The 114,514-nt window shown below is 60.7% G+C and carries 101 protein-coding genes (1 of these 101 cut by a window edge); 47 read left to right on the forward strand and 54 right to left on the reverse strand.

Going from position 1 to position 114,514, the window contains the following annotated elements; genetic code table 11:
- The 20 genes from dnaA to ACWNZ3_RS00100 all read left to right on the forward strand — a co-directional run bounded on the left by dnaA (position 1) and on the right by ACWNZ3_RS00100 (position 19,780).
- Complete coding sequence (gene dnaA / locus ACWNZ3_RS00005; RefSeq protein WP_496900778.1) at positions 1-1,362, forward strand: chromosomal replication initiator protein DnaA; 1,362 nt, start codon at positions 1-3, stop codon at positions 1,360-1,362.
- A 146-nt stretch (positions 1,363-1,508) separates the two neighbouring features.
- Positions 1,509-2,627 (forward strand): DNA polymerase III subunit beta, encoded by a 1,119-nt coding sequence (gene dnaN / locus ACWNZ3_RS00010; RefSeq protein ID WP_114273943.1) that lies wholly within the window; start codon positions 1,509-1,511, stop codon positions 2,625-2,627.
- 58 nt (positions 2,628-2,685) lie between these two features.
- A complete protein-coding gene (gene recF, locus ACWNZ3_RS00015; RefSeq protein WP_496900779.1) occupies positions 2,686-3,780 on the forward strand; it encodes a DNA replication/repair protein RecF in 1,095 nt (364 codons plus the stop codon).
- Positions 3,780-4,400: a LysE family translocator gene (locus ACWNZ3_RS00020; protein ID WP_496900780.1), complete on the forward strand. Its 621-nt coding sequence runs from the start codon at positions 3,780-3,782 to the stop codon at positions 4,398-4,400. The genes recF and ACWNZ3_RS00020 overlap by 1 nt, the downstream gene beginning before the upstream one ends.
- A gap of 78 nt (positions 4,401-4,478) precedes the next feature.
- A complete protein-coding gene (gene gyrB / locus ACWNZ3_RS00025; protein ID WP_269362458.1) occupies positions 4,479-6,893 on the forward strand; it encodes a DNA topoisomerase (ATP-hydrolyzing) subunit B in 2,415 nt (804 codons plus the stop codon).
- A gap of 322 nt (positions 6,894-7,215) precedes the next feature.
- Positions 7,216-8,421, forward strand: coding sequence for a 3-oxoadipyl-CoA thiolase (pcaF, locus tag ACWNZ3_RS00030; protein ID WP_269362456.1), 1,206 nt, complete (start codon positions 7,216-7,218; stop codon positions 8,419-8,421).
- A 25-nt stretch (positions 8,422-8,446) separates the two neighbouring features.
- Positions 8,447-9,439: a 1,2-phenylacetyl-CoA epoxidase subunit PaaA gene (paaA, locus tag ACWNZ3_RS00035; protein ID WP_496900781.1), complete on the forward strand. Its 993-nt coding sequence runs from the start codon at positions 8,447-8,449 to the stop codon at positions 9,437-9,439.
- A gap of 73 nt (positions 9,440-9,512) precedes the next feature.
- Positions 9,513-9,857, forward strand: coding sequence for a 1,2-phenylacetyl-CoA epoxidase subunit PaaB (gene paaB / locus ACWNZ3_RS00040; RefSeq protein WP_496900782.1), 345 nt, complete (start codon positions 9,513-9,515; stop codon positions 9,855-9,857).
- 29 nt (positions 9,858-9,886) lie between these two features.
- On the forward strand, positions 9,887-10,609 hold the full coding sequence (paaC, locus tag ACWNZ3_RS00045) for a 1,2-phenylacetyl-CoA epoxidase subunit PaaC (protein ID WP_496901923.1): 723 nt from the start codon (positions 9,887-9,889) through the stop codon (positions 10,607-10,609).
- On the forward strand, positions 10,603-11,070 hold the full coding sequence (gene paaD, locus ACWNZ3_RS00050) for a 1,2-phenylacetyl-CoA epoxidase subunit PaaD (RefSeq protein ID WP_269362453.1): 468 nt from the start codon (positions 10,603-10,605) through the stop codon (positions 11,068-11,070). Before paaC ends, paaD begins: the two co-directional genes overlap by 7 nt.
- 9 nt (positions 11,071-11,079) lie before the next feature.
- Positions 11,080-12,144 carry a 2Fe-2S iron-sulfur cluster-binding protein gene (locus ACWNZ3_RS00055; RefSeq protein ID WP_496900783.1) on the forward strand — a complete coding sequence of 355 codons (1,065 nt, stop codon included), beginning with the start codon at positions 11,080-11,082 and terminating at the stop codon, positions 12,142-12,144.
- A gap of 9 nt (positions 12,145-12,153) precedes the next feature.
- Entirely contained in the window at positions 12,154-14,178 is a 2,025-nt protein-coding gene (paaZ, locus tag ACWNZ3_RS00060; RefSeq protein ID WP_496900784.1) for a phenylacetic acid degradation bifunctional protein PaaZ, read from the forward strand.
- Entirely contained in the window at positions 14,168-14,944 is a 777-nt protein-coding gene (locus ACWNZ3_RS00065) for a PaaX family transcriptional regulator C-terminal domain-containing protein (protein ID WP_496900785.1), read from the forward strand. Before paaZ ends, ACWNZ3_RS00065 begins: the two co-directional genes overlap by 11 nt.
- A 66-nt stretch (positions 14,945-15,010) precedes the next feature.
- Positions 15,011-15,625, forward strand: a complete 615-nt coding sequence (locus ACWNZ3_RS00070) for a ribonuclease D (RefSeq protein ID WP_269362449.1) — start codon at positions 15,011-15,013, stop codon at positions 15,623-15,625.
- Positions 15,622-16,584, forward strand: a complete 963-nt coding sequence (locus ACWNZ3_RS00075; protein WP_496900786.1) for a KpsF/GutQ family sugar-phosphate isomerase — start codon at positions 15,622-15,624, stop codon at positions 16,582-16,584. The genes ACWNZ3_RS00070 and ACWNZ3_RS00075 overlap by 4 nt, the downstream gene beginning before the upstream one ends.
- A gap of 5 nt (positions 16,585-16,589) precedes the next feature.
- Positions 16,590-17,198 (forward strand): LPS export ABC transporter periplasmic protein LptC, encoded by a 609-nt coding sequence (lptC, locus tag ACWNZ3_RS00080; protein ID WP_274573577.1) that lies wholly within the window; start codon positions 16,590-16,592, stop codon positions 17,196-17,198.
- Between the two features lie 5 nt (positions 17,199-17,203).
- Positions 17,204-17,698 carry a lipopolysaccharide transport periplasmic protein LptA gene (lptA, locus tag ACWNZ3_RS00085; RefSeq protein WP_443287406.1) on the forward strand — a complete coding sequence of 165 codons (495 nt, stop codon included), beginning with the start codon at positions 17,204-17,206 and terminating at the stop codon, positions 17,696-17,698.
- Positions 17,698-18,456, forward strand: a complete 759-nt coding sequence (gene lptB, locus ACWNZ3_RS00090) for an LPS export ABC transporter ATP-binding protein (protein ID WP_269362444.1) — start codon at positions 17,698-17,700, stop codon at positions 18,454-18,456. Before lptA ends, lptB begins: the two co-directional genes overlap by 1 nt.
- A 250-nt stretch (positions 18,457-18,706) precedes the next feature.
- Positions 18,707-19,270: a ribosome hibernation-promoting factor, HPF/YfiA family gene (gene hpf / locus ACWNZ3_RS00095; RefSeq protein WP_269362442.1), complete on the forward strand. Its 564-nt coding sequence runs from the start codon at positions 18,707-18,709 to the stop codon at positions 19,268-19,270.
- Positions 19,271-19,315: 45 nt separating this feature from the next.
- The gene (locus ACWNZ3_RS00100; protein WP_269362440.1) at positions 19,316-19,780 is read left to right on the forward strand and encodes a PTS sugar transporter subunit IIA; all 465 of its coding nucleotides are present in this window, start codon (positions 19,316-19,318) and stop codon (positions 19,778-19,780) included.
- Between the two features lie 7 nt (positions 19,781-19,787).
- Here ACWNZ3_RS00100 and ACWNZ3_RS00105 read toward each other — a convergent pair whose 3' ends face one another.
- From ACWNZ3_RS00105 to cysQ, 9 genes are all read right to left on the reverse strand, one after another.
- Positions 19,788-21,215, reverse strand: a complete 1,428-nt coding sequence (locus ACWNZ3_RS00105; RefSeq protein ID WP_496900787.1) for a nodulation protein NodH — start codon at positions 21,213-21,215, stop codon at positions 19,788-19,790.
- A gap of 3 nt (positions 21,216-21,218) precedes the next feature.
- Positions 21,219-22,916: a DUF5927 domain-containing protein gene (locus tag ACWNZ3_RS00110; RefSeq protein ID WP_269362435.1), complete on the reverse strand. Its 1,698-nt coding sequence runs from the start codon at positions 22,914-22,916 to the stop codon at positions 21,219-21,221.
- Positions 22,913-23,899: a glycosyltransferase family 2 protein gene (locus ACWNZ3_RS00115; RefSeq protein WP_269362717.1), complete on the reverse strand. Its 987-nt coding sequence runs from the start codon at positions 23,897-23,899 to the stop codon at positions 22,913-22,915. The genes ACWNZ3_RS00110 and ACWNZ3_RS00115 overlap by 4 nt, the downstream gene beginning before the upstream one ends.
- Positions 23,900-23,974: 75 nt before the next feature.
- On the reverse strand, positions 23,975-25,156 hold the full coding sequence (locus ACWNZ3_RS00120) for a glycosyltransferase (RefSeq protein WP_496900788.1): 1,182 nt from the start codon (positions 25,154-25,156) through the stop codon (positions 23,975-23,977).
- Positions 25,157-25,166: 10 nt separating this feature from the next.
- Positions 25,167-26,150, reverse strand: a complete 984-nt coding sequence (gene galE, locus ACWNZ3_RS00125; protein WP_496900789.1) for a UDP-glucose 4-epimerase GalE — start codon at positions 26,148-26,150, stop codon at positions 25,167-25,169.
- Positions 26,151-26,170: 20 nt separating this feature from the next.
- On the reverse strand, positions 26,171-27,064 hold the full coding sequence (gene galU, locus ACWNZ3_RS00130) for a UTP--glucose-1-phosphate uridylyltransferase GalU (protein ID WP_496900790.1): 894 nt from the start codon (positions 27,062-27,064) through the stop codon (positions 26,171-26,173).
- Positions 27,065-27,186: 122 nt separating this feature from the next.
- Positions 27,187-28,422 (reverse strand): glycosyltransferase family 2 protein, encoded by a 1,236-nt coding sequence (locus tag ACWNZ3_RS00135; RefSeq protein ID WP_496900791.1) that lies wholly within the window; start codon positions 28,420-28,422, stop codon positions 27,187-27,189.
- On the reverse strand, positions 28,419-29,219 hold the full coding sequence (locus tag ACWNZ3_RS00140; RefSeq protein ID WP_496900792.1) for a 3-deoxy-manno-octulosonate cytidylyltransferase: 801 nt from the start codon (positions 29,217-29,219) through the stop codon (positions 28,419-28,421). The genes ACWNZ3_RS00135 and ACWNZ3_RS00140 overlap by 4 nt, the downstream gene beginning before the upstream one ends.
- Positions 29,219-30,016, reverse strand: coding sequence for a 3'(2'),5'-bisphosphate nucleotidase CysQ (gene cysQ, locus ACWNZ3_RS00145; RefSeq protein ID WP_269363341.1), 798 nt, complete (start codon positions 30,014-30,016; stop codon positions 29,219-29,221). Before cysQ ends, ACWNZ3_RS00140 begins: the two co-directional genes overlap by 1 nt.
- Before the next feature lie 115 nt (positions 30,017-30,131).
- On the opposite strand from cysQ, the gene ACWNZ3_RS00150 reads away from it, so the two are divergent.
- The 4 genes from ACWNZ3_RS00150 to radC all read left to right on the forward strand — a co-directional run bounded on the left by ACWNZ3_RS00150 (position 30,132) and on the right by radC (position 35,288).
- A complete protein-coding gene (locus ACWNZ3_RS00150; RefSeq protein WP_269363339.1) occupies positions 30,132-30,956 on the forward strand; it encodes an ABC transporter permease in 825 nt (274 codons plus the stop codon).
- Positions 30,957-31,240: 284 nt separating this feature from the next.
- On the forward strand, positions 31,241-33,160 hold the full coding sequence (gene dnaK, locus ACWNZ3_RS00155; RefSeq protein WP_269363337.1) for a molecular chaperone DnaK: 1,920 nt from the start codon (positions 31,241-31,243) through the stop codon (positions 33,158-33,160).
- 81 nt (positions 33,161-33,241) lie between these two features.
- On the forward strand, positions 33,242-34,408 hold the full coding sequence (dnaJ, locus tag ACWNZ3_RS00160; protein ID WP_269363335.1) for a molecular chaperone DnaJ: 1,167 nt from the start codon (positions 33,242-33,244) through the stop codon (positions 34,406-34,408).
- A 130-nt stretch (positions 34,409-34,538) separates the two neighbouring features.
- Positions 34,539-35,288 (forward strand): RadC family protein, encoded by a 750-nt coding sequence (radC, locus tag ACWNZ3_RS00165; RefSeq protein WP_274573568.1) that lies wholly within the window; start codon positions 34,539-34,541, stop codon positions 35,286-35,288.
- Between the two features lie 30 nt (positions 35,289-35,318).
- Here the strand turns inward: radC and ACWNZ3_RS00170 are convergent, their stop codons facing one another.
- From ACWNZ3_RS00170 to secA, 3 genes are all read right to left on the reverse strand, one after another.
- A complete protein-coding gene (locus tag ACWNZ3_RS00170; protein ID WP_496900793.1) occupies positions 35,319-36,881 on the reverse strand; it encodes a phosphate ABC transporter substrate-binding/OmpA family protein in 1,563 nt (520 codons plus the stop codon).
- A 19-nt stretch (positions 36,882-36,900) separates the two neighbouring features.
- On the reverse strand, positions 36,901-37,911 hold the full coding sequence (locus ACWNZ3_RS00175; protein ID WP_496900794.1) for a hypothetical protein: 1,011 nt from the start codon (positions 37,909-37,911) through the stop codon (positions 36,901-36,903).
- Between the two features lie 115 nt (positions 37,912-38,026).
- Complete coding sequence (gene secA / locus ACWNZ3_RS00180) at positions 38,027-40,738, reverse strand: preprotein translocase subunit SecA (RefSeq protein WP_274573566.1); 2,712 nt, start codon at positions 40,736-40,738, stop codon at positions 38,027-38,029.
- Between the two features lie 169 nt (positions 40,739-40,907).
- Here secA and ACWNZ3_RS00185 point away from each other — a divergent pair, with 169 nt between their 5' ends.
- From ACWNZ3_RS00185 to ACWNZ3_RS00205, 5 genes are all read left to right on the forward strand, one after another.
- Complete coding sequence (locus ACWNZ3_RS00185; protein ID WP_274573565.1) at positions 40,908-41,756, forward strand: peptidylprolyl isomerase; 849 nt, start codon at positions 40,908-40,910, stop codon at positions 41,754-41,756.
- 3 nt (positions 41,757-41,759) lie between these two features.
- Entirely contained in the window at positions 41,760-42,986 is a 1,227-nt protein-coding gene (argJ, locus tag ACWNZ3_RS00190) for a bifunctional glutamate N-acetyltransferase/amino-acid acetyltransferase ArgJ (protein WP_496900795.1), read from the forward strand.
- A gap of 19 nt (positions 42,987-43,005) precedes the next feature.
- Entirely contained in the window at positions 43,006-43,404 is a 399-nt protein-coding gene (locus ACWNZ3_RS00195) for a (deoxy)nucleoside triphosphate pyrophosphohydrolase (protein WP_114273978.1), read from the forward strand.
- A 339-nt stretch (positions 43,405-43,743) separates the two neighbouring features.
- Complete coding sequence (locus tag ACWNZ3_RS00200; protein ID WP_496900796.1) at positions 43,744-44,661, forward strand: diacylglycerol/lipid kinase family protein; 918 nt, start codon at positions 43,744-43,746, stop codon at positions 44,659-44,661.
- The gene (locus ACWNZ3_RS00205) at positions 44,658-45,464 is read left to right on the forward strand and encodes a metallophosphoesterase family protein (protein ID WP_269363312.1); all 807 of its coding nucleotides are present in this window, start codon (positions 44,658-44,660) and stop codon (positions 45,462-45,464) included. The genes ACWNZ3_RS00200 and ACWNZ3_RS00205 overlap by 4 nt, the downstream gene beginning before the upstream one ends.
- A gap of 6 nt (positions 45,465-45,470) precedes the next feature.
- Here ACWNZ3_RS00205 and infB read toward each other — a convergent pair whose 3' ends face one another.
- The 6 genes from infB to pip form a co-directional block, all read right to left on the reverse strand.
- On the reverse strand, positions 45,471-47,942 hold the full coding sequence (infB, locus tag ACWNZ3_RS00210) for a translation initiation factor IF-2 (protein WP_496900797.1): 2,472 nt from the start codon (positions 47,940-47,942) through the stop codon (positions 45,471-45,473).
- 9 nt (positions 47,943-47,951) lie between these two features.
- Entirely contained in the window at positions 47,952-48,572 is a 621-nt protein-coding gene (locus tag ACWNZ3_RS00215; protein WP_114273982.1) for an RNA-binding protein, read from the reverse strand.
- A 22-nt stretch (positions 48,573-48,594) separates the two neighbouring features.
- On the reverse strand, positions 48,595-50,214 hold the full coding sequence (gene nusA, locus ACWNZ3_RS00220) for a transcription termination factor NusA (protein WP_269363309.1): 1,620 nt from the start codon (positions 50,212-50,214) through the stop codon (positions 48,595-48,597).
- Complete coding sequence (gene rimP / locus ACWNZ3_RS00225) at positions 50,214-50,795, reverse strand: ribosome maturation factor RimP (protein ID WP_269363307.1); 582 nt, start codon at positions 50,793-50,795, stop codon at positions 50,214-50,216. Before rimP ends, nusA begins: the two co-directional genes overlap by 1 nt.
- 138 nt (positions 50,796-50,933) lie before the next feature.
- On the reverse strand, positions 50,934-51,794 hold the full coding sequence (locus ACWNZ3_RS00230; RefSeq protein WP_496900798.1) for an ABC transporter substrate-binding protein: 861 nt from the start codon (positions 51,792-51,794) through the stop codon (positions 50,934-50,936).
- Positions 51,791-52,762: a prolyl aminopeptidase gene (gene pip / locus ACWNZ3_RS00235; RefSeq protein ID WP_269363303.1), complete on the reverse strand. Its 972-nt coding sequence runs from the start codon at positions 52,760-52,762 to the stop codon at positions 51,791-51,793. The genes ACWNZ3_RS00230 and pip overlap by 4 nt, the downstream gene beginning before the upstream one ends.
- A gap of 48 nt (positions 52,763-52,810) precedes the next feature.
- On the opposite strand from pip, the gene ubiG reads away from it, so the two are divergent.
- Positions 52,811-53,557: a bifunctional 2-polyprenyl-6-hydroxyphenol methylase/3-demethylubiquinol 3-O-methyltransferase UbiG gene (gene ubiG, locus ACWNZ3_RS00240; protein ID WP_274573562.1), complete on the forward strand. Its 747-nt coding sequence runs from the start codon at positions 52,811-52,813 to the stop codon at positions 53,555-53,557.
- Here the strand turns inward: ubiG and ACWNZ3_RS00245 are convergent.
- From ACWNZ3_RS00245 to ACWNZ3_RS00260, 4 genes are read right to left on the reverse strand one after another with little or no spacing between them, the layout of a single operon-like run.
- On the reverse strand, positions 53,544-53,978 hold the full coding sequence (locus ACWNZ3_RS00245; RefSeq protein ID WP_067297619.1) for a MarR family winged helix-turn-helix transcriptional regulator: 435 nt from the start codon (positions 53,976-53,978) through the stop codon (positions 53,544-53,546). The two genes, ubiG and ACWNZ3_RS00245, sit on opposite strands and share 14 nt — an antisense overlap.
- Positions 53,979-53,990: 12 nt before the next feature.
- Positions 53,991-54,833, reverse strand: a complete 843-nt coding sequence (locus ACWNZ3_RS00250) for a carbon-nitrogen hydrolase family protein (protein WP_496900799.1) — start codon at positions 54,831-54,833, stop codon at positions 53,991-53,993.
- The gene (grxC, locus tag ACWNZ3_RS00255; RefSeq protein ID WP_269363297.1) at positions 54,833-55,090 is read right to left on the reverse strand and encodes a glutaredoxin 3; all 258 of its coding nucleotides are present in this window, start codon (positions 55,088-55,090) and stop codon (positions 54,833-54,835) included. Before grxC ends, ACWNZ3_RS00250 begins: the two co-directional genes overlap by 1 nt.
- A gap of 37 nt (positions 55,091-55,127) precedes the next feature.
- On the reverse strand, positions 55,128-55,862 hold the full coding sequence (locus ACWNZ3_RS00260; RefSeq protein WP_496900800.1) for a double zinc ribbon domain-containing protein: 735 nt from the start codon (positions 55,860-55,862) through the stop codon (positions 55,128-55,130).
- A gap of 11 nt (positions 55,863-55,873) precedes the next feature.
- Here ACWNZ3_RS00260 and ACWNZ3_RS00265 point away from each other — a divergent pair, with 11 nt between their 5' ends.
- Both ACWNZ3_RS00265 and hemH read left to right on the forward strand, forming a co-directional pair.
- Positions 55,874-56,692 (forward strand): methyltransferase domain-containing protein, encoded by an 819-nt coding sequence (locus ACWNZ3_RS00265; protein WP_496900801.1) that lies wholly within the window; start codon positions 55,874-55,876, stop codon positions 56,690-56,692.
- A gap of 54 nt (positions 56,693-56,746) precedes the next feature.
- Positions 56,747-57,793 (forward strand): ferrochelatase, encoded by a 1,047-nt coding sequence (gene hemH / locus ACWNZ3_RS00270; protein WP_496900802.1) that lies wholly within the window; start codon positions 56,747-56,749, stop codon positions 57,791-57,793.
- A gap of 105 nt (positions 57,794-57,898) precedes the next feature.
- On the opposite strand, the gene ACWNZ3_RS00275 is transcribed toward hemH, so the two are convergent.
- Both ACWNZ3_RS00275 and ACWNZ3_RS00280 read right to left on the reverse strand, forming a co-directional pair.
- On the reverse strand, positions 57,899-58,081 hold the full coding sequence (locus ACWNZ3_RS00275; protein ID WP_269363289.1) for a hypothetical protein: 183 nt from the start codon (positions 58,079-58,081) through the stop codon (positions 57,899-57,901).
- A gap of 141 nt (positions 58,082-58,222) precedes the next feature.
- Entirely contained in the window at positions 58,223-58,834 is a 612-nt protein-coding gene (locus tag ACWNZ3_RS00280; protein WP_496900803.1) for a L,D-transpeptidase, read from the reverse strand.
- Positions 58,835-59,001: 167 nt separating this feature from the next.
- Between ACWNZ3_RS00280 and dalA the strand changes: the two genes are divergently transcribed.
- Positions 59,002-59,511 (forward strand): divisome-associated lipoprotein DalA, encoded by a 510-nt coding sequence (dalA, locus tag ACWNZ3_RS00285; protein WP_269363287.1) that lies wholly within the window; start codon positions 59,002-59,004, stop codon positions 59,509-59,511.
- Between the two features lie 19 nt (positions 59,512-59,530).
- Here the strand turns inward: dalA and ACWNZ3_RS00290 are convergent, their stop codons facing one another.
- From ACWNZ3_RS00290 to hslO, 7 genes are all read right to left on the reverse strand, one after another.
- Entirely contained in the window at positions 59,531-60,028 is a 498-nt protein-coding gene (locus ACWNZ3_RS00290) for a L,D-transpeptidase family protein (RefSeq protein ID WP_269363285.1), read from the reverse strand.
- A 131-nt stretch (positions 60,029-60,159) separates the two neighbouring features.
- Complete coding sequence (locus tag ACWNZ3_RS00295) at positions 60,160-61,374, reverse strand: class I SAM-dependent RNA methyltransferase (protein ID WP_496900804.1); 1,215 nt, start codon at positions 61,372-61,374, stop codon at positions 60,160-60,162.
- A gap of 39 nt (positions 61,375-61,413) precedes the next feature.
- A complete protein-coding gene (locus ACWNZ3_RS00300; protein WP_496900805.1) occupies positions 61,414-63,243 on the reverse strand; it encodes an ABC transporter ATP-binding protein in 1,830 nt (609 codons plus the stop codon).
- Entirely contained in the window at positions 63,240-65,087 is a 1,848-nt protein-coding gene (locus tag ACWNZ3_RS00305) for an ABC transporter ATP-binding protein (protein WP_496900806.1), read from the reverse strand. Before ACWNZ3_RS00305 ends, ACWNZ3_RS00300 begins: the two co-directional genes overlap by 4 nt.
- A gap of 166 nt (positions 65,088-65,253) precedes the next feature.
- Positions 65,254-66,432, reverse strand: a complete 1,179-nt coding sequence (locus ACWNZ3_RS00310; RefSeq protein ID WP_496900807.1) for a CCA tRNA nucleotidyltransferase — start codon at positions 66,430-66,432, stop codon at positions 65,254-65,256.
- Positions 66,408-67,007: a CoA pyrophosphatase gene (locus ACWNZ3_RS00315; RefSeq protein WP_114273998.1), complete on the reverse strand. Its 600-nt coding sequence runs from the start codon at positions 67,005-67,007 to the stop codon at positions 66,408-66,410. The genes ACWNZ3_RS00310 and ACWNZ3_RS00315 overlap by 25 nt, the downstream gene beginning before the upstream one ends.
- Positions 66,997-67,995 carry an Hsp33 family molecular chaperone HslO gene (gene hslO, locus ACWNZ3_RS00320; protein ID WP_269363273.1) on the reverse strand — a complete coding sequence of 333 codons (999 nt, stop codon included), beginning with the start codon at positions 67,993-67,995 and terminating at the stop codon, positions 66,997-66,999. The genes ACWNZ3_RS00315 and hslO overlap by 11 nt, the downstream gene beginning before the upstream one ends.
- A gap of 77 nt (positions 67,996-68,072) precedes the next feature.
- Between hslO and ACWNZ3_RS00325 the strand changes: the two genes are divergently transcribed.
- Entirely contained in the window at positions 68,073-68,519 is a 447-nt protein-coding gene (locus ACWNZ3_RS00325) for an NUDIX domain-containing protein (RefSeq protein WP_496900808.1), read from the forward strand.
- Positions 68,520-68,521: 2 nt separating this feature from the next.
- Here ACWNZ3_RS00325 and ACWNZ3_RS00330 read toward each other — a convergent pair whose 3' ends face one another.
- Positions 68,522-69,802, reverse strand: a complete 1,281-nt coding sequence (locus tag ACWNZ3_RS00330; protein ID WP_269363268.1) for a PP2C family protein-serine/threonine phosphatase — start codon at positions 69,800-69,802, stop codon at positions 68,522-68,524.
- A gap of 185 nt (positions 69,803-69,987) precedes the next feature.
- Here ACWNZ3_RS00330 and ACWNZ3_RS00335 point away from each other — a divergent pair, with 185 nt between their 5' ends.
- Positions 69,988-70,332, forward strand: a complete 345-nt coding sequence (locus ACWNZ3_RS00335) for an Hpt domain-containing protein (protein WP_496900809.1) — start codon at positions 69,988-69,990, stop codon at positions 70,330-70,332.
- On the opposite strand, the gene ACWNZ3_RS00340 is transcribed toward ACWNZ3_RS00335, so the two are convergent.
- A complete protein-coding gene (locus ACWNZ3_RS00340) occupies positions 70,317-71,129 on the reverse strand; it encodes an SDR family oxidoreductase (protein ID WP_496900810.1) in 813 nt (270 codons plus the stop codon). The genes ACWNZ3_RS00335 and ACWNZ3_RS00340 overlap by 16 nt on opposite strands.
- An 11-nt stretch (positions 71,130-71,140) precedes the next feature.
- A complete protein-coding gene (gene ilvA / locus ACWNZ3_RS00345; RefSeq protein ID WP_496900811.1) occupies positions 71,141-72,373 on the reverse strand; it encodes a threonine ammonia-lyase IlvA in 1,233 nt (410 codons plus the stop codon).
- A gap of 128 nt (positions 72,374-72,501) precedes the next feature.
- On the opposite strand from ilvA, the gene ACWNZ3_RS00350 reads away from it, so the two are divergent.
- Entirely contained in the window at positions 72,502-73,722 is a 1,221-nt protein-coding gene (locus ACWNZ3_RS00350) for an argininosuccinate synthase (protein ID WP_114274004.1), read from the forward strand.
- 106 nt (positions 73,723-73,828) lie between these two features.
- Here ACWNZ3_RS00350 and ACWNZ3_RS00355 read toward each other — a convergent pair whose 3' ends face one another.
- From ACWNZ3_RS00355 to ACWNZ3_RS00395, 9 genes are all read right to left on the reverse strand, one after another.
- On the reverse strand, positions 73,829-74,242 hold the full coding sequence (locus ACWNZ3_RS00355; protein ID WP_114274005.1) for a DUF7282 domain-containing protein: 414 nt from the start codon (positions 74,240-74,242) through the stop codon (positions 73,829-73,831).
- A gap of 70 nt (positions 74,243-74,312) precedes the next feature.
- Positions 74,313-75,008: a sulfotransferase-like domain-containing protein gene (locus tag ACWNZ3_RS00360; protein WP_496900812.1), complete on the reverse strand. Its 696-nt coding sequence runs from the start codon at positions 75,006-75,008 to the stop codon at positions 74,313-74,315.
- A 14-nt stretch (positions 75,009-75,022) separates the two neighbouring features.
- The gene (locus ACWNZ3_RS00365; protein ID WP_496900813.1) at positions 75,023-76,141 is read right to left on the reverse strand and encodes an aminotransferase class V-fold PLP-dependent enzyme; all 1,119 of its coding nucleotides are present in this window, start codon (positions 76,139-76,141) and stop codon (positions 75,023-75,025) included.
- 40 nt (positions 76,142-76,181) lie between these two features.
- The gene (locus ACWNZ3_RS00370) at positions 76,182-76,976 is read right to left on the reverse strand and encodes an ATP-binding cassette domain-containing protein (protein ID WP_496900814.1); all 795 of its coding nucleotides are present in this window, start codon (positions 76,974-76,976) and stop codon (positions 76,182-76,184) included.
- Entirely contained in the window at positions 76,973-77,842 is an 870-nt protein-coding gene (locus tag ACWNZ3_RS00375; RefSeq protein ID WP_114274009.1) for an ABC transporter ATP-binding protein, read from the reverse strand. The genes ACWNZ3_RS00370 and ACWNZ3_RS00375 overlap by 4 nt, the downstream gene beginning before the upstream one ends.
- On the reverse strand, positions 77,839-78,690 hold the full coding sequence (locus ACWNZ3_RS00380) for an ABC transporter permease (RefSeq protein WP_269363252.1): 852 nt from the start codon (positions 78,688-78,690) through the stop codon (positions 77,839-77,841). Before ACWNZ3_RS00380 ends, ACWNZ3_RS00375 begins: the two co-directional genes overlap by 4 nt.
- Positions 78,683-79,693 carry an ABC transporter permease gene (locus ACWNZ3_RS00385; protein WP_496900815.1) on the reverse strand — a complete coding sequence of 337 codons (1,011 nt, stop codon included), beginning with the start codon at positions 79,691-79,693 and terminating at the stop codon, positions 78,683-78,685. The genes ACWNZ3_RS00380 and ACWNZ3_RS00385 overlap by 8 nt, the downstream gene beginning before the upstream one ends.
- Before the next feature lie 58 nt (positions 79,694-79,751).
- The gene (locus ACWNZ3_RS00390) at positions 79,752-81,278 is read right to left on the reverse strand and encodes an ABC transporter substrate-binding protein (RefSeq protein ID WP_496900816.1); all 1,527 of its coding nucleotides are present in this window, start codon (positions 81,276-81,278) and stop codon (positions 79,752-79,754) included.
- Between the two features lie 25 nt (positions 81,279-81,303).
- Positions 81,304-82,872: a phytoene desaturase family protein gene (locus ACWNZ3_RS00395; RefSeq protein WP_496900817.1), complete on the reverse strand. Its 1,569-nt coding sequence runs from the start codon at positions 82,870-82,872 to the stop codon at positions 81,304-81,306.
- A gap of 110 nt (positions 82,873-82,982) precedes the next feature.
- Here ACWNZ3_RS00395 and ACWNZ3_RS00400 point away from each other — a divergent pair, with 110 nt between their 5' ends.
- The 7 genes from ACWNZ3_RS00400 to ACWNZ3_RS00430 all read left to right on the forward strand — a co-directional run bounded on the left by ACWNZ3_RS00400 (position 82,983) and on the right by ACWNZ3_RS00430 (position 93,598).
- Entirely contained in the window at positions 82,983-83,774 is a 792-nt protein-coding gene (locus tag ACWNZ3_RS00400) for a cyclase family protein (protein WP_269363244.1), read from the forward strand.
- A 3-nt stretch (positions 83,775-83,777) separates the two neighbouring features.
- Positions 83,778-85,340, forward strand: a complete 1,563-nt coding sequence (locus ACWNZ3_RS00405; protein ID WP_496900818.1) for a phytoene desaturase family protein — start codon at positions 83,778-83,780, stop codon at positions 85,338-85,340.
- Entirely contained in the window at positions 85,337-85,813 is a 477-nt protein-coding gene (locus tag ACWNZ3_RS00410; protein ID WP_269363240.1) for a MarR family winged helix-turn-helix transcriptional regulator, read from the forward strand. Before ACWNZ3_RS00405 ends, ACWNZ3_RS00410 begins: the two co-directional genes overlap by 4 nt.
- Positions 85,814-85,825: 12 nt before the next feature.
- Entirely contained in the window at positions 85,826-87,976 is a 2,151-nt protein-coding gene (locus ACWNZ3_RS00415) for a thiamine pyrophosphate-dependent enzyme (RefSeq protein ID WP_496900819.1), read from the forward strand.
- Positions 87,973-89,508, forward strand: a complete 1,536-nt coding sequence (locus ACWNZ3_RS00420; RefSeq protein ID WP_496900820.1) for an indolepyruvate oxidoreductase subunit beta family protein — start codon at positions 87,973-87,975, stop codon at positions 89,506-89,508. The genes ACWNZ3_RS00415 and ACWNZ3_RS00420 overlap by 4 nt, the downstream gene beginning before the upstream one ends.
- Positions 89,509-89,814: 306 nt before the next feature.
- Complete coding sequence (locus ACWNZ3_RS00425) at positions 89,815-90,123, forward strand: hypothetical protein (protein WP_269363234.1); 309 nt, start codon at positions 89,815-89,817, stop codon at positions 90,121-90,123.
- A 25-nt stretch (positions 90,124-90,148) separates the two neighbouring features.
- On the forward strand, positions 90,149-93,598 hold the full coding sequence (locus tag ACWNZ3_RS00430; RefSeq protein WP_496900821.1) for a glycosyltransferase: 3,450 nt from the start codon (positions 90,149-90,151) through the stop codon (positions 93,596-93,598).
- Between the two features lie 97 nt (positions 93,599-93,695).
- Here the strand turns inward: ACWNZ3_RS00430 and ACWNZ3_RS00435 are convergent, their stop codons facing one another.
- From ACWNZ3_RS00435 to pcaC, 6 genes are all read right to left on the reverse strand, one after another.
- On the reverse strand, positions 93,696-96,155 hold the full coding sequence (locus tag ACWNZ3_RS00435; protein WP_496900822.1) for a hypothetical protein: 2,460 nt from the start codon (positions 96,153-96,155) through the stop codon (positions 93,696-93,698).
- Between the two features lie 176 nt (positions 96,156-96,331).
- Positions 96,332-99,979 carry a glycosyltransferase gene (locus ACWNZ3_RS00440; RefSeq protein ID WP_496900823.1) on the reverse strand — a complete coding sequence of 1,216 codons (3,648 nt, stop codon included), beginning with the start codon at positions 99,977-99,979 and terminating at the stop codon, positions 96,332-96,334.
- A gap of 532 nt (positions 99,980-100,511) precedes the next feature.
- Positions 100,512-101,348 carry a 3-oxoadipate:acetyl-CoA acetyltransferase gene (locus ACWNZ3_RS00445; protein ID WP_496900824.1) on the reverse strand — a complete coding sequence of 279 codons (837 nt, stop codon included), beginning with the start codon at positions 101,346-101,348 and terminating at the stop codon, positions 100,512-100,514.
- Positions 101,349-101,357: 9 nt separating this feature from the next.
- Positions 101,358-101,972 (reverse strand): protocatechuate 3,4-dioxygenase subunit alpha, encoded by a 615-nt coding sequence (gene pcaG, locus ACWNZ3_RS00450; protein WP_114274024.1) that lies wholly within the window; start codon positions 101,970-101,972, stop codon positions 101,358-101,360.
- Between the two features lie 2 nt (positions 101,973-101,974).
- Entirely contained in the window at positions 101,975-102,712 is a 738-nt protein-coding gene (gene pcaH, locus ACWNZ3_RS00455; protein ID WP_496900825.1) for a protocatechuate 3,4-dioxygenase subunit beta, read from the reverse strand.
- Positions 102,709-103,089 (reverse strand): 4-carboxymuconolactone decarboxylase, encoded by a 381-nt coding sequence (gene pcaC / locus ACWNZ3_RS00460; RefSeq protein ID WP_496900826.1) that lies wholly within the window; start codon positions 103,087-103,089, stop codon positions 102,709-102,711. Before pcaC ends, pcaH begins: the two co-directional genes overlap by 4 nt.
- A gap of 113 nt (positions 103,090-103,202) precedes the next feature.
- Here pcaC and pcaQ point away from each other — a divergent pair, with 113 nt between their 5' ends.
- Both pcaQ and msrA read left to right on the forward strand, forming a co-directional pair.
- Positions 103,203-104,102, forward strand: coding sequence for a pca operon transcription factor PcaQ (pcaQ, locus tag ACWNZ3_RS00465; RefSeq protein WP_496900827.1), 900 nt, complete (start codon positions 103,203-103,205; stop codon positions 104,100-104,102).
- 111 nt (positions 104,103-104,213) lie between these two features.
- Entirely contained in the window at positions 104,214-104,879 is a 666-nt protein-coding gene (msrA, locus tag ACWNZ3_RS00470; protein WP_496900828.1) for a peptide-methionine (S)-S-oxide reductase MsrA, read from the forward strand.
- Positions 104,880-104,983: 104 nt separating this feature from the next.
- Here msrA and ACWNZ3_RS00475 read toward each other — a convergent pair whose 3' ends face one another.
- From ACWNZ3_RS00475 to ACWNZ3_RS00485, 3 genes are all read right to left on the reverse strand, one after another.
- Entirely contained in the window at positions 104,984-105,859 is an 876-nt protein-coding gene (locus ACWNZ3_RS00475) for a ribokinase (RefSeq protein WP_496900829.1), read from the reverse strand.
- On the reverse strand, positions 105,856-108,114 hold the full coding sequence (locus ACWNZ3_RS00480) for an NADP-dependent malic enzyme (protein ID WP_114274029.1): 2,259 nt from the start codon (positions 108,112-108,114) through the stop codon (positions 105,856-105,858). Before ACWNZ3_RS00480 ends, ACWNZ3_RS00475 begins: the two co-directional genes overlap by 4 nt.
- A 75-nt stretch (positions 108,115-108,189) precedes the next feature.
- A complete protein-coding gene (locus ACWNZ3_RS00485; protein ID WP_496900830.1) occupies positions 108,190-109,920 on the reverse strand; it encodes a glycosyltransferase 61 family protein in 1,731 nt (576 codons plus the stop codon).
- Positions 109,921-110,084: 164 nt separating this feature from the next.
- Here ACWNZ3_RS00485 and mutS point away from each other — a divergent pair, with 164 nt between their 5' ends.
- Complete coding sequence (gene mutS, locus ACWNZ3_RS00490) at positions 110,085-112,706, forward strand: DNA mismatch repair protein MutS (RefSeq protein WP_496901924.1); 2,622 nt, start codon at positions 110,085-110,087, stop codon at positions 112,704-112,706.
- A 48-nt stretch (positions 112,707-112,754) separates the two neighbouring features.
- Here the strand turns inward: mutS and ACWNZ3_RS00495 are convergent, their stop codons facing one another.
- Together ACWNZ3_RS00495 and hrcA are read right to left on the reverse strand one after the other, a co-directional pair.
- Positions 112,755-113,318: a nucleotide exchange factor GrpE gene (locus ACWNZ3_RS00495; protein WP_269363211.1), complete on the reverse strand. Its 564-nt coding sequence runs from the start codon at positions 113,316-113,318 to the stop codon at positions 112,755-112,757.
- A 9-nt stretch (positions 113,319-113,327) separates the two neighbouring features.
- Positions 113,328-114,392 carry a heat-inducible transcriptional repressor HrcA gene (gene hrcA / locus ACWNZ3_RS00500; RefSeq protein ID WP_269363209.1) on the reverse strand — a complete coding sequence of 355 codons (1,065 nt, stop codon included), beginning with the start codon at positions 114,390-114,392 and terminating at the stop codon, positions 113,328-113,330.
- A 96-nt stretch (positions 114,393-114,488) separates the two neighbouring features.
- Here hrcA and rph point away from each other — a divergent pair, with 96 nt between their 5' ends.
- Positions 114,489-114,514, forward strand: partial view of a ribonuclease PH gene (gene rph / locus ACWNZ3_RS00505; protein WP_269363207.1) — the beginning only. It continues 688 nt past the right edge of the window; the window shows 26 of its 714 coding nt (coding positions 1-26); its start codon is at positions 114,489-114,491; the stop codon falls past the right edge of the window.

A 114,514-nucleotide genomic window follows, 5' to 3' on the forward strand; every position in this document is an offset into this window, starting at 1 on the left:
ATGACGCAGGATCAATGGGGCGAGATCAGACAAAGGCTGCTGAAAACAGTTGGACAGAACAACTTCACAACCTGGATTGAACCGATGGTTGCGGGCAAGGTGGCAAGCGGAATCGCGACATTGCATGTCCCGACAAACTTTTTCGGCAACTACGTCAGCCAGAATTTTTCGGATCTCATCCTGCATGAGATCAACGCCGAGGGCATCGAGGTTTCCCGCCTGAATTTCGCGCTGCAGCCCCGCGTTGCAAATGACGCCGCCAAACCTTCGGACCCGCCCCGCAAACCCGCCGTTTCCGCCACGGCCAGCGCCACCAGCGTCATGGCAACAGCCCCCCTCGACCCCAGGTTCAGCTTTGACAATTTTGTCGTCGGCAAACCCAACGAACTGGCCCATGCAGCCGCCAAACGGGTGGCCGAGGGCGGCCCCGTGACCTTCAACCCGTTGTTTCTCTATGGTGGCGTCGGCCTGGGCAAGACCCACCTGATGCACGCCATCGCCCGCGAACTGGCCGAACAGAAACCCCAGATGAACGTCCTTTATCTGTCGGCCGAACAGTTCATGTATCGTTTCGTTCAGGCCTTGCGTGACCGCAAGATGATGGACTTCAAGGAAATTTTCCGCTCCGTTGATGTGCTGATGGTTGATGACGTCCAGTTCATTGCCGGCAAGGACAGCACCCAGGAAGAATTCTTTCACACCTTCAACGCCCTTGTGGACCAGCGAAAGCAGATCATCATCTCTGCCGATCGCGCGCCCGGCGAGATCAAGGATCTGGAAGACCGTGTGAAATCCCGGCTGCAATGCGGTCTGGTCGTGGACCTGCACCCCACAGACTACGAACTGCGCCTGGGCATCCTGCAAAGCAAAGTCGAAGGGCAGCGCGAAAACTATCCCGACCTTGAGGTCGAGGATGGCGTGCTTGAATTCCTCGCCCACCGGATCACCTCCAACGTCCGGGTCCTTGAAGGCGCCCTGACACGTCTGTTCGCCTTCGGCTCCCTTGTCGGTCGCGAGATCAACATGGAGCTGACCCAGGACTGCCTGGTGGACGTATTGCGCGATTCCGAACGCAAGATTTCCGTCGAGGAGATCCAGCGCAAGGTCTCCGAGCACTACAATATCCGGCTGAGCGACATGATCGGGCCGAAGCGGCTGCGCAGCTATGCCCGCCCGCGCCAGGTGGCCATGTACCTGTGCAAACTGATGACCAGCCGCTCCCTGCCGGAGATCGGGCGCCGGTTTGGCGGGCGTGACCATACCACGGTCATGCATGGCGTCCGCCGGATCGAAGAGCTGAAAACGACGGATGACCAGATCGCCGAAGATCTGCAACTGCTGCGCCGCGCGCTGGAGTCCTGAACGCGGTATCAATGTCACGGCTGTCAGGTGATTGAGGGGCCCTTGCGGCCCCTCTTGCATTTGGCCCGCCAAAGCATGAAAAGTCTTGTTAAAACGAGGGAACCGGGTAGTTTGCCCCTCCCGACGGGTCTGACGGAGAAGCCATCATGAAATTCAGCATCGAACGCGCCGCATTGCTCAAGGCGGTCAGCCAGGCCCAATCCGTTGTCGAACGGCGCAACACCATTCCGATCCTGGCCAACGTGCTGATCGAGGCCGAAGGCAGCGATGTGTCCTTTCGCGCCACCGACCTGGATATCGAGGTGGTGGACAAGGTTGGCGCCCAGGTGGAACGCGCCGGTGCCACAACGGTATCGGCAACCCTGCTGCATGAAATCGTCCGCAAACTGCCCGATGGCGCATTGATCAACCTGACCGCAGACACCGCGGCAGGCCGCCTGACGGTGGAAGCGGGCCGCTCCAATTTCAGCCTCGCCACCCTGCCCCGCGAGGATTTTCCGGTGATGGCATCGTCTGAGTACGCTTCGAACTTCAGCGCGCCGGCACCCGTGCTGCGCCGCCTTTTCGACAAGTCGAAATTCGCCATCTCCACCGAAGAAACCCGGTATTACCTGAACGGCGTCTATATGCATATCGCCGACGGCGATGGCGGCAAGATGCTGCGCTGCGTGGCCACGGACGGACACCGGCTCGCCCGGATCGACGCCGACATGCCTGAAGGGGCGGCAGAGATGCCCGGCGTCATCGTGCCCCGCAAGACGGTTGGTGAACTGCGCAAGCTGCTGGAAGACGACGACATGAAAATCGCCGTATCCGTGTCAGAGACCAAGGTCCGCTTTGCCACACCGGAGATCACCCTGACCTCCAAGGTCATCGACGGCACCTTCCCCGACTACACCCGCGTGATCCCGCAGGGGAACACCCGCAAGATGGAAGTGGACGCCGCCGAATTCGCCCAGGCCGTGGATCGGGTCGCCACTGTCAGCTCCGAACGCTCCCGCGCGGTCAAGCTGCAGCTGGACGAAGATCGCCTGATCCTCTCGGTGAATGCCCCTGACAGCGGCGCCGCCGAGGAGGAGCTTGCCGTGGCCTACGGCGACGAGCGTCTGGAGATCGGGTTCAACGCGAAATACCTGTTGGAGATTGCAAGCCAGGTGGACCGGGAGAACGCCGTGTTCCTGTTCAACTCATCGGGTGACCCGACACTGATGCGTGAAGGCAATGACATGTCGGCCGTCTATGTCGTCATGCCAATGCGTGTGTGACGCGCCGGAGTTTTCGAAAACTCCGGCCCGATATTTTTGAAAATATCGGCGCTGACCCATGACCGGATTGTTCCTGTCCCAACTCACATTGTCCCACTTCCGGTCGCACCGGCGCAGCGTGATCGACTGCGACGCGCGCCCGGTGGCGCTGCACGGGCCCAACGGGGCGGGCAAGACCAACATTCTCGAAGCGGTCTCATTGTTCTCTCCCGGACGCGGCTTGCGCCGCTCCAGCGCGCAGGACTTGACCCGCAGGCCCGAGGCGCTGGGTTGGAAGGTCACCGGCATTCTGCACGCACAGCGTCAGGTGCATGAGGTCGAAATCTGGTCAGAAAACGGGGCCGCGCGCCAGACCCGGATAGATGCCAAGGCCACTGCCCAGAACACGCTGGGCCGGATTGCGCGGGTGCTCTGGCTGGTGCCGGCGATGGACAGGCTCTGGATCGAAGGCGCAGATGGCCGCAGACGGTTCCTGGACCGCATGACGCTCAGTTTCCTGCCCGATCACGGGGACCAGACCCTGCGCTATGAAAAGGCGATGCGTGAACGCAACCGGCTGCTCAAGGATATGGTGCGCGAACCCTCCTGGTATCTGGCCCTGGAAAACGCCATGGCCGAAGCGGGCGCCGCAATCCACGCCAACAGGCTGAACGCGCTGCAGGCCATCGCCCAGGCCCAGGAACAGGCCGAAACCGCATTTCCCACCGCCACACTGGAACTGCTCTGCGACATGCCCGACACCGCAGAGGGCCTGCGCCAGGCATTGGCCGACAACCGGATGCGCGACCTCACCGCCGGACGCACCCTGATCGGCCCCCACCGCGCGGACCTGAATGGCGTCTATGCAGCCAAGGATGTCCCGGCCAGGGATTGCTCCACCGGAGAGCAGAAGGCACTGCTCGTCTCGCTCATCCTCGCCAATGCCCGCGCCCTCGCAGCCGACTTTGGCGCGCCGCCCCTGCTGCTGCTGGACGAAGTCGCAGCCCACCTCGATACAACTCGTCAGGCAGCCCTGTATGACGAGATCACCGCGCTTGGGTCGCAGGCCTGGATGACGGGAACCGGGGTGGAACTGTTCTCGGAACTCGGCGACCGTGCCCAGATTCTGGAAGTGACAGAGGTCGACGGCGTGTCAGCGGTCAGGAGACCATGATGACCATCCCTTATTACGACCTCCTGCTTTATGCCGGTGCGATGGTGGCGCTGTTTGTCACTCCCGGCCCGGTCATGGTGGCGATGATGGCACGGGCGATGTCGGGCGGCTTTCGCGCGGCCTGGCCGCTGGCCCTGGGGGTGTCGATCGGTGATCTGCTCTGGCCGCTGGTGGCTGCGCTGGGGATTACCTGGATTCTCGCGGTATTCGATGTCTTCATGGTCGTCCTGCGCGCTGTGGCCTGCCTTGTCTTTCTGGTGATGGGCTTCCTGCTGATCCGCCACCGGGATGCCGCACCGGACCGCGACAGCCGCCTGACACGGCCTGGCATGTGGGCCGGGTTCATCGCTGGGGTCATCGCGATCCTGGGCAATCCCAAGGCGGTGCTTTTCTATGTCGGCGTCCTGCCGGGCTTCTTCGACCTGCGCAATGTCACCTGGCAGGACCTGGCTGCAATCGTCGCGATTTCGGTTGTCGTGCCCCTGATAGGCAACCTGACCCTGGCTGCTTTTGTCGGTCATATCCGAAGCCTTCTGACCAATCCCCGCACCCTGCGCCGGATCAATGTGGTATCCGGTTCGCTGCTGATCTGCGTGGGCCTTTTGATCCCGTTGATCTGACACAAAATCTTGTGTCAGGCGCGTGACATTCTTCGCTGAAAACACTATAAATCGGGCAAAAGAAAAAGGTTTTCCTGAATGTCCGAAACTGAGCAGATGCCGGAAGAATACGGCGCGAATTCCATCAAGGTTCTCAAAGGCTTGGAGGCGGTTCGAAAGCGTCCCGGCATGTACATCGGGGATACCGATGACGGCTCTGGTCTGCACCACATGGTCTACGAGGTCGTGGACAACGGCATTGACGAGGCGCTGGCCGGTCACGCGGACGCCGTGACCGTCACGATCCACGACGATTCCTCCGTTTCCGTCAGCGACAATGGCCGCGGGATTCCCGTCGGCATCCACGAGGGCGAAGGCGTGTCGGCGGCCGAGGTCATCATGACCCAGCTGCACGCAGGCGGCAAATTCGACAGCAACAGCTACAAGGTGTCGGGCGGCCTGCACGGCGTGGGTGTGTCGGTGGTCAACGCGCTTTCCGACTGGCTGGAATTGCGGATCTGGCGCGAGGGCAAGGAACATGTGGCCCGCTTTGAGGGCGGCTTCACCAAGGAACATCTCAGCGTGGTTGGCCCCACCGACCGCACCGGCACCGAAGTCCGCTTCATGGCGTCGACCAGCACCTTCTCCAACCTCGAATACAGCTTTGAAACGCTGGAAAAACGCCTGCGCGAACTGGCCTTCCTGAACTCCGGCGTGCGGATCATCCTGCGCGACGAACGGCCTGTGGAAACCCTGCAGACGGAGCTGTTCTACGAAGGTGGCGTGAAAGAGTTCGTGAAGTACCTGGACCGGCACAAGTCGTCCGTCATGCCCGAACCGATCTTCATCACCGGCGAAAAGGACGACATCGGCGTCGAGGTCGCGATGTGGTGGAACGACAGTTATCACGAGAACGTCCTGCCCTTTACCAACAACATCCCGCAGCGCGATGGCGGCACCCATATGGCAGGCTTTCGCGGTGCCCTGACCCGGACCATCAACAACTATGCCCAGTCCAGCGGCATCGCGAAGAAGGAAAAGATCAACTTCACCGGTGATGACGCCCGCGAGGGGCTGACCTGTGTCTTGTCCGTCAAGGTGCCGGACCCCAAGTTCAGCAGCCAGACCAAGGACAAGCTGGTCTCTTCCGAGGTGCGCCCCGCCGTCGAAGGGCTGGTGAACGAAAAGCTGGCCGAATGGTTCGAGGAGAACCCGAACGAGGCCAAGATCGTCGTCGGCAAGATCATCGAGGCCGCCCATGCCCGCGAGGCGGCGCGCAAGGCGCGCGACCTCACCCGCCGCAAGACCGCGATGGACGTGAATTTCCTGGCCGGCAAGCTCAAGGACTGTTCCGAGAAAGATCCTTCCAAGACCGAAGTCTTCCTTGTCGAGGGTGACAGCGCCGGTGGATCGGCCCAGACCGGCCGCGACCGGCAGACCCAGGCAATCCTGCCGCTCAAGGGCAAGATCCTCAACGTGGAACGTGCCCGTTTCGACCGGATGCTGGGCAGCCAGGAGATTGGCAACCTGGTCATGGCGCTCGGCACCGGGATCGGACGCGATGAATTCAACCTGAGCAAGCTGCGCTACCACAAGATCGTCATCATGACCGACGCCGACGTGGACGGCGCGCATATCCGCACCCTGCTGCTGACATTCTTCTACCGGCAGATGCCCGAACTGATCGAACATGGTCATCTCTACATCGCCCAGCCGCCGCTTTACAAAGTGTCGCGCGGCAAGTCCGAGGTCTACCTAAAGGACCAGGCAGCGATGGAGGAATACCTGATCGAACAGGGCATCGAGGGGGCCATGCTGCGTCAGGGCAACGGTGAGGAAATCATCGGTCAGGACCTCGCCCGGGTGGTCGATCTGGCACGCCAGATGCGCCGCGTTCTCGAAGCCTTCCCGACACATTATCCACGCCATATCGTGGAACAGGCTGCCATCGCCGGTGCCTTCGTTCCCGGCGCGGTGGACCGCGACCTGCAAGGGGTGGCGGACAAGGTCGCCAAACGTCTGGACCTGATCGCGCTGGAATACGAACGCGGCTGGCAAGGCCGCATCACCCAGGACCACGGCATCAAACTGGCCCGTATCCTGCGCGGCGTCGAAGAAGTGCGGACACTGGACGGCAAGATGCTCCGCTCTGGCGAGGCCAGGAAATCCGGCACCTTCACCGAACACCTGCAGGATGTCTATGACCTGCCGGCCACACTGGTGCGCAAGGACCGCTCGCAACTGATCCATGGCCCGATGGACCTGCTGGAAGCGATCCTGGCCGAAGGTGAAAAGGGCCTGTCCCTGCAGCGCTACAAAGGGCTGGGTGAAATGAACCCGGACCAGCTTTGGGAAACCACCCTGGATCCGGAGGCGCGCACCCTTCTGCGCGTCAAGGTCGAGGACATGGCAGAGGCCGACGATCTGTTTACCAAACTGATGGGCGACGTCGTCGAACCGCGCCGCGAGTTCATCCAGCAAAATGCATTGAGCGTCGAAAACCTCGACTTCTGAACTGTTGTCAGGGAAACGGTTCCGTCGTGACCCTGACACCCCTGCTCTGTCTTGTGACTGGTGCCGCTTGCGGCGGCCTTATCAATGGCCTGTCCGGCACCGGAAACGCACTTTTTCAGCTGACTTTCCCCCCAATCGTCCCGGACCCTGTGACAGCGGTGACCATCGTTGCGCTGATGTCGGTCCTCGCAGGCCTTCAGGGCCCGTGTCAGGACGTCCAGACCCAATATGTTACTTAATTCTCATGATATGACCAAACAAGTAACATTTACCTTGTTCCGAATCGCAACCAGAGTTAAAATCAACCAAAGAGGAGAACTACATGCAGGCTTTCATCTGCGACGCGCAACGCACGGCAATTGGCCGCTTCGGTGGCGCACTGGCATCCGTCCGCGCTGACGATCTGGCTGCGGCCCCCATCGCGGCACTGATGGCGCGCAATCCGGATGTGGATTGGTCGCGCGTCGATGACGTGATCATGGGCTGCGCCAACCAGGCTGGCGAAGACAACCGGAACGTGGCGCGTATGGCCGCCTTGCTGGCGGGGCTGCCCGTCGACGTTCCGGGCGCAACCATCAACCGGCTCTGCGCCTCCGGCATGGACGCCGTTGGCTCTGCCGCGCGTGCAATCCGCGCGGGCGACATCGACCTTGCCATCGCCGGTGGCGTCGAAAGCATGACGCGCGCACCCTTCGTGATGCCCAAGGCAGAAACCGCCTTTTCACGCAGCAACGCTGTCTATGACACGACCATCGGCTGGCGCTTCGTCAACCCGAAGATGAAGTCGCAATATGGTGTCGACTCGATGCCCGAAACCGCCGACAATGTCGCTGCCGACCATGACGTCAGCCGTGCCGACCAGGATGCATTTGCCCTGCGCAGCCAGGAACGCTGGGCTGCCGCAGATGCCGCTGGCGTCTTTGCTGATGAAATCACGCCGGTCACGATCCCCCAGCGTAAGGGTGACCCGATTGTCGTGGACCGCGACGAACATCCGCGCCCCCAGACCACCGCAGAAGCCCTGGGCAAGCTGCGCGCGATCAACGGGCCGGATCTGACCGTGACCGCCGGCAACGCCTCTGGCGTCAATGACGGTGCCGCGGCGTTGCTGATTGCATCCGAACAGGCCACCAGGGATCACAACCTGACGCCGATCGCCCGTGTCGTCGCCATGTCCGCCGCCGGTGTGGAACCGCGCGTCATGGGCATTGGCCCGATCCCCGCCTGCAAAAAGGTGCTGGCCCGCGCCGGGCTGACCATCGACCAGATGGATGTGATCGAGCTGAACGAGGCTTTTGCCTCCCAGGGGCTCGCCACCCTGCGCGCCCTCGGCGTGGCAGACGACGCGCCGCATGTAAACGCCAATGGCGGGGCCATCGCCATCGGACATCCCCTGGGCATGTCCGGTGCGCGCCTTGTGATGACCGCTGCCTTGCAACTGAAACGCACGGGCGGACGTTATGCCCTGTGTACCATGTGTGTGGGCGTTGGTCAGGGTGTCGCCCTGATCCTCGAACGCACAAGCTGAATGTTAACCTGAAAGGACGGATTCTATGTATGCACAGATGATCAAGTCTACCGGTGAAGGCGTCAAATCCCTTGACGATATGGAACCGGATGAACGCGCCTTTCAGGAACGCATCAACGCGGGCGGCAAGATCGAGCCGAAGGACTGGATGCCGGAAGGCTATCGCAAGAACCTGATCCGCCAAATCGGCCAGCACGCCCATTCCGAAATCGTCGGCCAGTTGCCCGAGGGCAACTGGATCACCCGCGCCCCGACGCTGGAGCGCAAGGCGATCCTGCTGGCCAAGGTTCAGGATGAGGCCGGTCACGGCCTCTACCTCTATTGCGCGGCGGAAACGCTGGGCGTGACCCGCGACCAGCTGACCCGCGACCTGTTGTCGGGCAAGATGAAGTATTCGTCGATCTTCAACTATCCGACCCTGACATGGGCCGACATGGGGGCCGTCGGCTGGCTGGTCGATGGTGCCGCGATCATGAACCAGGTGCCGCTGCAGCGCACATCATACGGGCCCTACGCCCGCGCCATGGTGCGGATCTGCAAGGAGGAATCCTTTCACCAGCGTCAGGGCTTCGACATCATGATGAACATGGCCAGGGGCACCGAGGCACAGCGCAAGATGGCACAGGATGCGCTGAACCGGTTCTGGTACCCATCGCTGATGATGTTCGGCCCCTCGGATGCGGAATCGGTGCATTCCGCGCAATCCATGGCCTGGAAGATCAAGATGAACTCCAACGACGAGCTGCGCCAGAAATTCGTCGATCAGACAGCGCCGCAGGCCGAATACCTGGGCCTCACGATTCCCGACGAGAACCTGAAGTTCAACGAGGAAACCGGGCATTACGAATTCTCCGAACCCGACTGGGACGAATTCTTTGACGTGCTCAAGGGCAATGGCCCCTGCAACACCGAACGGCTGGAAGCCCGCAACCGCGCCTGGGACGAAGGCCGCTGGGTGCGCGAAGGCCTGCTCGCCCACGCTGAAAAGAAACGCAAAACCGCCATCGCGGCGGAGTGACCAATTCCTTGAAAGGAATTGGTCAAAAGTTTTCGAAAACTTTTGACGCCACCCCTGACAGGAGGACGCCCAGATGAGCAGCCCCGAATCCAGTCCCTATTCCGACACCGATGCCGCGCCCCACGGCAAGGTACGGGCAACCGAATGGCCGCTTTGGGAAATCTTCATCCGCGGCCAGCACGGGTTGAGCCACCGGCATGTGGGCAGCCTTCACGCCGCCGATGCGGAGGGCGCAATTAAGAACGCGCGCGACGTTTACACACGCCGCAACGAGGGTGTCAGCATCTGGGCCGTCCCGGCCAGCGCCATTGCCGCCTCTTCCCCGGAAGAGAAAGGCGCGCTTTATGAACCGGCGAACGACAAGGTCTATCGTCACCCGACGTTCTTTGACATTCCAGACGAAGTGGGGGCGATGTGAGCAACGCCCTCTTTGAATATCTCTGCCGGATGGGCGACAACACCCTGGTCCTGGGGCATCGCATCTCTGAATGGTGCGGCGTTGCACCCGTGCTTGAGGAAGATATCGCGCTGGCCAACACCGCGCTGGATCTGATCGGGCAGACGCAGCTTTGGCTCGGGCTGGCGGGCGAGGTCGAGGACAAGGGCCGCGATGCCGACCGTCTCGCCTTTCACCGGGATGTCTGGGATTTCCGCAATCTGCTGCTGGTCGAACAGCCCAACGGCGACTTTGGTCACACCATGATGCGCCAGTTCCTGTTTGACGGCTGGCATCTGGCGCAACTCAGGGGGCTGATGGGTTCCAGCAACGACCAGGTTGCGGCGATTGCAGAGAAATCCGTGAAGGAAGTCACCTATCACCTTGAGCGGGCCACCGATACGGTGATCGGCCTGGGCGACGGGACCGAAGAAAGCCACAAGCGGATGCAGGCCGCGCTGGACCGGCTCTATCCTTTTGTGGGCGAAATGTTCATCGCGGACGCGGTGGACGAGGAGATGGTCAGCGCGGGCATCGCACCCGATCCGGCATCACTGCGCCCCGGTTACGACGCGATGCTTGATGCCGTCCTGGCCGAGGCGACATTGCAGAAACCGGCAGACGATTTTGCCCACAAGGGCGGGAAATCGGGCGCGCGGCATACCGAGCATCTGGGCCATATGCTGACCCAGATGCAATGGCTGCAGCGGGCCTACCCGGATGCCACATGGTAACCGAAAAACCCTCGTTAGAGACTGTTTGGTCCTGGCTTTCTGCCGTGCCGGACCCGGAAATCCCGGTGATTTCCCTGACCGATCTGGGCATCATCCGAGATGTGCAATGGCGGGACGACACGCTTGAGGTCACGGTGACACCGACCTATTCCGGCTGCCCGGCCACCAGCATCATCAATCTGGACATCGAAACCGCCCTGCGCGCGAAGGGAATCGAGAAACTGACGCTGAAGCGGCAGCTTTCTCCGGCCTGGACCACCGACTGGCTGACCGACACAGGCAAGGCCAGGCTGGAGGAATACGGCATCGCCCCGCCCCGGCCCGCCGGTGGCCCGCAACACTGCCCGCGCTGCAAATCGACCCAGGTGGAAAAGATCAGCCAGTTCGGGTCCACCCCCTGCAAGGCGCAATGGCGCTGCCAGTCCTGTCTTGAACCCTTCGACTATTTCAAATGTATCTGAGGCACTGACATGAGCCAGTTTCACCCCGTAACAGTGACTGATATCCACCACACGATCCGTGATGCCGTGGTGCTGACACTGGAGCCGGAAAACCCCGACGCCTTTGCCTTTACCCAGGGCCAGTACCTGACCTTCAAGCAGGATTTCGACGGCACCGAACTGCGCCGCAACTATTCGATCTGCGCCGGTCTGGACGACGGCAAATTGCAGGTGGGGATCAAGAAGGTGGATGGCGGTGCCTTTTCCACCTTTGCCAATGAGACTCTCAAGGTCGGCGATACGCTGCATGTCATGCCGCCGCAGGGCAAGTTTTTTACCGCGTTAGAGCCTGATCGCGCCAAGAATTACCTCGGCTTTGCCGGGGGGTCCGGCATCACGCCGGTCTTGTCGATCCTCAAGACCGTGCTGAAACGTGAACCGAAATCCACCTTCACGCTGGTCTATGCCAACCGCGCGGTGAACACGATCATGTTCCGCGAAGATCTGGAAGACCTCAAGAACCGCTACATGGGGCGGTTGACCATCATCCACATGCTGGAATCCGGGCAGGACATCGACCTGTTCACCGGCCGCGTGGATCAGGAAAAATGCACACGCCTATTCAAGCAATGGATCGACGTTGACAGCATCGACACCGCCTTCATCTGCGGCCCCGAACCGATGATGCTGGCCATCGCCGACAGCCTGAAAGGCCACGGGTTAGAGCATGATCAGATCAAGTTCGAACTGTTCAGCGAAAGCCAGCAGGGCCAGCTTGCCAAAAAGGAGATGGCCAAGCGCAGCGAGGGTCAGAAGGGCACCGAGATCACCGTGATCATCGAAGGGGCCGAGCGCAGCTTTACCATGCAGAAGGGTCAATCCGTGCTGGAAGCCGCGCTGGAGAACGGGCAGGATGCGCCGTTTTCCTGCAAGGCCGGTGTCTGTTCCACCTGCATGGGCAAGGTCCTTGAAGGCGAGGTCGAGATGATCAGCAACCACGCGCTTGAGGATTATGAGGTGGAGCGCGGTTATGTGCTGACCTGCCAGTCCTACCCGCTGAGCGACAAGCTCGTCATCGACTACGACACACATTAAGGAACCGATATGCTCAACGTTTCCAGTTACGCCGCCGGACAATGGATCGCACCGGGGGCCGGCGCCCGCACCATCGCCAGCGCCATCACCGGCGATGTGATCGCCCATGCCGGAAACGACGCGCTGGATGTGCAGGCCATGCTGTCCTACGCCCGCGACACCGGCGGGCCCGCGCTGCGCAAGATGACGTTCCATGACCGCGCGCGGATGCTGAAGGCGCTGGCGGGCTATCTGAACGACGGCAAGCAGGCGCTCTACGACCTCAGCTACGACACCGGTGCCACGCTGTCGGATCACAGGATCGACGTGGACGGCGGGATTGGCACGATGATGGTCTTTGCCGCCAAGGGGCGGCGCGAGATGCCGGATGCGCAGGTCTATCTGGACGGTCCGCCCGAACAACTGGGGCGCGGCGGGCAGTTCTTTGGCCGCCATATCTGCACACCGTTGCAGGGTGTCGCGGTGCATATCAACGCCTTCAACTTCCCGGTCTGGGGGATGCTGGAGAAGCTGGCGCCGACCCTGCTGGCCGGGGTGCCCGCCATCGTGAAGCCCGCCACCGCCACCTGCTATGTGACGGAGGCCTGCGTGCGCATGATGCTGGACAGCGGCCTGCTGCCAAAGGGGGCCTTGCAACTGGTCTCTGGTGGCCTTGGTGACATGCTGGATCATCTCGACTGCCAGGATGCGGTCGCCTTTACCGGTTCCGCCGACACCGCGCTCAAGCTGCGCGGCAATCCCCGGCTGATGCAGAATTCCGTGCGCTTCGCCTCGGAACAGGACAGCCTGAACGCCAGCGTCCTGGGCCCCGATGCCACACCCGGCACGCCGGAATTCGATCTCTTCGTCAAGGAAGTGCAGCGCGAGATGACCGCGAAGGCGGGTCAGAAATGCACGGCGATCCGGCGCATCATGGTCCCGAATACCTTGATAGAGCCTGTTATCGCGGCCATCAGCGAAAGACTGGGCAAGATCGCCATCGGGGATCCCCGGCTTGACTCCACCGGTATGGGCGCGCTGGTTTCCGCCAGCCAGAAACGCGATGTGCTGGAAAAAGCCGCCACCATCGGCGCAGAGGCCGAGCGCGTGTTTGGCAACCCCGACGACTTCGCGGTCGAAGGCGCAGACCGGGACAAGGGCGCATTCCTGCCGCCCATGTTGTTCCACTGCGCCGATCCCGACAGCGCGGTCAGGGTGCATGACACCGAAGCCTTCGGCCCGGTTTCGACAATCATGCCCTACCGCGATCTGCCCCATGCGGTCCAGCTTCTGAACAAGGGCAAGGGATCGCTTGTTGCATCCGTCATCACCAATGACGGCAATGTCGCGCGCGAGATCACGCTGGGGGCCGCTGCCTTCCACGGGCGGCTCTACTTCAACAACCGCGCTTCGATGAAAGAGGCGACCGGTCACGGCGCACCCCTGCCCCACATGGTTCACGGCGGCCCCGGCCGCGCAGGCGGTGGCGAAGAGCTGGGCGGCATCCGTGGCGTCATGCATTACATGCAGCGCACCGCCGTGCAGGGCAGCCCCGACATCCTGACCGCCATCGGTCAGCAATGGGTGCCTGGCGCGACAGAGATTTCGGACCGGGCCCATCCCTTTACCCGGACATTTGATCAGCTTGATCTGGGCGAGACCTTCAATTCGCCTGCCCGCACCGTGACACTGGACGATATCGAGACATTTGCCCATTTCACCGGCGATACCTTCTATGCCCATATGGACGACGAAGCCGCCAGGGCGAACCCTTTCTTTCCGGGCCGCGTGGCGCATGGCTACCTGCTGCTCAGCTTTGCCGCGGGGCTGTTCGTTCAGCCCGATCCGGGGCCGGTTCTGGCCAACACCGGGTTGGACAACCTGCGTTTCATGGAACCGGTGGCGGCAGGCGACAGCATCAAGGTGCGCCTGAGCGTCAAGCACAAGACACCGCGCAACGACGACTATGGAGAGGTGCGCTGGCATGTTACCCTCACCAATCAAAACGACAAACCCGTTGCCGAATATGAACTGCTGACCATGAATGCGTACTGAGAATTTCATCACGCTGACGGCCCCCCTGCGCGCCGTTGGCGGCGGGCGGGTGTGGTCCCTGATGATCAGTCTCTTCGGTGATCTGGCGCAGGAGCAGGGAACCGCCATCGACGGTCCGGTGCTGTCCGCGATGATGACCCTGCTTGAGGTCAAGCCCGAAGCCGCCCGCGTTGCCCTGCATCGGTTGCGCAACGATGGTTGGGTGAGTTCCGACAAGGTCGGGCGCATCAGCCGCCACAGCCTGACCGAAAAAGGACGTGCGGAAAGCGCGGCGGCCACCCCGCGCATCTATTCCACTCCCGACGACGGATCCGGCGGCTGGCAACTGGTCCTGCTGGAAACGGCCGAGGATCAGACCGTTGCGCGCATGGGCCACCTGGGCTTTACCCCGCTCGCGCCGCGCCTTTTCGTGGGGCCTGCCGATGCAGTCTCGCCCCCCGGCGCGCTGAGCCTTCCTGGCACCACCGCACCGGACTGGCTGCGCGCGCAGCTTCACACGGAGCCGCTGGTCACCGCCTATGCCAATCTGGCCCAAACCCTGAAAAAGCTGGCCGCAGACCTGCCGGAAAGCGACACGATGACCCCGTTGCAGATTGCCGTGCTCAGGGGATTGATCGTGCACAACTGGCGGCGGCTGGTTCTGAAAAACCCGCCACTGCCCCTGATTCTGACGGACCCCGACGGACCGGCACGACAATCTCATCTGATGGTCGCCGATCTTCTGGCCCGTTTCCCCCGCCCGTCCCTGCGCGATCTGACCACCTGATCCGCCACCAGCAGGCCGGAACGCAACGCGCTTTCCCCAGAAGCGCAGGCAGGATATAGCGTCTGCATGACAAACACACTCCATCAGAACGATCTGCCTGATGACCTGGACCTTGGACCGGTAGTCGCCATCGACTGCGAGACAATGGGCCTGAACCCGCACCGCGACAGGCTCTGCGTGGTGCAGCTTTCTGCAGGGGACGGCAACGCCCACCTGGTCCAGATTACCAAAGGGCAGACCGAGGCACCGAACCTCTGCAAACTCCTGCAAGACCCTGAGGTGCTGAAGCTGTTTCATTTTGGCCGTTTCGACATTGCCGCCATGATGAATGCCTTTGGCGTCCTGACGGCGCCGGTCTATTGCACCAAGATCGCCAGCCGTCTTGTGCGCACCTACACCGACCGGCACGGGCTGGCAAAACTGCTTCAGGAGCTGCTGGGCATCGACATTTCCAAGCAACAGCAATCCAGCGACTGGGGCGCTGCCAAACTGACCAACGCGCAGCTTGACTATGCCGCATCCGACGTCCTGTACCTGCATCAGCTGCGTGACCGGCTGGATGAGATGCTGGAACGTGAGGGCCGGATGGATATTGCGCAGGCCTGCTTTGATTTTCTGCCCTCGCGCGCAAAGCTCGATCTGCAGGGCTGGCCAGACACGGACATCTTTGCACACATATGACAACACCCTTTCTGGATACCGCACGCCGGGTGATCCGCGCCGAATCCGCCGCGCTTGAAACCCTCGCCGACAGCCTCGATGACCGTTTTCGCGTCGCCATCGACATGATGCGCGCCTGCAAGGGCCGCGTGATTGTCACCGGCATCGGAAAATCCGGCCATATCGCCAAGAAGATCGCGGCGACCCTGGCCAGCACCGGCACGCCAGCCCAATTCGTCCACCCGGCCGAGGCCAGCCATGGCGACCTGGGCATGATCACTGCCGCTGACGTCGTGCTCGCGATCTCGAACTCCGGCGAAGCGCCGGAGCTTGGCAACCTCATTGCCTATTCGCGGCGCTTCGACATTCCGCTGATCGGCATGACCAGCCGCCCCGAGAGCGCATTGGGCAGCCAGTCGGACGTGATACTGGCACTGCCGCAACTGGGCGAAGCCTGTGGCACCGGGGCGGTGCCGACGATTTCCACAACCATGACACTGGCACTGGGCGATGCGCTGGCCGTTGCCCTGATGGAAAACCGCGCCTTCACCGCCGAACATTTCCGCAACTTTCATCCCGGCGGCAAACTGGGCGCACAGTTCAGCCGGGTGCGGGACCTCATGCACAGCGGTGACGCCCTGCCGCTGGTACATGAAGACGTGGATATGTCCCGCGCATTGGCAGAGATCGGCAGCAAGGCCTTTGGCGTCACCGGCGTTTCCGACGACGAGGGGCGGCTCATCGGCATCATCACAACAGGGGACCTGGGCCGCCACATGGAAGGGATGATGGCGCTGAAAGCCCGCGACGTCATGACACGCAATCCCATCACCGTCGGTCCGGACGACCTGGCCGAACGCGCCGTCGGCATCATGAACGCCCGCAAAATCACCTGCCTGCTGGTGGTGGACCCGACCGCGCCGGACATCCTCATCGGCCTGCTGCACATCCACGACTGCCTGCGCGTCGGGCTGGGTTGAACACCATGCAAGCCGACCGCCATTCGCGCATGGTATCCTTGCTCAAGGTGCTGTTTCCGCTTCTGGCACTGGCGCTGTTGTCGACCCTCTTCCTGCTGTCCCGTGTCATCGACCCGGAAACGGCGATACCCTTTGCCGACAAGGAAATTCAGGATCGCCTGCGCGACCAGCAGGTGACCGGCCCCTTCTTTTCCGGTGCCAGCGCCAACGGCGATCTGATTTCCTTTTCCGCGGAAAAGCTGACCACCCCGCAGAACGAGGTCGGCGCGAACCGTGCCGAGGATGTGCGGGTGGTCATGGATCTTCACGGCGGCACCACCCTGACACTTCAGGCCAATGTCGCCCATTTCGAAATGCCCAAAGACCGTGCCGATCTTGAGGGCAATGTGGTGATCGAAACCTCCAACAACTACATGATTGAAAGTGACCGGCTGACCACCCAAATGACCAATCTGGATGTCAGGTCCCCCGGGCCGGTCCAGGCACAAACCCCGATTGGCACCCTCAATGCGGGAAGCATGGTCATCAGTACCTCAAACGAGGGAGAAGCCACCCAATTGATTTTCAAAAACGGCGTGAAACTGATATACGACCCCAAACTGGTAGAAGAGTGACCCACGTGAACCATCTAAGATCCCTGTTGCTGCCCGTCTTTCTGATCGTGTTTGCCGGGCCGCTTCTGGCACAGGGGGCCAGCGTCGCCTTTGGCACCATCCGACAGGACACCAAACAACCGGTGGAAGTGACCGCCGACAACCTCTCCGTGGATCAGGAGACCGGGACCGCGATCTTTACCGGGAACGTGATGATCGGTCAGGGCGATCTGCGCCTGTCCGCCGCCCGCGTCCTGGTGGTCTACCGCAATCAGAACAAGGGCATTGCGCGGCTGGAAGCGACTGGCGGCGTCACGCTGGTATCCGGCCCGGACGCCGCTGAATCGGAACGGGCGGATTACAACATCGACACCGGCACCATCGTGATGACGGGCAACGTGCTGCTGGCACAGGGCCCCAGCGCGCTTTCCGCCGACAAGATGAGCGTTCGGCTTTCGGACGGCACCGCACAGATGTCCGGCCGGGTGCGCACCATCCTGCAGACAGGTGGCGACAACTGATGGCATCCCCTGACCTGAAGGTCGCGGAAGGCAGTTCCGGCCTGAAGATAGATCACCTGCGCAAATCCTACCGGAAAAAGACGGTGATCCGGGATTTCTCGATGCACCTGAACCGGGGCGAAGTTGTTGCCCTGCTGGGGCCGAATGGCTCGGGCAAGACCACGACATTCTATGCCGTTGCCGGTCTGGTCACACCCGAAGGCGGCAGTGTCACGGTGGATGGCAAGGATGTGACCCTGCTGCCCATGTACCGTCGTGCGCAGCTTGGCATCGGTTACCTGCCGCAGGAGATGAGCATCTTTCGCGGCCTCAGCGTGCAGGACAACATCGCCGCGATTCTCGACATCGCCGTGCCGCACCGTCACAAGCGGCGCGAACGTCTTGAGGAACTGCTGTCGGAGTTCTCCATCGAGCACCTGCGCCGCGCGCCGGCTTTGGCCCTGTCGGGCGGGGAACGCCGCCGGGTCGAGATTGCCCGCTGCCTGGCCGCAAACCCCAAGTACCTCCTGCTTGACGAACCTTTTGCCGGGGTTGATCCGATTTCCGTCGGCGACATCCGGTTGCTGGTCGCGGATCTGAAAACACGGGGCATCGGCGTTCTGATCACCGACCATAACGTCCGGGAAACGCTCGAAATCGTGGACCGCGCCTATATTCTGCACGAAGGCAAGGTGCTGATGTCCGGCAGCCCCGACGAGGTGGTGCAGAACGAAAACGTGCGCCGTGTTTACCTTGGCGAGAATTTTCGGATTTCCTAAAATTTCGCAAACTTCAGGCAGCGATATTCGGCTGGCGCAGATGGGATCACCATTGACTTTGCAGCGTATTCTTGGCCTCATGAAGACATGGCAACACTGCGTTCCTGTTTGAGACTGCACCGGCCTTCACGCCAAGGCACGGTCAAGAACTACCTGGACGCACGGCCATTTTTCCGCATTTGAACATCATCTTGCCCCACTCTGGTGGTCCGCTTGGCGTTGTTCAAACAAGAGATAACAAGGAGAACCTATGCGGTACCAAATCAGCGGCAAGCAGATCGACATCGGCGAAGCATTACAAACCCACGTTCAGGAGGAATTGGGCGCGGCGGTCGGGAAATATGCACAACGTCCGACGGACGCACAGGTCATCTTTTCAAAGTCGGGACACGAGTTTGTCTGTGAGGCGACCGTCCACCTTTCCACCGGGCTGACCGCATCGGCCAAGGCGCACAGCACCGAAATCTATGGCGCCTTCGATGCCTGCAGCGAAAAGATGGAAAAGCAGCTGCGCCGCTACAAACGCCGCCTGAAAGATCACCATCAAGACCGCGCCGTACCGGTTGAACTCTTCGGTGCCTCCTCGTATATCCTTGCCTCTACAAGCGATTCTGACGCGCAGGAACCCGATACCCTCCAACCCATGATCATCGCGGAAATGCAGACCAAGATCGCAACCTTGTCTGTCGGCGAAGCTGTCATGCAGATGGAACTCGCGGGGGCGCCAGTGTTGGTGTTTCGCAAAGAGGGCAAAGAGGGCCTGAACGTCGTGTATCGCCGCGAAGATGGCAACATCGGCTGGATTGATCCCTGAAAAAGGTGCTCGGGGTAACCCGTTCAAGAGAGCAGGACAAACCGAATGGAACTTGCAAAACTACTCAAGCCGGAAGCGGTTAAAGTCGTTAACGCTGCCTCCAGCAAGAAGCGGCTGATGCAGGATCTCGGCGACCTGGTTGAATCTGTCTATGGCTTCAAATCAGGCATTGTCGTTGATGCCCTGATGGCAAGAGAAGCTCTGGGACCAACGGGTGTGGGCCACGGTGTGGCCCTGCCCCATGCCCGGCTTGACGGATTGGAATCGGTGGTGGGCGCATTCATCCTTCTGGATCGGCCTGTCGATTTCTCATCCGTTGACCGGCAGCCGGTGGACATCGCCTTTGCACTCTTTGCCCCCGAAGAAGCGGGCGTCGAGCACCTCAAGGCGCTTGCTCTGGTGTCGCGCACCCTTCGCAACCAGACGATATGCAGCAAACTGCGCGCGAACCCGGACCCCGCAACGCTGTACACCATCCTGATCGAAGAACCCTCGGTTCAGGCCGCCTGACCACCCGCTATCTCCAGGCGGAAAAGCCGAAGGTTATATAGTCGCGCTGATAGGCTTGCGCGCCAAGTTTTTCAATTTCATCGTCATAGATCGCATCCAGCGTGAAGGGCTGATCGGCATCTGGCAAGGGTGGCGGCGGCGCGTCTGCAATCCCGACCGAAGCCGCCAGCGCAGCCAGGTCCTGCACCATGTCCTCTTCGCGGATGATCCGGTCAGGCAGGCACAGCTCCCCGAATCCCTGGATCGCCTGTGCCTGCGAGCACCACGCCGCATCCACCCGAATGGCCGTCTGACCCGCGAGGTTCCCCTTGAGCCAGACCAGAAAGGCCGCAAAGGCCGCGCGGTGTTCCGCAAGACCATAGCCTGCATCCGGCCCCTCGGCGGGCAGCGGCATGTTATAGCGGCGCATCATGGTCTTGCGCAGCTGCACAAAACTGCCCTTCTCCGTCGTCAGAATGTGACGACAGAAGGCATCATGCGCCCGTGCCAGCGGGTGCCGTATCACGGTAAAGCTGCGGTGCCCGGGATGATCGCGCTTCCATTCACGCAGCTCTTTCTGCGTCATCTTCGAGCGAAGCGCGCCCCGCCCGGCACCGTCCAATGCCGCCAGCCACTGCAAGATCTCCACCCGTGGTGCAGAGCGCAGCGGCAGATAGAGCAGGGGCGACTGCGCCGCAGCAAAATAGGACGGCACATTGGGCCCCCGCCGCGGTTCGAAATTCGGAGTACGGGTCAGATCGAAACGGTCGAGCCGGGACAGCGCCGCCGTCATCTCGTCGTAGTTGCTGACCTTCGCCGAGATCGGGCTCGGGTTTTGCTTTTTCAGATTGCTGTCCAGCGCGTCCAGCGTCTCATCCACCCCCAGGTAGCGCGCCAGCCCGTTCATCACCCCGACGCTTTGCAGATCGTCATAGGCGACATAAAAGGCCGTCTGCCCGCTGACCTGCAGCCTGTTCAGCAAAGTCACCTGAAACGCCTGCAACGCCTCAAGATGCGCCTCGAATTCGCGCGCGTCAAAGACCGCCTGCGCCGTCTTCTGCGCCTTGACGTCGGTCAGCTTCCACTGCCCTGTCTCCTGCGCAATCTTCCAGCTGACATAGCTGTCCACCGGGTTGCGGGTCAGGATGATCTTGGCGCATTTCGGATCGTCCATGATCGCATCGAAAACGCGTGGATCATGATCGTGGAAATACCGGAAACCGCTGAGCCGCGCCGTGTTTCCGCGCATGGCTTTCAACAGCAGATGCGGATCCCGGTCGCGGGTCTTCTGATCAATTCCCAGGATCGGTTCATTGTGCGGGTAGCCCAGAAAATGCGGGTTGAACGCCTCCCCATGACAGGAGATACCGCCAAAGGCATTCAGGTTTGTTTCCAGAAAATTCGACCCCGTGCGCATCTCTGCAAACACGACAAAGCTGTGGAATTTCTCGGCCATGTCTTACTGTACCAGATAGGGTTTGCGCTGGGTTTTCTGATTTGACGCGACACCGCGCTCGGCCGGAAAATCGCCCATCAGATAGGGGTGCATCCCCTGGTTCTTCAGGTTTTGCAGGAACTGGCCGAAACCACTCAGATCAACCATCTTGGGGGCTTCGGACAGGCGGCGCAATTTGGTGCGCCCGATCTCATCCAGTATCCCCTGCAAAGGCTCCATCGGTGCCTCGATGAATTCCGCCATGGTCCAGATGCGCACGCGGGCCTTGGAATAGGGCGACCGCAGGATATCCATATGTTCGCTTTCGACCTTTTGCAGATGCGCGGCAATTGTGCGGATCTTTGCAAAATCCAGGTTGGACCGGAACAACGGCACCGCCCAGGCCCCGGTAATGACGGAAACCTGCGCGTTCGGGTCCTTTGCCACCCGCCAGTTGATATCCTGGTTGTCTGCCGGGCCGAATTGGAAACACTGCCGCTCACCCCGGGTGTTCCAGATCAGATTGGTCAGGAACGCCTTGCTGTTGTAATCGCGCAGCGTCGCGGATTGCGACAAGGCCCCGTTGATGGCTGTCTGCCCGTCCGCGTAATGCACACCATCCGCGGCAAACAGATGGCCGTGCACCCGCGCGCCGGTTGCCTTGGCCAGCCAGGGTTCGAAATTCTCGAACAATTCGGCAAAGCCCTGGAACATCGAATAAGGTGCCGCCGTGACACCGTTTTCCCAATCTTCGTTGGGAAAGCGGCTTTGCATATACAGGCCCGACCGCCCGCGCGTCCGACGCTCCACCGCTTTGGAGAAGATCCTGTCGATCTTGCCGGGGTTCGGCTCCGTCTTTTTCATGGCACCCGCAACATCGGTCAGAAATGCCTCGTACAGGCGGTCGGCATAGGGCCAGATCTTGCGCGCGACAAAGCAGTCTGACCGCCGCAGCAATTGCAGGTGGTCGTCGTAGAAAATATGCGGCTTACCCTGAAAATCGAACTTGGACAGCGTCAGGGAACGGCTTTCGATCTTCTCGGAATACAGCCGCGAAAGCGTTTGGAAATAGGATTCATCCGGGATCCAGACATGTCTGAAGAACCGGTCGTATGCGGGTCTTTCCGGGTCCTGCAGGATCGCGGACAGCGTGCGGCGTGACAGGCACCACCATTGCGACCCCATATGCGGCACGATCCCATGCGGCATCTTGCGTTTGAGCCCGAGAAAGCGCTGTACCGCCACCGCCTTGTCAAAGAAATAGCGCCGCTTTTTCCAGGAGAACGGAAAATGCATGGTAAACCGTTCTTCGTCCAGCCCGCCCACGGTCCAGGGCACATCGGCTGTTGTCGCGCTTTCGATGAAATCGGTGTTGGGGCGTTCGTCCAGATAATCAATCAGCTCCTGCACCGGACGCAGCGGCAGACAGGACCCGGACGCCAGATAGACATGTTTGATCTCCGGATAGCTGGCCAGCAGCTGTTCCGACGCGCTTTGCGATGCGGCGACAATGCCCCAGGTGCCCCATTCGCACCGGTAGCGGGTGCTGAAGGAGACATCCTTCCGGTCAGCCATCGCATTGACAAAGGCATCATAGGTCCGCCGCGGAACGCCCTTGTCGACATGGATCACAACGGGGCAGCCTGCCGCCGACCAGTGGCGCGCCACCTGCTCGGCCCGGCCCAGTGCGGTATGCACCAACATTACAATCCCGACCGTCATGCCCAGTTTCCCTTCGACATCAGGCCGAGAATCTCAAGCTGTCGCCAGTTGATGTAACGTTCTGACCATTTGCACCAAAGCTGCGGGTCGTGCTTCAGCCGGTCGGCATAGGCCTTGTATTCGACGGAACCGGCATAGTGCTGCGACCGCTCCAACTCCTCGGCGGCCTTGGCGCCGAAGGTGTCAATGAACTTGGCATGCAGCAACACACCCGATGCCTTTTCACCACCCCATTCGTCATAGACCTGGTTCAGCCCGCGCGGCAGCAGCATGTGGGTGGAGCTGACATAGGTATAGCGTTTGTCCCATTTCACCAATGGTACCTTGTTCAGGGCCGGTGCCTTTGCCGGCGCGTCGGGGAAGAAGACACGCGCACGCGGCCCCCCCTGAATCCACAGGTTGGTGAACAGGTGATTGCGCGAAATGGTGTAATTGCCGCTGTCGAACCAGGTGGCAATCTCGATCGGGTTCTGACCCGCCTGATAGGGCTGCTCGTCCAGCCGCCCCTTGGGGTACATATCCAGCAACATCGCAGAAAACGACTTGATCGAAGAGGCATCCAGCCAGTCCGTCAGGGCTCGCAGCGGGCGGGTATCGCAGAACGGATAGACCAGGAATTCATCGGGATCGACGGTCAGCGCCCAATGCCCATGGGCGTATTTGCGGGCCAGCCAGTTCAGCCAATCCACACCGAAACGGGCGCGCTTGTAGCTTGCCGTCGTGCTCCACACCGAAACATCCGGCTGATCCGCAAGATAGTCGAGGGATCCATCGGTGCTGTCATTGTCGACAAAGAAGAAATGGCCGATGCCCATTTCCCGGTAGTAATCCAGAAAATAGGGCAGCCGGATACCTTCGTTCCGCTGGGTGCAGAACAACAGCAGATCGTCGGGCCGGATTTGTCCGGTCCGATTTGCGACCCGCTTGAGTTCGCGACGTTTGCGCAGGGCACGGACACGCCATCGCTTCCGCTGCACCCTCAGCCAATATGACTGCAAAACACCCAATAACCGCCCTCTACCTTGCCGATATGGCCGCGTTTCTAGGCGCTACCATCTCTAACTTAACACGGTCTTGAAGTGTTTGTCCCAATCAGGGCCAACAAACGAAATCTTCCTTCCCGCGCCTACCGGCATCTCTGCCCACTGGTTAAGCATATCCAGCCACAAATACCGATCCGAAACCGACGCGTAAACGGCATTCTCCCCCAAAAATTCGCGTAATACCTCCAGATCGTTGCATAAAACCCGCGATCCAAGCTGTACCGCCTCCAGTGGCGGCAGACCAAAACCTTCCGCAAGACTTGGAAACAGCGCACCCGCAGACCTCTGAACAAGGGCCGCAAGCGCCTTGTCTTCCAGGCCGGGCAGCTCCCGAACCGGGTGGCCCATGGGCAGGGCATCAAGGCGCGCGAACAAGGCCTCGTTGTTCCAACCCCTGCTGCCACACAGCAGCAGCGGCGGCGCGGCGGGGCCCAATTCCTCCCACAGATCGAGCAGGAATGCATGGTTCTTGCGCGGCTCCAACGTGCCGACAGTCACGAAATAGGGTCCCTCGGGCGGCAATCCCGTCGGCAGCGCCGTTACATCCGGGCGCGGCAGATCCGTGCCAAGGTAGGCCACAACCCCCGGCGGCACCCGCCCCATCGCGTCAAGATACCTTTCCGTACGGTCCCGGGTGTCGTTTGAATTATAGATGATCCTGTCGGCCCGCGCGCTGACCCGGCGCAGCTTGGCCTCAAAGGTTTTCACACTGCCCGCGCGCTGGAATGCCGGATACTCCAGCGGAATCACGTCATGAATAAGCACATGGACAGTACCGCCCGCGGCTTTGACGGCCTCCAGGACGCGTTCCGTCAGATTGCTGTGTCCGGTGTTGAAATAGTCAAAACCCCCAGGAAAATGCCGCCGCAACATACCCGGCAGGGCCGACCGCCAGGACCGCGCCAGGGCAAGCCGCCGCAGATCGCTTTCCGCCCGCCGGACCGCATCCGGTCGCGACCGCCCCAGCCGGGACAGGATACCGCTGCGGCCCCAGGGCCTGCGCCCTTCCAGCCGGGCGAGGAAACCTTCCAGCCCCTCCCGGTCCAGCAGTACATAGCCCAGCGCGGTGCGCGCCAGACCGAAACAGGGAGAGTCTTCTTGCAGGAACCGGCGCAGATACGCCTGTTCGACACGGTCCACACCCGTCGCGACCCGGCCTGCCCGCCGCAATGAGCGGGTCAGGTCCAGCAGCCGCACAGGCGCAGAATTATGTATCGTAATGGCCAGTTTGGTGCCATCTCCACGCGTCGGTGATCATTTGCCTGAGCGTGGACCGATGCGGTTTCCAGCCCAGTTCCGTCTCTGCCCGCTGGGAACCTGACACCAGCTTGGTGCAATCCCCCGCACGGCGCGGCCCTTCGACATGGGGCACCTCGTGGTTGGTCACCTCGTGGCTGTGGGTCAGCACCTCACGCACCGAAAACCCCGACCCGGTGCCAAGGTTGAACACCCGGCTGCCTTTGCCGTCTTCGAGCCATTTCAGACCCAGTACATGCGCATCGACCAGATCGCAGACATGCACATAGTCACGGATGCAGGTGCCATCGGGCGTATCGTAATCGGTGCCATGGATCGTCAACGCATCGCGCTTGCCCGCAATCGCATCCAGCATCAGCGGCACCAGATGCGTCTCCGGCCGGTGGAATTCCCCGACTTCGCCATCCGGGTCCGCCCCGGCCACGTTGAAATAGCGAAAGATCACATGGCGCAGACCATCGGAAGCTTCGAAATCGCGCAGAATATCCTCGATCGCACGTTTCGACGCGCCATAGGCGTTCAGCGGGTATTGGGCCGAATTTTCATCCAGCACCACATTGTCCTGGTCGCCATAGGTGGCGCAGGTCGAGGAGAATACAAAATCCTTGCAGCCCGCCGCCACTGCCGCCTCGATCAGGGTCAGCGATCCCGAGACATTGTTGCGCCAGTATCTGCCGGGCTGGGCCATCGCCTCGCCCACCTGGCTCAGCGCCGCGAAATGCATCACCGCAACCGGCGCATATGTCGCAAACACCGCGTCCAGACGCGCCCGGTCCAGCAGATCGCCCCGTTCGAACGGGCCGAACTTGACCGCATCCTGCCAGCCGGTTTCGAGGTTGTCATAGGTAACGGGCGTATATCCCGCATCCCGCAGCGCCTTGCAGGCATGCGACCCGATATAGCCCGCACCGCCTGTCACCAGAACATTGCTCATGTCTTTCCTTTCCGGTGCGGCTATTGCGCGGCCTTGTCCACCTGCATGATGCTGCTGAGGTAGGAATGCAGATCGTCGCGCAGCTCTTCACGGGCAAGGCCAAAGGCGACGGTCGCCTGCAGGAACCCTGATTTGGAGCCGCAATCGAACCGCTGACCCCGGAAACGATAGCCGTAAACCGCATTGCCCTGCTCGATGTCGCGGGCAATCGCATCTGTCAGTTGAATTTCGCCACCGGACCCGGATTTCAACTGGTTCAGATTGCGCAGCACCGATGGCTCAAGGATATAGCGCCCGATCACCGCGAGGTTGGAGGGCGAATCCTCCGCCTTGGGTTTCTCCACCATGCCCTTGACCTTGACCATGTGGCCCATGTCTTCGGATACATCGAGCATCCCGTAGGACGACGCGCGCTCCGGCTCCACCTCCATCGCGGCGACCATGTTGCCGCCGGTTTCCGCATAGGCTTCGACCATCTGCTGCAGGCAGGGCTTTTCCGCCGCGATCACGTCATCGGGCAACATCACCGCAAAGGGTTCGTTCCCGATCAGCCGCCGCGCGCACCACACCGCATGCCCCAGCCCCAACGCCTTGTGCTGGCGGATATATGCAATCGCGCCGCTTTCCATGTTGGTGTCCTGAAGGGCCTGCAACAGCTCTTCCTTGCCCTTCTTGCGCAGCTCCTGTTCCAGCTGCGGCGCGTGGTCAAAGTAATCCTCCAGCGCACCCTTGCCGCGGGATGTGACAAAGATGAATTCCTTGATCCCGGCGGCCCGCGCCTCGTCGATGGCATATTGCACCAGCGGCCGGTCCACGAGGGTCATGATTTCCTTTGGTACCGATTTGGTTGCCGGCAAGAACCGGGTTCCGAGGCCCGCGACGGGGAAAATTGCTTTTGTGACCTTTTTACGCATCTTGATCCTAAGTCCCTTCGAAACAGCTTTCGCCATTCTCTTTTACATTTTTCATCTCATTAATATCTGATTCAGATCAGCCAGAGCAAAATCATTTCCAGCCTTACGTTCTGGACCGCATGCTACTCTTCGCGCAATCCGCGCTGACTGGCAACGCGGTTTTGTTCCTTTTTCAGCCGTGACATGCGCGAAAAAGCGCTGAAAACCGGCATTTCACGATCAGATTTACCAAATATCCCGCCTCTTTGCATCCAAAAGCCTTCCGGTTCGAAACTGACCCTGTGGTAGCGCGCTGTCAGGGAAAGGCAAATCAGGGTGATGATCTCGCCGTTTCGCACGCGCTGTGCGGCAATTTGCCGGTCCCGGCGCAGCCGGAAGGGGCGCGTCGCGACAACGGCACAGCGGCGGGGCACGACGGGGAAGGGCGCAAAGGGGGTCTGCGGATGCGTGGCGACCCGGGCGGCTGTCAGTTCACGCACCTTGCCTTCGGCATAGCCCTGATCAAGCCGCTTCATCAGCCGCCGCAATTGCGCAGGTTCCAGCGGCCCGGAAACAAGATAGCGCAACAGCCGCTGCCGCTCTGACCGGCGCAGACGCGCCCATTGTTCGGCATGTCCGGACGGGTCGATATGCTTGCGCTGGAATACCGCCCAGCTGGCCCCGATATCAAACAGATCCCGGGGCACCCTGTCCGGTCCGCGCAGCGCATTGGCAGCGAATCCATGATGCACCTCTGCCAGCGGTACAATCGCCGTGGCATGTCCGGCCCGACCCAGACGCATGTTCAGGTCGGTCTCATCCAGAAAGTAATGAAATGCCGGGTCGAATCCCCCCAGCGCCACCAGCACATCACGCCGGAACGCCATGTTCGTGCCTTCGGTCTTGATCGCGCGCCCCCTGGGCGGGTGCAGCACTGTCGGTTGGCGCGGGTGCAGGTCCAGCTCCTGCGCCTCACCCAGCGAATCAAGGCTGCGGGCGCGCCATTGAAAGGATATGCCGTTGCGCCCCCTTACATAGCCGCCCATCGCGGCAACCTCGGGTCTGCCGGCGGGCTGAACCAGATGGCGCAGCCACTGCGGCTCCGGCACGGCATCGTCGTCAATAAAGGCAACGATCTCACCTGCGGCCTGACCGATGCCCAGATTGCGCGCGGCCGAGATATTGGCCTCATCAAAGGGCACAACCTTCAGATCATCGGCAAATCCGCTGGCCTGAACCGCATCGACCCCGGCAGGATCAGCGACAACCACGACCTCGAAAGCGGGATACTGAAGCTGTGAAACGCCGGTCAGGCAGCGTCGCAGGGCATCGGGACGGCCCCGGCTGACGATCACCACGCTGACCGTCGGATCGCTCATTCAAGGCCCATTTGCGCCATCATGCCCTCGATCTTCGGCACATCCTCGGGGTTGTTCAGTTCCCAGAAGGTACGCCCCCGCGCCTCTACCTCAACGCAAAGAACGGATTCGCCATGCTCCATGAACCGCAGCTGCTCCAACCCCTCCAGCTGCTCCAGCGGGCCCGAGGGCCAGGTCGGATAGGCCGCCAGCGCGTCGGGTCGATAGGCATAGACACCGACATGGTGAAAAACCGGGGTCTGTTCAGTCTCTGCATAGGGCTTTGACGTGAAGGGCACGACCTCCTTGGAAAAGTAGAGCGCCCGGTGATCCGCAGCGAAAACGGCAGTTGTACCGCCGACGCGGCCTGCCTTGCGGTCGGCCAGCAGACTGTTCAGCGCGGCCCCGTCACAGCGCAACACCGGCGTGGCGATGCCCGCTTCGGGCGCGTTGCGCAGCCCCGCGACCAGACCTTCGACAAACCAATGCGGTGTAAGCGGCGCATCGCCCTGCAGGTTGACGACAATATCAAAGTCGCCGCCCAGCGCCTGATGCGCCTCCGCACATCGCTCGGTGCCATTGGCGCAATCGGCCGAGGTCATGACAACCTCCGCCCCGAATCCTTCGGCGGCCTGCCGGATCCGGTCATCATCCGTCGCCACCACCACACGGTCCACTCCCTGCACCGCGCTGGCAGCATGCCAGGACCGCTCGATCAGGCTCCGCGACACGCCACTTGCCCCCTTCAGCGCCGCAAGCGGCTTGCCCGGATACCGCGTAGAGGCATAGCGCGCCGGAATGACAACCAGAACAGACATCAGGCCGGCTTCAGATCGACGCCCGGCGCATGGGCGATGAAGAATGGATTGGCAAAGCCCTCCTTGCCATAGGTCAGGGGCGTCAGATCGTCGAAACGCACCACCGCACCGCCGGCACCCAGCAATACCGCATGGCCCGCAGCCGTATCCCATTCCATCGTGCGCCCGACCCGGGGGTAAAGGTCCGCCTCGCCGGTCGCCACCAGACAGAACTTCAGCGAGGACCCGGCGCTCTTCATGTCCTTGACCGCATATTTCGCGATGTAATCATCCGTCGCCTGATCACGGTGCGACTTGGACGCCACCACCATCAGGGCCGAATTGTCCGAGTCAGAGACGGATATGGGCGCGACCTGACCCACCGTGTCCTTGTTGAAATCACCCGTCTCCTCGACCGACTGCCCATCGGCCCGGGTAAAGAACATGCGCGATTTCGCCGGGGCATAGACCACACCGCGCGTGGGCACACCGCCCTCGACCAGCGCGATGTTCACGGTGAAATCGCCCCGCCGGTGGATGAATTCCTTGGTGCCGTCCAACGGATCCACGATCAGAAAGGTATCGCCCTGTGCCGCATGTGTCGCCGCCTGTTCCTCGGTGACCAGCGCCACATCGGGAAATGCCGCCCGCAACCCCGCCGAGATGATGGCATCAGCAGCTTCATCGGCGGCTGTGACCGGGCTGTCATCGGATTTGGCCTTCACGTCGAAATCGTCCTGGCCGTAAATCTCCATGATCTTGTCCCCCGCCTCCAGCGAGAGTTTCCGCATCACAGTCACCAATTTATTATAGTCCATAACAAGCTGCCTCTATCGCTTTCGTTGATTAGTCGGTCAGCCCCCCTTATGCTGCGGCACTAACGGAACGGCAAGAAATCCGTGTCAGCTTCGCGCAGATCAAAAGGCAGACCAAATGTTCCAGTCCACCCGCAAACCCAAAGGCGGCTTCAGTTCCGCCATGGCGATGGCCGAACTGATCTATCATTCTGTTGTCCGATCCGTGCGCAAGCAACACAACAACGCCTTTGTCGCCATCTTCACCAATATGCTTCAGGCGATCATGTTCGTCGCCGCCTTTTATGTGATGTTCTCCATCCTGGGCATGCGCAGTGCCGCGCTGCGCGGTGACTTTCTGGTCTACATCATGTCGGGCATCTTTCTCTACCTGACCCATACCAAGGCGCTGGGCGCCGTCGCAGGTTCCGAAGGGCCCGCCAGCCCGATGATGCAGCACGCGCCGATGAACACCATCATCGCGATCGCCTCCGCTGCCGTGGGCGCGCTCTACATCCAGGTCCTGTCGCTGTTCGTGATCCTGTTTGCCTACCACGTGGCCTGGACCCCCCTTGAAATTGATCAGCCGATTGCCGCCTTCGGCATGCTGCTGATCGCCTGGTTCACCGGCTGCGCGCTGGGCCTTGTCCTGCTGGCGATGAAACCATGGTTCCCCACGGTGGTCAGCATGTTCAGCATGGTCTACCAGCGCGCCAACATGATCGCCTCGGGCAAGATGTTCGTGGCCAACACGCTGCCCGGCTTCATGCTGGCAATGTTCGACTGGAACCCTTTGTTCCACGTCATCGACCAGGCGCGCGGCTATGCCTTCATCAACTACAATCCCCGCTACACGAACTGGGAATACGCCATGTGGGTTGGTCTGGCCTTTCTGGTCATCGGCCTGATGGGCGAATTCTACACCCGCAGACACGCATCGCTCAGCTGGAACGCGCGGCGGTAAGGCGGGCAGCCGGACAGCTGCCAGGACCGGCCTCCCGAACTTTCCGGCGCGCCGGACGCCTGAACGTGTCACCTGATCCCCATGATCCGGAAAAATTGCGCAAAATCCGCCCAAAATCCTCCACACCGCCCCATTGAAACGGTTGCGAGGTCCTTGGCCGCTCCCTATATACCCTCCGAACCGCTGGATGCAGCCGCATTCAGTCTCAACCAGATCGGGGCAAGGGTGCCGTAACGGGCCTGCGCCTCGTGTCATCGCCTTGAATAGCATGAGGGATCGAAAACATGGCCAAAGTAATCGGCATTGACCTTGGAACTACCAACTCCTGTATCGCCATCATGGACGGCAGCCAGCCCCGCGTGATCGAAAACGCGGAAGGCGCGCGCACAACACCTTCCATCGTGGCCTTCACCGACGACGAACGTCTCGTCGGCCAGCCTGCAAAACGCCAGGCTGTCACCAACCCCGACAACACCATTTTTGGCGTCAAGCGCCTGATCGGCCGTCGCAACGACGACACGGATCTCGCCAAGGACAAAAAGAACCTGCCCTTCTCCGTCATCGACGGCGGCAATGGCGACGCATGGGTTCAGGCCAAGGGCGAGAAATACTCCCCCTCCCAGATCTCCGCTTTCATCCTCGGCAAGATGAAAGAAACCGCCGAGAGCTATCTTGGCGAAGAAGTGACCCAGGCGGTCATCACCGTTCCGGCCTATTTCAACGACGCCCAGCGCCAGGCAACCAAGGACGCGGGCAAGATTGCAGGCCTTGAAGTGCTGCGGATCATCAACGAACCGACAGCCGCCGCGCTGGCCTATGGCCTGGACAAGGAAAACACGCAAACCATCGCGGTCTATGACCTTGGCGGCGGTACATTCGACGTGACCATCCTGGAAATCGACGACGGCCTGTTCGAAGTCAAATCCACCAACGGGGACACTTTCCTGGGTGGTGAAGACTTTGACATGCGCATCGTCAACTACCTCGCCGGTGAGTTCAAGAAAGAGCACAACGTCGACCTGACCCAGGACAAGATGGCGCTGCAGCGTCTGAAAGAGGCCGCTGAAAAAGCCAAGATCGAACTGTCCAGCTCCAGCCAGACAGAGATCAACCAGCCGTTCATCTCCATGGGTGCCAACGGTCAGCCGCTGCACATGGTCATGAAACTGACCCGCGCCAAGCTGGAAAGCCTGGTGGGCGACCTGATCAAGGCCTCGCTGAAGCCCTGCAAGGACGCGCTCAAGGACGCGGGCCTTTCGGCCTCCGACATCGACGAAGTCGTGCTTGTCGGTGGTATGACCCGCATGCCGAAAGTCGTGGAAGAAGTGACCAAGTTCTTCGGGAAAGAACCCCACAAGGGCGTGAACCCCGATGAGGTCGTGGCACTGGGCGCCGCCATTCAGGCCGGTGTGCTGCAAGGCGACGTCAAGGATGTGGTCCTGCTCGACGTGACTCCGCTGAGCTTGGGCATCGAAACGCTGGGTGGCGTGTTCACCCGCCTGATCGACCGCAACACCACGATCCCGACGAAAAAGTCGCAGGTCTTCTCGACCGCTGAAGACAACCAGAACGCGGTCACCATCCGGGTCTTCCAGGGTGAGCGTGAGATGGCCGCCGACAACAAGATCCTCGGTGCCTTCAACCTGGAAAACATCCCGCCTGCCCCGCGCGGCATGCCCCAGATCGAAGTGACCTTCGACATCGACGCAAACGGCATCGTGTCGGTTGGTGCGCTCGACAAGGGCACCGGCAAGGAGCAGAAGATCACGATCCAGGCCTCGGGTGGTCTCAGCGATGAAGACATCGAAAAGATGGTCAAGGACGCCGAAGAGAACGCGGAATCCGACAAGGAGCGCCGCGCGCTGATCGAGGCGAAGAACCAGGCGGAAAGCCTCATCCACTCGACCGAAAAGTCCGTGGAAGAGCATTCCGACAAGGTCGATCCGACCACCGTCGAAGCCATCGAACTGGCCATTGCCGCGCTCAAGGACGATTTGGAATCCGACAGTGCCGACAAGATCAAGTCCGGCATCCAGAACGTGACCGAAGCTGCCATGAAACTGGGCGAGGCGATCTATAAGGCCGCGCAGGAAGACGGCGACGACATGGCGGAAGCTGCCGATGAGCAGGCCTCCCGAAGCGGTGGCGACGACGACATCGTCGATGCCGAGTTCGAAGACCTCGACGACGACAAGCGCGCGTAATCCCGCGCGAGGGAACCACTGACAGGGCCGGTCCGATCCAGACGGGCCGGCCCTTCACGTTCCAGCAAAAGGACATGATCCATGGCAAAACGTGATTACTACGAGGTGCTTGGTGTCTCCAAAGGCGCATCCGCCGACGAGATCAAGAAGGGCTATCGTCAGAAGGCCAAGGAATTTCACCCGGACCGGAACAAGGACAGCGCCGATTCCGAAGCGAAGTTCAAGGAAGCCAACGAAGCCTACGAAGTACTGAAAGACGCGGACAAGAAAGCAGCCTATGACCGTTTCGGACATGCCGCCTTTGAAGGTGGCATGGGTGGCGGCGGTGGCGGCAGACGCCCCGGCGGCGGCTTTGGCGGCGGTCAGGGCGATTTCTCTTCCGCTTTCTCGGATGTTTTCGACGACCTCTTTGGCGACTTCATGGGCGGTCGCGGTGGCGCGGGCGGCGGTGGCCGTCGCGCGGCGCGCGGGGCCGACCTGCGCTACAACCTCGGCATCTCGCTGGAAGACGCCTATTCGGGCCTGCAAAAGTCGATCAATGTGCCAACCTCCGTGCAATGCGGATCCTGTAACGGCTCCGGCGCGGAAGGCGGCGCAGAGCCGACAACCTGTCCGACCTGTTCGGGCATGGGCAAGGTCCGCGCGCAGCAGGGCTTCTTCACCGTTGAACGCACCTGCCCCACCTGTTCCGGCATGGGCCAGATCGTCAAGAACCCTTGCAAGACCTGCCGTGGCGCCGGCCGGGTGGAGAAAGACCGCTCGCTCAGTGTCAACATCCCCGCCGGTGTTGAAACCGGCACCCGCATCCGCCTGGCAGGCGAGGGCGAGGCCGGGATGCGGGGCGGCCCCTCGGGCGACCTCTATATCTTCATCGAGGTAAAGGAGCACGAGCTCTTCGACCGCGACGGCCCGAACCTGTTCTGCCGGGTGCCCGTGTCGATGAGCACCGCGGCCCTCGGTGGCAACATCGAGGTGCCTACCATCGACGGCGGCCGTGGCCGGGTGCAGATCCCCAGCGGCAGCCAGTCGGGCCGCCAGATGCGCCTGCGCGGCAAGGGCATGCCCCCCCTGCGCGGCGGCGGCACCGGCGACATGATCATCGAACTGGCGGTCGAGACTCCGGTGAACCTGACATCGCGGCAAAAGGAACTGCTGCGGGAATTCGAGGACCTGTCGTCCGAGAACAACCCCGAAAGCAGCAGCTTCTTTTCCAGCGTGAAAAGTTTCTGGGATTCGATGAAGGGGTAACCAGCACGCCGGACATTCTCCGGCGTGCGCTCCGGTCCGACAGATGCATGGCACAGGCCTGCTTCGTGTGCCAACCTGAATTCCGGGCGCCATTAACCCGTTGGTAACCAGACTCGGGTGACCCTCGGGCATGGCTCAATTCAATGAACAGCCCCTCCCTTATCTGCTGGATGAAGCGGCAGAAACCGCGCCGGTAACGGGCAGGCAGCCCTCCTATATCAAGGATCACCGCCAGCGCCTGCGGGCGCGATTCATGGCCGGCGGCCCCGCCGCCATGCCGGATTACGAACTGCTGGAACTGGTCCTGTTCCGCGCCATCCCCCGCCGCGATGTCAAACCCCTGGCACATGCCCTGATGGATCGTTTCGGCGACTTCAACCGCGTCGTCTCCGCCTCTGAATCGCGGCTGCGCGACCTGCCCGGTGTCGGGGATGCCGTCATCATAGAGCTCAAGATAATCGAGGCGGCAGCGCAACGCCTTGCCCGTGCCAAGGTGTTGAAACAACAGGTGGTTTCCAGTTGGGATGCGCTCTTGGACTATTGCCACACCACCATGGCCCACCGCGAAACAGAGCAGTTTCGCGTGCTCTACCTGGATCGCAAGAATGTCCTGATCGCGGATGAGGAACAGGCGAAAGGAACAGTGGATCACGTGCCCGTCTATCCCCGAGAGGTTGCGAAACGGGCGCTGGAACTCAACGCCTCCGCATTGATCCTTGTACATAACCATCCCTCGGGCGATCCCACGCCATCCAGCCTGGACATTGATATGACCAACCAGATCTCGACGGCATGCGGGGCGCTTGGGCTCACCCTGCACGATCACCTGATCATCGGGAAATCCACCGAACTCAGCTTTCGGTCGGAAGGATACCTGTAAGGGAAAACAGCCACTTGGGTGCCGGGTAGGTCACCGCACCCAGACTTCCACCCGCCGGTTCGCCTGCCGCCCCCAGGCGGTATCGTCGCAGGCCATCGGCATCGCCTCGCCAAAGGCATCGACGCCCAGATCAACGCGCTCCAGGTTCGCCGTGACCGCAGCGGCAGAGACTGCACGCAACACCGCCTCGGCCCGACGCAGGGCGATATCCCGGTTCGGCGCCGCGGCCCCCTGCCCGTCGCTGAAGCCGACAAACAACATGCGTCGCGCATCATATTGCCCCTGTTCCAGCGCCCGCGCCAGCTGCTGCACGTTTGACCGGCTCTGCGCATCCAGCCGGATCGACCCTGCCTCGAAGCGGAAAGACGTGGTCAGCCGGGCCATCGGCTGAAGCGTCGCGGTCATCCGCTGCAGTTCCTGAAGCGAAATTTCCTCGCCCGCCACGGTAATGGCATTGGTGAAACGGTTGCCCTGCTGCTCAACCGGGATCTCCTCGGGCGCCTGATCCACAAACCCCGCGCGCCGGATGACATTCTGCGCCGCCGGCCCCCGCGTAAAGGCCAGAAACTCCCGCGCGATCAGGGGCAGGCGACGCGCCGGAAAATACAGGAACATGGGGGCCGTCAGCGGATAATCTTCCGTCTTGATCGTCCGCCGCGCGGCGTTCAGCGCAAAGCCGCAGGTGCCGCCCAGGGTCAGCACCATCGTGTCACGTTGTTCGGCATAGCTGGTGATGCCCAGCGACAAGCTGTCTTTGGCCACGGCCTTTGCCAGGTCTTCAGGCAGGGCATGGCGCACAATCGTATCGGTCAGGGTCAGCCCCGCCGGCTTCATGACCTGATCCACGATTGCCTGGCTCAAACCGCTGGACGGGCTGGGCAGATGCAGTTCGATCGGCGCATCGGGTCCGCCAAGCTCCTGCCAGTTGGTCACCTCCCCCGCAAAGGCGCGCGCCAGCATGAGCGGTGAAATCGCCCGCAAGGGATTGGTCGGGGCCACAACCGGCACCACCGCATCCAGGGCCAGAACCCGGCTGCGGTTTGCACCCGTCAGATCCCCCATCCCGGCGTCGCGGGCATTGATGCGTTCCTCGCGCCCGATCTCACGCAGCGCCATGACGATATCGGCCTCATCCGCCAGAAGGTCGGCAAACCCCTCATCCGTGTTGGTCGCGCGGAAATAAAACCGGGCCGCAGGTTTGCCCGTGTCCCGCCGCGACAACAGATAGGTGAAGCGGGTCGGGTCCTCGCCGTCTTCGCGGGTGACAAGGTAATCCGCGCGCTGGCCATAGGCGTCAATCAGCGCCGGCATCAGAACCGCACCCATTGTCGCGGAACCGGACAATTGCACCTCGGCCACGAAATCTTCGAGGTTGGGGCAGCCGGGCCCGGCACAGAGCACGCCCGACCCGTCTATCGTCAGCTCGCCATACTCCGTCTGGACGCGGTAGAATTCCCCGTCAAATCCCAGCAACATGCCGCTGATTTCGACCTTGCCATCGCGCGAGGTCAGGGAAACATCCTGCGCGGCGGCCGGATGGTGCCAGAAAAGAAAAAGTGCGGCGATGAACGCCGCACATCTGAGCAAGATCATGGGACCTCTGAGTGCGGTTTTAGTTTCCCGCGACTTTCAGGTCTTGGAGCAGATTATTCAACACCAGAAAGCTGCCAACCGCATCGCATTCCGGGACGGAGAGCATCAGGTCCTGTGTTCTGATCTGGCCGTCACCGGTCAGTTGAAGCGATTGCGCCTCGGCCTCGATGCCGCAATTGGCTTTGGTGACCTCGGTTTCGACGCTCAGTGCAATGGTGCCAGCCCGTTCCGATCCGGCCTTGGGAAAGGTATAGACCTCGGCCAGCAAGGGATCAGCCGCCGCGATATCCCCGTGCCGCGTCAGCACACCACCGCGTCCGATCACGGCATCGGCCACCTCGCCGGGGGCTTCTTTCCAGTGGTGACCGGCATCGCCGTAGTTTGCGCCGAATTCGCGGGCGTGAATTTCAAAACCGGCATTGCCTTTCCATTGCACCACAGCGCGATCATAGTCGATCAGCTCCTCAACCTCGGTCTGTGCAACCGCTCCTTCCCCGTTGCCGAAGGCCAGGATGAACATGGCGTCACGTGCCAGAGCGGGAACAGTGGTGTTCAGCGCGCCCTTTGCATCGGTGGTTTCGGTAAAGATCATGCCGTTGTGGTGCACGGTGACCCGCTCATTCGGGAAACAGGGCGCATCCAGCCGCAGGTTGACCATGGCCGCCGCAATGGCCTGGGCTTCGGCGGTGATGTCACAGGCCGGGACCGGGTCCGCAGAGCCTGGCGCGGGCGGGCCTTCGAGAACGCTTTGCGGTGCGCGCACCTTGATCACATTCGCATCGGGCTCTGATGCGGCAAAGGCGGAGGTCGCAGGCAGATCATCGGCACCCTTGAACTCGCCCGAGGTCAGCCTGATCTGCTGCACATCCAGCAGGGCGCTGGTGGCGGTATCCTCCAGCTCTCTGGGCGCGGGCCTGTCCTGGTTGCCGTATCGCGCTTTGGCCGTATCGGAATTCTGCATGACAAAGCCGATACCGATGGCACAGGCCAGCGTGCCTGCAACCGTCAGAATTTCCTTCATACGCGCCATTACCTGTCCTCCAGAAAAGGAATCGTTCAGGGAATGAGTGCCTTGGAATCTGGGCTAGCGTATGACGGTGACGTGCTGGGAATTGGGCGAAATCGGGACAAGGCCCGATGTCACCTCAGGACAGGCGGCCGTGGCAATGCTTGAATTTCTTGCCCGATCCGCAAGGGCAGGCGTCATTGCGTGACGGGTTGCCCCATGTGGTCGGATCATCCTCGACAAAGCCCTCTGCAGCGGCAACCGGGGAGGGTGCCGGCACATTCGGTTCCTGCGCGCCCGCATCTGCGGCCTTTTGCATTGCCGCCTGCCGCTGCGCGATCTCCTGCATGAAGGCGTTGCGCTCTTCCGCGGACACCGGCTGCGCCTGACACAGTTTCTGAGTCACGTCCTGGCGCAGGCTGTCCAGCATGCTTTCGAACAGCTGAAAGCTTTCGTTCTTGTATTCGTTCAGCGGGTCACGCTGCGCATACCCCCGGAACCCGACAACGGACCGCAGATGCTCAAGGGTCATCAGATGGTCGCGCCATTTGCCGTCAATCGATTGCAACAAAAGCTGTTTTTCGATGGTGCGCATGTTTTCCGGGCCAAAGGCTTCGGTTTTTTGTGCAATCATCTTGTCCGTCGCCTCGATCAGGCGCTCGCGGATCACCTCGTCGTCCGCGCCCTCTTCCTCGCACCAGGCGATGATCGGCAGGTCGATGTTCAGATGTTCGATCACGGCCGCATAGAACCCTTGTGTGTCCCATTGATCCGCATAGGTGCGCGGCGGCATATAGGTGTCGATCAGATCGTCGATCACCTGATGGCGCATATCGGTGACGATCTCGTTCAGGTCCTCCGCTTCCATGATGTCGCGGCGCTGGCCAAAGATGACCTTGCGTTGTTCGTTCATCACATCGTCGAATTTGAGCAGTTGTTTGCGGATGTCAAAATTGCGCCCCTCGACCTTGGCCTGTGCGCGTTCCAGCGACTTGTTGACCCAGGGGTGAATAATCGCTTCGCCTTCTTTCAGGCCAAGTGTGGTCAGAACCTTTTCCAGACGTTCAGAGCCAAAGATGCGCATCAGGTCGTCTTCCAATGACAGGAAAAACGAGGTGCGGCCCGGATCACCCTGACGGCCCGAGCGGCCGCGCAACTGGTTGTCGATCCGGCGGCTTTCGTGCCGTTCAGAGGCCAGAACGTAAAGCCCCCCGGCCTCAAGCACCTTTTGCTTTTCGTCCGCATGCTGGGCTTCGATCTCTGCCCGGATCTTTTCGGGGTCCGCTTCGGGGTCATTGTCCAGTGCTTCGAGCACCTTCAGTTCCACATTGCCGCCCAACTGGATGTCGGTGCCGCGCCCGGCCATGTTGGTGGCGATGGTCACGGCCCCGAATTTGCCCGCATCGGCGATGATCTGCGCTTCCTGTTCGTGCTGGCGCGCGTTCAGGACGTTGTGTTCAATGCCCGCAGCCGTCAGCAGCTGGCTCAGCTGTTCGGATTTCTCGATGGAGGTGGTGCCAACAAGGCAAGGCTGCCCCTTGGCATTTGCCTCTTTCACCTTTTCGATCATCGCATCGTATTTTTCCTGAACGCTGCGATAAACGGCATCATCTTCGTCGACACGGGCGATGGGCAGATTTGTCGGCACTTCGACCACACCCAGACCGTAGATTTCCTGAAATTCCTCGGCTTCGGTCAGCGCGGTGCCGGTCATCCCGGCCAGCTTGTCATAAAGCCGGAAATAGTTCTGGAAGGTCACAGAGGCCAGGGTAACGTTCTCTGGCTGGATCGTGGTGCCTTCCTTGGCTTCGATCGCCTGGTGCAGCCCGTCCGACAGGCGGCGGCCCTGCATCATCCGGCCGGTGAATTCGTCGATCAGCATCACCTCGCCGTCGCGCACGATGTAATCGCGGTCTTTCAGGAACAGCTTGTGTGCGCGCAGGCCCTGGTTGACGTGGTGCACGATGGTGGTGCTTTCAGGGTCATAAAGGGTCTGACCGTCCTCCAGCAGCGACCGGGCGCGCAGCTGTTCTTCCAGGAACTCGTTGCCCTCGTCGGTGAAGGTGACGTTGCGGGTCTTTTCGTCCAGCTCATAATGTTCGGGCTGCAGCAGCGGGATCACCTTGTCGATGGTGACATACATCTCGGAACGGTCCTGCGCAGGACCGGAGATGATCAGCGGTGTCCGAGCCTCGTCGATCAGGATGCTGTCGACCTCGTCCACGATGGCATAGTTGTGATTCTTTTGCAGAATTTCGTCGAGGTTCGACTTCATGTTGTCGCGCAGATAGTCGAATCCGAGCTCGTTGTTGGTGGCATAGGTAATGTCACATTCATATGCCGCGCGCTTGGCGTCTTCGGGCATCTGCGACACGGCGGCACCACAGGTCAGGCCCAGCGCATTGAACACCTTGCCCATCCAGTCGGCGTCGCGTTTCACCAGATATTCGTTGACGGTCACCACATGCACGCCCTTGCCGGACAGTGCATTCAGATAGGCTGCCAGGGCCGCGGTCAGTGTCTTGCCTTCGCCCGTCTTCTGTTCCGAGATATTGCCCTGATGCAGGAAAATCGCCGCCATCAGCTGCGTGTCAAAGGCGCGCAGGCCCAGCGTGCGGCGGGCAGCCTCGCGGCAGTTGGCAAAGGCCTCGGGTAGGAGGTTGTCAAGGCTTTCACCTGACAGGGCGCGTTTGGCCAGCTCCTCTGTCTTGTCCTTGATGCCGGCGTCGGTCAGCTTTTCAAAGTCTGGTTCCAGTGCATTGATCTGATCCACCAGCGGGCGGGTCGCCTTGATTTTGCGATCGTTTGGCGTGCCAAAGACCTTTTTGGCGATTGTTCCGATACCCAGCATGTGCTCTCCAGCCGATTTTTATGTGTGGCAGCGATCTGCTTGCCCAGCGCTCAGTCAGACCATAGATGTATGGGGAAACGCCTGAGCCGCGCCTGATAGGCGATGTAAGGGCCGCACATAACACTGTCAATGTAGCAGCCCCTCCCGGGGCGTAACGATAGGACAATCCATGCATAAACGACTCACTTTCGTGGCCGCTCTGGCCGTTTCCGCCTGCCTCGGCCTGCCTGCGACCGCGCAGGACACGCCGCAGCTTGATACCGTGGTGGCAACAGTCAACGGCACCGATATTACGCTGGGCCACATGATCATCGCCCGCGCGCGCCTGCCCGAACAATATCAGCAACTTCCCGACGACGTGCTGTTCAAGGGCATCCTCGAACAACTCGTTCAGCAGACCGCCCTCAGCGACAATTTTGAGGGCGACTTGCCCGCCCGTGTCACCCTGTCGCTGGAAAACGAGAGCCGCTCGCTCAAGGCCGGTGAGGTGATCGAAAAGATCATGGCGGAACCGCTGGACGAAGCGGAGGTTCAGGCCGCCTATGACGAACAATACGCCAGCGCCGAGCCGGAAAAGGAATTCAACGCCGCGCATATCCTGGTTGAGACGCAGGAAGAGGCACAGGCGATCAAGAAGCAACTGGATGAAGGTGCCGATTTTGCCGAACTCGCACGCGAGAAGTCGACCGGCCCCTCCGGTCCCGGTGGTGGTGCACTGGGCTGGTTTGGCAAGGGCATGATGGTGCCTGCCTTCGAGAACACCGTGATGGAGATGGAACCGGGCGCGGTTTCCGACCCGGTCGAGACACAGTTCGGCTGGCATGTGATCAAGCTGAACGAGGTGCGCGACACCGAAGCGCCTGCGCTGGATGCAGTCCGCGAAGAGATCGAACTGCAATTGCGTCAGACCCGGGTTCAGACCGCCATCGAGGAAATCACCGAGAAGGCTGACGTGGATCAATCCGCCGCCGAAGGGATTGACCCTGCGGTTCTCAAAAACGTCGAATGGCTGGAGTAAGAATTGGGCAAGATCACACAAGTCTCCCCGCTGGCCCCTGCGGCCTTCCCGCAATTGCCGGTCATTGGCGGTGTGCGTTTCGCCACCGCCTCTGCCGGGGTCAAATACCAGGGCCGCACTGATGTGATGCTGGCGGAACTGGCGCCGGGAACGGCGGTGGCCGGGGTCTTTACCCGGTCGAGGACCCGCGCCGCGCCGGTGCTGGATTGCCAGGACAAGATCGGCGGTGCCTGCGATGCGGGGGCCGCGATACTGGTGAATTCGGGCAACGCCAATGCCTTTACCGGCAAGAACGGTGTCGCCTCGGTGCAGGCCATCACATCGGCTGTGGCAGCCGCCTGCGATGTCCCGCAATCGCGTGTCTTCACCTCCTCCACCGGTGTGATCGGCGAACCCTTGCCGCATGAGCGGGTCACCGCCAGCCTCGCCGATTTGCAGTCCGGGCTGGATGCCGGCGGCATTGCCGCTGCGGCCAAGGCCATCATGACGACCGACACCTTTCCCAAGGGTGCGTCAGCGGAAATAGAGGTTGGTGGCACAACGGTTAAGATTGCCGGGATCGCCAAGGGTTCCGGCATGATCGCCCCCGACATGGCCACGATGCTGGTCTATATCTTTACCGATGCCGCGATTGATCAGGCGGCGCTGCAGGCGATGATCAGCACAAGCGCGGACAAGACATTCAACTGTATCACCGTGGACAGCGATACATCGACATCGGACAGCCTGATCGTCGCCGCCACCGGCGCATCGGGCCAGGACGTGACGGGAAATGCGGAATTTGCCGCCGCCATGCATGGTGTGATGCTGGATCTCGCCCATCAGGTCGTGCGCGATGGCGAGGGCGCGACGAAATTCGTCGAGGTCGCCGTCACCGGTGCCGCATCGGATGCAGACGCCAGGACACATGCCATGGCAATCGCCAATTCACCCCTGATCAAGACCGCCATCGCGGGCGAAGATCCGAACTGGGGCCGGGTTGTCATGGCCATCGGCAAATCCGGTGCAGATGCAGATCGCGACCGCCTGTCGATCCGTTTCGGAGAGGTGGAAGTCGCCAAGGATGGCTGGCGCAGCCCGAATTACTCCGAGGAAGCCGCTGCCGCGCATATGAAGGGCGAGAACATCGTGATCGCCGTGGATCTGGGCCTCGGGGCCGGCACCGCCACGGTCTGGACCTGTGATCTGACGCACGGCTATATCGCGATCAATGCCGACTACCGCTCATGACCCCGCAGAGACGCCTGAAGTGAAGGTTGTTCTTGTCTCTGCCGTTGCGCTGATCGACGTCGACGGGCGGGTCCTGTTGGCGCAACGGCCCGAGGGCAAGGAAATGGCGGGCCTGTGGGAGTTTCCGGGCGGCAAGGTCGAACCGGGCGAAACACCTGAAATGGCGCTGATCCGCGAGTTACAGGAGGAATTGGGGATCAATACCTGGTCTTCCTGCCTGGCGCCGCTGACCTTTGCCAGCCACAGCTATGACAGGTTTCACCTGCTGATGCCCTTGTTTGCCTGCCGCAAATGGGAAGGCACGCCGCGGTCGAACGAAGGTCAGTCACTGAAATGGGTGCGCCCGAACGATTTGCGCAACTACCCGATGCCAGCGGCCGATATCCCGCTTATCCCCGTTCTCCGAGACTGGTTGTGAAACAAAATTGCGCAACCGCCCTAAATTTGCGCACCAAAGTTAAGCTTTTGTAAAACAATTTTGTGGTAATGCTCTTATTGTTTGGTAAACTGATTTCAACTTTCTGGGGAGGAAGCAGTATGTTGCGCACGATTACGATCGGTTCCTGTATTTCCGTGCAGGGTATCTTTGTCGGCAACACACCAAACGGACAGATGACCGTGCAGGTGGACGACAAGATTTATAGCGGAAAGCCTGTGAATCGGAGCAACTGACGGAATATTTTGGCGTCTGACGAACTTCGCCCGACCTTGGGCGTTGGCCTCTGGGGCATCTGCCCTTTTGTGATAGGGGCAGAAGATGTCAGACCAACGAACAATCGTGATCCTTAATGCTGCCTCCGGCAGTCAGGATGGCGATGACAAGAGATCGGCAATTACCGCCGCGTTCACCAAGCGTGGACGCGGCGTCGATTTTATCAATGTCCAGGATCATGACAGTGTGGAGGCCGCGGCAAATGCGGCGCTGGCCGACCCGGACGCTGCCCTGGCGATAGCGGGCGGTGACGGCACGATCTGCGGCGCGGCCTCTGTGCTGGCGGGCAGTGGCCGTGCCATCGGCATCATCCCGGCGGGCACATTCAATTACTTTGCCCGCTCTCTGGGCCTGCCACAGGAAATGGATGCGGCGGTGGAAACCCTGATCACGGGACAGCCCCGCGCGGTCAATGTTGCAACCGTCAATGACCGGATGTTCCTCAACAACGCCAGCATCGGGGCCTATGCGGCAATCCTCCAGACCCGCGAGGGGACCTACCGCCGCTGGGGCCGCAGCAGGTTGGCAGCCTATTGGTCCGTGGTGAAAACTCTTGTGACCTTCCGTGCGCCACTGCGTCTGAACGTCAGGGTCGACGATCAGACCCTGACCCGCCGCACCCCGATCATCTTTGTCATCAACAACGCCTACCAGCTGCAGCAGATGGGGCTGGATGGCGCGGAGGCCGTGGCGGCAGGTGAACTGGTGGTGCTGATCGCCCCCAATACCGGGCGCCTGGGTCTGTTTCGCCATGCAGCGGCCCTTGCCCTTGGCATTGCAAAATCTGAAACTGATTACGAAATGATCAGCGGGAAAAATATCGAAATCGTGATGAAACGGAAACGCCGTCCGGTTGCGCGGGATGGGGAGATCACCCGCATGGGCGGGCCCTTTACCCTGCGCCACGCGGCAGACCCCTTGCGGGTCATGGTGCCGCGCGATGCGCCGCCTTCCGTGCGATGACCCGGCTGATCCACCTGTCCGATCTGCATTTCGGCAAGGACCGTGCCAATCTGATCGAGCCACTGCTCAGGGCGCTGTCGGAACTCGGACCTGATCAGGTTGCGATCTCGGGTGATTTGACCCAGCGCGCGCGGCGGCGGGAATATGTGAGCGCCCGCGCGTTTATCGACCGGATCAACGCGCCGGTGCTGTGCATCCCCGGCAATCACGACATCCCCATCCACCGGCCCCTGACGCGCTTTTTCCGGCCTTTCGGGCATTATCGCAGCTACATATCCCGCGATCTGACACCGCGTGTCGAGACCGAGCAGATGGTGATGGTCGGCCTGAACACCGTCGACCGCTTTCAATGGCAGGCAGGTCGCCTGTCCGCGTCCCGGTTGCTCAGGGCCTGCAATGCCATGCGGGGCGCGCCTGCCCACAAGCTGCGTGTGCTGGTCGCCCACCACCCGCTTGAGCACCCCAGAGGCGTCAGCAAGAAACCCATCCCCGGCGCTGCCGCTGCGCTGGAGCGCCTGATCGGCTGCGGTGCCGATCTGATCCTGTCGGGGCATCTGCACCTGTGGCACGCCGGAGAATTCGCCCACCGCGCCGGGGAAGAATTGCACCGCAATGCGATCCAGCTGCATGCGGGCACCAGCCTGTCGTCACGGATGCGCGGCGAACCCAATGATTTCAATCTGATCGACATCTCGCCAGATGCAATTCACGTCGCCCGGCAAAGCTTTGACGAGGAAACGGGCCGGTTTGAAACGAAAGAGACCCGGCAATTCAGCCGGGTCCCTGACAATTTTCAAAGCTGAGCGCGATCAGCTCAACGTCCGGGTGACTTCTTCACGTTCGAAGATTTCGATCACGTCATCGGGACGGATATCATCGTAATTCTCGAAGGCCATGCCGCATTCCTGACCGGACTGCACTTCGGGCACTTCATCCTTGAACCGCTTGAGCGTTTTCAGCGTCCCTTCGTGGATCACGACGTTGTCGCGCAGCAGACGCACACCGGCAGAGCGCCTTGCGACACCTTCGGTGACCAGACAGCCGGCAACCTTGCCCACACCGGTGACCTTGAAGACTTCCTTGATGGTTGCATAACCAATGAAGTTCTCCTTGATCTCGTTGCTGAGCAGGCCGGAGGCCGCGGCCTTCACATCGTCCACAAGATCGTAGATCACCGAATAATACCGGATCTCGACACCCTTCTGGTTGGCTGTGTTGCGCGCGGATGCGTTGGCACGGACGTTGAAGCCCATGATCGGCGCACCGGATGCTTCGGCAAGACCCACGTCCGTCTCGGTGATCGCACCGACACCGGAGTGAAGAACCCGCACGCGCACCTCGTCGTTGCCGATCTTTTCCATCGCCTGAACGATGGCTTCGGCAGAACCCTGCACGTCGGCCTTGACCAGGATCGGCAGTTCGGAAACATCCTCGTCCGCCTTGGCGTTGGCCATCAGCTGTTCGAGAGTGGTCGCCGCACCCGCCGCAGCGCGTTTGTCCTTGGCCGCTTTCTCGCGGTAGCTGGCGATCTCGCGCGCCTGAGCTTCGGTGCTGGTCACGTTCAGCACGTCGCCTGCTTCGGGTGTCCCGTTCAGGCCCAGAACCTCGACGGGAACAGATGGCCCGGCTTCCTTCACACGCTCGCCCTGATCGTTGATCAGCGCACGCACCTTGCCGTATTGTTCGCCCACGACAAAGATGTCGCCCTGGCGCAGCGTGCCGTTCTGGATCAGAACCGTCGCCACGGGGCCGCGGCCCACATCAAGCTGCGCTTCGATCACGGCACCAACAGCGGCACGGTCCGGGTTCGCCTTGAGCTCCAGGATCTCGGCCTGCAGCGCGATGGCCTCAAGCAGTTGATCCAGGCCCTGACCGGTGGTCGCGGAAACCTCCACGTCCTGAACGTCGCCCGAAAGCTTCTCCACGATGACCTCGTGTTGCAGCAGATCGGTACGGACCTTGTCCGGGTTCGCGGCAGGCTTGTCGATCTTGTTGATCGCCACGATCATCGGCACCTTCGCCGCTTTCGCGTGGTTGATCGCTTCGATGGTCTGCGGCATCACCGCATCATCCGCAGCCACAACCAGCACCACGATGTCCGTCACCTGAGCACCGCGCGACCGCATCGACGTAAACGCCGCGTGGCCCGGTGTATCGAGGAAAGACAGCACGGCACCGTTTTCGGTGGTAACCTGATAGGCCCCGATGTGCTGGGTGATCCCGCCAGCTTCGCCCGCGACGACCTTGGCATTGCGGATCGCATCCAGCAGCGATGTCTTGCCGTGGTCGACGTGACCCATGATGGTGATGACCGGCGGACGGCCAACCAGATCCTTGGGATCGTCGATGACTTCCTTGATGACATCCTCGACGTCGGAATCGGAAACGCGGACAACCTTGTGGCCGAATTCCTCGATGATCAGTTCGGCGGTATCGGCATCAATGGTTTCGTTCTGCGTCACCATCATGCCGTTGTTCATCAGCGCCTTGACGACTTCGCCCACACGTTCGGCCATACGGTTGGCCAGTTCGGAAACGACAATCGCCTCGGGCAGTTGCACATCGCGCACGACCTTTTCACGCTCGACAGAGCCACCCATGGCCTTCTGCCGTGCGCGTTCCTGCTTGCGCTTCATCGCAGCCATCGACCGCTGCCGTCCGCCTTCGCCGCCGGTCAGCGCCTGATTGACCGTCAGCTTGCCGGAGCGGCGGTTGTCATTGCCGCGGTTCTTCTTGTTGGTTTCCTCGCGGTCACGCTCGGTCTTGCGGGGGGCCTGCGCCGGTGCCGCCTTGTTGTTCGGCGTGCGGGCAACGGCAGGTTCGGAAGGCGCTGCTGCCGCAGCTTCGGCAGCCGCAGCGGCCTCGCGGACCTTTGCGGCTTCTTCCTCGGCCTTCGCCTTGAGCGCCTCTTCGCGCTCTTTTTCCTCGCGTTCTTTCTCTTCCTGCTCAGCCCTGCGGCGCTCGCGGTCTTCCGCGCGGGCCCTTTCTTCGGCTTCGCGGGCTGCGGCCTCTTCAGACTCGCGGGCCTTGGCGGCCTGAACAGCCCTCAGGCGGCGATCCATTTCCGCATCGGTGATCCCCGCAGGACGCTTGGAAGGGTCCCCAACCGGAGATCCGCCAGCACCTGCCTTACCGGCACCCGGCTTGGGCACCACAACGCGCTTGCGCTTGGTTTCGACTACGACGTTCTTGGTCCGCCCATGGCTAAAGCTTTGCTTTACATTCCCCGGACGCGCGCCTCCGCGCAGACCCAATGTTTTCTTGCCGTCACTATCGCTCATCTAGCTCGTCTATCCTTTCGACTGGCCCTTGCCAGTCTCGTTTTTGCGCACGCCTTTAAGTCGTTGGGCTTCCTCTACAACACGTAGCGTGAGTCCACCAGAGGCGAGCGCCCCATGTATCACAGTTTGACGTCCGAAAGCCAAACCCAATTCATCTGCCGTCAGCCATCCGATGTAATGGCCGTAGTGCGGCGTGCTTAACTTGCTCTTGCCGCGACCCGATCCGTCTGACGCCTGGATCAGCACTTCTGCCTCTTCGGACTGCAGCCAGCTCTTTACCTTTTCGTAGCCCGCAACGGCACGCCCGCCCTTGCGCTGCAACGAAATAAGGTCGACCACGCGCCGGGCAAGCTGCTTTTCCACTTCATCAGCCAACCCTTCAGGTACATTCACCTGCTGCTTGGCTGCACGGGTAAACAGCTTTTTCTTCACCGCCAGTTCAATCGCATCGCGATCCGCCGCGACATAGATGCCGCGCCCTGGCAGTTTGCCCAGAATATCGGGCACAACCTGCTGATCAGGGCCAACCACAAAACGCACAAGCCCGAACTTGGGTTGCACCTCTCCCGTCGAGATACATTTGCGTTCGGGACCGTCAGACCGATCCTTGGTTGCGCCACCGCGACCCATCAGGTGCTTCCGGGGCCTGCGATCAGGCCCCGGCCTCCTCGGCTGCTTCGCCGTCTTCGTCGGTTTCTTCAGCCGCTTCAAGATCCGCAGGATCGACCCAGCCCAGCATGACGCGGGCCGTCATGATCATGTCCTGCGCTTCCTCCAGCGAGATGTCGAAGGGTTCAAGCGTGCCATCGTCCTTTACACGCTCGCCATTCACGGTTGTCCAACCGCCGGCCAGTTCCCAGTCGGCGCAGGTTGCAAAGTCTTCCAGTGTCTTCACGTCATCCTTTGCCAGCGCTTCAATCATCTGGGGTGTCAGACCCTCGAATTCAACCAGGCTGTCTTCGACACCCAATGCGCGGGCGGCTTCCAGGGCCGCCTTGTTCTGCGCTTCCAGCACGTCACGGGCACGGGCCTGAAGCTCGGCGGCGGTATCTTCGTCCACACCGTCGATCACCAGAAGCTCGTCAACCTCGACATAAGCCACTTCCTCAAGGTTGGTGAACCCTTCGGAGACCAGAAGCTGGGCAAAGAATTCGTCCAGGTCCAGATTGTCCATGAACAGCTTGGTGCGCAGCTCGAACTCGGCCTGACGGCGCTGGCTTTCCTGCTCTTCGGTCATGATGTCGATATCAAGACCGGTCAGCTGGCTGGCCAGACGCACGTTCTGACCGCGACGACCGATGGCAAGCGAAAGCTGCTCTTCGGGGACGACGACTTCGATCTTGCCGGCTTCTTCATCCAGAACAACCTTGGACACTTCCGCAGGCTGCAGCGCGTTCACCAGGAAGGTCGGCTGATCCTCGTTCCAGGGGATGATGTCGATCTTTTCGCCCTGAAGCTCGTTCACCACGGCCTGCACGCGGCTGCCGCGCATACCGACGCAGGCGCCAACCGGGTCGATCGAGCTGTCATAGGAGATGACGGCGATCTTGGCGCGCGAACCGGGGTCGCGGGCCACGGCCTTGATCTCGATGATGCCGTCATAGATTTCGGGCACTTCCATCTTGAACAATTCGGCCATGAATTCGGGCGCTGTGCGCGACAGGAAAATCTGCGGCCCGCGCTGCTCGCGGCGCACGTCCTTGATATAGACGCGGATACGGTCGTTGGGCCGGTAGCTTTCGCGGCCGATCTTTTCGTTCCGGCGCAGGATCGCTTCGCCAGCGCCCACGTCGACGATGACGTTGCCGTATTCCTCGCGCTTGACCAGGCCGTTGATGATGGTGCCTGCGCGGTCCTTGAATTCTTCGTACTGGCGGTCACGCTCGGCTTCGCGGACCTTCTGCAGGATCACCTGCTTGGCCGATTGTGCGGCGATGCGGCCCATTTCAACGGGGGGCACTTCCTCAACCAGCGTATCGCCGACCTTGGGATCGTCCATGTACTGCCGGGCTTGCTCAACCGTGAACTCGGCCTGGTAGTTTTCCAGTTCCTCATCCTCGACCACCGTGCGGACGCGGGTAAAGGTGGCGCGCCCGGTCTTGCGGTCGATGGACACACGGATGTCCATTTCCGCGCCATAGCGGGACTTGGCCGCCCGGGCGAGCGATTCTTCCATCGCTTCGACCACCAGACCGGGGTCGATCATCTTTTCACGCGCCACCGCTTCGGCGGTTTGCAGCAGCTCAAGCTGGTTGGCAGATGTAATGGCCATTAGTCTTCTCCCTCAGCAGACCCGTCATCGGTCTGAACTTCATCGAAATCTTCTTCATTCAGCGCGCCGGCCGCCTTGCGTTGGCGCAACATTTCCTTGATCAGCTCGTCCGTCAGCACCAGCTTGGCGTCCGACAGCCAGTCAAAGTTGAGCCCGATGGTCCCCTCTTCGACGTTGATCAGCACTTCGTTCCCGTCAATCCCGGCCAGCTCGCCCTTGAAACGGCGGCGGCCGTCGATCAGCTCGTCCGTCTCGATCTTGGCCTCGTAGCCTTCGAACATGTCGAAATCCTTGAGCCGGGTCAGCGGACGGTCGATGCCGGGGCTTGAGACCTCCAGCGTGTATTCATCGAGGATCGGGTCTTCGACATCCAGCACGGTGCCGATGGCCTGATTGATCAGCGCAAGGTCATCAACCTCGATCCCGCCCTCGGGCCTGTCGGCCATGATCTGCAGGGTCGTGTTCTTGCCTGACATCAGTCGCACGCGCACCAGTTCAAATCCCATGTCCTCGATCACCGGAGTGATGATCTCGGCCAGGCGGCGGTCAATGGCGGCTTTTGCTATCAGATCGTTGGACATGGTTCTTTCAGACACAAAAAAACGGGCGCGCGGCCCGTGTTCAAGATCGGTGGAGCGTTTGGTGTGGACCCGAACGCGCCGCTGTTGGCAACCATATACGCCGGGTTGCCGCCAATCGCAAGGCCCCCCGCGCAAGGCTCATCCGAACCACCAGCGTTCCGCCGCGCGCAGGTTGTCCAGCGGGCGCAGGGGGCTGACCTGTGCGGGCTGGGCCACGGCGGCGCTGACGGCCTGCACCGGGTGGCGCGCGTCGGGCATCAGGTGAATATCCGGCAAACCGGCAAGCGCGCCTGCGTCGCGGATATCCACCGCGTCGACCAGATATTCGCCCAGCGCCTGGCCACGCACCGGTTCGGAAGGGATCGAGGTCAGCTCAACCTCGTCAAACCAGCCCGCCGTGCCGTCGCGGTAGTGGCTGGCTGTTCGCACCGCCAGAACCTGCTGGCCGGGCCGGAACCGGCGCAGCTGGTAAAGCCCGGTGCCGATGCCCGCCTCCGGTGCGTGGGCGGGCCGGATCACGTACTCAGGCCCCGACAGCATCAGCGGCAGCCCGACGTTCGGTACTTCCAGGGTGATTCTCAGCTGGTCGGGGCGCATTGCACGCACCTCTCCCGCCACCAGCCCGCGCAGGCTGGCCACCGCATCCGCCGCCGTAAAGGCGGCACCGTCATGGAACCGTACCCCGCGACGCAGGTCAAAATCCCAGACCCGCGCGTCGTCCGAGGCCTGCCAGCCCAGCGCGAGTTCGGCGCGCAGGGTGCCATCTGCGGCCACTTCGGTCAGGGTGTCATAGATCAGCCCCTGCCGCGCCACCTGCATGAACAACCCATCGCCCTGCGACCACGAATCGCTGCGGGATCCGCCCGACAGCGCCATCCGCAAACGCCCGCCACGTGCGGGCACGCCCGCCGCGCCAACGCCCGTGGCGGCCAGCAAGGCCGCCGCCGCAGCGCTGGAAAAAACCGCGCGGCGGTCAAGAAGGGTGGTCCTGCGGCTCATAGCTTTGCGATCCTGTCCATGGCGCGCACCAGCTCCGCACTGATCCCCGGTTCCGACAGGGCATGGCCCGCATTGCGCACCATCAACAGCTCCACACCGGGCCAGCGTTCCGCGATCCTGTGGGCGCTGACCGGTGGACAGATCATGTCATACCGCCCCTGCACGATGGTGCCGGGGATATGCGCGATACGCGGCATGTGTTCCACGATCTGGCCGTCGAACTCCAGAAAGCCCGCGTTGGTGAAATAGTGATTCTCCAACCGGGAAAAGGCGCGGGCATAGTCGGACGGCCCCTCATGCGATGCCCCGGACGACTGGATCGACGCCAGCGCGTTTTCCCATGCGGCCCAGGCCCTGCCAAAGCGCTGCTCAATCGGCAGATCGCCCGAAAACAGACGCCTGTGGTAGGCCTTGATCAGGTCGTCCTGTTCTTCTTTGGGAATCAAGGACACGAAGCGGTCCCAGACCTCGGGCCAGAATTTCCCGGCGCCGCCGCCATAGAACCAATCCAGCTCCGACTGCGTCATCAGGAAAACGCCGCGCAAGACCAGGTGGCGCACGGCATCCGGGTGCGTCTGGGCATAGACCAGCGCCAACGTCGCCCCCCAGGACCCGCCAAAGACGATCCAGCGGTCGATCTTCAATTCTTTGCGAATCATCTCGATGTCCGCGACCAGGTGCCAGGTGGTGTTGTCCGTCACGCTTGCGTGGGGGCGCGACCGTCCACAGCCGCGCTGATCAAACAGAATCACCCGGTAGACGGAAGGATCGAAATATCGGCGCATCGACGGGCTGCAGCCGCCACCGGGGCCGCCATGCAGGACCACAACCGGAAGCCCATCCGGGTTGCCGCATTGCTCGTAATAAACCCTATGCCCCTGCCCGACCGACATCATCCCCTGATCGAAGGGGTCAATGGGCGGATAAAGATACTGCGCCGCGCGCATTTGGTCGGGATACTTGTCCATGGGGGACCTATATAGTGTCCAAGTCTACAAGAACATAGGAAGCGGAAAATGCAAATGTCTCGAACAACAGTTGATCCGTCAGAAATTTCCAAATTCGAAGCCATGGCCGCCGAATGGTGGGATCTGAACGGAAAGTTCAAGCCGCTGCACATGCTCAATCCCTGTCGGCTGGATTATATCACCAGCCAGATTGCCGGGGAATTCGACCGCGACCTGAAAGCTGCCGACCCTTTCAAGGGCCTGCGAATCCTCGATATCGGCTGCGGCGGCGGGCTGCTGGCAGAACCGATGGCGCGGCTGGGTGCGGATGTGGTCGGCGCCGATGCGGCGGAAGGGAATATTCCCGTGGCACGGGTCCACGCGGAACAATCCGGCCTCGATATCGACTACCGCCACACCACTGCCGAAGCGATGGCAGAGGCGGGCGAACGGTTCGATGTTGTCCTCAACATGGAAGTGGTCGAACACGTCGCCTCCCCGATTGATTACCTGACCGCCTGCCATGACCTGCTGAAACCGGGCGGGCTGCACATCTGTTCGACAATCAACCGAAATCCGAAATCCTTTGCCATGGCGATCGTGGGGGCGGAACACATCATGCGATGGCTGCCGAAAGGGACACATGAATGGTCCAAGTTCATCACCCCCGACGAATTGTTCGACCTGCTGCGGCAGGCAGGGCTTGAGCCGGTGGACCGCAAGGGGTTCGTATTCAACCCCATCGCATGGACCTGGCGGCTGTCCGACAAGGACCTGAGCGTGAACTACGTGACGGCAAGCCTCAGGAAAGCTTGATCCGGATTTCGCGCAGGATCGGCAGGGCCGCGCGGGTCTGTTCCTCGCCCAGGCTTTCCACCACCTCGTTGATCATCGGCGCGATGGCAGCCACCGCATCGTCGCGTGCCTGCCGCCCCGCCGGGCTGATCGCGACCATCTTGCGCCGCGCATCGTCCCAGTCCGGGCGGATGTGGACATAGCCGGACCATTCCAGCTTGGTCAGGGTGTTGGTCATCGCCCCGCGGGTGACACCGAACCGTTCGGCCAGCCGCGCCGGGCTGCTTTCATCGCCCTGCCAGGAAAGATGGTTCAGCACCGAGAAATGCGAAATCTCCATTCCCTTCGGCAACACCCGTGTCAGACGACTGCGCACAGCGTGATCGGCCGCCAGCAACTCGCTGAACAGCATGATCGCAACTGTCTGACTGTCATCACTCATCTACCGACCTGATCAAGAAGCCACTTCAGGCGCATCAAACATGCGCGCGTTTGCCATGCTGGGGACCTTGCCCCGCGCTTTCGCGACATCATCCATATCCAGGGCAAAGTTGTAAACGCCGGCTGTGTCGCCTGCATCCAGCAGCACCTCGCCCCAGGGCGACACCACCAGCGAATGACCATAGCAATCCCGCGTCTTGTGTTCGGCGCTGGCATGGGTGCCCGTCTGCGCGGGAGCAATCACGAAACAACCCGTTTCAATCGCCCGCGCCCTGAGCAGCGCATGCCAGTGGGCCGCACCGGTCACCGGCGAAAACGCCGCCGGCACGGTGATGATCTGCGCCCCGGCACGGGCCAATGCGTTGTAAAGCAGCGGAAACCGGACATCGTAACAGATGCTCAACCCGATCTTGCCAAAGGGTGTGTCGGCCACCACGGCCTGCGTGCCCGGACGGTAGCCCGCCGATTCGCGATAGGTCTCGCTCTCGTTTATCTGCACGTCGAACATGTGGATCTTGTCGTATCGCGCCACGATCCCGCCTTGCGGGCCGATCAGAAAGGACCGGTTGGCAAAACGCCCGTCCGCGTCCCCGGTCTTGAGCCCAAGCGACCCGATCAACAGCCAGATCCCCGCATCCGCCGCCGCCTTGCGCAGAGCGGCCAGGGTGATGTCCTCGTCTTCATGCAACAGCACGTCCTGCTGGTGGCTGCGGCTGGTCGACACGCAATTGGTCACTTCCGGCGTCAGAACAAACTCTGCCCCGGCGCGCACCGCCTCATCCAGCATGGCCAGCGTCTTGCCAAGGTTTTCCCCGGGGTCATCCGTGACATTCAGTTGCAGGATCGCGCCTTGCATCATGCAGCCAGCAAGCCATCCAGCTTGCCCTCGCGTTCAAGCGCGAAAAGATCGTCACATCCGCCCACATGGGTCTCCCCGATAAAGATCTGCGGAACGGTGCGCCCTCCGTTTGCCCGCTGGATCATTTCGGGTTTGCGGTCGGGGTTGGCCAATACGTCCACCTCGGAAAAGCTGACACCCTTCTGGTTCAGCAACCGTTTGGCGGCATGACAGAAACCGCAAAGCGGCGATGTGTAGATTTCGACGGGTTTCATTCGATATCCCTTTCAACAAGAAACGCTTAAAGGGGATTTAGGTGTCTTTGGCCACGCGCGCCAGTGTTACCACACAAACAGGTCCCGAACCTGCCGAATGACAGGCCTCCGTCGCGGCGGCCAATGTCGCGCCGGAGGTCATCACGTCGTCCACCAGCAACACCGGCCGGTCACGGACCACGTCGCGCCGGGCCGGGTTGAGGCGGATGGCATTTTCAAGAGTCTTGCGCCGTTCCTCCCGGCCCAGACCGTCCAGCGTGGGGGTCGCACGATACCGTTGCAGCAGATCGACACAGCACAGATGCCCCGATTCCCGTGCCATCGCGCGGGCCAGCAAAGCCGACTGGTTGTACCTGCGCCTGATCCTGCGCCGCCAATGAAGCGGAACGGGGGCGATCAGGGTGTCGGGCTGCAGTACAGGTCGCGCAGCTGTTGTCATCCAGCGGCCTGCGGGCCGCGCAATCTCCTGACGGTCCCCGTGTTTCAGCGCCAGCACCAGCTTGCGCCCGGTATTGGCGTACAACAGTGCCGCGCGCCCCTGCACCCAGGGGCGCGGGCTTTGCAGGCAGGAATCGCAGAATAATACATCGCCCCCCGACAGGCCGGGCAATGGTGCGCCACATTGGTCACAGATCGTGCCGCCGATGAAAGACGTGTCGCGCCAACATGGTCCGCAGAGGCCAAAGTCGCTGTCCACGATTTCACCGCAGGTCAGACATCGCGCAGGATAGATGGCGTTCAACGCGGTTTGCAGTCTTTCCAACAACGGCATATTGACCTCCCATGACCACGCCATCGCCCCTGACCGACCTGACTGCACTGGCCCTACGACGCGCGCGCGCAACGCCCGAGGCGCTGTTCCTGCATCAACAGGCCATCGACGAGATTCAGGATCGGCTCGGGATGGTTAACAAGTCCTTTACCGCGCCGGCCGTGGTCACGGATTTTCCCACTGTCTGGGGTGACCTGCTGCCAGAAGCGACGGTTGTTCCCGCCTCGGATGTCCTGTCGCTGGAGGTGGGGGCGCATGACCTTGTGATCCACGGCATGTCGCTGCATTGGGCCAATGACCCTGTCGGGCAGCTGATCCAGTGCCGCCGGGCGCTGCGCGCGGACGGTCTGTTTGTCTCTGCCGCTTTTGGTGGGCAGACCCTGCAGGAATTGCGTGCCTGTCTGGGCCAGGCCGAAGCCTCGGTCACCGGTGGCATGTCCCCTCGCGTCGCGCCCATGGCCGAACTCCGCGACATGGGCGGGCTGCTGCAGCGGGCCGGTTTTGCGCTGCCTGTGGCGGATGCCGTGCCTCTGACCGTTTCCTACCAGGACGCCTGGGCCCTGATGCGCGACCTGCGCGCGATGGGCGAATCCAACGCCCTGTCAGCACGGCTGCGACGGCCCACCGCCCGCGCCGTGATTGAAACCGCGGCAGAGCTTTATCAAAACCATTTCAATGATGGCGAAGGCCGTGTGATTGCCACCTTCGAGCTGATTTTCCTGACCGGCTGGGCCCCGGACGAAAGCCAGCAGAAACCGCTGCGGCCCGGTTCCGCACAACAGCGCCTGGCGGATGCCCTGAACACGGATGAGACAAAGTTGCGCAATTGACCCTGCGTCGAAACCGGCTATTTCAGCACGACACTGGTGACCAAGGACAGAATTATGCAAGCCGCGCGCCCGCAACATGCCAACGCCGACCATCCCGCTGTCCCCAGGGAACGTGTCGGCGTTCTGCTGGCGAACCTCGGCACGCCTGACAATTATGACTACTGGTCGATGCGCCGTTACCTCGGCGAATTCCTGTCGGATCGCCGGGTCATCGACTATTCCCCATGGCTCTGGCAACCGCTGCTGCAACTGGTCATCCTCAGCAAACGTCCCTTCACCAGCGGCGCCGCCTACAAGAGCATCTGGAACCATGCCGCCGGCGAAAGCCCGTTGATGACCATTACCAAGGCGCAGACCGCCAAGATGGCGGCAGCGCTGAAAGAACGTTACGGCGATGACATGATGGTTGATTTCTGCATGCGTTACGGAAACCCGTCAACGCAGTCCAAGGTTGCCGCGATGACCGCGGCAGGCTGCACGAAGATCCTGTTCTTTCCGCTTTATCCGCAATACGCAGGGGCAACATCAGCCACGGCCTGCGACGCGTTCTTTGCCGCTTTGGGCAAGGAAAAATGGCAACCGATCGCGCGGGTTGTCGAACCCTACTTTGACCGCCCCGACTATATCGAGGCACTCGCCCAATCTGTCGAGCGCGCCTATGCCGCAGCAGAGAAGCGGCCGGATATCCTGATCTGTTCTTATCATGGTGTCCCCATCCGCTATCTGATGGAGGGCGACCCCTACCATTGCCAATGCCAGAAAACGACGCGCCTGCTGAAAGAGCGGCTGGGCTGGGACGACACCCAGATCATGACGACTTTCCAATCGAAATTCGGCCCCGAGGAATGGCTGCAGCCCTACACCGTCGAAGAAGTTGCCCGGCAGGCCAAAGCAGGCAAGAAGACCATCGCGGTCTGCGCACCCGCCTTTTCAGCGGATTGCATCGAAACGCTGGAAGAGATCAACGAAGAGATCAGGGAAAGCTTTGAAGAGGCGGGGGGCGAAAGCTTTACCTATATCCCCTGCCTCAACGATGAAGACGCGCATATCACGGCGCTGTCGAACGCGGTTCAGGAGAATCTGAAGGGCTGGCTGGACTGACTGGCTGAACCTGCGACGCAAGTTGCCCTTGCCGGGAAACACGCCCCGGAACGCAAAAAAGGCGGTGCAGAACACCGCCTTTTTCGATTTAGATGTCGCTCTGAATTAGTCAGAAGCAACAGCAGCGGCAACAACGGCCAGCAGCAGCAGAGGAACCAGAACACCGGAAGAAGAAGAAGATGCTTCTTCAACGATGACGGGTGCTTCCACGATCGGCTCTGCCAGCGAACCAGCGTAAGCAGTCGATGCAGCGGCTGTCAGAGCAGCGGCGAGAACGAGTTTTTTCATAGTATAACCTCCAGAAAAGGCGTGTTGCACAATTGTGCACGCACGCACCCAAGACTTACCTCGTAAAACTTTCTAAACAGCATAACCGGGGGATTGCAAACCCGGATTCCGTTTTTGCGCCTTACAAGTCCTGAAATGTCGTCAAATAAGCAACACTTGCGTGCCGACCTTGGTCATGCTGAACAATTCCGCAATGTGTTCATTATAAAGACCAATACAGCCGTTCGACGACCGCCGTCCGATCTTGCGGGTGTCGTGGGTGCCGTGGATCCGGTAGTAGGTCCAGCTCAGGTACAGCGCGTGGGTGCCAAGGGGGTTATCCGGGCCCGGTCCGATGAATTCGGGCCACTCCGGATTGCGCTGCAGCATGGACGGCGTCGGCCGCCAGCTTGGCCCCACGACCTTTTGCACAACACTTGTCCGGCCCCGCCGCGTCAAGTCCTCCGTCAGAGGGACCGAGGAGGGGTAAAGCTTGTAGACGCTCTGATCTTCCGACCAGAAATGCACTGCGCGGCTGTCGATATCGACCAGAACCGCACCGTTGCGGGTGTTGTCGAAATAGGGGCGCCAATCCAGCGTCCGGAAGCTGGAGATGTTGCGGCGGACCGTCTCGGTAAGATCACGTTCGGTCTGGGTTGTCGCCTCGGAGTTCACGCTTGACGAGGTCTGTGCCAAAGCGGGCGAAGCGATCAGGGCGGCGGATCCTGCAAGGAAGGCCCGACGGCTGCTTAATTTTTGGTGCTTGTCGGACATTATCATGTCTCCATCAAAAAGGAATTTTGAGATTCTTCCCGATATATGACCCCAAAGCCTCAGTATCAAATCAAAGACCCGTCATCAGGCAAGGTAACGCCGATGTGCGTTTGAACTGCAACGCTGTCCGCTGTAGGAGGGGCAAAACAAACTCGTGGAGCTATGCCGTGATCCGTATCCTGTCCGTCCTGATGGCAATCTGCCTCGCCTTGTCTGCCTGTGCGCCAGTCACCCCCCAAATTGGCTCTGATGGCAAACCGCTGCCCAAGGCCTATCGCATCCGCGCCGGCGAAACTGGCAAGATTCAGTTCAGAATGCTTGATTCCGTCAATGCCCTGCGCAGCGCCGCCGGACAGGCGACCGTGGAACTGAACCCGCAGCTGAACGCTGCTGCCGCCACGCATTCCCGTGACATGTCGGTACAGAATCGGCCCTGGCACTTCGGCTCTGACGGGTCCTCCCCGATCGACCGGATCGCCCGCGTCGGCTATACCGGTCACCTGATCGGCGAAACGATTTCCGAGACCTACGAATCTGAGCTGGAGACCCTGGCCGCCTGGATGGAGCAACCGGATACCCGTCGCGTCATCATGTCGCCGGATGCGCGCAACATGGGCTTTTCCTGGTTTCAGGAACCGGGTGGCAAGATCTGGTGGACGCTGGTGATGGGGAACTGATCGGCAGTTCCCCTGCGCTTCACGGGTTCAGCAGGATCGGTGTACCGTCCCGCACCATCGCATAGATGTTTTCGATATCCTTGTTCCGGACAGCGATGCAGCCCCAGGTCCAGTCGCCCTTGTCCTTGCGCGACGGGTGTTTCTGGCCGTGGATGAAGATGTCGCCGCCGGGCTTCTGACCCAGCTCTTCCGCGCGCCTGCGATCCTCTTCGTTGGGATATGAAATCCCAATCGACAGGTGGAAACGGCTGTTCGGATTGCGGCGGTCGATGATGTAGGTGCCTTCCGGCGTCTTGCCGTCGCCTTCGACCGTCTTGTGCCCGACCGGAGCAAATCCAAGATGAATCGGATATTCCTCCAGCACCCTGTCATGATGCAGCAGCCACATCTTGCGATCCTGCTTGTTCACGACGACATAGGTGACTTCGGGGCCGTTATAGCGCTTGAACTTGCTGTTGCTGCATGCACCCAGTGCCACCAGCGCGGTGCCGCCCAGAATAAGTGTTCTGCGTTTCATTTGTTTTCGATCCTGCCTGACGGGTCAAATGTATCTTTGTTCCCCGCTATCACATACCCTAAAACGGGCTGTTCAAAAAGTGGTGAGACACAAGAATTTTCACACTGCGGCATCAGAACCGGACGCAGACGCTATCTGGAGAAACACGCGGCAAGTTCAACATGTGACGACCAGCGAAACTGGTCCACGACCTGCACCCAATCCAGCGTATATCCACCGCCCACCAACATTGCGGCATCGCGCGCAAAGGTCACCGGATTGCACGAAACATAGGCAATACGCGGCACTTTGGCCGGAACGATTTCCACCACCTGCCGCTCGGCTCCGGCGCGCGGCGGGTCCAGCACGATGGCATCCATCCTGGCCAGTTCATCCGGCAGCATCGGACGCCGGTAGAGGTCGCGCGCCTGGGTTGTGACCGGTTTCAGCCCCTCGGCCATGCGCCAGCCGTGATCGAGCGCTTCCAGCATTTCCGCTGCGCTTTCCACCGCCAGGACACTGGCGTTTTCCGCCAGGGGCAATGTGAATGTCCCGCATCCGGCGAACAGGTCGGCAATCCGGGCCGCCGGGCCTACTGCCTCCCTGACCGCAGCGCAAAGCGCCGCTTCACCCTCTTTGGTGGCCTGCAGGAATGCGCCCGGCGGTGGCGTCACCCTGGACCTGCCGAAATGCTGCACCGGGGGCACGCGCATCGCGACGGTCTCATTATCCCAGCTCAACCGCGCAAGCCCAAGCTCTTCGGTCACCTGTGCCAGGGCCTGGCGCAGGGGCCCATCCAGCGGTTTGCCCTGCGCAGCGGCAACATCCAGCCCCGCATCGCTTTGCGTGACCGTCACGGCCAGCGCCGCCTTGCGGCTGGTGCCGATCATGGCCAACCGTTCCGCAATGGCCAGACCAGCCATGAGATCGGGATGCAGCAGCTTGCAATCGGGAATCTCGACGATCACGTCGGATGCACGGCCGTGGAACCCGGCCATGGCGCCCTTCTTGGTTCGGCGCGCGGCAAAAGCGGCCCTGCGGCGCGACTGCGGCGGGGAGGTGACGATGGGACGGAATTCAGTCTCTAACCCATGGGCATTCAACGAAATCCGAACGAATTCCTGTTTCCAGCCCGCAACGAAATCATCCGAGGCATGTTGCAACTGACACCCGCCGCAGGACTTGTAGTGGCGGCAGGGTGGCGACACCCGTTGATCCGACGGCGTCACGATCCGGACATTGGTAAGCGTCTCGCCCTCGACCTCGCCGGAAACGATCTCGCCCGGCAGGGTCATGGGCGCGTAAATCGGGCCACTTGCGATACCGTCACCGTGGTGACCCAAACGAATGATCTGATGTTCTGTCATACCAGCGCCATATCCTGTGCACGGGCATAGAAAAAGGGCCTATTCCGCCGCCGCCAGATCAAGGAACCCGCCAGACTGCCGGTGCCAGTAGCGGGCATAAAGCCCATCTTCGGCCAACAGGCTCTCATGCGTCCCCTCTTCAACGATCCGGCCCGCGTCCATCACGATGATCCGGTCCATATCCGTGAGCGTGGACAGGCGGTGCGCCACGGCCAGCACCGTCTTGCCCTCCATCACACGGGTCAATGCAGCCTGGATCGACGCTTCGACCTCACTGTCGAGCGCGCTGGTCGCTTCATCCAGCACAAGGATCGGTGCATCCTTGAGAATGGCGCGGGCCAAAGCGATCCGCTGGCGCTGACCGCCCGAAAGCTTCACACCCCGCTCCCCCAGATGCGCATCGTATCCCTTGCGGCCCTTGTGGTCCTGCATGTTCTCGATGAACTCATGCGCCTCGGCCTTGCGCGCAGCCGCGATAACCTCGTCGCGGGTCGCGTCAGGCTTGCCGTATCTGATGTTGTCAAAGGCTGAGCGGTTGAACATCGCGGTTTCCTGCGTGACCATGCCGATCTGCCGCCGCAGGCTTTCCTGCGTCACATGGGCAATGTCCTGACCGTCAATCAGAATACGGCCCTTCTCCAGCGGATAGAGCCGCAAAAGAAGCGAAACCAGGCTGGACTTGCCCGCACCCGACGCCCCGACCACACCCAGTTTCTCCCCCGGTGCAATCGTCAGCGACAAATGCTCAACACCGCCGCCGCCGCGCCCATAGGTGTAACGCACATCGTCAAAGACGATATCGCCCTGCGCCGCCTCAAGGTCGGTCGCGTCCTTGGCATCAAGAAGGGTCTGCGCCGGGGTCAGGGTGCGCATCCCGTCCTCGACCTCGCCCAGGTTGGCATAAAGCGCCATCAACGTGAAACTGACCCAGCCGGTCATCTGCGCAAGGCGCAGTGACACGGCGCCGGTGGCAGCGATGTCGCCGGCAGTCACCAGCCCCAGCGACCAATACCAAAGCGCACCACCCACCAGCAACACGGGCAGCAGGCCTGCAATTGTCATCAGCCAGAACCGGAACGAAACGCTGACCTTGCCAAAGGCCAGTGAGGTATCGCGAAACCTGCTCATCGCGCCCAGCGCGGCGCGGTCCTCATGCTCGGCATGGGCAAACAGCTTGACCGTTTTGATATTGGTGATCGTGTCGACCACCTGCCCCGTCACCATGGCGCGGGCAGATGCGCGCGCCTTTGACCGGCTCCGCACAAGCGGCATGTAGCGGCGGATCAAAAGGACATAACCCCCCATCCACACCACCAGCCCCAGCGCGATGCGCCAATCCACTGTGCCCAGCAACATTACCGCCCCGATGAAGGACGCCAGCGCAAAAAGAACCGTGTGGATCATCTCGATCACCACATCGGTCAGGGCGCGCCCGGTCTGCATTTCCTTTTGCGAGATTCGGCCGGCAAAATCGTTGTCAAAGAAGGTGACCGCCTGCCCCAGCGTATAGCGATGCAACCGCGACAGGACGAGGTTGAACACGTTCGGTCCGATGACGATGGATTGCATGAAGGAACTGGCACCAAAGAGCGCCGGGCGCAGGATCACAAAGAAGGCCAGAGACAACAGCAAGATACCCGATTGATCCCGAAAGACCGACCCCGCGTCAGAAGACAGCGCCGCATCCACGACCATGCCAAGGATCAACGCTGCCATCACCTCGACCACGCCAGCCAGGATCGACAGCACCGATGCCGTGGCCAGCGCCGGCCCGGACCCCTTGAGGGTCCAGCGGAAGAATCCCATCAGGTGCCGCGGCGGCGGGCTGTCGCTTTTGGAAAACGGGTCGATCCAGTTGGCAAGTCTCACGCGGGTGTCTCTTCCATATCCATCGTCAGGAAGCCGCCGGACTGGCGGTTCCAGAAATCTGCATATAGTCCGCCCTGGGCCAAAAGCGCGTCATGAGTGCCGTCTTCGACAATAGCACCTTGATCCAGAACGATAATCCGATCCATTTCCGCAATTGTGGAAAGCCGGTGTGCAATCGCGATCACCGTCTTGCCCGCCATCATGCCATAAAGCGTCTCCTGAATGGCCGCCTCCACCTCGCTGTCGAGCGCGCTTGTCGCTTCGTCCAGCAACAGAATTGGCGCGTCTTTCAGGATCACCCGGGCCAGCGTGATCCGCTGGCGCTGCCCGCCGGACAGCTTTACGCCACGCTCGCCCACACGCGAATCGTAACCCTTCCGCCCTTCGGGATCGACAAGATCCTGGATGAAATCATGCGCCTGCGCCTGTTTCGACGCGGCAATCATCTGGGCCTCGGATGCTTCGGGATTGCCGTAGATGATATTGTCGCGCACCGACCGGTGCAGCAGGGAACTGTCCTGCTGAACCATGCCGATCTGCCGCCGCAGGCTGTCCTGGCGCACGGTCGTGATGTCCTGCCCGTCGATCAGGATCTGGCCTGCCTCCGGGTCATAGAACCGCAGCAACAGCTTTACCAAGGTCGACTTTCCCGCACCGGAACGGCCAACAAGGCCAATCCGCTCCCCCGGTTTGATGGTCAGGGAAATGTCGTTCAGCCCGCCCGAATAGCGCCCGTAGTGATGCGACAGGCCCTTGATCTCGATACGGCCGTGTTCCAGCTTCAGGGGTGCCGCACCTTTCTGGTCGGTCAGCGTGACGGGTTGCGCAATCGTCTCCATCCCCTCCGCGACCACGCCAAGCTCGCGGAAGAATGACGACAGCGCCCACATGATCCAGCCGGTCATGGCGTTAAGCCGCAATGTCAGCGCAGAGGCCGCCGCAACAACACCGACACTGGCCTCGCCCGCGATCCAGAGCGCCAGCGCCCAGCCGACAACACCCACGATCAAGACGCCATTCAGGGCCACCAGAACGACATCCATGACCGTAAAGATCCGCATCTCGTTCTGAATGGTGACGCGGGTCTTCTCGATGGCTTCCTTGGCAAAGCTGACTTCCAAGTCGTGATGCGCGAACATCTTGACCGAATGGATGTTGGTATAGGCATCCACCACGCGCCCGGTCACCATGGACCGCGCATCAGATGCGGCCTTGGACGCCGGCCCGACACGGGTGACAGTCCATTTCACAAGCGCCGCATAAAGGGCAAACCAGATCAAAAGCGGCACTAACAAACGCCAATCAGAGGTAGACAGCAGAACCGCCGCGCCGATCATATAGGCCAGCGCATAAGACATCGCATCGAACACCTGGAACACCACTTCACCCGCCGCGGGCGGCGTCTGCATGATGCGGTTGGCGATCCGGCCGGCAAAATCGTTCTCGAACCAGCCGACGGACTGCCGCAGCACATGCCGGTGGGCGCGCCAACGGATCAGCGTGCCAAAGTTCGGCAGAATGGCATTGTTCAGCAAGGCCACGTCGAACCCCTGCAGAAGCGGGCGCAGGATCAGCACGAAGGCCGCAACGCAGATAAATTCGATGCCGTGATCGGCCCAGATCTGTGCGGGATCGCTATCCAGCAGATCAACAAGACGGCCCATGTAATAGATCAGCCCGATTTCAATCGCGGCAACAATGATGGACATCACCCCGGTGAGCAGGAAGACCTTTTTGAAAGGGATGGAATACTCACGCAGAAACGGCCAGAGCTTGCGTGGCGGCGTATCAGACTCTGAATAGGCAATATAAGGGTCGACGAGATTCTCGAAAAAACGAAACATGGCAGGGGCCTTGGGCAGAAACAGCAAAAATGCACCGGCGCGCCGAGCGAGCCAGTCGGGACGTGGGTTATGTCAGACTTATCTGAACCAGATCCCGCGGTACATTTTGCAACCCTCCAAGTTTATGCATTTACATTTATTGGATGCGCTCTGTTCTGTCGAGACCTCAAAATGTACCAATCAATGCCTCGCGGCTCAGGGCAAAGCCCGAGGCGATCCATTTGCTTTCCAGTTCCGCCAGGCGCGCGCCCAGCGCGGGCCCCTGATATGCCGGCATGAGGTCACGGGCGGAGACCGGAAACACCGCCCGGGCGGCGCTCTGAATCGTCTCTAAACAACCTTTTTCCGGCAGTTCACCGTTCAGGGCACAGCGCATCAGCAGCACCTGTTCGGCGATGCGGAGGCCATGACGATAGGCGACCTCCGCCAGGGGCGGTCCCATCCATCCGATCTGATGCAGCAAGGCGAGATTCCGCGCATCCGACTTGCTGAGGCGCAACCGTGCCGCGATGTCATCGCCGCCCAGAACGGCAAGTCGGCCAGACCAGTCGGGGGTAATGTTGCAGATCGATTCCAGATGCACAAAGGGTGCCAGGAACCTGTCATCACTCCCCGGCAGGATGGCGTGCAAAACACCGATGGCCCGCATGACGGCAACCGCCTGCGACGGGTCGGGCGCACCCAACAGCTTGATGATCTCCTGTCCGACCCGCTCTGCCGAAAGCGTCTCTAAACCGTGCAGATTCTCTGAAATGCTTGCCAGCGTGTCCGGCTCGAAACCACCGTCCAGGTCCGCGTAATAGGCGCAGAAACGAAAGTACCGCAGGATGCGCAGGTAATCTTCCCGGATGCGGGCGGCGGGGTCTTCGATGAACCGGACGCGGCGCGCCCAAAGGTCCGGCAGACCGCCCAGCGGATCCACCACCACCCCCTGCGGCGTGGCATAAAGCGCGTTCATGGTGAAATCTCGCCGCCGCGCATCATCTGCAATATCCGTGGAAAAGGCGACAACCGCACGACGCCCGTCTGTTTCCACATCCCGCCTGAAGGTCGTCACCTCGAAAGCGGTTCCATCCTGCACGACTGTCACCGTGCCGTGGTCGATCCCCGTGGGAACTGCCCGCATCCCGGCCTTTTCGGCCAAGGCCATAACCTCTTCCGGGCGTGCATCCGTTGCCAGATCCACGTCGCTGGCGGGCGCATGCAGCAAGGCATTTCGCACGCAGCCACCCACAAAATAGATATCGAAACCCGCCTCCGTCACGGCGCTGCACACCGCCTGAGCGGCGGGATCGCGCAGCCAATCGGTATCGGCTGGAATCAGGTTTTCATCCGCTCTGTCCATTCCCGCAACATACGCGCGGTTGCGCCCCAAATGTAATAGGGACCGTAAGGCACGGTGAAATAGTGCCGCAAACTGCCGCGCCACCGCCGGGACTGCACCAGGTAGTTGGCAGGATCCAGTACATGCGACAGTGGAACAGAAAACACCTCTGCCACTTCGCCGGGCTCGGGCCTGATATCAAATCTGTCCCGGATCAGTCCGATCACCGGCGTCACGGCAAAGCTGGTGACCGTATCATGCACCGGCAGCGTGCCCAGCACCTCGACATTTTCAGGCGGCAAGCCGATTTCCTCATGCGCCTCGCGCAGCGCCGCAGCGATGCTATCGGCATCACCCGGGTCCTGCTTGCCTCCCGGAAAGGCGATCTGCCCCGGATGATGTTTCAACGCGGAGGATCTTTTTGTCAGCAACAGTTCCAGCCGGCCATCGACCAGCTGGATTGGTGCCAGAACCCCGGCGGGCCGAGACACACGCCCCTCGGGCAGGACCACGTCGGGATTCAGGTCGAAATCTGATGTCGCCGCGCCCGGATGCAGCAAGGCTGCCCGGATGCGGTCAATCTGATCATTTGCCATTCTGCCCTTCCGCCTCGAAACCGACTGTGGCCGGGTCGAGATCGTAATGGGCGCCGCAAAACTGGCAATCCGCCGTGACGCGCCCCTGATCCGTGGTCATCTTTTCGATGTCCCGGGCCGAATAGATCGAAAGGCTCTGGCGCACCTTTTCCTCTGAGCAGCTGCAGCCAAAACGAACGGCCTGCGCGTCAAACACCCTGGGCTGTTCCTCGTGAAACAGCCGCAGCAAAAGGTCCGTGGGCGGGACACTGGGCCCGATCAGCTCCAGGTCTTCAACCGTATCGAGCAGGACATTCACCCGGTTCCAGTTTTCCTCGTCCTCACCATCGACAAGGTCATGGGCCTGCAGCACCTCGCCCGACCCTTCGCCCTTGGCGGCAAAAGGCGACGCCTTGGGCATATGTTGCAACATCACACCGCCCGCGCGCCAGTGTTCTGCCACGTCAGGGCCGGAGGACCGGCCAAAGCTGAGTGAGAACCGTGTCGGCAGCTGCTCTGACTGGGCGAAATACGCCTCTGCACAGGCCGCAAGGGACCCGCCGTTCAAGGGTGTGATGCCCTGATAGGGGGTCATCCCCTTGCCCTGGTCAATCATGATTGCAAAATACCCTTCGCCCACCTGTTCGAAGGGTGCCGCATCTGTCAGCCGATCCGCATCATAGCTGGCATAGGCTCTGATACGGGCCGATTTACCGTCAGCCTCCGGCGCATAGTAATCGGTGGCAATCATCCGCACCGCGCCTTTCGACTGCACCTGCAGGGACAGTTTCCAGCGCAGTTTGATCGTCTGGCCGATCAGGGCGGTCAGCAATGCCATCTCGGCCACAAGCGCCTCGACCTGCGGCGGATAGTTGTGCTGGCGCAGCACCCCTTCCAACACGCCATCCAGACGGGCCACCCGACCACGAATGTTCGAATGGTCCAGTTGAAACGGCAATACGCTGTCATCCCAGGCGATCTTGTTTCCTGGCAGGGTTGGAGAAGTCATGGGGGTTTCCTTATCGCAGGTCGCTTGGCATACCGCGTCTATATAGGAGCAGCAACCCGGGGATAAAGGGGACGGTCATGATCAGGCGTATGGGCATGCCACCGCAAAAGAACCGGTCCTACCGTCTGCGGCCGGGAGCATATGCCATTCTGCCCCTCAAGACCCGTTTCCTGATGACTGCGCAGGTGACCCCGGAAATCGACGTGCAACTGCCGGGCGGCGGCATAGATCCGGGCGAATCGCCAATGCAGGCGCTGCACCGCGAAGTAATGGAGGAAATCGGATGGCGCATCGCGGCCCCCCGCAGGCTGGGTGCCTTCCGGCGGTTCGTCTTCATGCCGGAATACGACCTCTGGGCCGAAAAGTTGTGCACCGTCTATGTCGCCCGTCCGGTGAGAGAGATCACACCGCCGACAGAACCGGATCATGTCACCCTGGTCCTCTCTGCCTCGGAATGTATCGAAAACCTGGGGAATGACGGCGACCGGCTGATGTTCCAGCGGTATCTGGCGCTGCTGACCTGAGCCTATGGCGGTGCATCGCCATTGAACTGGAACATGATGCCGGACAGGTCGTCAGAGAAATCAATCGCGCCTGCAAATTCGGACAATTTCCATAAAAGCCCCGACAAAAACGCCTCATCATGCATGTCGCCAAGGCTGGTTACGATCTCCTCCAGCCCGGCTTCTCCCAGCATCTGGCCGGTCTGGTCCGGGCATTCCGTAAACCCGTCCGACAGGATCAGCAGCCGGTCCCCCGGGTGCATCTGAACCTCGAATTGCTGAAATGATACGCCGCTGATCAGCCCGACCGGGAAACCACCGGTGCCGAATTGTTCGATATCCCCGTTCCGGCGGCGAATGACGGGGTGTGGGTGCCCGGCCTGTGCAATCTGGACCAACCCGCTGTCCAGATCGACGATGGCCAGCATCAGCGTAAAGTAATGCTCCGTCTCCATCTCGTTCAGCACCAGTTCGTTGATTGCCTGAATCGCCTGTGCCGGTGGCCGGGCAACAAAGCTGTCCTCACCATCCGGGATCAAGGCCACGTTCTGACCCGGAGACGACGCAGAAAGGTAACCGGCAAGGCGCGCGGTCATCAGGGCAGAGCTGATGCCGTGACCGGACACATCAATCCCGAACAGGCCCAGTTTTCGCGGCCCGGCTTCGAAAAAGCCGACCAGATCGCCGCCAACGTGTCCGCTGGACCGCAGCAACAAGGACAGGGTGCCACCCCGAAAGACCCTGTGCCGTTCGGGCAAAAGCGATTGCTGCAGCTTCTTGGCTTCCAGCAGGTCCTTGTCGAGCGAATCATAGAGGCCCTGAAGCTCGGCCAGGGTGTCGCGGATCATCTGGTTGCTGCGACACAGCTGCCGCTGCGTGTTGATAATGCGTTCGCCCGCCGTGATGCGCGCCCGCAGCTCGGCATTGTCCACAGGTTTGGACAAGAAATCATCCGCGCCAGAGTGCAAGCCCACCGCCACTTCCTCCTTCTCCTTTTTGGAGGTCAGCAGAATGAAATAGGCAAACTGTTCGCCGGGCAGATCCCGCAGGGCGCGGCAAAACTCCAGCCCGGTCATGCCCGGCATCATCCAGTCGCTCAGGATCAGATCGGGAAGGTTGTCGGCGCAAAGCTGCAACGCTTCCTTGCCCGAGGCGGCCTCGATCACCTCGTACCCCCATTTCACCAATGAACCGGTCAGAAGACGCCGCTGAAGACGGCTGTCATCGACAACAAGGATCCGGGTCTTTGCAACAGGGTTGTCGGCCAGCGTTTCGGGATGTCTGGCCGCGCTGAAATTCCGCATTTTCTGATCGGTTCTCTGCTTCTGTTACGTTCACTGGTCCGGAATGCCCACCATTGGACCAAACAGGTTAAGAGCTCTTAAAAGGTAAAATCCGTGTCAAAGGGCCCCGGTCTGCAAAGACACTGTTAATCTATGAACCTCATGCTGCCCGGGCCGGAGGAACAGGTGCATGATTGACTGGGAAAATGATTGACTGGGTTCAGGTCGCGAGGCTGCGCGATGAAGTCGGGGCAGAAGATTTTGACGACATCGTCGCTCTTTTCATCGAGGAGGTTGAAGAAGTGACGGCGCGGCTGGCCAAGGGGCAGTCGCCCCTGTCCGTGGAGGAAGACCTTCATCTCCTCAAGGGCAGCGCGCTGAACCTGGGCTTCACCAGGTTCTCCGACCTCTGTCAGACTGGTGAGACTCTGGCCGCGCAGGGTGGCACCAGCCAGGTCGATCTTCATCCGATCCTGTCAGCCTACGCAATGTCCAAGGCGGCTTTCCTGCAGGCCTTGCCCACGGCCTTTGACAGTCAGACCAGTTTGTAAAATTCTTGGACCCTGATTTCACCAAAGGTGTCCAGCGCCTTTGCCCGCAGCGCCTGCATCCCGGCAATCCAGCGATCATGATCCTTTGCCCGATGCACCGCAAAGCCCTGTACGGCCGGATGCGACAGGATCAGAAACCGGTTCTCCTCCACGCCCGCAACCACTGCCTGCGCCACGTCATCGGCGGTCAGCAGCGATGCATCCGGATCCGCGTCAGCATCGCTCATCCCCAACAGGGGTGTCGCGACATATTGCGGGCAGACCACCGACGCCCCGATGCCATCCGCCCCATGGGTAATCGCAAGGGATTCCGCAAAGCTGACCGCGGCGTGTTTGGTCGCGGAATATGCAGCATCGCCAATCTGGTTCAGCAGCCCCGCCGCCGAGGCCACGTTGACAAGGTGGCCGCTGCCCCGCGCAATCATCTCGGGCAGCAGCGCGCGGGCGGCATAGACATGCGCCATCACATGCACGTTCCAGTTCAACATCCAGTCCGCATTCGGCTGTGAGGCCGCATGAGAGGGGTCACCCCGCCCAAGCCCCGCGTTAGAGACATAGATGTCCACCGCGCCATGCGCCGCCCCGGCGGTTTCGATCAGGTTTTGTATCGCCGCCTCATCCGTGACATCGCAGGCAACCGCAATGCCGCCGATCACCTCTGCGACCTGCCGCGCCTTGTCACCATCAATGTCGGAAACGCAGACCCGCGCGCCCCTGGCCGCTGCCGCACGTGCAATCGCGGCACCAATGCCGCCACCTGCGCCGGTGATGACAACCGAACTTCCCTTGAACTGCATCTGCTCTCCCCTCAGATCACGAATTGCGCCAGTGTTTCATCATTGGTGATGTCGGTATAGGTGAAACCGGCCTCGTCGATCCGCCGGAACATGGCCGGGAAATTCTCCGGCGCATCCGTCTCTATCCCGATCAGAACAGAGCCGAAGTTGCGCGCCGATTTCTTCATGTACTCAAACCGGGTGATGTTGTCGGCAGGACCAAGCCGGTCCAGAAAATCGCGCAGCGCGCCGGGACGCTGCGGCAGGCGCAGGATAAAGTACTTCTTCAGCCCCGCATAACGCTGCGCGCGCTCCTTGACCTCCGGCAGACGCTCAAAATCGAAATTGCCGCCGGATGCGATACAGACAACCGTCTTTCCCTTGATCGCCTCTGCCACATCGCCCAGCGCCTCGATCGCCATGGCGCCTGCAGGTTCCAGCACGATCCCCTCAACATTCAGCATTTCAATGATGGTCTGGCAGATGCGGTCCTCCGGCAGGTCGATCACGTCTTCCGGCGACACATCCGCCAGACGCGCAAAGGTGCGCGCGCCAATCCGCGCAACCGCAGCACCGTCCACGAAGGAATTGATCGGCGACACATCCACCGGCTTGCCCTCCGCCAGGGCGGTGGCAAGGCTTTTCGCGCCGGAAGGTTCGACAAAGGTATAGGCACAATCTGTCCCGAAATAGCTGCGCGTACCGGCAGACAACCCGCCGCCACCAACCGGCAGGATGATGTGATCCGGCACGCGGCCCAGTTCCTGTTCGATCTCGACCGCGACCGATGCCTGCCCCTCGATCACGTCCTCATCGTCAAAGGGAGACAGGAAATGTGCCCCCTCCCGCGCACAGAACTCCTGTGCGGCCGTCAGCGTCTTGTCGAAATAATCTCCGACGAGCTTTACCTCCACTGCGCTGCCGCCGAACATCCGCGTCTTCAGGATCTTTTGCTCGGGCGTGGTCACCGGCATGAAGATGACGCCGCGCACATTGAAATGACGGCACATGAACGCGACGCCCTGGGCATGATTGCCCGCCGAGGCGCAGACAAAAAGCTGCTGATCGGGAATGACCTTTCGCATGGCGTTGAAGGCCCCGCGCAGTTTGTAGGACCGGACCGGGCTCAGGTCTTCACGTTTGAGCCAGATGTCCGCCCCGAACCGCTCCGACAACAGCTCATTGCGCAAAAGCGGCGTGGCGGGAAATACCTGCCGCATCCTGGCCGTCGCCAATGTGGCCATCGCCTGAAAATTCTCTGTCATGCCACCTGTCTCCGGCTTGCGTTCAAACTCGATAGGCGCGCGGGCGGCACAGGTCAACGTGGCAAGCTGATCTTGCCCGTGACCGCAAAACCGGATACCCCGCGATCCAAGTCAGAAAGGAACCATCCATGTCCGCGCCCAAGAAAGTCGTGCTCGCCTACTCCGGCGGCCTAGATACCTCGATCATCCTGAAGTGGCTGCAAACCGAATACGGCTGCGAGGTCGTGACCTTTACCGCTGACCTCGGTCAGGGAGAGGAACTGGAACCGGCCCGGAAGAAAGCCGAGATGATGGGCGCTTCCGAGATCTACGTCGAAGACGTGCGCGAGGAATTCGTGCGCGATTTCGTCTTCCCGATGTTCCGCGCCAATGCCGTATACGAGGGGCTCTACCTGCTCGGCACCTCCATCGCCCGCCCGCTGATCTCCAAGCGTCTGGTGGAAATTGCCGCCGAGACAGGGGCCGATGCCGTTGCACATGGTGCAACCGGCAAGGGCAATGACCAGGTACGGTTCGAGCTGGCCGCCTATGCGCTGAACCCGGACATCAAGGTGATCGCCCCCTGGCGCGAATGGGATCTTTCCAGCCGTACAAAACTGCTGGAGTTTGCCGAAAAGCACCAGATCCCCGTCGCCAAGGACAAACGCGGAGAGGCCCCCTTCAGCGTGGATGCCAACCTGCTGCACACCTCCTCCGAGGGCAAGGTGCTGGAAGACCCGGCCATTGACGCGCCCGACTATGTCTATCAGCGCACTGTCGATCCGGAAAAGGCACCGGATCAGCCCGAATATGTCGAAATCGGATTTGAACGCGGCGATGCGGTCAGCATCAATGGCGAGGCGATGTCGCCTGCCACCATCCTGACCAGGCTCAATGAACTGGGCGGCAAACACGGTTGCGGGCGGCTCGACCTGGTCGAGGGGCGTTTTGTCGGGATGAAATCCCGTGGGATCTATGAAACCCCCGGCGGCACCCTGCTGCTTGAGGCTCATCGCGGCATCGAATCCATCACGCTCGACCGCGGTGCCATGCACCTCAAGGACGAGTTGATGCCGCGCTATGCCGAACTGATCTACAACGGTTTCTGGTTCAGCCCCGAACGCACCATGCTGCAGGCCGCCATTGACGCCAGCCAGACCCATGTCACCGGCACCGTGCGTCTGAAACTCTACAAGGGTCACGTCCGGACCGTGGGACGCTGGTCCGATCACTCGCTCTATTCAGAGGCGCATGTGACTTTCGAGGATGATGCCGGCGCCTATGACCAGAAAGATGCGGCAGGTTTCATCCAGCTCAATGCGCTGCGCCTGAAACTGCTGGCTGCCCGCGACAAGCGCATGAAGGGCTAAGGCCCCGACGCCAACACAAAAAAGGGCCCGGATCGCAAGATCCGGGCCCTTTTGGTGAATTTAAGCTTCAAGTTACCAAAACCGGAAACTCGTTAGGCGGCTGGTATCACTTGGCCTTGACGACCGTCATCACGAGGTTGCCATCCGGCTTGATCGGGCCGTCTTCCTTGGCGCCGAGCGTATATTCGAATACGCCGGTTTTCATGCCACCCGCTTCGGAGTGAACCATCAGCATCAGCATGTCGCCCGATGCGACGTCTTCCTGAAGGATCGCGGCGACATCCATGTTCTCGCCACCGCGCAGGGGGGCGTAACCTACCACTGGGCCCGGCTTCATATCGGCATCGGTGCGGTGCACCACCAGCCAGCCGTTTTCGCCCGCGACGACCTTGTCCGCGCTGACAACGCCATTCGACACATCCTGATCAGATGCCTCGACCATCGGCGTGGCATGCGCTGCGGCAAAAGCCACACCTGCTGTCAGGGTCAGTGCGGCAATCGAACTCGTTACATATTTCATCTCTGTCTCCCTCTTGATGTATGCCGCAGCCACGGAACGGGAGACGCAGAAGTTTCACGAAAACCGGATTCTATTTTCCGAGCCGCTGATTCCACAGTTTTTCGTAATGTGGCATTGCCCTTTCAGCCAGGGCGGCCTGTTCGGCGTCGAGCCTGGGCAACGGCCCTTCTGCCCCGGCAAACCCCGTGCTCTGATGCACCGCGCCGTACCAATGGCTGGCCCAGATTCCATCTTCCGCCCTTGGCCCTGCCGGCCATTCCAACATTGCGGGATCAAACGGCAGATCAATAGCGGTACAAAGACCGCGCAGCGCCTTCTCGGGATCGGCACGAACATCGGTGCTGTCGATCACAAGCCCGCCGATCCTGTCATACAGGCGCGCCTGCTGGACAAATCCGATGTCTTCCAGCGTCGGCGCCTCGCGTTTGGCCGCATAGCTGGCAATCACCCGCGCGGGATGGCGCAGCAGGTGGACATGCACACATCCCTCGGCCCAGTCCATCGGCATGCCCGGCAACATGTGATGCGGCATATGCTTCATGTAAAGATGCGGTGAACCGCCCCGGGAACAGGCCGCCGAAACCTTTTCAGGGTCGGTTTCGTGGTGGGTGATGATGTCGTCCCGCATCGGATGGTCCAATTCGGACTGCACCAGATAGGCCGCGTAAAAGGGCTCGTCCATGACGGTGAAATCGGCTCTTGCGCCAAAACTGTACATCATCGCCGTGCTCAGATTGCGCGGCCCGGACCACATCGCGATGCGCATGGCAAATCCCTGTCTCAGATCAACGCTGCAAGCCCTTCGAACAGCCGCTGGACATGCGTTTCATCAGTCACTGTACCGGGTGAAATGCGCAAAATCCGCCCCCTTGCGTCAACATGGACAGACCTGGCGCGCAACCCGTCTACAATGGCGACAGGATCACTTTCACCGGGCAATTGCAACATCACCGATCCGCCCCGGCGGTCCTCGTTTTCCGGGCAGGCAAGGGGCAGACCCGCTTCTTCGGCGCATGCGATCACCTGCCGCGTCAGGCTGCGGTTATGATCCAGCAAACCGGTTTGCCCTGACTGCCATTTCAGCGCGGGAACCGAGCCGACACAGGCCATGACAGAGGGCGTGCCATGTTCGAACCGCCGCGCATCGGGTGCATATTCGAACCCGTCCAGATCCCAGGAGAACGGGTTGTCCTGCGAGAACCAGCCCCGCAATTCGGGCTGACACCGCTCGATCAGATCGCTGCGCATCTGGATGATGCCGGCACCCGGGGTGCCGCAGAGCCATTTGAGGGAGGTCGAAACCACAAAATCCACAGGAGTTTCGGCCAGCGAAAAGGGCAAGATGCCAATGCCTTGCGTCAGATCGACCCCGACAATGGACCCCATGCGCGCGCCATGGGCGCTAAGCGCTGCAAGATCGCAACGATGCGATGCCATAGAGGTGACGAATGTCAGCAGCGCCAGCCCGACGTCGGGCCCCCAGGATGCCATCATGTCTTCGTCCCGGACCCAGAATTCGCCTTGCCTCAGCGGTACGGTCTCAAGCGTGTATCCCAGCCGGTCCGCCATGCCGTTCAGCAGGAAATGCAGCGAAGGAAAGCAATCCGCCCCGACCAACACCCGTCTGCCGCGCAAGACTTCATCGGGCAAACCACCAAGGACTGAGAACAGCCCGGTTGTCACATTCTCTGCCGAAGTCAGCGTTCCCTCCGGCGCATCGATCAGGTCGCGCCAGAGGTCCAGAAATTCGGCGCGTGCGGTCAGCACATTTGGCCATTGTGCATCGTCATGACGGCCCCAATCCTGGGAAAAACCCGTCAGTGCAGCGGCCATATCCTTGGCCTTGCCCGGATATTGTCCGATCGAATGATACAGGAAATAGGCGGGATCAGCGGTCATGTTCAGTCTCTAATAAGTATAATAGGCAGGTTCGGCGTGATTACAGCCACTTCTGGAACGGGTCTGGCAAGGGGATCGCCTGCAACAACTCCTGCGTATAACGCGCCTTGGGCGCAGCGAAAAGCTGTGCCGTTTCTGCTTCTTCGACGATGACACCCTGATGCAGGACAACCACCCGGTTGCACAGACGCCGGATCACGGAGAGATCATGGCTGATGAAAGCCAGCGTCAGACCCAGATCACGCACCAACTCCCCAAGCAGATTCAGGACCTGCGCCTGAGACGATACATCAAGGCCGGAAACAATTTCATCGGCGAGGATGAAATCGGGTTGCAGTGCAATGGCCCGGGCGATGCCGACCCTCTGGCGCTGACCACCGGACAATTCATGCGGATAGCGGCGGGAAAAATGGCGCGGCAGCCCCACCATATCCAATGCTTCGGCCACGCGGCCGGGAACCCCGTCGAACCCATGCAGGAGCAGCGGCCCCGCGATGATCCCGCCCACCCGGCGGCGCGGGTTCAGCGATGACATCGGGTCCTGGAATATCATCTGGAAACGCCGCCGCAGGGGCCGCAGGGCATTTTCGCTCAGATGCGTGATGGTCTGCCCGTCAAAAACAACTTCGCCCGCAGTCGGCTCCAGCAACCGCAGCATGGCACGGCCCAGGGTCGACTTGCCGGATCCCGACCCGCCAACAATACCCAGGACGGCCCCCTTGGGCACATCAAACGTCAGCCCTTTCAGGATCTCGATGCGCCGCGCAGGCCCTAACAACGGCTTTCGGGTCATGTCCGGCAGGGACAGATGCAGATCCTTGATCTGATACATCATCGCGCGCGCCTCGCGTCATGCTGGGCCACTTCGGCCTCCACCCCGTCAATAACCTCCTGCGACACGGGCGTCAGGCTGCCGGTCGGATCGGTATAGGTCGGCGTTGCCGCCAGCAGCGCCGCCGAATAGGGATGGATCGGACGCATGAAGAACCGATGCATCCGCGCTTCCTCCACCACTTTTCCGGCATATAGAACGCTGAGCGTATCACAGACTTTCGACACCACGCCGAGGTCATGGGTCACAAAAAGCAGCGCAGTCCCGTGGCGCGTCTGCATATCCGCGATCAGGCGCAGGATCTGTTTCTGCACCGTCACATCAAGTGCGGTTGTCGGTTCATCGGCAATGATCAGACGCGGTTCCGCGGCAAAGGCCGACGCAATCAGAATGCGCTGCCGCATGCCGCCTGACAGCTCATGCGGGTAATTCCGCATCACGCGCGCGGGGTCGGGGATGTGGACCTCTCCCAACAGCTCCAGCGCGCGGTCCTGCGCATCCTGCTTCGACCAGCCCAGGATATCGACCAGACGGCGTGTGATCTGCGGCCCGATCCGTTTCGACGGGTTCAATGCGGTCAGCGGATCCTGCGGGATCAGCGCCGCCGTGGCCCCGATGCGCCTGCGCCGTTCTGCCGGAGGCAGCGACATCAGGTCGGTACCATCCAGCCATATCTCACCACCCGAAACGCTCAGCGCGCGCGGCAGGGTGCCCAGCACGGCCTTGCCGATCATGGATTTGCCCGCCCCGGATTCACCGACCAGCCCATGCACCTGCCCGGCAGCGACATCCAGCGAGACCGACCGCAGGATCGGGCTGCCGTTCTTCAGCCGGACCGACAGGTTGCGGATCGACAGGAAACTTTTCATCTCAGCACCGGATCAAAGCGGTCTTTCAACCCTTCGCCCAATTGCGAGAAGCTGAGCACCGTCAGGAACAGGGCGATCAGGGGGAAGACCAGCACCCACCACGCCTGATGGACCGATGTGCGCCCCTCTGCGATCATGCCGCCCCATGTCGGGCTGTCGGTAGAGATCGACAGGTTCACGAAGGACAGGATCGCCTCGACGATCACGGCGATCCCCATTTCCAGGGTCAGCAGCACGACGATGGTGGGCAGGACATTCGGCAGGATTTCCGTCAGCATGATGCCAAACCTTTTGCGCCCGGCCACCTGGGCGGAGGCGACATAGTCCATCGCGCCCTGGCTCATTGCTTCGGCGCGGATCACCCGGGCAAAGCGGGTCCAGTCGATCACGACGATGGCAATGATGATCGACCACAGCCCCGGCCCCAGGACCGCAATCAGCAGAATGGCAAAAAGCACCGGCGGAAAGGCCATCCAGATGTCCACGAAACGGCTGATGATCCGGTCCGGCCAGCCGCGGTAATATCCCGCGATCAGGCCCAGCGCCGCGCCGATGATGCAGGTCAGCGTGCCTGCGATCATTGCCACCTCCAGCGCCAGACGCGCACCGTAAAGCATGCGCGACAGCACGTCCCGGCCAAGTGAGTCCGTCCCCAGCCAGAAACCCGGCTCTGTCCCGCTTTCCCAGAATGGCGGCAACCGGCCCAGGAACAGATCCTGCATCAGCGGATCCTTGGGCGCGATCCAGGGTGCGAATACCGCCCCCAGCACCAGCAGGGTCAGCCATCCTCCGGATAACCAAAGCCGCAGACCCACAGGTCGGCGCAGATCTCCGCGGGCGTCACGCATGGCGCAGCCTCGGGTTCAGCACGACATAAAGCATATCGACGGCAAGGTTCACGAGGGTGAACAGCATGGCAAACAGGATCACGATGCCCTGTATCAAAGGCAGATCGCGATTGATCACGGCATCAATCGCCATGTTGCCCAACCCCTCATAGCTGAACAGGCGCTCGATGATCACGGTACCGCCGATCAGAAAGGTGAACTGCACCCCGACCAGCGTCAGCGTCGGCAGGATCGCATTCGGCAATGCTTCGCGGGTGATGACATGGTTTTCGCCATACCCTTTGGTTCTGGCCAGGGTCACGTAGTCCAGATGCATGGTTTCCTTCAGCGATTGCTTGAGCAATTGCGAGACGATTGCAGCCAACGGGATCGCCAGGGCCAGGGCCGGCATGAACATATGCGCGGCAAGGTCGGCCATCACGTCGAAGCGCAGCCGCGCAATGGCCTCGAACAGGTAGAAGTTGGTGGTGAAATCGACATTGAGCGCGGGCGAAATGCGCCCCGATATGTGGAACACCGGCCAGAACACCCCAAACAGCAGGATCAACACGAGCCCCCAGAGGAAATCAGGGATCGAAAGCGCCATTCCGGCAGTCACGTCGACCACGCCTTCGGTCTTGCCGTCGCGGAACCGGGTGCCGATCAATGCCAGCGTCACGCCCATGAGCACCGCCATCAGCAGCGCCATGATGGACAGTTCAAGCGTGGCCGGAAGCCGGTTGAGGACAAGCTGTGAAACCGGCTGGCGCAGGGAGATGGAGGTGCCGAAATCACCCTGCAAAACACCGCTCAGCCAGATCAGGAACTGGTCAAAGATGGATTTGTCGAACCCGTATTGCGCCTGCAATCGCGCAATGTCGGCTTCGGTGGCCCCGGGTGGCAGCATCATCGCGATGGGATTGCCCGGCACCACCCGGATCACGACAAAGACAATCACCGCCACGCCAAACAGCGTGATGGCGGTGGTCAGCAGCCGCAGAAAGATCGTGCGCAGGAGTGTCATAGAAACCCGGAAAAAGGGGTGGGGCCGCGCAGGCGACCCCACCAGTCAGGAAGAAGCCTCAGGCCCGGGTCATCAGATGCGGCAACAGCGCGCCCGACCGATGCGGCGTCACCTTGACGCCCGACACGAAAAGGATCGGCTGAACATATTGCAACAGCGGGATCACCTCGGCGTTTTCGGCAATCATGCGGTCGACTGCCTTCCAGCCTTCGATACGCTTCTCCTCGTCCGCTTCAGCCCAGAGCGGGAGGATCGCGTCGAAAGTTTCCTGGCCGTCCCAGACCGAGTGCGGCGAGGGCCCGAACATGGCATGGCCGGTGGAGGTTGACGGGTCGCCAATCGAATTGCCCCAGTTGTAGAAAGCCGCGGGCGCAAGCGTGTCGGCGGCACGCAACTCGTAGTGTTTGGCGATCTCATAGACCTCGATCTCCGCCTCGATCCCGACACGACGCCAGAGCCCGACAATCGCCTGGATCATCTCGTAATCCTTGGGCTTGAACCCCTTGGTTGTCTGGATCTTGAACTTTACCGGGTTGTCGGGGCCGTAACCGCTGTCAGCCAGCAGCTTCTTTGACAGTTCCGGGTCAAAGGGAACCTTGGTGGTTTCGTCATAGGCGGTGTAATCCGGCGTCTGCAGCGTGTCGATCGGAATGCCATAGCCCGACAGCAAACGGTCAATGATCAGCTTCTTGTCGATGGCATGTGCAGCCGCCTTGCGCACGTTCGGATCGGTCATCACCTCAATGTCATTCAGGAAGATCATGCCGATGTCCGAAATCGGCTCTGCCACGCCATTGATACCGTCCTTGGCCTTAAGCCGGTCGAACTCTTCATAGGGCACTTCAAGCGTCACATGGGAATTGCCGGATTCAATCTCGGCGACGCGGCTGGCCGCATCGGTCACGAACTTGATCGTCACAGACTTGAACTCCGGCGCACCGCCCCAGTAGTTTTCATTGGCCTTCAGCCGGACAAAGGCGTTGCGTTCGAATTTTTCCACCATGTAGGGGCCGGTGCCGATGGGTGCTGCCTCGAACCCTTCTGCGCCCACTTCCTCGTAATATTTCTTGGGCAGGACATAGCCGGTGAGAAAGCTCATCCACTTGAAGAAGGTCGGCTCAAATTCCTTGACGTCCGCCGTCACGCGATTGCCTTCGGCGGTGATGTTATCAACCTTGCCCCAGATGAACTGGATGGGGTTGCCGGTTTCCGGATTTGCAGCCCGTTGCAGCGACCATGCGACATCTTCGGCTGTGAAAGGATCACCGTTGTGCCATGTCACACCCTCGCGCACATCCATCCACAGTTTTGTGTTGTCCTCGTTCCAGCCCCAGTCGGTGATCAGACCGGACCCGAAGGACAGGTCGGGGTTCTGATGGATGAAAACATCGAAAACCGATTGATAGAAACCCTGGATGGTCGGGTTGACCGCAGATGGCCCGACGGTCGGGTCCCAGCTGGGCAGGTTTACGTTATAGGCGATCACCAACTCGTCGATCTCCTGCGCAAAGCTGGGCAGACCGACGGTTGCAAAAGCGGCGGCCGCCGCTGATGTCTTGAGCAGACTTCTTCTTGAAAGTGACATTGTTCTTCCCCTGTTTTTCAATTTTTTAGTTTCCGACAAGTTTTCTGGCCAGAAGGGTGCCGGGTCCCGCTCCTGTGCCGCCACCGGGCCAGACTGCAGCGCCGGTGTGATAAAGATTTCTGATCGGCGTTGTCCCGTCGGCATAACCGCGTGCGGGACGGTTCATGAAATGCTGGTGCAGATGATGGCTGCCACAGACCTGATCGCCCCCCACGAGGTTGGGATTGTCCGCCTCGAACATATCCGGGGTAACCACGTGTTTTCCGATGATGTTTTCACGGGTGCCGGGTGCGTAACGCTCCAGGATATCCAGTGCGCGTTCCGCAAAGGGTTCTGCGGCATCCTGCCAGTTTCTGGCATCAATGGTGCCCGCTGCATCCCCCTTTATCTGGCCGGGGGCCATCCGCACCTGAAGCCAGAGAACATGCTTGCCCGACGGTGCGCGCGATGGGTCCACAACTGTCGGCTGCCCGCAGACGATCACCGGCTCCTCCGGCAATTGCCCAGCCATGGCCTGCGCATAGGTTCGCGCCATCTGGTCCATTGAGGGTGCCAGATGAACATAGGCAAATCGTTTCAATTCGGCGGCGGGCCAGTTCGGCATACTGTCCATGGCCAGGTGGATCATCATCGTGCCCGGCGCATGCTGGAACGTCTTCATCGCGCGTTCGTGGCGGGGGTCGCCCGTGCCACCGGTCAATTTCATCAGGCCGCGCGGCGACAGATTGGCGATCACTGCCTTTTCCGCCCGGACCACCGTGCCATCGGACAGTGTAATCCCGATCGCCCGCCCGGCGACCTGTTCGATGCTGCTGACCGAAGTTCCGCACTGCACCGACCCGCCGCGCGCCTCGATCATCGCGACCATGGCGCTGGTGATCGTATCGGCGCCACCCTGCCCCAGCACCATGCCAAAGGCCTGGCCTGCCATCCCCTCCAGATAGGGAAAGACAGCACCGCCCGCGATGTCGGGTGCAAAGTCCAGATGCATGCCCCAGGCGGCCAAAGTCGCCTTGACGTGATCGCTCTCAAACGTCTGATCCAGCCAGGCCCGAGACGACATCGTGAGGAACCGCGCCAGATCAAGCGATCCTGCCGTGCCGCGACGCCACCATGTCTTGCCCACAAGGGTGCCCAGCGCCCGCAGGTTCATCGGGCTGCCCAACACGCCAAGGATCGCCTCTGCGTCGGCGGGAAAACTTTCGGTCAGCGTCGTCCAAGCCGCCGCATCCGCATCGGAAAACCCGCGTATCCTTGCGGTCGTGAGTGCCGCGTCGCTCGATACGCCAAGCCACCTTCCATCGGGAAACAGACTGGCAAACGGATTGGCTGTGGGTGCAAAGGCCAGCCCGTGCTGCGCCAGTTCCGCGCCGTGTTGCTGGTGAAAGGCCGAGCCGGCGAATAGCGACAGGTTCATCGCCGCCCAATCGTGACGGAAGCCCGGCAAGGTATATTCGCCGGTTTTCACCGCACCCCCCGGTTTGGCGTTCTGTTCGTAGATGGCAACCTTCCAGCCGCGCGACACAAGATGACACGCACAGGCAAGACTATTGTGTCCTGCGCCGATGATAATAGCGTCGGGATTCTGCGTCATGCGCTCAAGGCTCCTTGCATAAGATAATTGCAAACGCATGTAATTTTGTCTAGCATTGATTCATCTACTATAGCGTGAAGCCAAGCACGCAGATCCAGGGAGACGATCAAATGAACGCGACGGATGTTGTAAGCAATCTGGGGGCAATGCTGGCCTCCGGCGGTGTTGAGGTGGTTGATTGCACGGGTGTTCTCGGGCCGAATACCCCGATCCTGCAATTGCCGCCGGATTTTGCCAAGAACACGCCGAAAGTCGAAATTCACAAGATTTCCGAATATGACAGCGACGGCCCGTTCTTTGCATGGAACTGGATGGTTCTGGGCGAGCATACGGGCACCCATTTCGACGCGCCGCACCACTGGATCACCGGCAAGGACCACGCCGACGGATATACCGACAAGCTGGATGTGCAGCGCCTGATCGCACCGGTCAACGTGATCGACTGCTCCAGGGAAGCGGCAGAGAACGAAGACTTCCTCCTGACCGCCGACCACATCAAGGCCTGGGAAAAGGAACACGGAGAGATCAAGGCAGGCGAATGGGTGGTGATGCGCACCGATTGGGATTCGCGCGCCGATGACGAAGCCCGCTTCTTGAACGCGGACGACACCGGGCCGCACAGCCCCGGACCAACACCCGAAGCCATCGAATACCTGCTTGGCAAGAAGATCGTCGGATGGGGCACGCAATGCATCGGCACCGACGCCGGTCAGGCCGGCGGGATGGAACCGCCCTTCCCTGCCCACAACCTGTTGCACCGTGACAATTGCTTTGGCCTCGCATCCCTGGCCAATCTGTCCAAGCTGCCGGCCAAGGGTGCCGTGCTGATCGCTGCCCCGCTCAAGATCGAGAACGGCACAGGCAGCCCCATTCGCGCGCTGGCACTTGTACCCAAGGGTTAAGGGGTGGCGGCGGTCGATCATCTGATCATCGGATCAGGCATCAATGCCCTGGTCGCGGCGGCCATGCTGTCGCGCAAGGGTGACTCCGTGCTGATGATCGAACGCGAGGACAGGATCGGGGGCTGCATGTTCACCTCCGATCAGGTCACGCTGCCGGGGTTCCACCATGATGTAATGGCCGCGACCTTCGTTCTGTTCCTGACCGGCCCCGCGCATGAGGCTTTGGGCAGCGACCTGGCAAGGCACGGGCTTGAGTTTTGTCATACCGCGCACCCCACGGCCGTGCTCAGGCCGGATGGCAGCGCGCTGACCCTGACAATGGACCGCGACAGCAACATCAGAACCTTCAACAGCCGTTGCGCCGGTGACGGTGATCAACATGGCGCGGATGTGCGCGGGGTCGAACAGGACGCAGCCTTCCTTTTTGCCCTTCTGGGTCAGCCGCTCTGGTCCGGGAAAACGGCACTGTTACTGGCAAAACAGGCATGGAAGCGCGGTGTCGGCCCGCTGAAGACATGGTTCGGGGAGGCTCTGGAACCGACGCGCGGCTGGCTTGAGACGCGCTATCAAAGCGCCGATGTGCAGGCGCTTTGGGCGCCCTGGGTGCTGCACGTCGGCCTGACGCCGGAAGCCAGCTACAGCGGTCAGATGACCCGCGTGATTGCATTCGCGCTGGAGGCTGCGGGCGCGCCCGTGGTCAAGGGCGGCGCGGGACAGGCCGCTGCCGCATTTGCGTCTCTGATAAGGGCAAATGGTGGGGAAATCCGCACCGGGGTGGAGGCCGCCAGCATCCTGACAGAGGGCGGCAAAGCCATTGGCGTGCGCACCAGTGAGGGTGAAGAACTGCGGGCCCGCAACGTGATCGCCAGCACCGCACCCGGCCAGCTTTACGACAATCTGCTCAAGGCAGAACCGCTGCCTGAACCGACAAAGAAATTCCGCCACGGGCGGGGCAACTTCCAGCTCCACTATGCGCTCGACGGACCGGTTGAGTGGGAGGCCGAGGGGCTTGAAGATGTCGCGCTGATCCACCTCGCCGACGGAATAGATTCCGTATCCAAATCCAGCAACGAGGCGGAGCGGGGCATGTTGCCCGAAACGCCCACGATCTGTGTCGGGCAACCGCACCGGCTGGACCCGACCCGTTGCCCCGAGGGCAAGGCGATCCTCTGGCTGCAGATCCCCGATGCCCCCCGCGTGATCAAGGGCGATGCGGCGGCAGAGATCGACACCACCCCCGACTGGACCGAGACCATGCGCGAAGCCTATGCCGACCGGATCGAGAACATCCTGAAACGGCACATCCGGAATTGGGATGACATCCGCCTCGCACGCAGGGCCTATTCCCCGGCGGACCTGGAAGGCATGAACATCAACCTCGTCGGCGGCGACCCCTATGGCGGTGCCTGCACGATTGACCAATTCTTTGTCTGGCGCCCCTACGCCACGCAGTCTAACAACGCCACGCCGATCAAGGGGCTTTACCACATCGGTGCATCGACCCATCCCGGGCCGGGCCTGGGTGGCGGTTCGGGCTCCAACATTGCGAAAGGTCTGGGCGCATGAAGCCACAGGATACGGAAAAGGAATCTCTTCGACTGGGCGAAATGGGCCTGGAAAATTTCGCCCCCTATCTGATGAACCGCATTATTGGCCGCTACAATGCCTCGCTGTCCTCGGAAATGGCAGAGCTGGGGCTGACGACGCCGCAGATGCGGTCACTGGCGGTGTTGTCCGTCATCGACGGGATCCTTATTCGCGAACTTGCGGTCTATGCCGTGGTCCAGCAATCGACACTCAGCCGCGCCCTGGACGCGCTGGCCGTGTCCGGTCTGATCCGCCGCGAGACCGACGAGAAAGACAGCCGCGCAACACGGGTGTTCCTGACGGAAGCGGGGCGCGAGGCCTATGACCGGCTGTGGCCCCATATGTCTGCCTCCTACGAGGCGATGTTCAAGGGCATCAGCGCAACTGAACAACGCAACTTTGTCGCCACGCTGCAAACCATGCTGCGCAACATACGGAAACACGACTTTTAAGAGGATACTTCGATGGCTGAACGATCCTTCAAGGCGGAAGTGGAACACCTGCGCAAAGGCAACGGTGACGTGTTCACCGGCGAAGGAATTCTGGCAATCACCAAGGCACTGCTGGAGAACGGTGTTGGATACGTGGGCGGCTATCAGGGCGCACCGATCTCTCACCTGATGGACGTTCTCGCCGATGCCGAAGAGCTGATGGCGGAGTTGGGTGTGCGGTTCGAGGCCAACGCCTCCGAAGCGGCCGCCGCCGCGATGCTCGCCGCCTCCGTCCATTATCCGATCCGTGGCGCCGTGACCTTCAAGGGTCCGGTCGGCGTCAATGTCGCGTCAGATGCGCTGGCCAACCTGTGTTCATCCGGCGTGAACGGCGGCGCGCTGGTGATCGTTGGCGAAGACTATGGCGAAGGCTCCTCGATCATGCAGGAACGGTCGCATGCCTTTGCGATGAAATCGCAGTTCTGGATGCTGGACCCGCGCCCCAACCTTCCCAGCATCACCAAAGCGGTCAAAGACGGCTTCGAGCTGAGCGAGGCATCGAACACCCCCGTGATGCTGATGGTGCGGATCCGGTCCTGCCACGTCACCGGCAGCTTTGCGACAAAGGACAATGTCCCGCCTCCGCTGACGGTGAAACAGGCCATCGCGAACCCGCAATCGGATTTCAACCGCGTCGTCCTGCCGCCGATGAGCTACATGCACGAACAGGACAAGATCAAGAACCGCTGGCCGGCCGCGGAAAAGTTCATTGTGGAAAATCAGCTGAACGAACACTTCGGCCCCAGGGACGCCAAGATCGGCATCGTCGTGCAGGGCGGCATGTACAATGGCCTGATCCGGGCGTTGCAACGCCTTGGGCTGGCCGATCTCTTTGGCCGGACCGAGGTGCCGATCTACTGCCTGAATGTCACATACCCCCTTGTCAGAGACGAATTTGACGATTTTTGCGAAGGCAAGGATCATATTCTGGTTGTCGAGGAAGGGCAGCCCGAACATATCGAACAACACCTTGGTTCGTTTCTTTACAAGGCTGGCCGGCGGCTAAAGCTTTATGGCAAGGACGTATTGCCGATGGCAGGCGAATACACCGGACAGGTGATGCTGGACGGCGTTACCGGCTTCCTGAAAGCCGCGGCGCCCGAGATGTTGCCGGGCAAGGTGCGCGCGCCGAATGCCGAAGAACCCAGGATCCCTGACCTGAGCAAGACTGTGCCGATCCGGCCACCCGGCTTTTGCACCGGCTGTCCCGAACGCCCGATCTTTGCGGGAATGAAGCTGGTCGAACAGGAATTGGGCAAGCACCAGATCACCGGCGATATCGGCTGCCACCTGTTCGGGTCGCTGCCGCCGTTCGAGATCGGCGGCGCGACGATGGGTTACGGGCTTGGTCCGGCCTCAAACGCGGCTTTTGACGGCGGTGGCGAACGCAGGGCAATCTCCATGCTGGGGGACGGAGGGTTCTGGCACAACGGGCTGTCATCCTCGATCGGGAACATGGTGTTCAACAAGTCCGACAATGTGGTCGTGATCGTGGACAATTACTATTCCGCCGCCACCGGCGGCCAGGATGTGCTGTCATCCCGCGCGCACAACGACACGAAAGCCACCAATAACCCGATCTCCGCCGCGCTCAAGGGCGTCGGTGTGGAATGGATCAGGCAGATTGATCATACATATGACGTGGGCAAGGTGCGTGATACCCTGCGCGAGGCGCTGACAACCGACTTCAAAGGTCCGAAGGTGATCGTCGCCTCCTCCGAATGCATGTTGAACAAACAGCGCCGGGAAAAGCCGATCCGGAACAAGGCGATCAAGGATGGACGGCGCGTCGATGTGCCCCGCTTTGGGGTCGACAGCGATGTCTGCACCGGCGATCACGCCTGCATCCGCCTGTCGGGATGTCCTTCGCTGTCATTGAAACGGCTCGACGATCCGCTGCGTGACGATCCGATCGCCCATATCGACCAGACCTGTGTCGGCTGCGGCAATTGCGGAGAGGTGGCAGATGCCGCCGTGCTGTGCCCCTCCTTTTACCGCGCGGATGTTGTGCACAACCCCGGTGGGTTCGAGACCTGGCGGGCCGGGTTGCGCAACCGGGTCATTTCATGGCTTCAGGCCCGGCGTGATGCCAAACGGCTGCGCCTGACCGGAGCACCCACATGAACCTGGTCCTGCCACAGAAATCGCCCGATCCCCGCGTTGGCGACATCATCAAACTTGCCGTGATGGCGGTGGGCGGTCAGGGCGGCGGTGTTTTGACCGGCTGGATCGAGGCTCTGGCCAGATCCCGGGGATATGCCTGTCAGGCCACCTCTGTCGCGGGTGTTGCACAACGCACGGGTGCCACGATCTACTACGTCGAAATGGCAAAAAAGTCCGAATTAGAGCCTGTTTTTGCACTTGCACCGGCGGGTGGTGACGTTGATGTGCTGATCGCTGCGGAAATGATGGAGGTCGGTCGCGCAGTGATGCGCGGTTTTGTCACCCCGGACCGGACGACGCTGATCGGCTCCACCCACCGCGCCCTTGCAGTGTCGGAAAAGATGGCACCCGGCGACGGGATCGCGGACGCGGAGGAAGTGCGCGCCGCAGCCGAAATCGCGGCGCAAAAGCTGATCCTTGCCGACATGGACGGTCTGGCCGTTGCCGAGGGTTCCGTGATTTCCTCCAGCCTGTTCGGCGCGCTTGCGGGGTCCGGGGCGCTGCCCTTCCCGCGAGAAGCCTTTGAGGAGGCCATTCGCGCCAGCGGCAAGGGCGTGGATGCATCGCTCAGGGCCTTTGCCGCCGGTTATGACGCCGCGCAGAACAGCACCGAAGAACCGGTTGCACCTGCAAAGCCCCCCGCGCCCGAACTGACCGGGCCGGACAGCGAAATCGCCCGCTGGAAGGCGCTGTCGGACCGTGCAAACGCGCTGCCCGGGCCGGTGCGGCCGATGGCAGGAAACGGGTTGATGAAGGTCGTTGATTTTCAGGACTGCGCCTATGGCGAAACCTACCTGGATCATCTTGACCGTATCGTTGCCAGGGACAGTGCCGGTCACGATTGGCTGCTCAGCGTGACAGCGGCGAAATACATCGCCAACGCAATGGCATATGACGACATCATCCGGGTGGCCGACCTCAAGACCCGCGCACCGCGCATGGCCCGTATTCAGGCAGAGATGGGTGTGAAAGACGGGCAACTTGTCGAGGTGACGGAATTCTTCCACCCCCGCGCCGAAGAAATTGTCAGCCTGCTACCGGCCACCATGGGCGCGCGATGGGAGGCCAGTCCGAAGCGCATGGCCCTGATGGACCGGCTGTTCAACAAGGGCCGCCGCCTGCGCACACATTCGTTACGGTCTTTTCTGTTGCTGCATTTTCTGGGGGGCCTGAAAGGATATCGCCTGAAGACCCGCCGCTATCAGGTGGAGGTCGCCCATTTACAGCAATGGCTTGAGGCCAGCCTGGCACCACTTGATGACGACTATGCGTTGAGTGTCGAGTTGCTCAGGAACAGACGGCTTGTCAAAGGCTATTCCGATACCCATGCCCGCGGTCTGACAAAGTTTGCCACGGTGATGAACGCGGCGGATCTGTTGCGCGGGCGGAAGGATGCGGCGGAATGGATGGGACGGCTCCGCGAAGCGGCGCTTCAGGACCCGGATGGAAAGGCGCTTGAAGGGGCCATTCAGACCGTGCGCAGCTTTGTCTGACACCCTGCCGGAACAGCGCGTTCCTGCCGGTTTGACCGGGCAATAACCACCGGATCGCATAGGATTGGTGATGGCAATCGACGCTCAGGCAGGCAGGTCGGGTGTCGGCTTTGCGGGTAAACTGCCGTCAATCAGTGCCAGCCAGACCCGGAACAGACCAAAGGCGCGGGACCTTCGCTGCACTGCATGATCACACAGGTGTCGACCGCCAGGATTGCTCCCTGGCCAAGGCCTGACCACTGGACCATCCGAACAAGGATTGGTAACGGTACGGCTACACTGTGTGAATAGCGAGTAACGCCAGCCATGACTTCTCCCCGCCCCGGAACAAAGGCGCATGCGCTTCGCCTCGCCGATGCGGAAACCTCGCTGATGACCCGGCACCGCGAACTGGCGCATATCACCGCCGCCCTGATCGACAAGGAGGCCGAGGTCGAAGCGCAGGCATTGCGTATTCAGAGCCTTGAAGCTGAACTTGCCGAGGCCCGGCAGGCGCTGGGCCGTGCCCAGGGGATCGTGGATTACAACCTCGCGGAACTTCAGTCGATCCGATCCAGTACATCCTGGCGCCTGATGGCTCCGGTCCGGAAGCTGGGGCAGTTGCTTGGCAGATGACCAGCTACAGGCGAGGTCGGGCGGCATGATCAGACTGCCCGCAACCCGTCCGCTGATGGGTGACGTGGCGCTGCTGCAAAGCTCGCCCTATTTCGATGAATTCTGGTATCTCGACCAGTTTCCCGACGCGGTAGACTGTGGCCTGGCCCCCGCAGAACATTACCTTTGGGTCGGTGCGGTCATGGGCCGGGACCCGTCGCCATACTTCAGCGGTCAGTTCTATCTTGAACAGAACCCCGAGGTGGCCGCGGCAAAAATGAACCCCCTGGTGCATTATCTTCGCCATGGGCATGCGGAAGGCCGGCGCGCGCATCCGGATGATGTGGCGCTGCCGATCCCGCAGAACCGGCCCGGTCACGATGTCCTGGGTCCCGCGCCCTGGGGCGATGCGCTGCGGAATTCACCCTTGCAGACCACTTTGCAAGGCGATGGCCCGGCAGAGTTGCCATCACCCGAAGCACGCGCAGTTGCCGGTGCCGTTCTGTCGGGCTGCACCCAGATCCCGACGGTCTCCGTGGTCCTGCCGATCCACGGTCGCGGGTTCTTCCGCGCATTGGATTCAGCATTGGGGCAAAGCGTTGCGCCAGCGGAGATCATTCTGGTCTACAGCGCCGGACAGGACGAAACCCTGACCCAGGTCAGACGCACCTATACCGAGGCCATCAGTTCTGGGTTGCTGCGGATACTCCCGAGCATCGGCACCGGATATGCGCTGGCGTGCAACACGGCGCTGGAAGCCGCGCGTGGCGAGTTGATTGCCTACCTCGACGGTGACTGCCACTGGCGGCAGGATTACCTCAAGCTGATGACAGCCTGGTTTGCCCAGAATGACGATCTGGCCACCGGCTATGCCGGATGGCGCAGGGGAATGATCCGGCCGGGCAAGCCTCAGGCCTGGGGCACACCCTATGACCGGGCCGCGTTGCTGCAGGAACAGACGATCGACCTGAGCACCTATATGCATCGCCGGTCCGTGTCAGACCAATTGGGCGGATTTGACGAGGATCTGGGGTGCTGCGCCGCCTGGGACCTGATCCTGCGGCAGACCGCAGTTTATGCCCCTGGCTACCTTGGTTTTGTCGGCGCTGACGTGGTCCGGGACCTGACCGAAACCGGTTCAGAGCATGCGCGGCATGATACACAGGCCCGGCACCGTCAGGATCGCTGGCGTCATGGGCTGGAAGCGCCCCGGATTGCCTATGTGCTTTGGGACTGGCCCGCATTGAGCCAGAGCTTTGTCATGGCCGAGCTCGAATGGCTTGTTTCGCGTGGCTTTGACGTTGAGGTTTTCTTCAAGATCGCGCCGGATCGCGCGGCAGAGGTGCCCTTTGACATCAAGCAGCATCAGGTAGAGACGCCCGAAGAACTTGCCAAGCTTTTGATCCTGCGCGACCGGACGCTGGTGCATTGCCATTTCGCCTATCCCGCGATGACCCTGCTGACCTGGCCAGCCTGCCAGTTGGCTGGGATCCCCTTCACGTTTTTCGGTCATGCGGTAGATATTTTCCTGCACAACAACATCGCCGTGAACCGGATCGCGGAGATCATGAACGATCCGCTGTGCCTGAAACTGTTTGTGCATGGCGACTATCACCGAAAGCATCTTGAGACGCAGGACATCCCGGTCGAAAAGCTCGCCTATGCATTTCAAAGTGCCAATCTGGATCTGTTCCGGGGCATTCCGGACAAGCCGGCGCCGGTCAGGGGTGCAGTGGCGCGCGGCGTTTTCATCGGCCGCTTTACCGAGAAAAAGGGCATCGAAACCCTGATTGAAGCGGCGGCACTGCTGCGCGATGAAGCGGTCGCATTCGACGTTTATGGCTATGGGCCGCTTTGGGGCATCATCCATGAACAGGCGAAATCGCTGGGTGTCGACAACATCACCTTTCACGGCCCCCTGGACGGTCGCTATGCGGTACGTGACATCCTTCGGGATTGTGACTTCTGTATTGTGCCCTCCATCGTGGCGGACACCGGCGATACCGAAGGTTTCCCCACTGTCGTCATGGAAGCGATGGCCGCGCGCAGGCCGGTTGTCACCACTGCGGTTTCTGCCATGCAGGATTATCTGACTGACGGGATTCACGCCCATATTGCCGCGCCCCGTGATCCGCAGGCGCTTGCCAATGCGGTGCGACGCATGTTGCACCAGCCCGCGGTGAATCGCCGCGCAATGCTGCAGAATGGCGCTGATTTCCTGCGCGACCATGTCGGAACCGACAGGACCATGCAGACCTATTGCGATACCTGGTATCGCGCGACGCTGGATATCGTGCTGGTCACCTACAACACGCCTGAGCACGACGATTTCGAGCAGACCATCGAGATCATCCGGCGCATCCGCTCATATACCACCACGCCCTACCGTCTGGTGGTGATCGACAACGGATCAGACCGGGCCTTCCGCGCGGCTTTGACACAGCTGGCCCGGCAGATGCCCAACATGCGGTTGCATTTCCTGGACCGGAACCGGTTTGTCGGTCCCGCGACCAACATCGCCCTCGCCGGGTCCGATGCGGTCTATACGATTTACCTTTGCTCGAAAGAAGGTTTTGTCGCCCGGCACGGGTGGGAACGGCCGCTGATCGACCATATGCGCCAGCATCCTGATGTCAGCCTGGGTGGCAACCTGTGCCACCTGCCGCCGCATACGCTGGGCAGGGAGATTGTCCAACATCCCGCTTTCCCCAGCTTCAGAAACCCGGAATTTGCCAAAAGCCATCCCGACCGCCCGTTTCAGCACGTCCAGGGTGGCGCCTTTATCCTGCGCCGGGATGTTGTTGATCGTGAAACCGGCTTTTCGTCCAGCCTGCCCCAGGCCAGCACCGATGTTGAATTCAGCTATTTTCTTGAAAGCCGTGGTCACAAGCTGACCAATATTCCCCAGGTGTCATCCCTGACGGTCAAGACACTGCCAAGGCTGGATGCGGTACTGGACGAGGCCACTGCCGTCGCCCATCCCGTTTTGCCGCATGACACATACCAGTTGGATCGGATGCAGATCCCGACAACGACAAGGTGCAACCTTTGCCAGGGATGGGATTGCATTCAGGACGACGGGCGTTGCAGCCATTGCAAGAGCTCGGGCATGGATCGGAAACTCTACCAGTTCCTGGCGCATGACTGGCGCGCACACCGGGGCAACAAGGCACTGCTTGTCGATTGCGTTGCCTCCCTGGTCGATGCGCTTGGCACCAGTATGTTCGATCCGACTGCAACCAGTTGGCAGGACCTGCCTCAATCCGAGAGTTTCACGCTGATCTGTCTGGGCAGCGAACCCGGCCACGACATGGCAAAACGACTGTTGGCGCGCCTTGAACCCGGCGGCCTGATGGTCTGGCCCGAGGGGTCGGGCGCCGCGCCTGCTGCATTGGTCAACACAACGCCCGGCCTCCGCGCAGGCATTGCGCAGCGCGTCTCAAGAGCGTTGCGCAGCGACAGCAGAAGGTTGTTCTGGGTCGCCCGGAACGGCTGACCTGCGGCGCCTGACGAAGTCCATGAAACATCACGTAACGCGTTGAAATTTCTGATTTCAGGCAGCGTTATGCGATTCAGGTTGGTCGCATGACGCTTTAGTTCCGGATCTTCCGCACAATCCACCGCATCGGGGCGGTGATCCGCCAGGACGTGCTGGCCTTCATCGATTCATACGCGGCTTCCGCATATGCGCCCCGGCTTTTCAGCTCGCTGATTTCTGACTTCGCCGCCTGTTCGCTTTCGATCAGGATTCTGGTCAGATCCGTGATTTCGCGCTGCTGCGTTTCGACTGAGGTCTCCAGAATGGCAATTCGGTTGCTCTTTTCGCTCATGCTGCGCTTCAGCTGACCAATACGGTTGATTTCCTGTTCCAGCGCAGTTTCCTTGCGGGAAAGGCTGGTTTTCATATCCACAAAGCGTCTGTCCCTGTCGGATTGCTCAGCTTTCAGGGCCTGCAATTCACGGTGGGTCTGATCCGCTTCGTGACTGCGCTGGGCAAGGGCGCTTTGGGCCTGGGAAAGCTCGGCCCGAAGGGTGTTCAATGCCGATCGATCCGCCTCGCGTTCAGATGCAAGGGTCTCCAGCCGGGTTTGCGCCTCAACAAGGGTTTGGGCCAGTTCCTCACGTGCCGCTTCGGCCTGTTTCCTGAGGTCCTTGAGTGAATCGCGTTCAGATGCAAGGGTCTCCAGCCGGGTTTGCGCTTCAACAAGGGTTTGGGCCAGTTCCTCACGTGCCGCTTCGGCCTGTTTCCTGAGATCCTTGAGTGAATCGCGTTCGGATGTCCGTGCGATCAGGTCTTTTTCGGTTCGTTCCTGAAGGGACTGAAGTGCTGCCAGCTTCTTTTTCAGATTGTCAGTAGAATTTTTCAACGCATCACGTTCCGCAGAAAGCGCGTCTTGCGTCTGCGTCATCTGTTCATTTGCGCTGGCAAGGTTCGTCAGCTGCGTTGCCAACCGGTCCTGTTCCTGCACGGACCGGTCAAACGAAGACTGCAATCCAGCGACCTTTTGCTGGAGGTTCGCCTTTTCCTGTTGGATCAATTGCTGTTCTGACCGGGTGGTTTCGAGCTCAGCCTGAAGGGCGAGCCGTTCCTCGGCCAGACTGTTCTTTTCGCGTTCGAGGTTCTCCTTGGCGCTTTCCGCATTTTTGAACTTCGTTTGGACCTCGGCGAGCTGCGCGCGCAAAGCATCACGGTCTTCGGCCACGCCGTTACGGGACTCCCGCAGGGATGCATTTTCGGACAGCAGGGAATCGCGCTTCAAGACCAGCGCGTCGCGTTCCGCCGAAAGTTCCAATTGCTGTTTCGACAGGTTTGTCTTGAGCGTGTCGCGCTCGGCCTGGATCGCAGTCAGCGATCCGTCCAGGCTTTCTTTTTCCAAACTGACCTTTGTCAGCTTCTGCCGGATGGTGTCACGCTCATTCTGCGCCTGCGACAGATCGGCTTTCAGCGTATCGCGTTCCGCTCTGATCGCATCGCGGTTCTGGCTGAGGTTGTCCCGTGCCGTGATGGTATCGTTCAGGCGCTTGTCCAGGCTTTCCCGCTCTTCCTGCAGGTGTTCCAGCCTGGATTCGCGGTCAACAAGGGCGGCGGCGGTCTTGCGACTTTCCTGAATCACCGGGGCAAAGGTTGTACCCGCGCTTGTCAGCGCGGCGCGGATCATGTCCAACGATTTATGGTCGGTCCGCGCCTCACCGGATGCCACCCATTTTTCGAGGATCGCATAGGTATCGCGCACCCATTCCGACAACATCGGGTTTTCCAGCGCTGCTGCAGGCGCCTCCTCGTGGTGACGCAGATTGCTGTCCAGGAAGGCGTCGACCTCGGATGAAACGCCGATCGAAAAACGCGGCAAGGTCAGATCCAGAGTGCTCTGCACCTTGGTTATCATTCCGGCCCAGTTTCCAAGCAGGCTGGCGTAATTGACAAAGCAGCGGGCCTTCCCCCGTGTTGCCGCTTCGGCGTCCAGAACGTGGCGCAACCAGGTCAACATGCCCGTCCCGGTATTCATCCCGTCACGCTTGGCGAGGGAAGCGGCAACCTCCAACGGGTTGCGGTGCGTCAGGACATATCGTGGTGCAGCGCCGCTTTCTTTCAGTACGTCTTCCCAGAAGGGTACGAGCCGGCAGATCCGGGGATCTTTCAGCACAAACAGACGGGAATCGCCGAACTCGCCTTTCACAAGCTCAAGCGCGCGGTCGTGAAATTCTTCCACCCGGTTGCTCTTGAACCATCCAGGGTTGATCGGCAGCCAGTCATCCCAGCTTGACCCGGCAGAGCTCAGCAGATCGTTGTGCAGCGTAAGTACACTGGTCGACTCGAAATACCCTTTTTCATTGTCGACGGTCGGCTTCATCTGGTTGGCAGGTGCATCGCACCCCAGCAGGTTCAATACCCCCGCCAATGCAGATGTGCCGGACCGATGCATACCAAGGACCACAACTGCATCGCGTTTGGCTGCGGGTTTCTTGCGGGCCGCAGCAGGGGATGCCGCTTTCCGCGCGGTCTTCTTGCGCGCCGTGGTCTTGCTGTTCTTGGTCGTTACTCTTGCCGCCATGTTCTGTCTACCAGTTCCCGAATTGCAAAGTCTGCCCTAAAGCCCGATGTTCAGTGCCTGCGACCCAATGTCAATGATAGGCCTGTTAACAACGGCCAACCGCAGGACCCATGTGTTCCGTTGAAAGTAACCGACGCATTGCACCCGATCCTCTGTGCGGTGCTGCATCCGGCGACTTAGGTTTTGGTGAAAAGCTGGATCGGCAACCAGTCCAGATGACTTACCTTGCTGGCATATCTGCGCACCCCGGTCTTCTGGAGCTTCATCGCAGCAAATTTCTTTGTCAGCGCGTCACTTTCCGGACAGCCCGCAAGGAAAAACGAACCGCCGGTCTTGAGCAGGCGCGACGCTTCCTTGAGCAGCAGATCATCGGATTTCGGATCCTTGCCCAGCGCGTCGTTCATCATGACAAAGCTCAGCCTGCCATCCGGGGAATCCGTGCGGCCCTTTGATTTCAGCAGCTCCAGAAAAGCATCCGCCTCGATCCGTCGTCCCTGGAACTGAAAGGTCCAGAACTCCGATATCGCCTGTGGCACATTCACACCAAGCGCGGGCAGCCGCTGATACAGCAAGGTGGATTCAGCCAATACCCTGTGCAAGGTGCGGCCCCGCCGTGACGCACCACAATTCGGGCAGCGGGCGGCCCCATCCAGATCATCGAATTTCGTGCTCTGTTTGCCGCAGGCGTTGCAATGATGCACTTCGCCCCTGGCGATCGCATCCAGCGCGCGCAGATCTTCCAGCATCGGGGGATGCAGGGCACCCATGTTTTCGTCAATGCGGTGAAAAAGTCCCGGACGTGTCTTGTTGTAAAGCGCCATCAGCCCCGGCACCTCACCCAGTTTCCAGCCGCAGCTTTCGACATAATAGGAAAACTCGACATCGGTGGAATTATGCGGCACGTCGTCTGAAAAGCCGCCAATCTCGTCGATCATCGACCGCCGCATCACAAAGAAACCGCCCTGAACATGGAAGAACATCCTGTCAGGGTTGTCGTGGGCAAACTGCTTGTTGCGGAACTTGTCGAACAGCGATTGCGCAACCGGATAGTCACGGCCGTAAAGATAGGTGGGCGCATGGCACAGCGTCCCGGCCAGGCCGACCTCGGGGTTTGCATTCATATAGGTGATGAACGGTTTTTCCCAGCCGTGCCGGGTTGTCATGCCTTCCTTGCCGCAGACATAGATCGCATAGTCGGATTGCCCGTTCTCCAGGCAAATATTGGTGCCGGGTCCGACCATCGCGTTATCACGGTTCAGGACCAGGGTGACATTGTCATGCTCGGCATGCAGGCGCATCAGATAGGTCAGCACATCGGGCTTGCTGCCGTTGTCACAGATAATCAGGTGGAACGGCATCGAGGTGTTCTGGAACAGGCGCCGCGTGACTTCGGTGATTTCGGCAAGGTTGTTCCAGCTCACGATCAGCAGGTCCACCCGCTCATTCGCCCAGAGCCGGACCAGGTTTTCCACCAGCGACGGTCCATTGTGGTTGCGACGCAGCCGCTCCTCGGCGGTTTCGATCATGCTTTGGACCATGCCGTCAGGCCACTTGTAGAATGACCGTATCCGCGCCGCGATTTCTGCCGGGCGCGCATCACATACCAACCCGGTGATCTTGTCTGTCACAAGGTCGGGAATCCCTGCAATATCCGTGGTCAGTACGGGCAATCCGGCGGCAATCGATTCCATCAATGTGGTCGGAATACCGTCCATGTCGCCATCGGCAGCGCGCACGCTGGGACAGGCAAACAGATCATGCTCCCGGAACACTGCCATCAGCGCATCCCGTCCCTTTACCGGACCATGCAAATGGACGTTCTCGATTTTCTGTTCGGCGATCAGCTTGCGGTAACTGTCTTCCAGTTCACCATAGCCGTAAATGTTGATGGTGATGCCTTCGCCTTCCAGCAGCTTGCCGGCGCGGATCAGATGCTCCAGCCCCTTCTTTTCGGCAAAGCGGGTGACCGCGCAGATACTGCGTTTGGTTCGTTTGGCACGATCCTTCACCTTACCGGCCGCAAACAGATCCGGGTCGACACAATTGGAGTTGATCAGGATCTTGTCTTCCGGCACCCCCTGATCCACGAGATAGCGCATGTGAAACTGCGACAGGGTTATGACCTTGCGACACATCGGAGAACGCGAGAATTCGTCGATCCGGTTCTCGGCCGCATTCCCGTATCTGAAAATATCCTGCGCATGGGCGATGCAGGTAAACGGAATTTTCGCCTCTTCGCAGGCGGGCCAGACCATGTTGGTGACAGTGGGAAAGACGAAATGCGCATGGACGATCGTGCGATCTGTCTCTTTCAGGCGCGTGGCCAGATGGTGATGATCGGTCACCCGTTCCCATTCGATATCAAAGTCCGGTTTGAAATCCGGATAGGGTGACTGCCTGCAGAAAACGCGAACATCGACGCCCTGTTCACGCAGGATACGCAGCTCGTTCAGAACGAAGGTTTCCGACGGCACCGGGAAGTGCCAGCAGAAATAGGCGACCTTGAGCGCCGCTCGCGGCGTCGGGACAATATTTGCACGCGGCTTCAGCGTGACCTTCCGGGGCGTGCTCTGCGTGGTTGTCAGGGCGTCATAGGCTCCCTGCATCTGTTCGACATAGACCTTATGCGCGAACCGGCGTGTCACTTCGGCCTTTGCCTGTTCACCGATGCGCCGCATCATGGCCCGGTCATCGGCAAATCTGCGCAGGTGCTCGGCCACGGCTTTCGTATCGCCCAATGGAACGATGAATCCGGTCTTTCCCTCATCCACGAATTCGGGCGGCGCACCATAGCGATACACGATTGTCGGACGCCCGGCGGCCATGCCTTCCAGCACGGTCCGTCCAAAGCTTTCCTGAAAGTTGGACAGATTCAGGATCACATCCGCTTCGGCCACGGCCTTGGTCGGCGTGTCCCGGTAACCGGTCACGCTCAGCGTCTTTGGCAGCGTTCCGGCCGCGACCTGTTCCATCAGGGCATTGGTATGTTCGGTTTCCGGGCCAATCAGTTTGAACTCAACATCCGGGTGGGTTTTCGAAAGCAGGCGGGCGATTTCCGCAAGGTCCTGGATGCCCTTTTTCGGCAGGTTCGAGCTGATCAGTCCCACCCGCATCGGCCCGTCGACCCGGGGCGGATCAAGTTTTGTCAGATCGGAAAGATCCGCAGTATTGTAAACCAGCGACGGCGTCTTCCCGTCCTTGGCAAATCCCTTCAACGTGGCCTTGGAGTTGGCGATCACATGGTCGCAATGATCCCATATCCAGTCGACGATATGTTCGGCGCTTTCGCCGATCATGTTCAGCAAAGCCTCGTCGTGATGGATCAGTTCCCGCACGTGGATCATGCTGCGCACGCCCATCCGCTGCGCCGCCAGCAGCGGTTCGCGCAGGACGATGGTGTTGGTGTGCACGACATCCACGCCTTCATCCTGAATGATGCAGGCAAAATCGGTTACGGCGTGGTCGCTGACAGCCTGTCCCTTGCGCCACCAGCCATACCGGAAAACATAAGTGGCAAAGGATTTTCTGCGCAGGGTCCGGAAATAGTCCGGGTTGCCATGCCCCGGCACGGTCACGATGACATTGTAGTCCAGTGCATTCAGCCCATCGATCATGTCAATGAAACTGCGCTCCCCGCCGAAAAGGTTTTTCCCCGCAACATGGCTGCACAGCATGATCGTGGGCCGGCCCGGACGTGCAGCGACGCCCCCGGCGACGCGTTTCACGCCATCACGCACGATTTCTTCGGCCTGGTTTATGCGTGGTGACGCAACCTCGGCGGTGCGGCGCCCTTCGGCGCGCCCGTAGCGGATATAATGAAGCACGGGATTGTAGTTCTTGCGCGCAACATCGCTGTGAGTTTTTACATAATACTCAGAATTGAAACGTGGCCCCGGATTCCGCAGCAAACGGCCGCCTAGCCACAGAAAATGGTCCAGCGGGTCCATGCCCAATATTTCTACATCCGGGTACTGTTGCCGATACCATTCCGGATCAAATAGATCGGATTTTTCAAGAATCGCCTTGTCGGTGTATACAGAAGCCATTTCTGTTTCCTTACAAGTATTTAATATCGTAGGTAAAAAGTTATGTTTACAAGAAGAACTGGTTACGCTCACTCTTTAGTTCACTCGAAAAGAGAGGTCTATGCCGCGCGGTCAAAAAAGCTCCGGCGGCTGGCTAAAGCTCAAGTTTTTAGCAGTTCATCGCGCATTGTCCAATCAACTGAGCGCAAATTTTCCGGTTGTCCAAAAAATGTCCGAACAACGGACGTGAATCGCCGGGCCGCGGTACCAAAAATACACCTGGCACCGCGGCGATCTTCTCAATCATATCCGCCTGAATGCACCCTGGCGGTCAGGCGGCGCTGCGCAGCCCCAGCAATTTTCGCGCTTCCTGCCAGGTGGCAACGGGGCGTCCATACTTTTCGCAGATTTCAGCCGTGCGTTTGACCAGTGCGGCATTCGATGGCGCGAGGGTATTGCGGTCAAGACGCACGTTGTCTTCCAGACCGGTACGCGCATGACCGCCGTTTGAGATGGCCCAGTCGTTCAGAACGCTCTGGTTCGCCCCGATTCCGGCAGCACACCAGGCTACATCTTCGCCAAACAGCCGCTTCACGGTCTTGAGATAGAAATCGAATACCTCGCGGTCGGCGGGCATCGCATTTTTCACCCCCATCACGAACTGGATATAGGGCGTATCCTTGATCTGGCCCTTCTTGTGCATCTCGGCGGCCTTCAGAATGTGGCTGAGGTCAAAGGCCTCGATCTCGGGCTTGACGTCATGGGTGATCATTTCCGCCGCAAGCCAATCCACCAGATCTGGCGGGTTCTCATAGACGCGGCTGGGAAAGTTGTTTGACCCAACCGAGAGCGAAGCCATGTCCGGACGCAAGGGAAGCATACCGCCCCGCGCCTGCCCGGCACCGGAGCGGCCTCCGGTCGAAAGCTGGACAATCATGCCGGGGCAATGCTTTTCCAGCCCTTCCTTCAACGCTGCAAATTTGTCGGGATCACTGGTGGGCGTTTCATCGTCATTGCGCACATGGCAATGGGCGATGGTCGCCCCCGCCTCGAATGCTGCCTGGGTGCTTTCCACCTGTTCGGAAATTGTCACCGGCACCGCCGGGTTGTCCGCCTTGGTCGGGACCGATCCGGTGATGGCCACGCAGATGATGCAGGGTTTGGTCATGTCATTGCCTCAAATATCAAGAAATATGGTCTCGTCCGGGCCTTGCAGGTGGATGTCAAAACGATACTGACCCTCACCTTCTTTCCTGGCGAGCAGGGTCGGCACGCGGTTCTGATGTTCGATCCCGCTCAGCAGCGGATCCTTGGCATTCGCCTCTGCCTCGTCTTCAAAGTAGATCCGCGTGTGCAGGCCGATATTGATGCCGCGTGCCACAATCCAGGCCGTGATATGCGGCGCCTGCATCCGGCCATCCGGCATCGGCACCGCGCCCGGCTTGACCGTGTCAAAGATGAACTCCCCGGTTTCCATGTCACCCGGGGACCGCCCCCAGCCGGTAAAATTCGGATCAGGCGTGCCGCGCGTTTCATTGGCAGAAGCAAAAAGCCCCGCCGCATCGGGCTGCCAGATTTCGATCATCGCATCGCGCAGCGGTGTGCCGGTGCCATCGAAAACGGTCCCCTTGATCACGATCTCCTGACCCTGGACCGGGCCGGTCTTCATGGCGGTACCCAGATCGCCACCGTAAATCCCGATCCCGGTAAAGTTCGGTGTGCAGCCGATATGCACATAGGGGCCCGCCGTCTGGCTGGGGCTTTCCCTGAGGTAGTCGAGTTTCTGTACCATGGTCAAAGTCCCTCCACCCGGTTTTCGAAATAGGTCTGCCGACGGCCCCGCAGAACGATGTCGAACTTGTAGGCCCGCGCATCCATGGGAACGGTACGGTGCATGTCCAGCGGCGCGGTCAACTGATCAATCGCTTCCTGCGATTTCAACACACCGACAATCGGGCAAAGCGGGATCATGGGATCGCCCTCGAAATACATCTGGGTGATCAGGCGCTGGGCAAACCCGTGGCCAAAGACCGAAAAGTGGATATGCGCCGGGCGCCAGTCGTTCATCCCGTTGGGCCAGGGATAGGGCCCCGGCATCACGGTGCGGAACTCATAAGATCCATCCTCGCCCGTGATCGTGCGTCCGCAGCCGCCAAAGTTCGGATCAAGTGCTGCCTGGTATTTTTCCTTCTTGTGGCGATAGCGCCCCCCGGCATTGGCCTGCCAGAATTCCAGCAGCGCACCCGGCACGGGGCGGCCCATTTCATCCAGCACCCGACCATGGACAATGATCCGGGGGCCAATCGCGCTTTGCCCCGGTTGGGCGAAATTGAGGATCAGGTCGTTGTCGAGATCCCCGAGGAGGCCATGCCCGAACACCGGCGAGGTTTCTTCACTGAGCGTGGTGGGAAAGGACAGCAATGCCGCTTGCGGGCTGCGTTTGACGCTGGTCTTGTAGGGCGGCGTCAGCGCGTCGGGCTGCCAGCCACGGTCGCGGGGAATAAAACCTCCGGTCTTGGGTCCAGTGCTCATATCTCAACTCCCAGTTCGGCGTAGGTCTGTTTGGCAAGCTTAATCGCATGGTTCGCCTTTGGCACGCCCGCATAGACAGCCACATGCATAAAGGCCTGCAAAACATCGCGCGGCTCGGCCCCGGTGTTGCGGCTGGCGCGGATATGCATCGGGATTTCCTCGAAATTCCCTGTCGCCGCCAGCAGGGCGAGCGTCAGCATGGATCTTTCCCGCCGCGAGATCGTGTCATCGGCCCAGAGCGTGCCCCAGGCCCCTTCGGTGATCAAATTCTGGAACGGCGCGTCGAAATCAACCTTGGCCGCCTCCGCCCGGTCCACATGGGCATCACCCAGCACCTCGCGGCGAACCCGCATCCCGGTTTCATAGCTTTCTGACATGGCACTCTCCCTGATCCGTTGGCGCAGCTTAACCAATCGAAAGGTGCATTCAAAATGAGAAAATATGCGCTATAAGTTCCAATATGGAATTTAAGCGCACCAAGCAGATCAAAATGCGTCACCTTTCGGCCTTTGTCGAAACACTGCGCGGCGGCAGCCTAAAGGCGGCGGCGGAACGGATGTTCCTGACCCAGCCCACGGTATCCAAGACCCTGAGCGATCTCGAAACCATCCTTGGGGTCACCTTGCTGAACCGGGGCCGGGGCGGGGTAAGCCTGACGCGCGAGGGCGCGGTGTTTCGGCAATTCGCGGAACAGGGGCTTGCCGCCGTCAGTCACGGGTTGGCCAGCCTGGATGCGCTGAGTGCCGGCCGTGCCGCGCCCCTGCGCATCGGGACCCTGCCGTCGGTCTCTGCCGACCTGCTGCCGGATGTGATCCTGCGATTCGCCGCCCTGTCACCCGCAACGCCGGTAACTGTCGTTGAAGGGCCAATCACGGATCTGATCAACGGGTTGCGCGCGGGCGATTTTGACCTGCTGATCGGACGCATGGGACCACCGGACCGCATGACCGGCCTGACCTTTACCCAGCTCTATTCAGAAAAGGTCGTCTTTGCCGTGGCCAGGGGTCACCCAAGGTCGGAAACCACGGACGCGGCCGCATTGGCCGATCAGCGCATCCTCTATCCGCCTCCCGGCGCGGCAATCCGGCCCCTGGTTGACCGGTTCATGATCGAACGCGGCATCGCAGGCTATTCACACCAGATAGAGACTGTTTCCGGCGCTTTCGGGCGCGCCATGACACTTGGCGCGGCTCAGGCAATCTGGATCATCAGCCAGGGAGTCGTGGCGGACGACATTGCAGCAGGCCGGATGCTGGCCCTGCCCATCGACACCGACAGCATGTCAGGGCCCGTCGGCATCATGGCCCGGGCGGAGGAGGAACCGACACCGGCCATCCGGCTGTTCCGCCAGGCCCTGCAGGAAACATCAAAGCGCAGCGACAATATCTGAAGGTCGCAATCACGCCTTTTCACCACAGCGTGACATTGACCGTTCACCGCTTGCGCTAACCCCCATGCGCGTTCAGCCTTGTGCGGACAGAGCGGACTCATGGAGGTGAAAATGAAGAAGCTGACGCAGGTCAAGGCATTGGTCCTGGGCGCATTGATTGCCGTCGGGCTGGTGGTGCAATCGGGCAGCGCAAGGGCTGCGGGCACCGAAACGCTGACAGTTGCGGGTGGTTGTTTCTGGTGCGTCGAAGCCGATTTCGAATCTGTTCGCGGCGTCAAGGCAGCCGTGTCCGGTTTTGCGGGCGGCACCACGCTGAACCCGACATACAAACAGGTTACCGCAGGCGGCACCGGCCATTACGAGGCGGTTCAGATCACATTCGATCCGGATGTTGTCAGCCGCGACAACCTGCTTGCCATGTTCTTCCGGTCGGTCGACCCGACAGATGCAGGCGGCCAGTTCTGCGACCGTGGCGACAGCTACCGCACTGCGATCTTCGCGCAGGGTCCGGCGCAAAAGGCAGCGGCGGAATTGGCCAGGGCGGATGCGCAAAAGCAACTGGGCCAGAAAGTCGTCACGCCCATTCTGGGGGCTGTGCCATTCTACCCGGCCGAGGCCTATCATCAGGATTATTACAAGAGCAGTGACAGGCTCGCCTTCAGCAGCGTCGGCATCGGGGTGAAAAAATCCGTGGCTTACAAGCGGTACCGCGCGGGCTGCGGTCGGGATGAACGTGTCAAACAGCTTTGGGGCAGCGCGGCACCCTTCGCTAGCTAAAGCGCCCCGCCTTAAACTTGAATCGCCGATACCCTGCCGCGCTTCGCGCTCTCGGGACATCGGCGATACGGAGTGTATCAGGTTAAAGGCGGGACGCTGTAAGGTCAGCTCCCGAAATCGTGGTCCTGGATATCCTTGAGGTCCGGGATCACATCGGCGGTGCCCTGCCGGGCCACCATCAACGCGCCGGCCTTTTGCGCAAGTTCAATCGCGTCGGGCATGTCCTTGCCCCGGTCCAGCGCCGCAACAAGATAACCGGTAAAGGTGTCCCCCGCGCCGGTGGTATCCACGACGTCGGTCTTGAAAGCCGGAAAATCGCGTTGTGTCCCGTCAGTGCCGGAAATCCAGCGGCATCCATCCGCACCCAGGGTGACGATGATGTCTGCGATCGGCAAATCGCCCAGCGCGGTGCCCGTTGCCTGCTCCAGCTGCGCCGCCTCGACCGCGTTCAGGACCAGCAGATCGACATGCTCGATGATCCGGGTCACGCTGTCGTCCTTGAAGGGCGCGGCGGCATAGGCGACCCGCATCCCCAGCAGCCTGGCGGTCTCTGCGGCAAAGATCTGGCCCAGTGTCTCGTTCTGCATCAGCAGGAAATCACCGGGCGATGCCTCGGCCAGCGCCGCGCCGATCATCTGGTCGGTGACCATGTGATTGGCACCGGGGAACAGCACGATATTGTTTTCGCCCGCCGCATCGACGTTGATGTTTGCATGGCCCGTCGCCGTTTCGATCACGGTGATATGCGCCGTTTCGACCCCGTATTCCAGCAGCCTTGCCAGCGCCCAGGTGCCATCCTGACCCACGGCGCCGATGTGCATGACCCGCGCCGCAGCACGCGCGGCGGCAACGGACATGTTCGCGCCCTTGCCACCCAGCCCCTGGTGAAAGCCGGTTGCAGCTATCGTTTCTCCCGGCCCGGGCAGATGCGGCAGGTTGTAGAAATTATCCGCATTTATCGAGCCGAGATTCCAGATCATTCGCCGACCTTGCAGGCCGCAAGAATGGCCATGTTCAGAATGTCGTTGGCGGTGGAGGTGGTGGAGCAGATCTGAATGCTCTTGTCCAAACCTGTCAGGATGGGGCCGATCACCGTGGCACCCGCCATTTCCTGCATCAGCTTTACCGAAATGCTGGCGGAATGGCGCGCTGGCACGATCAGGATGTTCGCGGGGCCGGTCAGGCGCGAGAACGGATATTGCTTTTGCGCATTCGTGTTCAGCGCCACATCGACGGTCATTTCGCCTTCGTATTCGAAATCGACACCCCGAGCGTCCAGTATCTCGGGCGCAAGATGCATCTTTTCCGCCCGTTCAGAGACCGGATATCCGAAGGTCGAGAAGCTGACAAAGGCCACCCGTGGTTCCAGCCCCATGTGCCGCGCCACGGCGGCACCGCTTTCGGCAATGTTGGCCAGGTCATTCTCGTCCGGCCATTCGTGAACCAGCGTATCGGCAATGAACACGATCCGCCCCTTGTGCAGCAAGGCGGTGAAACCTGCGGCCCCGTGTTCCGCATTGGCCTCGAACACGTGGTTCAGCCGTTCCAGCACATGCGCGGACTTCCGGGTGACACCGGTGACCAGACCGTCGCCATGCCCATGCGCCAGCATCAACGCGCCGAACACATGCCGGTCGCGGGCCGCGAGACGATGAATGTCCTTGCTGTCAAAGCCACGCCGCTGAAGGCGCCGGTACAGAAAGTCCTTGTAGGTGCCCAGATGCTGCGTGTTCGCCGCATTGATGACCTCAAGCTCGCGCACCGCGTCTTCCATGCCGGCCGCTTCCAGTTTCTCCTTCACGTCCTGATCGCGCCCGACGACCAGGGCCTTGCCCAGACCGGCACGCTGGTACATCACCGCCGCCCGCAACACCCGCGGATCGTCCCCTTCGGCAAAGATCATCCGGGCCTGGTTGTTCCGCGCCCGCGCGTTGATGCCCCGCAGGATGTTTGCCGTCGGATCCATCCGGGACTTCAGGTTCAGCTCATAGGCATCCATGTCGATGATCGGACGGCGGGCTGCCCCGGTGTTCATGCCGGCCCGCGCGACGGCGGGTGGAATACGGTGGATCAATCGGGGGTCGAACGGGGTCGGGATGATATAATCGCGTCCGAAGGTCAGCGTCTTGCCATAGGCCACCGCCACCTCGTCCGGCACATCCTCTCGGGCGAGGTTGGCCAGCGCATGGGCACAGGCAATCTTCATCTCGTCGTTGATCGCGCGGGCATGAATGTCGAGCGCCCCGCGAAAGAGATAGGGAAATCCAAGGACGTTGTTCACCTGGTTCGGATAATCGCTGCGCCCCGTGGCCACGATGGCATCCATGCGAACGGCATGGGCCTCTTCCGGTGTGATTTCAGGATCGGGGTTCGCCATTGCGAAAATCACCGGGTTGTCCGCCATGCTTTCGACCATCGCGGGCGTCACCGCGCCCTTGACGCTGACGCCCAGGAACACATCGGCCCCCTTCATCGCCTCGTCGAGCGTGCGCAGCTTGGTATTCGCGGCATGGGCCGACTTCCACTGGTTCATGCCCTCGGTGCGGCCCTGATAGATGACGCCCTTGGTGTCGCACATGATGCAATTGTCATGTTTGGCACCCATCGACTTGAGCAGTTCAAGACAGGCGATACCGGCCGCCCCGGCACCGTTCAGCACGATGCGCACATCCTCGATCTTTTTCCCCGACAGATGCAGCGCGTTGATCAGACCTGCAGCACAGATCACGGCGGTGCCATGCTGGTCATCGTGGAACACGGGGATGTCCATCTCTTCCTTGAGACGCTGTTCGATGATGAAACACTCAGGTGCCTTGATATCCTCAAGGTTGATCCCGCCAAAAGTCGGCCCCATCAGGCGCACCGCGTTGATGAATGCTTCGGTGTCTTCCGTATCCAGCTCGATGTCGATGGAGTTCACATCCGCAAACCGTTTGAACAGGACGGACTTGCCCTCCATCACCGGTTTGGACGCCAGCGCGCCCAGATTGCCCAGCCCCAGCACGGCGGTGCCGTTTGAAATCACCGCCACAAGGTTGCCCTTGTTGGTGTAATCATAGGCCGTTTCCGGGTTCTGCGCGATCGCCTCGCAGGGCACTGCAACACCGGGCGAATAGGCAAGGCTCAGATCGCGCTGTGTCGTCATCGGGACGGTCGCGGTGATCTCGAACTTGCCCGGACTCGGCTCAAGGTGGAACGCAAGTGCTTCTTCGGAGGTGATACGATTGTTTGACACAGACAGGGCCCTTTGGATTTTCTGGGACTAATAACCGTGAATTGACCCATGCACAATCTCAGCCCGAACGCTCGCTCAGGCGATGTAGCGCACCCATTCATGGTTTTTGACAAAGGCGCTGTGCCGTTCCGGGAAATCGGACTTCAGCCGGGACAGCGCCCAACGGATCACCTGCGGGCGTTCGCAGCGGTTTGCGCACCAGATGATCCTGATCAGGGTTTGCCAGCGGGTCGGGTCGGCCTTGAAGGATTTGTCCAGAGCGACAAGCTCTGATTTCGGCTCGTCCAGCTCCTTGTGGCAATCGGCCTTCAAGATGCAAAGCTCGACATCTTCGGTGACCATGTTTGCATGTTGCTCCAGCACCGCGACAGCGCGGGCGGCAGACCCGGCCTGAAACAGCCGCCGCGCCAGACGCCCCACGGCATCGACGGACTTCAGGTCAGGTACATGGCCTAGTATGCTCACGACAAACGCCATGATCTGCGCAACCGCCACCTCGGAAACGGCAACAGGGACAATGGAATCCTTGCTGAAATGTGGCTCTACCAAGGGGTCTTCGGCGTTGAAATCCGCAAAGAAGCTGATGTACCTGCATTGCGATGCATTGGCGAGCGGCCAGAAATCGCCCCATCTGAATTGCGCCGTCTGCAGGGTTCCGATCTCGATGATATGGGCATCGGGACTGGCAAAAAGCATGTTCGCAAACCCCGCACCATGATAGGAAATCATCACCTCGGCCCGCGCCATCAGCGCAACCTGTTCGAGGGGGTGCAGGTTTTCGAAAACGACATACTCAAAGTCGAAAAGCCCAAGATGCTCCAACAGCAGGTCCTCGCCTGCCATATGCCTGTCACGGCTCTGCCGCGAGTCCCGTCCGACGAAAAACCGCCTGGGCAGATGCGGAAACTCCTCACCCTCGATCGCCGCCAAAGCCCGGTCGCGCAGGGCAAGCAACATGCTGCTGACCGAATTCATCGCCAGGTTCGCATTGGACCTGGTGTTCAGCAGATCTTCGTCCTGATCAACGGCGGCAGGCGCAAGCGCCGCGATCCCCGCCAGCATCTCCTTTGGCATCTGCGCATGGCCACCAAGGAAATCATATGCGGTCAGGACCCTGTCATACTCCTTTGGCGCACGTTCGAAAAAGACCCGCCCGGTATATTCGGGGAACAGCGCCTCGACGAAGGCTTCGGTAAAGGGGCGGTGTTTTTCCTCGGCGTTGGGGAAGTGGAAGTAAATGTTTCCCTGAAAATCCAGACCATCCAGCAGGGTCAGCTGAGGCAGTGCTTCCGTCAGGAAATGATAGAAATTGAACGTGTTCCGGCATTCGACCGCAAAGGGAACATCAGGCTCTAACACAGCGGAATACAGCGGTATCTCCCGCGACGCATTGGCGCTGCGGCATTCTGCCAGATAGGCGTCCAGCATCATGTCCACGTCAGATTCCGCGTCTTCGTTTTCCCAACGATAGCGGTTGATCAGCCGCGTCCCGGAGGCCCCGCTCAGCAACAGGCGATCATGCGCCATGATATAGGATTTGCGAAAACTGGCCTGTTCCAGCACGACCGGCACCGCGTTGAACTCAATCGCCTTGCGAAAGACCTTCTGCTTTTTCGTCACGGCAAGGAATGAAGAAATCTTTTTGTTGATCTCTTCATGCGCGCTGGCTGCGAAACCCTCGATGACCGCACGGGGCATCGGCCGCCAGATAAATTCCGGCTCACGCAGCAGGCTGATCCCCTCGTCCACCCATGGATTCAGGAACAGGGTCTCGGGCGGAAATTTCAATTCGATCTTGTTGCGCAAGGATCGGCGTCTTTCTGCGGCGTGGATGTTGCCAATGTTTCTAGCACGCCTGTTCAACCCGTCCACCGCGAAGGATCACGCCGCCCCTTTCGTTGTGCGACCTGTTTTTGTACAGACACACAATAAAGGGAGAAAACCTGGTGAGCAGCGAAAAAGTAACGCCGATGATGGCGCAGTACCTGGAGCTGAAGGCGGGCTACGCCGATGCGCTGCTGTTCTATCGCATGGGCGATTTCTACGAAATGTTCTTTGACGATGCCGTCGCGGCGGCGGAGGCGCTGGATATTGCCCTGACAAAACGCGGTAAACACGCGGGCGATGACATCCCGATGTGCGGTGTCCCCGTCCATGCGGCCGAAGGATATCTGCTGACCCTGATCCGCAAGGGGTTTCGCGTTGCCGTCTGCGAACAGATGGAAAGCCCGGCAGAGGCCAAGAAACGCGGCCACAAATCCGTCGTGAAACGCGATGTCGTGCGGCTGGTCACTCCCGGCACGCTGACAGAGGAAACGCTGCTCGAAGCGCGGCGCCACAATTATCTTGCCGCCTTTGCCGAAGTCAGGGACGAAGCCGCGCTGGCCTGGGTTGATATCTCCACCGGTTTCTTTCAGGTGATGGCCCTGCCCGCCGTCCGGCTTGGCCCGGAGCTCGCCCGCCTTGCCCCCGCCGAACTGATTGTCTCCGAGTCGAGGGAAGCGGACTATCGCCATCTGGAAACGGAATTCGGCACCGCCCTGACCGGCATCGCGCGCTCCGCCTTTGACAGCACAAATGCCGAAATGCGGATTTGTGCGCTCTATGAAGTGGGCACGCTGGACGCCTTCGGCAGCTTCACCCGTGCCGAGGTCTCGGCGATGGGCGCGCTGATCGACTATCTGGAGATCACGCAAAAGGGCAAGCTGCCGCTCCTGCGCCATCCACAAAAGGAAAGCGAGGCCCGCAATGTCCAGATCGACGCGGCCACACGGCGGAATCTCGAACTGACCCACGGGCTCGGCGGCGGGCGCGCGGGATCGCTGCTGGCGATCATGGACCGCAGCTGCACCGCCGGCGGCGCAAGATTGCTGGAACGTCGCATTTCCAGCCCTTCCCGCGTGTTAGAGACGATTTCGCAACGGCTTGAGGCAGTGTCATACGGCTATGACAACACCCGTATCACCCGGCAAATCAGGGACAGCCTGCGCAAGGTGCCGGATCTGGACCGGGCACTGTCGCGCCTGTCGCTCGACCGCGGCGGACCAAGGGACCTTGCAACCATCCGGAACGGGTTGGCCGAAGCCGCCCTGCTGGCCGAAACCCTGCGTGAACAGGATCTGCCCCCCTTGCTGGCAACGGCAGTTGACGGGCTGAACGGCCATGACAGCCTGACCGACCTGTTGGATCAGGCCCTGATTGCAGAGCCGCCCCTGCTGGCAAGGGACGGTGGATTCATCGCGCCGGGATATCACGCCGAACTGGATGAAGCGCGGCAGCTGCGCGACGAAGGGCGCAGTGTCATCGCCTCCATGCAACAGAATTATGTCTCTGACACGGGGATTTCCTCGCTCAAGATCAAACATAACAACGTCCTGGGCTACTTTATCGAGACGACGGCAACCCATGCGGAAAAGATGTTGTCCACACCCCTGTCAGAAAGGTTCATCCACCGCCAGACCACGGCCAATCAGGTCCGGTTCACAACCGTCGAACTGTCCGAAATGGAGACCAGGATCCTCAACGCGGGCAACCACGCGCTGGAAATCGAAAAGCATCTGTTCGAAGACTTGAAACAGGCGGTTCTGAACCATGCCGCCGGAATCGGCGTGGCGGCCTCCGGCCTCGCGGAAATTGATCTGGCTTTCGGTCTGGCCGATCTGGCGCAGGCGGAAAACTGGGTCAGGCCCATTGTCGACGATTCACGCGCCTTTGACATTTCCGGGGGCAGGCACCCGGTCGTCGAACGCGCCCTGCGGCAACAATCCGGCGATCCCTTTGTCGCAAATGACTGCGATCTGGGGATCGACGGCGATGGCGCGCATATCTGGCTGCTGACCGGGCCGAACATGGCGGGTAAATCCACCTTCCTGCGCCAGAATGCGCTGATCGCACTGATGGCGCAAATGGGCAGCTTTGTACCCGCGGACAGCGCACATATCGGCCTGATCAGCCAGCTGTTCAGCCGCGTCGGCGCCTCCGACGATCTGGCGCGGGGGCGGTCCACCTTCATGGTCGAAATGGTCGAAACCGCGGCGATCCTGAATCAGGCAGATGATCGCGCCCTTGTCATCCTTGACGAAATCGGCCGCGGCACCGCCACCTATGACGGCCTGTCCATCGCCTGGGCCACGCTGGAATACCTCCATGACGCCAACAAATGCCGCGCCCTCTTCGCCACCCATTATCACGAGATGACGGCGCTTTCGAACAAGCTGGACGGCGTCGACAATGCCACGGTTGCGGTCAAGGAATGGGAAGGCACGGTGGTCTTCCTGCACGAGGTCCGCAAAGGTGCCGCCGACCGGTCCTACGGGGTTCAGGTGGCGCAGCTTGCAGGACTGCCGGAAACCGTGATCGCCCGCGCCCGCGTTGTGCTGGAAGCCCTGGAAAAAGGCGAGCGCGAGGGTGGTGCCACCCAGAAAACCCTGATCGACGACCTGCCGCTGTTCTCGGTCAACCCTGCCCCGGCACCGGTGAAACGCGAGAAATCCGAAGTTGACGAACAACTTGCCGCGATCATCCCCGATGAGCTGACACCAAGGGAAGCGCTTGATCTGCTCTACAAACTGAAAGAGGCGGCCAAAACCTGACCGCCCCTTCATTGTTCTTTCAAATACACAAAATCGACGGTTGCCGCGTTAACCAGCAGGGGTTGAAGACACGCCAACCTGTGCCGGGCGCAGCAGACGGTCATGCAGCATGAAACCCTCTGCGGCGACCTGGATGATATCGCCCGCCTTGGTATCGGGAACCGGGGCCTCGAACATCGCCTGATGGTGCTTGGGATCGAAACGATCACCAACTTCGGGCGCAATGACTTCGATCCCGTGTTTCTTGAACACGTTCAAAAGCTCGCGCATTGTCAGCTCGACACCCTCAAGCACCGGGCCCGATACGGCGCGCTGTTCTTCGGTTGCCGCTTCCAGGGCACGCTTCATGTTGTCATAGACCGGCAGCATGTCACGGGCGAGTTTCGACCCGCCATAGTTCTCGGCCTCGCGCCGGTCCTTGTCCGACCGCTTGCGCGCGTTTTCGGCATCCGCCAGAGCCCGCATGAAACGGTCCTTCAGCTGATCGCGCTCTGCCCGCAGCTGGTCCAGTTCCAGTGCTTCATCGTCGATTTCCGCCATGCTGTCAGCAAATTCTTCGTCTTCCGCCGCATCAATATCGTCGAGAAAATCATCGTTCTTCGGCTCAGCCATTTTTCCCCTCTAGCTCCGGTCGGAAACCAGTTTTCCGACCAGTTGCGCAGTATAATTTACAATCGGCACAATGCGACCGTAGTTCAGCCGCGTGGGACCAATCACACCGACGGCCCCGATCACCTTTCGATCAGCGTTCATATAAGGGGAAACCACCAGAGAGGAACCCGAAAGTGAGAAAAGTTTGTTCTCTGAGCCGATAAAAATGCGAACACCGTCGCCACCTTCGGCAAGTTCGAGAAATTCGGCGATATCACGCTTCCTCTCAAGGTCGTCGAACAGGGATCTGATGCGCGCCAGGTCTTCCTCTGCCGCGTCGATTCCCAGCAGATGCGACCGCCCTCTGACGATCAGCCGCTCGGAATTTTCGTCGTCCCCGGTCCAAAGCGCCAGACCGCTTTCAACTAGTTGCTGCGCCAGAAGGTCGATCTCCTGGCGGCGTTCCGCGATTGTCTGCGCGATGCTGCGCTGCAGCTCGCTCAGGGTCTTGCCTTCAACCAGGGAATTCAGGAAATTCGCCGCCTCGCGCATCGAACTGGGGGTCTGTCCCGGCGGCGGCGTGAACAGGCGGTTTTCCACATGACCATCCGAAAACACCAGAACAACCAGCGCGCGGTCATGAGACAGTGAAACAAACTCGATGTGCTTGATCGGCGCCTCGTGTTTCGGCGTCAGCACCAGCGACGCGCCCTGCGTGACGCCCGACAATGCCGAACCGACCCGGTCCAGTAGGCCACTGACATCGGAGACGTTATCGCCAAGGGTTGCGTCGATCTTTTCGCGATCCGTGTCTGTGGGTTCGCCCAGCTCGATCATGCCATCCACGAACATCCGCAACCCCAGTTGCGTCGGAATGCGGCCAGCGCTGACATGGGGAGAGCCCAGAACCCCCATGTATTCGAGGTCCTGCATGACATTGCGAATCGTCGCCGCGCTGACCTTTTCGCTGAAATCCCGCGTCAATGTGCGCGAGCCGACGGGATCACCGCTGGAAAGATAGCTTTCGACAACCCGGCGAAACACTTCGCGGGACCTTTCGTTCATTTCTTTCAAAAGATCCGAGGTATCACTCATGCCCCCAATAAAGGTGCCATTGGTGGAAACGTCAATCGGGGTTGCATCATTGCAGTGCTGGGCGCTATGCCAAAGGCAGTTCAAAAAGGATCATACATGCGACCTTCAGGCCGGAAACTCGA

It is taken from the genome of Sulfitobacter sp. IGS-18 (genome assembly GCF_059628195.1).

What these genes read in the sequence shown, in the direction of transcription:
- ubiG (WP_274573562.1), top strand. Translation starts at nt 52,811, where the DNA reads ATGCAAATGTCTCGAACAACAGTTGATCCGTCAGAAATTTCCAAATTC.
- pcaC (WP_496900826.1), bottom strand. Translation starts at nt 103,089, where the DNA reads ATGTCAGAAAGCTATGAAACCGGGATGCGGGTTCGCCGCGAGGTGCTG.
- ACWNZ3_RS00275 (WP_269363289.1), bottom strand. Translation starts at nt 58,081, where the DNA reads ATGAAAAAACTCGTTCTCGCCGCTGCTCTGACAGCCGCTGCATCGACT.
- galE (WP_496900789.1), bottom strand. Translation starts at nt 26,150, where the DNA reads ATGAGCAATGTTCTGGTGACAGGCGGTGCGGGCTATATCGGGTCGCAT.
- ACWNZ3_RS00250 (WP_496900799.1), bottom strand. Translation starts at nt 54,833, where the DNA reads ATGCAAGGCGCGATCCTGCAACTGAATGTCACGGATGACCCCGGGGAA.
- ACWNZ3_RS00435 (WP_496900822.1), bottom strand. Translation starts at nt 96,155, where the DNA reads ATGGCGGCAAGAGTAACGACCAAGAACAGCAAGACCACGGCGCGCAAG.
- ACWNZ3_RS00415 (WP_496900819.1), top strand. Translation starts at nt 85,826, where the DNA reads ATGGCTGAACGATCCTTCAAGGCGGAAGTGGAACACCTGCGCAAAGGC.
- hpf (WP_269362442.1), top strand. Translation starts at nt 18,707, where the DNA reads ATGCGGTACCAAATCAGCGGCAAGCAGATCGACATCGGCGAAGCATTA.
- ACWNZ3_RS00335 (WP_496900809.1), top strand. Translation starts at nt 69,988, where the DNA reads ATGATTGACTGGGTTCAGGTCGCGAGGCTGCGCGATGAAGTCGGGGCA.
- ACWNZ3_RS00215 (WP_114273982.1), bottom strand. Translation starts at nt 48,572, where the DNA reads ATGGGTCGCGGTGGCGCAACCAAGGATCGGTCTGACGGTCCCGAACGC.
- ACWNZ3_RS00175 (WP_496900794.1), bottom strand. Translation starts at nt 37,911, where the DNA reads ATGGCGCGTATGAAGGAAATTCTGACGGTTGCAGGCACGCTGGCCTGT.
- pcaF (WP_269362456.1), top strand. Translation starts at nt 7,216, where the DNA reads ATGCAGGCTTTCATCTGCGACGCGCAACGCACGGCAATTGGCCGCTTC.
- ACWNZ3_RS00260 (WP_496900800.1), bottom strand. Translation starts at nt 55,862, where the DNA reads ATGCCGTTGTTGGAAAGACTGCAAACCGCGTTGAACGCCATCTATCCT.
- radC (WP_274573568.1), top strand. Translation starts at nt 34,539, where the DNA reads ATGGCTCAATTCAATGAACAGCCCCTCCCTTATCTGCTGGATGAAGCG.
- galU (WP_496900790.1), bottom strand. Translation starts at nt 27,064, where the DNA reads ATGCGTAAAAAGGTCACAAAAGCAATTTTCCCCGTCGCGGGCCTCGGA.
- lptC (WP_274573577.1), top strand. Translation starts at nt 16,590, where the DNA reads ATGCAAGCCGACCGCCATTCGCGCATGGTATCCTTGCTCAAGGTGCTG.
- pcaQ (WP_496900827.1), top strand. Translation starts at nt 103,203, where the DNA reads ATGCGTCACCTTTCGGCCTTTGTCGAAACACTGCGCGGCGGCAGCCTA.
- ACWNZ3_RS00135 (WP_496900791.1), bottom strand. Translation starts at nt 28,422, where the DNA reads ATGAGCGATCCGACGGTCAGCGTGGTGATCGTCAGCCGGGGCCGTCCC.
- rimP (WP_269363307.1), bottom strand. Translation starts at nt 50,795, where the DNA reads ATGTCCAACGATCTGATAGCAAAAGCCGCCATTGACCGCCGCCTGGCC.
- ACWNZ3_RS00200 (WP_496900796.1), top strand. Translation starts at nt 43,744, where the DNA reads ATGTCAGACCAACGAACAATCGTGATCCTTAATGCTGCCTCCGGCAGT.
- ACWNZ3_RS00325 (WP_496900808.1), top strand. Translation starts at nt 68,073, where the DNA reads ATGATCAGGCGTATGGGCATGCCACCGCAAAAGAACCGGTCCTACCGT.
- nusA (WP_269363309.1), bottom strand. Translation starts at nt 50,214, where the DNA reads ATGGCCATTACATCTGCCAACCAGCTTGAGCTGCTGCAAACCGCCGAA.
- ACWNZ3_RS00375 (WP_114274009.1), bottom strand. Translation starts at nt 77,842, where the DNA reads ATGAAAAGTTTCCTGTCGATCCGCAACCTGTCGGTCCGGCTGAAGAAC.
- ACWNZ3_RS00395 (WP_496900817.1), bottom strand. Translation starts at nt 82,872, where the DNA reads ATGACGCAGAATCCCGACGCTATTATCATCGGCGCAGGACACAATAGT.
- paaA (WP_496900781.1), top strand. Translation starts at nt 8,447, where the DNA reads ATGTATGCACAGATGATCAAGTCTACCGGTGAAGGCGTCAAATCCCTT.
- ACWNZ3_RS00365 (WP_496900813.1), bottom strand. Translation starts at nt 76,141, where the DNA reads ATGACCGCTGATCCCGCCTATTTCCTGTATCATTCGATCGGACAATAT.
- ACWNZ3_RS00295 (WP_496900804.1), bottom strand. Translation starts at nt 61,374, where the DNA reads ATGACAGAACATCAGATCATTCGTTTGGGTCACCACGGTGACGGTATC.
- ACWNZ3_RS00420 (WP_496900820.1), top strand. Translation starts at nt 87,973, where the DNA reads ATGAACCTGGTCCTGCCACAGAAATCGCCCGATCCCCGCGTTGGCGAC.
- infB (WP_496900797.1), bottom strand. Translation starts at nt 47,942, where the DNA reads ATGAGCGATAGTGACGGCAAGAAAACATTGGGTCTGCGCGGAGGCGCG.
- paaB (WP_496900782.1), top strand. Translation starts at nt 9,513, where the DNA reads ATGAGCAGCCCCGAATCCAGTCCCTATTCCGACACCGATGCCGCGCCC.
- ACWNZ3_RS00105 (WP_496900787.1), bottom strand. Translation starts at nt 21,215, where the DNA reads ATGGCCGAGAAATTCCACAGCTTTGTCGTGTTTGCAGAGATGCGCACG.
- ACWNZ3_RS00230 (WP_496900798.1), bottom strand. Translation starts at nt 51,794, where the DNA reads ATGAGCCGCAGGACCACCCTTCTTGACCGCCGCGCGGTTTTTTCCAGC.
- ACWNZ3_RS00430 (WP_496900821.1), top strand. Translation starts at nt 90,149, where the DNA reads ATGATCAGACTGCCCGCAACCCGTCCGCTGATGGGTGACGTGGCGCTG.
- ACWNZ3_RS00070 (WP_269362449.1), top strand. Translation starts at nt 15,011, where the DNA reads ATGACAAACACACTCCATCAGAACGATCTGCCTGATGACCTGGACCTT.
- ACWNZ3_RS00280 (WP_496900803.1), bottom strand. Translation starts at nt 58,834, where the DNA reads ATGTCCGACAAGCACCAAAAATTAAGCAGCCGTCGGGCCTTCCTTGCA.
- ACWNZ3_RS00140 (WP_496900792.1), bottom strand. Translation starts at nt 29,219, where the DNA reads ATGTCTGTTCTGGTTGTCATTCCGGCGCGCTATGCCTCTACGCGGTAT.
- ACWNZ3_RS00495 (WP_269363211.1), bottom strand. Translation starts at nt 113,318, where the DNA reads ATGGCTGAGCCGAAGAACGATGATTTTCTCGACGATATTGATGCGGCG.
- msrA (WP_496900828.1), top strand. Translation starts at nt 104,214, where the DNA reads ATGAAGAAGCTGACGCAGGTCAAGGCATTGGTCCTGGGCGCATTGATT.
- ACWNZ3_RS00055 (WP_496900783.1), top strand. Translation starts at nt 11,080, where the DNA reads ATGAGCCAGTTTCACCCCGTAACAGTGACTGATATCCACCACACGATC.
- ACWNZ3_RS00020 (WP_496900780.1), top strand. Translation starts at nt 3,780, where the DNA reads ATGACCATCCCTTATTACGACCTCCTGCTTTATGCCGGTGCGATGGTG.
- ACWNZ3_RS00170 (WP_496900793.1), bottom strand. Translation starts at nt 36,881, where the DNA reads ATGATCTTGCTCAGATGTGCGGCGTTCATCGCCGCACTTTTTCTTTTC.
- ACWNZ3_RS00445 (WP_496900824.1), bottom strand. Translation starts at nt 101,348, where the DNA reads ATGACCAAACCCTGCATCATCTGCGTGGCCATCACCGGATCGGTCCCG.
- ACWNZ3_RS00355 (WP_114274005.1), bottom strand. Translation starts at nt 74,242, where the DNA reads ATGAAATATGTAACGAGTTCGATTGCCGCACTGACCCTGACAGCAGGT.
- ACWNZ3_RS00475 (WP_496900829.1), bottom strand. Translation starts at nt 105,859, where the DNA reads ATGATCTGGAATCTCGGCTCGATAAATGCGGATAATTTCTACAACCTG.
- ACWNZ3_RS00310 (WP_496900807.1), bottom strand. Translation starts at nt 66,432, where the DNA reads ATGGACAGAGCGGATGAAAACCTGATTCCAGCCGATACCGATTGGCTG.
- grxC (WP_269363297.1), bottom strand. Translation starts at nt 55,090, where the DNA reads ATGAAACCCGTCGAAATCTACACATCGCCGCTTTGCGGTTTCTGTCAT.
- dnaK (WP_269363337.1), top strand. Translation starts at nt 31,241, where the DNA reads ATGGCCAAAGTAATCGGCATTGACCTTGGAACTACCAACTCCTGTATC.
- dnaA (WP_496900778.1), top strand. Translation starts at nt 1, where the DNA reads ATGACGCAGGATCAATGGGGCGAGATCAGACAAAGGCTGCTGAAAACA.
- ACWNZ3_RS00390 (WP_496900816.1), bottom strand. Translation starts at nt 81,278, where the DNA reads ATGTCACTTTCAAGAAGAAGTCTGCTCAAGACATCAGCGGCGGCCGCC.
- pcaG (WP_114274024.1), bottom strand. Translation starts at nt 101,972, where the DNA reads ATGGTACAGAAACTCGACTACCTCAGGGAAAGCCCCAGCCAGACGGCG.
- ACWNZ3_RS00370 (WP_496900814.1), bottom strand. Translation starts at nt 76,976, where the DNA reads ATGATGTATCAGATCAAGGATCTGCATCTGTCCCTGCCGGACATGACC.
- ACWNZ3_RS00360 (WP_496900812.1), bottom strand. Translation starts at nt 75,008, where the DNA reads ATGCGCATCGCGATGTGGTCCGGGCCGCGCAATCTGAGCACGGCGATG.
- hslO (WP_269363273.1), bottom strand. Translation starts at nt 67,995, where the DNA reads ATGACTTCTCCAACCCTGCCAGGAAACAAGATCGCCTGGGATGACAGC.
- paaC (WP_496901923.1), top strand. Translation starts at nt 9,887, where the DNA reads ATGGGCGACAACACCCTGGTCCTGGGGCATCGCATCTCTGAATGGTGC.
- ACWNZ3_RS00185 (WP_274573565.1), top strand. Translation starts at nt 40,908, where the DNA reads ATGCATAAACGACTCACTTTCGTGGCCGCTCTGGCCGTTTCCGCCTGC.
- ACWNZ3_RS00315 (WP_114273998.1), bottom strand. Translation starts at nt 67,007, where the DNA reads ATGGCAAATGATCAGATTGACCGCATCCGGGCAGCCTTGCTGCATCCG.
- secA (WP_274573566.1), bottom strand. Translation starts at nt 40,738, where the DNA reads ATGCTGGGTATCGGAACAATCGCCAAAAAGGTCTTTGGCACGCCAAAC.
- pcaH (WP_496900825.1), bottom strand. Translation starts at nt 102,712, where the DNA reads ATGAGCACTGGACCCAAGACCGGAGGTTTTATTCCCCGCGACCGTGGC.
- dnaJ (WP_269363335.1), top strand. Translation starts at nt 33,242, where the DNA reads ATGGCAAAACGTGATTACTACGAGGTGCTTGGTGTCTCCAAAGGCGCA.
- ACWNZ3_RS00290 (WP_269363285.1), bottom strand. Translation starts at nt 60,028, where the DNA reads ATGAAACGCAGAACACTTATTCTGGGCGGCACCGCGCTGGTGGCACTG.
- hemH (WP_496900802.1), top strand. Translation starts at nt 56,747, where the DNA reads ATGCAAGCCGCGCGCCCGCAACATGCCAACGCCGACCATCCCGCTGTC.
- ACWNZ3_RS00100 (WP_269362440.1), top strand. Translation starts at nt 19,316, where the DNA reads ATGGAACTTGCAAAACTACTCAAGCCGGAAGCGGTTAAAGTCGTTAAC.
- paaZ (WP_496900784.1), top strand. Translation starts at nt 12,154, where the DNA reads ATGCTCAACGTTTCCAGTTACGCCGCCGGACAATGGATCGCACCGGGG.
- paaD (WP_269362453.1), top strand. Translation starts at nt 10,603, where the DNA reads ATGGTAACCGAAAAACCCTCGTTAGAGACTGTTTGGTCCTGGCTTTCT.
- ACWNZ3_RS00330 (WP_269363268.1), bottom strand. Translation starts at nt 69,802, where the DNA reads ATGCGGAATTTCAGCGCGGCCAGACATCCCGAAACGCTGGCCGACAAC.
- ACWNZ3_RS00265 (WP_496900801.1), top strand. Translation starts at nt 55,874, where the DNA reads ATGACCACGCCATCGCCCCTGACCGACCTGACTGCACTGGCCCTACGA.
- pip (WP_269363303.1), bottom strand. Translation starts at nt 52,762, where the DNA reads ATGGACAAGTATCCCGACCAAATGCGCGCGGCGCAGTATCTTTATCCG.
- ACWNZ3_RS00065 (WP_496900785.1), top strand. Translation starts at nt 14,168, where the DNA reads ATGCGTACTGAGAATTTCATCACGCTGACGGCCCCCCTGCGCGCCGTT.
- ACWNZ3_RS00340 (WP_496900810.1), bottom strand. Translation starts at nt 71,129, where the DNA reads ATGCAGTTCAAGGGAAGTTCGGTTGTCATCACCGGCGCAGGTGGCGGC.
- cysQ (WP_269363341.1), bottom strand. Translation starts at nt 30,016, where the DNA reads ATGGACTATAATAAATTGGTGACTGTGATGCGGAAACTCTCGCTGGAG.
- ACWNZ3_RS00400 (WP_269363244.1), top strand. Translation starts at nt 82,983, where the DNA reads ATGAACGCGACGGATGTTGTAAGCAATCTGGGGGCAATGCTGGCCTCC.
- ACWNZ3_RS00385 (WP_496900815.1), bottom strand. Translation starts at nt 79,693, where the DNA reads ATGACACTCCTGCGCACGATCTTTCTGCGGCTGCTGACCACCGCCATC.
- ACWNZ3_RS00350 (WP_114274004.1), top strand. Translation starts at nt 72,502, where the DNA reads ATGTCCGCGCCCAAGAAAGTCGTGCTCGCCTACTCCGGCGGCCTAGAT.
- ACWNZ3_RS00410 (WP_269363240.1), top strand. Translation starts at nt 85,337, where the DNA reads ATGAAGCCACAGGATACGGAAAAGGAATCTCTTCGACTGGGCGAAATG.
- gyrB (WP_269362458.1), top strand. Translation starts at nt 4,479, where the DNA reads ATGTCCGAAACTGAGCAGATGCCGGAAGAATACGGCGCGAATTCCATC.
- ACWNZ3_RS00110 (WP_269362435.1), bottom strand. Translation starts at nt 22,916, where the DNA reads ATGACGGTCGGGATTGTAATGTTGGTGCATACCGCACTGGGCCGGGCC.
- lptB (WP_269362444.1), top strand. Translation starts at nt 17,698, where the DNA reads ATGGCATCCCCTGACCTGAAGGTCGCGGAAGGCAGTTCCGGCCTGAAG.
- ilvA (WP_496900811.1), bottom strand. Translation starts at nt 72,373, where the DNA reads ATGACAGAGAATTTTCAGGCGATGGCCACATTGGCGACGGCCAGGATG.
- ACWNZ3_RS00075 (WP_496900786.1), top strand. Translation starts at nt 15,622, where the DNA reads ATGACAACACCCTTTCTGGATACCGCACGCCGGGTGATCCGCGCCGAA.
- ACWNZ3_RS00305 (WP_496900806.1), bottom strand. Translation starts at nt 65,087, where the DNA reads ATGTTTCGTTTTTTCGAGAATCTCGTCGACCCTTATATTGCCTATTCA.
- mutS (WP_496901924.1), top strand. Translation starts at nt 110,085, where the DNA reads ATGATGGCGCAGTACCTGGAGCTGAAGGCGGGCTACGCCGATGCGCTG.
- dnaN (WP_114273943.1), top strand. Translation starts at nt 1,509, where the DNA reads ATGAAATTCAGCATCGAACGCGCCGCATTGCTCAAGGCGGTCAGCCAG.
- hrcA (WP_269363209.1), bottom strand. Translation starts at nt 114,392, where the DNA reads ATGAGTGATACCTCGGATCTTTTGAAAGAAATGAACGAAAGGTCCCGC.
- ACWNZ3_RS00380 (WP_269363252.1), bottom strand. Translation starts at nt 78,690, where the DNA reads ATGCGTGACGCCCGCGGAGATCTGCGCCGACCTGTGGGTCTGCGGCTT.
- recF (WP_496900779.1), top strand. Translation starts at nt 2,686, where the DNA reads ATGACCGGATTGTTCCTGTCCCAACTCACATTGTCCCACTTCCGGTCG.
- ACWNZ3_RS00205 (WP_269363312.1), top strand. Translation starts at nt 44,658, where the DNA reads ATGACCCGGCTGATCCACCTGTCCGATCTGCATTTCGGCAAGGACCGT.
- ACWNZ3_RS00425 (WP_269363234.1), top strand. Translation starts at nt 89,815, where the DNA reads ATGACTTCTCCCCGCCCCGGAACAAAGGCGCATGCGCTTCGCCTCGCC.
- ACWNZ3_RS00245 (WP_067297619.1), bottom strand. Translation starts at nt 53,978, where the DNA reads ATGAGTGATGACAGTCAGACAGTTGCGATCATGCTGTTCAGCGAGTTG.
- ACWNZ3_RS00150 (WP_269363339.1), top strand. Translation starts at nt 30,132, where the DNA reads ATGTTCCAGTCCACCCGCAAACCCAAAGGCGGCTTCAGTTCCGCCATG.